97 protein-coding genes and 2 pseudogenes (1 of these 99 cut by a window edge) are annotated in these 112213 nt (G+C 74.1%); 52 read left to right on the top strand and 47 right to left on the bottom strand.

Annotation, left to right across the window (positions count from 1 at the left end; genetic code table 11):
* Positions 1-44, top strand: partial view of a polysaccharide deacetylase family protein gene (locus tag ACIQVZ_RS25300; RefSeq protein WP_402453001.1) — the end only. It extends 694 nt beyond the left edge of the window; only the last 44 of its 738 coding nucleotides appear in the window; the start codon falls outside the window, past its left edge; its stop codon occupies positions 42-44.
* 108 nt (positions 45-152) lie between these two features.
* Here the strand turns inward: ACIQVZ_RS25300 and ACIQVZ_RS25295 are convergent, their stop codons facing one another.
* From ACIQVZ_RS25295 to ACIQVZ_RS25285, 3 genes are all read right to left on the bottom strand, one after another.
* Positions 153-1232: an MGDG synthase family glycosyltransferase gene (locus ACIQVZ_RS25295; protein WP_350885593.1), complete on the bottom strand. Its 1080-nt coding sequence runs from the start codon at positions 1230-1232 to the stop codon at positions 153-155.
* A gap of 12 nt (positions 1233-1244) precedes the next feature.
* Positions 1245-2186: an NAD-dependent epimerase/dehydratase family protein gene (locus ACIQVZ_RS25290; RefSeq protein ID WP_402452999.1), complete on the bottom strand. Its 942-nt coding sequence runs from the start codon at positions 2184-2186 to the stop codon at positions 1245-1247.
* A 111-nt stretch (positions 2187-2297) separates the two neighbouring features.
* On the bottom strand, positions 2298-3422 hold the full coding sequence (locus ACIQVZ_RS25285) for a DegT/DnrJ/EryC1/StrS family aminotransferase (protein WP_402452997.1): 1125 nt from the start codon (positions 3420-3422) through the stop codon (positions 2298-2300).
* A gap of 425 nt (positions 3423-3847) precedes the next feature.
* Here ACIQVZ_RS25285 and ACIQVZ_RS25280 point away from each other — a divergent pair, with 425 nt between their 5' ends.
* The 4 genes from ACIQVZ_RS25280 (at position 3848) to ACIQVZ_RS25265 (ending at position 9133) form a co-directional block, all read left to right on the top strand.
* The gene (locus tag ACIQVZ_RS25280; protein WP_402452995.1) at positions 3848-6037 is read left to right on the top strand and encodes an MMPL family transporter; all 2190 of its coding nucleotides are present in this window, start codon (positions 3848-3850) and stop codon (positions 6035-6037) included.
* A gap of 222 nt (positions 6038-6259) precedes the next feature.
* Positions 6260-7603, top strand: coding sequence for a sensor histidine kinase (locus tag ACIQVZ_RS25275; protein ID WP_402452993.1), 1344 nt, complete (start codon positions 6260-6262; stop codon positions 7601-7603).
* Positions 7600-8274 (top strand): response regulator transcription factor, encoded by a 675-nt coding sequence (locus ACIQVZ_RS25270; RefSeq protein ID WP_350885603.1) that lies wholly within the window; start codon positions 7600-7602, stop codon positions 8272-8274. The genes ACIQVZ_RS25275 and ACIQVZ_RS25270 overlap by 4 nt, the downstream gene beginning before the upstream one ends.
* A gap of 208 nt (positions 8275-8482) precedes the next feature.
* Positions 8483-9133 (top strand): hypothetical protein, encoded by a 651-nt coding sequence (locus ACIQVZ_RS25265; RefSeq protein WP_350885605.1) that lies wholly within the window; start codon positions 8483-8485, stop codon positions 9131-9133.
* A 144-nt stretch (positions 9134-9277) separates the two neighbouring features.
* Here the strand turns inward: ACIQVZ_RS25265 and ACIQVZ_RS25260 are convergent, their stop codons facing one another.
* Positions 9278-10003, bottom strand: coding sequence for a DUF4097 family beta strand repeat-containing protein (locus tag ACIQVZ_RS25260; RefSeq protein ID WP_350885607.1), 726 nt, complete (start codon positions 10001-10003; stop codon positions 9278-9280).
* A 528-nt stretch (positions 10004-10531) separates the two neighbouring features.
* Positions 10532-11362: an SAM-dependent methyltransferase gene (locus ACIQVZ_RS25255; RefSeq protein ID WP_402452990.1), complete on the bottom strand. Its 831-nt coding sequence runs from the start codon at positions 11360-11362 to the stop codon at positions 10532-10534.
* 244 nt (positions 11363-11606) lie between these two features.
* On the opposite strand from ACIQVZ_RS25255, the gene ACIQVZ_RS25250 reads away from it, so the two are divergent.
* The 4 genes from ACIQVZ_RS25250 to ACIQVZ_RS25235 all read left to right on the top strand — a co-directional run bounded on the left by ACIQVZ_RS25250 (position 11607) and on the right by ACIQVZ_RS25235 (position 16160).
* Positions 11607-11954, top strand: coding sequence for a PRC-barrel domain-containing protein (locus ACIQVZ_RS25250; RefSeq protein WP_387816669.1), 348 nt, complete (start codon positions 11607-11609; stop codon positions 11952-11954).
* A 172-nt stretch (positions 11955-12126) separates the two neighbouring features.
* A complete protein-coding gene (locus ACIQVZ_RS25245) occupies positions 12127-12393 on the top strand; it encodes a metal-sensitive transcriptional regulator (RefSeq protein ID WP_063350689.1) in 267 nt (88 codons plus the stop codon).
* Between the two features lie 327 nt (positions 12394-12720).
* Positions 12721-14154, top strand: coding sequence for an endonuclease/exonuclease/phosphatase family protein (locus ACIQVZ_RS25240; RefSeq protein WP_402452987.1), 1434 nt, complete (start codon positions 12721-12723; stop codon positions 14152-14154).
* A 14-nt stretch (positions 14155-14168) separates the two neighbouring features.
* Positions 14169-16160: a phosphocholine-specific phospholipase C gene (locus ACIQVZ_RS25235; RefSeq protein WP_402452985.1), complete on the top strand. Its 1992-nt coding sequence runs from the start codon at positions 14169-14171 to the stop codon at positions 16158-16160.
* A 99-nt stretch (positions 16161-16259) separates the two neighbouring features.
* On the opposite strand, the gene ACIQVZ_RS25230 is transcribed toward ACIQVZ_RS25235, so the two are convergent.
* The 3 genes from ACIQVZ_RS25230 to ACIQVZ_RS25220 form a co-directional block, all read right to left on the bottom strand.
* On the bottom strand, positions 16260-17495 hold the full coding sequence (locus ACIQVZ_RS25230) for an aromatic acid exporter family protein (RefSeq protein WP_350882677.1): 1236 nt from the start codon (positions 17493-17495) through the stop codon (positions 16260-16262).
* Between the two features lie 115 nt (positions 17496-17610).
* Positions 17611-18351 carry a polyprenol monophosphomannose synthase gene (locus ACIQVZ_RS25225; protein ID WP_402452983.1) on the bottom strand — a complete coding sequence of 247 codons (741 nt, stop codon included), beginning with the start codon at positions 18349-18351 and terminating at the stop codon, positions 17611-17613.
* 260 nt (positions 18352-18611) lie between these two features.
* The gene (locus ACIQVZ_RS25220) at positions 18612-20189 is read right to left on the bottom strand and encodes a N,N-dimethylformamidase beta subunit family domain-containing protein (protein WP_402452981.1); all 1578 of its coding nucleotides are present in this window, start codon (positions 20187-20189) and stop codon (positions 18612-18614) included.
* Positions 20190-20545: 356 nt separating this feature from the next.
* On the opposite strand from ACIQVZ_RS25220, the gene ACIQVZ_RS25215 reads away from it, so the two are divergent.
* Complete coding sequence (locus tag ACIQVZ_RS25215) at positions 20546-22447, top strand: amino acid transporter (RefSeq protein WP_350882683.1); 1902 nt, start codon at positions 20546-20548, stop codon at positions 22445-22447.
* 60 nt (positions 22448-22507) lie between these two features.
* Here the strand turns inward: ACIQVZ_RS25215 and ACIQVZ_RS25210 are convergent, their stop codons facing one another.
* Positions 22508-22777 carry a GlsB/YeaQ/YmgE family stress response membrane protein gene (locus tag ACIQVZ_RS25210; protein WP_350882685.1) on the bottom strand — a complete coding sequence of 90 codons (270 nt, stop codon included), beginning with the start codon at positions 22775-22777 and terminating at the stop codon, positions 22508-22510.
* A gap of 209 nt (positions 22778-22986) precedes the next feature.
* Positions 22987-23697, bottom strand: a complete 711-nt coding sequence (locus ACIQVZ_RS25205; RefSeq protein WP_402452978.1) for a TetR/AcrR family transcriptional regulator — start codon at positions 23695-23697, stop codon at positions 22987-22989.
* Positions 23698-23811: 114 nt separating this feature from the next.
* Between ACIQVZ_RS25205 and ACIQVZ_RS25200 the strand changes: the two genes are divergently transcribed.
* On the top strand, positions 23812-25086 hold the full coding sequence (locus ACIQVZ_RS25200) for an FAD-dependent monooxygenase (protein ID WP_402453068.1): 1275 nt from the start codon (positions 23812-23814) through the stop codon (positions 25084-25086).
* Here ACIQVZ_RS25200 and ACIQVZ_RS25195 read toward each other — a convergent pair.
* Entirely contained in the window at positions 25070-26920 is a 1851-nt protein-coding gene (locus tag ACIQVZ_RS25195) for a hypothetical protein (RefSeq protein ID WP_402452976.1), read from the bottom strand. The two genes, ACIQVZ_RS25200 and ACIQVZ_RS25195, sit on opposite strands and share 17 nt — an antisense overlap.
* 320 nt (positions 26921-27240) lie before the next feature.
* Between ACIQVZ_RS25195 and ACIQVZ_RS25190 the strand changes: the two genes are divergently transcribed.
* A complete protein-coding gene (locus ACIQVZ_RS25190) occupies positions 27241-27870 on the top strand; it encodes a CBS domain-containing protein (protein WP_350882693.1) in 630 nt (209 codons plus the stop codon).
* Positions 27871-28028: 158 nt separating this feature from the next.
* A complete protein-coding gene (locus ACIQVZ_RS25185; protein ID WP_350882695.1) occupies positions 28029-28679 on the top strand; it encodes a beta-glucanase in 651 nt (216 codons plus the stop codon).
* Between the two features lie 10 nt (positions 28680-28689).
* On the opposite strand, the gene ACIQVZ_RS25180 is transcribed toward ACIQVZ_RS25185, so the two are convergent.
* A complete protein-coding gene (locus ACIQVZ_RS25180) occupies positions 28690-29061 on the bottom strand; it encodes a hypothetical protein (RefSeq protein WP_350882697.1) in 372 nt (123 codons plus the stop codon).
* Between the two features lie 156 nt (positions 29062-29217).
* Here ACIQVZ_RS25180 and ACIQVZ_RS25175 point away from each other — a divergent pair, with 156 nt between their 5' ends.
* On the top strand, positions 29218-29586 hold the full coding sequence (locus ACIQVZ_RS25175; RefSeq protein WP_402452973.1) for a hypothetical protein: 369 nt from the start codon (positions 29218-29220) through the stop codon (positions 29584-29586).
* Between the two features lie 119 nt (positions 29587-29705).
* Here ACIQVZ_RS25175 and ACIQVZ_RS25170 read toward each other — a convergent pair whose 3' ends face one another.
* Entirely contained in the window at positions 29706-30116 is a 411-nt protein-coding gene (locus ACIQVZ_RS25170; RefSeq protein WP_063350702.1) for an organic hydroperoxide resistance protein, read from the bottom strand.
* A gap of 116 nt (positions 30117-30232) precedes the next feature.
* On the opposite strand from ACIQVZ_RS25170, the gene ACIQVZ_RS25165 reads away from it, so the two are divergent.
* The 3 genes from ACIQVZ_RS25165 (at position 30233) to ACIQVZ_RS25155 (ending at position 32221) form a co-directional block, all read left to right on the top strand.
* The gene (locus ACIQVZ_RS25165; protein WP_063350703.1) at positions 30233-30706 is read left to right on the top strand and encodes a MarR family winged helix-turn-helix transcriptional regulator; all 474 of its coding nucleotides are present in this window, start codon (positions 30233-30235) and stop codon (positions 30704-30706) included.
* A gap of 256 nt (positions 30707-30962) precedes the next feature.
* The gene (locus ACIQVZ_RS25160) at positions 30963-31535 is read left to right on the top strand and encodes a sigma-70 family RNA polymerase sigma factor (RefSeq protein ID WP_350882705.1); all 573 of its coding nucleotides are present in this window, start codon (positions 30963-30965) and stop codon (positions 31533-31535) included.
* A complete protein-coding gene (locus ACIQVZ_RS25155) occupies positions 31532-32221 on the top strand; it encodes a hypothetical protein (RefSeq protein ID WP_350882707.1) in 690 nt (229 codons plus the stop codon). The genes ACIQVZ_RS25160 and ACIQVZ_RS25155 overlap by 4 nt, the downstream gene beginning before the upstream one ends.
* 66 nt (positions 32222-32287) lie before the next feature.
* Here ACIQVZ_RS25155 and ACIQVZ_RS25150 read toward each other — a convergent pair whose 3' ends face one another.
* The 5 genes from ACIQVZ_RS25150 to ACIQVZ_RS25130 all read right to left on the bottom strand — a co-directional run bounded on the left by ACIQVZ_RS25150 (position 32288) and on the right by ACIQVZ_RS25130 (position 37998).
* Positions 32288-32956: a GAP family protein gene (locus tag ACIQVZ_RS25150; RefSeq protein ID WP_402452969.1), complete on the bottom strand. Its 669-nt coding sequence runs from the start codon at positions 32954-32956 to the stop codon at positions 32288-32290.
* A 370-nt stretch (positions 32957-33326) separates the two neighbouring features.
* The gene (gene argG, locus ACIQVZ_RS25145) at positions 33327-34751 is read right to left on the bottom strand and encodes an argininosuccinate synthase (protein WP_350882711.1); all 1425 of its coding nucleotides are present in this window, start codon (positions 34749-34751) and stop codon (positions 33327-33329) included.
* 234 nt (positions 34752-34985) lie between these two features.
* Positions 34986-35516, bottom strand: a complete 531-nt coding sequence (locus tag ACIQVZ_RS25140) for a hypothetical protein (protein WP_402452967.1) — start codon at positions 35514-35516, stop codon at positions 34986-34988.
* A gap of 74 nt (positions 35517-35590) precedes the next feature.
* A complete protein-coding gene (locus ACIQVZ_RS25135; RefSeq protein ID WP_402452965.1) occupies positions 35591-36280 on the bottom strand; it encodes a rhomboid-like protein in 690 nt (229 codons plus the stop codon).
* Positions 36281-36351: 71 nt separating this feature from the next.
* Positions 36352-37998, bottom strand: a complete 1647-nt coding sequence (locus ACIQVZ_RS25130; protein ID WP_402452962.1) for a serine/threonine-protein kinase — start codon at positions 37996-37998, stop codon at positions 36352-36354.
* Between the two features lie 215 nt (positions 37999-38213).
* Between ACIQVZ_RS25130 and ACIQVZ_RS25125 the strand changes: the two genes are divergently transcribed.
* Positions 38214-38921, top strand: coding sequence for a rhomboid-like protein (locus ACIQVZ_RS25125; RefSeq protein ID WP_402452960.1), 708 nt, complete (start codon positions 38214-38216; stop codon positions 38919-38921).
* Between the two features lie 69 nt (positions 38922-38990).
* Here ACIQVZ_RS25125 and ACIQVZ_RS25120 read toward each other — a convergent pair whose 3' ends face one another.
* Positions 38991-39884, bottom strand: a complete 894-nt coding sequence (locus ACIQVZ_RS25120; RefSeq protein ID WP_350882721.1) for a YhjD/YihY/BrkB family envelope integrity protein — start codon at positions 39882-39884, stop codon at positions 38991-38993.
* A 159-nt stretch (positions 39885-40043) separates the two neighbouring features.
* Positions 40044-40373, bottom strand: coding sequence for a hypothetical protein (locus ACIQVZ_RS25115; protein ID WP_402452958.1), 330 nt, complete (start codon positions 40371-40373; stop codon positions 40044-40046).
* Between the two features lie 261 nt (positions 40374-40634).
* Between ACIQVZ_RS25115 and ACIQVZ_RS25110 the strand changes: the two genes are divergently transcribed.
* Positions 40635-42254: a YDG/SRA domain-containing protein gene (locus tag ACIQVZ_RS25110; RefSeq protein WP_402452957.1), complete on the top strand. Its 1620-nt coding sequence runs from the start codon at positions 40635-40637 to the stop codon at positions 42252-42254.
* A gap of 142 nt (positions 42255-42396) precedes the next feature.
* On the opposite strand, the gene ACIQVZ_RS25105 is transcribed toward ACIQVZ_RS25110, so the two are convergent.
* From ACIQVZ_RS25105 to ACIQVZ_RS25075, 7 genes are all read right to left on the bottom strand, one after another.
* Positions 42397-42777 carry a VOC family protein gene (locus ACIQVZ_RS25105; protein ID WP_350882727.1) on the bottom strand — a complete coding sequence of 127 codons (381 nt, stop codon included), beginning with the start codon at positions 42775-42777 and terminating at the stop codon, positions 42397-42399.
* A 123-nt stretch (positions 42778-42900) separates the two neighbouring features.
* On the bottom strand, positions 42901-43863 hold the full coding sequence (locus ACIQVZ_RS25100) for an STM4011 family radical SAM protein (RefSeq protein WP_402452955.1): 963 nt from the start codon (positions 43861-43863) through the stop codon (positions 42901-42903).
* On the bottom strand, positions 43860-45191 hold the full coding sequence (locus ACIQVZ_RS25095) for an STM4012 family radical SAM protein (RefSeq protein WP_402452953.1): 1332 nt from the start codon (positions 45189-45191) through the stop codon (positions 43860-43862). The genes ACIQVZ_RS25100 and ACIQVZ_RS25095 overlap by 4 nt, the downstream gene beginning before the upstream one ends.
* Positions 45188-46084 (bottom strand): STM4013/SEN3800 family hydrolase, encoded by an 897-nt coding sequence (locus ACIQVZ_RS25090; protein WP_402453066.1) that lies wholly within the window; start codon positions 46082-46084, stop codon positions 45188-45190. The genes ACIQVZ_RS25095 and ACIQVZ_RS25090 overlap by 4 nt, the downstream gene beginning before the upstream one ends.
* Positions 46085-46131: 47 nt before the next feature.
* Positions 46132-47271: an STM4014 family protein gene (locus ACIQVZ_RS25085; protein ID WP_402452951.1), complete on the bottom strand. Its 1140-nt coding sequence runs from the start codon at positions 47269-47271 to the stop codon at positions 46132-46134.
* Positions 47272-47286: 15 nt separating this feature from the next.
* Complete coding sequence (locus ACIQVZ_RS25080; protein WP_402452949.1) at positions 47287-48228, bottom strand: STM4015 family protein; 942 nt, start codon at positions 48226-48228, stop codon at positions 47287-47289.
* A gap of 73 nt (positions 48229-48301) precedes the next feature.
* The gene (locus tag ACIQVZ_RS25075; protein WP_402452947.1) at positions 48302-49258 is read right to left on the bottom strand and encodes an STM4015 family protein; all 957 of its coding nucleotides are present in this window, start codon (positions 49256-49258) and stop codon (positions 48302-48304) included.
* A 201-nt stretch (positions 49259-49459) separates the two neighbouring features.
* Between ACIQVZ_RS25075 and ACIQVZ_RS25070 the strand changes: the two genes are divergently transcribed.
* The 3 genes and pseudogenes from ACIQVZ_RS25070 to ACIQVZ_RS25060 form a co-directional block, all read left to right on the top strand.
* Complete coding sequence (locus ACIQVZ_RS25070) at positions 49460-49786, top strand: hypothetical protein (RefSeq protein ID WP_350882739.1); 327 nt, start codon at positions 49460-49462, stop codon at positions 49784-49786.
* 198 nt (positions 49787-49984) lie between these two features.
* Complete coding sequence (locus ACIQVZ_RS25065) at positions 49985-51103, top strand: DUF6745 domain-containing protein (RefSeq protein WP_402452944.1); 1119 nt, start codon at positions 49985-49987, stop codon at positions 51101-51103.
* 127 nt (positions 51104-51230) lie between these two features.
* A pseudogene (locus ACIQVZ_RS25060) lies at positions 51231-51564 on the top strand (SAM-dependent methyltransferase); the annotation flags it as partial.
* 43 nt (positions 51565-51607) lie between these two features.
* Here the strand turns inward: ACIQVZ_RS25060 and ACIQVZ_RS25055 are convergent.
* Positions 51608-53209, bottom strand: coding sequence for an ABC-F family ATP-binding cassette domain-containing protein (locus tag ACIQVZ_RS25055; RefSeq protein ID WP_402452942.1), 1602 nt, complete (start codon positions 53207-53209; stop codon positions 51608-51610).
* Positions 53210-53464: 255 nt separating this feature from the next.
* Here ACIQVZ_RS25055 and ACIQVZ_RS25050 point away from each other — a divergent pair, with 255 nt between their 5' ends.
* A complete protein-coding gene (locus tag ACIQVZ_RS25050) occupies positions 53465-54364 on the top strand; it encodes a RimK family alpha-L-glutamate ligase (protein WP_402452940.1) in 900 nt (299 codons plus the stop codon).
* Between the two features lie 89 nt (positions 54365-54453).
* Here ACIQVZ_RS25050 and ACIQVZ_RS25045 read toward each other — a convergent pair whose 3' ends face one another.
* Positions 54454-55791, bottom strand: coding sequence for an FAD-dependent monooxygenase (locus tag ACIQVZ_RS25045; RefSeq protein WP_402452938.1), 1338 nt, complete (start codon positions 55789-55791; stop codon positions 54454-54456).
* 458 nt (positions 55792-56249) lie between these two features.
* Here ACIQVZ_RS25045 and ACIQVZ_RS25040 point away from each other — a divergent pair, with 458 nt between their 5' ends.
* The 3 genes from ACIQVZ_RS25040 (at position 56250) to ACIQVZ_RS25030 (ending at position 60657) form a co-directional block, all read left to right on the top strand.
* Positions 56250-57419, top strand: coding sequence for a magnesium and cobalt transport protein CorA (locus ACIQVZ_RS25040; protein ID WP_350882749.1), 1170 nt, complete (start codon positions 56250-56252; stop codon positions 57417-57419).
* Positions 57420-57867: 448 nt separating this feature from the next.
* Entirely contained in the window at positions 57868-58689 is an 822-nt protein-coding gene (locus tag ACIQVZ_RS25035) for an SDR family NAD(P)-dependent oxidoreductase (protein WP_402452935.1), read from the top strand.
* A 384-nt stretch (positions 58690-59073) separates the two neighbouring features.
* Positions 59074-60657: a hypothetical protein gene (locus tag ACIQVZ_RS25030; protein ID WP_402452933.1), complete on the top strand. Its 1584-nt coding sequence runs from the start codon at positions 59074-59076 to the stop codon at positions 60655-60657.
* Positions 60658-60740: 83 nt separating this feature from the next.
* Here the strand turns inward: ACIQVZ_RS25030 and ACIQVZ_RS25025 are convergent, their stop codons facing one another.
* Entirely contained in the window at positions 60741-61115 is a 375-nt protein-coding gene (locus ACIQVZ_RS25025) for a hypothetical protein (RefSeq protein WP_402452931.1), read from the bottom strand.
* A gap of 95 nt (positions 61116-61210) precedes the next feature.
* On the opposite strand from ACIQVZ_RS25025, the gene ACIQVZ_RS25020 reads away from it, so the two are divergent.
* From ACIQVZ_RS25020 to ACIQVZ_RS25005, 4 genes are all read left to right on the top strand, one after another.
* On the top strand, positions 61211-61807 hold the full coding sequence (locus ACIQVZ_RS25020) for a helix-turn-helix domain-containing protein (protein WP_063350727.1): 597 nt from the start codon (positions 61211-61213) through the stop codon (positions 61805-61807).
* Between the two features lie 68 nt (positions 61808-61875).
* The gene (gene lepB / locus ACIQVZ_RS25015) at positions 61876-62886 is read left to right on the top strand and encodes a signal peptidase I (RefSeq protein ID WP_402452929.1); all 1011 of its coding nucleotides are present in this window, start codon (positions 61876-61878) and stop codon (positions 62884-62886) included.
* A 138-nt stretch (positions 62887-63024) separates the two neighbouring features.
* On the top strand, positions 63025-63273 hold the full coding sequence (locus tag ACIQVZ_RS25010; protein WP_350882760.1) for a hypothetical protein: 249 nt from the start codon (positions 63025-63027) through the stop codon (positions 63271-63273).
* Positions 63274-63514: 241 nt separating this feature from the next.
* A complete protein-coding gene (locus ACIQVZ_RS25005) occupies positions 63515-64174 on the top strand; it encodes a double zinc ribbon domain-containing protein (RefSeq protein ID WP_350882762.1) in 660 nt (219 codons plus the stop codon).
* A gap of 120 nt (positions 64175-64294) precedes the next feature.
* On the opposite strand, the gene ACIQVZ_RS25000 is transcribed toward ACIQVZ_RS25005, so the two are convergent.
* On the bottom strand, positions 64295-66037 hold the full coding sequence (locus ACIQVZ_RS25000; protein WP_402452926.1) for an LCP family protein: 1743 nt from the start codon (positions 66035-66037) through the stop codon (positions 64295-64297).
* A gap of 219 nt (positions 66038-66256) precedes the next feature.
* Here ACIQVZ_RS25000 and ACIQVZ_RS24995 point away from each other — a divergent pair, with 219 nt between their 5' ends.
* The 4 genes from ACIQVZ_RS24995 (at position 66257) to ACIQVZ_RS24980 (ending at position 70418) form a co-directional block, all read left to right on the top strand.
* Positions 66257-66634 (top strand): hypothetical protein, encoded by a 378-nt coding sequence (locus ACIQVZ_RS24995; protein WP_402452924.1) that lies wholly within the window; start codon positions 66257-66259, stop codon positions 66632-66634.
* Between the two features lie 100 nt (positions 66635-66734).
* A complete protein-coding gene (locus ACIQVZ_RS24990; protein WP_402452922.1) occupies positions 66735-67979 on the top strand; it encodes a trans-sulfuration enzyme family protein in 1245 nt (414 codons plus the stop codon).
* A gap of 124 nt (positions 67980-68103) precedes the next feature.
* Entirely contained in the window at positions 68104-68955 is an 852-nt protein-coding gene (locus ACIQVZ_RS24985; RefSeq protein WP_402452920.1) for an SDR family NAD(P)-dependent oxidoreductase, read from the top strand.
* A gap of 254 nt (positions 68956-69209) precedes the next feature.
* Positions 69210-70418 carry an ROK family protein gene (locus tag ACIQVZ_RS24980; protein WP_402452918.1) on the top strand — a complete coding sequence of 403 codons (1209 nt, stop codon included), beginning with the start codon at positions 69210-69212 and terminating at the stop codon, positions 70416-70418.
* 66 nt (positions 70419-70484) lie between these two features.
* Here the strand turns inward: ACIQVZ_RS24980 and ACIQVZ_RS24975 are convergent, their stop codons facing one another.
* Entirely contained in the window at positions 70485-71660 is a 1176-nt protein-coding gene (locus ACIQVZ_RS24975) for a trypsin-like serine protease (RefSeq protein WP_402452916.1), read from the bottom strand.
* Positions 71661-71932: 272 nt separating this feature from the next.
* On the opposite strand from ACIQVZ_RS24975, the gene ACIQVZ_RS24970 reads away from it, so the two are divergent.
* On the top strand, positions 71933-72466 hold the full coding sequence (locus ACIQVZ_RS24970; protein ID WP_402452914.1) for a hypothetical protein: 534 nt from the start codon (positions 71933-71935) through the stop codon (positions 72464-72466).
* 588 nt (positions 72467-73054) lie between these two features.
* Positions 73055-74446, top strand: a complete 1392-nt coding sequence (locus tag ACIQVZ_RS24965; RefSeq protein ID WP_402452912.1) for a serine hydrolase domain-containing protein — start codon at positions 73055-73057, stop codon at positions 74444-74446.
* A 102-nt stretch (positions 74447-74548) separates the two neighbouring features.
* Here ACIQVZ_RS24965 and ACIQVZ_RS24960 read toward each other — a convergent pair whose 3' ends face one another.
* The 10 genes and pseudogenes from ACIQVZ_RS24960 to ACIQVZ_RS24915 all read right to left on the bottom strand — a co-directional run bounded on the left by ACIQVZ_RS24960 (position 74549) and on the right by ACIQVZ_RS24915 (position 84016).
* Positions 74549-76264, bottom strand: a complete 1716-nt coding sequence (locus ACIQVZ_RS24960; RefSeq protein ID WP_402453064.1) for a PucR family transcriptional regulator — start codon at positions 76262-76264, stop codon at positions 74549-74551.
* A gap of 82 nt (positions 76265-76346) precedes the next feature.
* Positions 76347-77453 carry an o-succinylbenzoate synthase gene (gene menC, locus ACIQVZ_RS24955; protein ID WP_402452910.1) on the bottom strand — a complete coding sequence of 369 codons (1107 nt, stop codon included), beginning with the start codon at positions 77451-77453 and terminating at the stop codon, positions 76347-76349.
* Complete coding sequence (locus tag ACIQVZ_RS24950) at positions 77450-78343, bottom strand: GNAT family N-acetyltransferase (protein ID WP_402452908.1); 894 nt, start codon at positions 78341-78343, stop codon at positions 77450-77452. Before ACIQVZ_RS24950 ends, menC begins: the two co-directional genes overlap by 4 nt.
* Positions 78344-78374: 31 nt before the next feature.
* Entirely contained in the window at positions 78375-79529 is a 1155-nt protein-coding gene (locus tag ACIQVZ_RS24945; protein ID WP_402452906.1) for a M20 family metallopeptidase, read from the bottom strand.
* On the bottom strand, positions 79529-81106 hold the full coding sequence (locus ACIQVZ_RS24940; RefSeq protein WP_402452904.1) for an amidohydrolase family protein: 1578 nt from the start codon (positions 81104-81106) through the stop codon (positions 79529-79531). Before ACIQVZ_RS24940 ends, ACIQVZ_RS24945 begins: the two co-directional genes overlap by 1 nt.
* 292 nt (positions 81107-81398) lie before the next feature.
* Positions 81399-81536 (bottom strand): annotated as a pseudogene (locus tag ACIQVZ_RS24935) (transposase); the annotation flags it as partial.
* Between the two features lie 142 nt (positions 81537-81678).
* Positions 81679-82185 (bottom strand): hypothetical protein, encoded by a 507-nt coding sequence (locus ACIQVZ_RS24930; RefSeq protein ID WP_402452902.1) that lies wholly within the window; start codon positions 82183-82185, stop codon positions 81679-81681.
* Positions 82186-82328: 143 nt separating this feature from the next.
* A complete protein-coding gene (locus ACIQVZ_RS24925) occupies positions 82329-82730 on the bottom strand; it encodes a hypothetical protein (protein WP_402452900.1) in 402 nt (133 codons plus the stop codon).
* Positions 82731-82928: 198 nt separating this feature from the next.
* On the bottom strand, positions 82929-83828 hold the full coding sequence (locus ACIQVZ_RS24920) for a ketopantoate reductase family protein (protein ID WP_402452898.1): 900 nt from the start codon (positions 83826-83828) through the stop codon (positions 82929-82931).
* A complete protein-coding gene (locus ACIQVZ_RS24915; RefSeq protein WP_402452896.1) occupies positions 83825-84016 on the bottom strand; it encodes a hypothetical protein in 192 nt (63 codons plus the stop codon). Before ACIQVZ_RS24915 ends, ACIQVZ_RS24920 begins: the two co-directional genes overlap by 4 nt.
* A 282-nt stretch (positions 84017-84298) precedes the next feature.
* On the opposite strand from ACIQVZ_RS24915, the gene ACIQVZ_RS24910 reads away from it, so the two are divergent.
* From ACIQVZ_RS24910 to ACIQVZ_RS24895, 4 genes are all read left to right on the top strand, one after another.
* Positions 84299-85069 (top strand): ABC transporter ATP-binding protein, encoded by a 771-nt coding sequence (locus tag ACIQVZ_RS24910; protein WP_402453062.1) that lies wholly within the window; start codon positions 84299-84301, stop codon positions 85067-85069.
* Positions 85066-85746, top strand: a complete 681-nt coding sequence (locus ACIQVZ_RS24905) for an FtsX-like permease family protein (protein ID WP_402452894.1) — start codon at positions 85066-85068, stop codon at positions 85744-85746. The genes ACIQVZ_RS24910 and ACIQVZ_RS24905 overlap by 4 nt, the downstream gene beginning before the upstream one ends.
* A 25-nt stretch (positions 85747-85771) precedes the next feature.
* Positions 85772-86446, top strand: coding sequence for an FtsX-like permease family protein (locus ACIQVZ_RS24900; RefSeq protein WP_402453060.1), 675 nt, complete (start codon positions 85772-85774; stop codon positions 86444-86446).
* A 114-nt stretch (positions 86447-86560) separates the two neighbouring features.
* Positions 86561-87886 (top strand): sensor histidine kinase, encoded by a 1326-nt coding sequence (locus tag ACIQVZ_RS24895; RefSeq protein WP_402452892.1) that lies wholly within the window; start codon positions 86561-86563, stop codon positions 87884-87886.
* A gap of 44 nt (positions 87887-87930) precedes the next feature.
* On the opposite strand, the gene ACIQVZ_RS24890 is transcribed toward ACIQVZ_RS24895, so the two are convergent.
* The 3 genes from ACIQVZ_RS24890 to ACIQVZ_RS24880 form a co-directional block, all read right to left on the bottom strand.
* Positions 87931-88596: a response regulator transcription factor gene (locus tag ACIQVZ_RS24890; protein ID WP_402452890.1), complete on the bottom strand. Its 666-nt coding sequence runs from the start codon at positions 88594-88596 to the stop codon at positions 87931-87933.
* Between the two features lie 181 nt (positions 88597-88777).
* Positions 88778-89308: a DUF5959 family protein gene (locus ACIQVZ_RS24885; RefSeq protein WP_402452888.1), complete on the bottom strand. Its 531-nt coding sequence runs from the start codon at positions 89306-89308 to the stop codon at positions 88778-88780.
* Between the two features lie 236 nt (positions 89309-89544).
* Positions 89545-90549 (bottom strand): ScbA/BarX family gamma-butyrolactone biosynthesis protein, encoded by a 1005-nt coding sequence (locus tag ACIQVZ_RS24880; protein WP_402452886.1) that lies wholly within the window; start codon positions 90547-90549, stop codon positions 89545-89547.
* Positions 90550-91020: 471 nt separating this feature from the next.
* Here ACIQVZ_RS24880 and ACIQVZ_RS24875 point away from each other — a divergent pair, with 471 nt between their 5' ends.
* Together ACIQVZ_RS24875 and ACIQVZ_RS24870 are read left to right on the top strand one after the other, a co-directional pair.
* Positions 91021-91674 (top strand): ScbR family autoregulator-binding transcription factor, encoded by a 654-nt coding sequence (locus tag ACIQVZ_RS24875; protein ID WP_350882804.1) that lies wholly within the window; start codon positions 91021-91023, stop codon positions 91672-91674.
* A 235-nt stretch (positions 91675-91909) separates the two neighbouring features.
* On the top strand, positions 91910-92773 hold the full coding sequence (locus ACIQVZ_RS24870) for a BTAD domain-containing putative transcriptional regulator (RefSeq protein ID WP_402452883.1): 864 nt from the start codon (positions 91910-91912) through the stop codon (positions 92771-92773).
* A gap of 41 nt (positions 92774-92814) precedes the next feature.
* Here the strand turns inward: ACIQVZ_RS24870 and ACIQVZ_RS24865 are convergent, their stop codons facing one another.
* Positions 92815-93621 (bottom strand): TioE family transcriptional regulator, encoded by an 807-nt coding sequence (locus ACIQVZ_RS24865; protein WP_402453058.1) that lies wholly within the window; start codon positions 93619-93621, stop codon positions 92815-92817.
* A gap of 90 nt (positions 93622-93711) precedes the next feature.
* Here ACIQVZ_RS24865 and ACIQVZ_RS24860 point away from each other — a divergent pair, with 90 nt between their 5' ends.
* On the top strand, positions 93712-94854 hold the full coding sequence (locus ACIQVZ_RS24860) for an erythromycin esterase family protein (RefSeq protein ID WP_350882808.1): 1143 nt from the start codon (positions 93712-93714) through the stop codon (positions 94852-94854).
* Between the two features lie 63 nt (positions 94855-94917).
* On the opposite strand, the gene ACIQVZ_RS24855 is transcribed toward ACIQVZ_RS24860, so the two are convergent.
* Complete coding sequence (locus tag ACIQVZ_RS24855; protein ID WP_402452881.1) at positions 94918-95880, bottom strand: LysR family transcriptional regulator; 963 nt, start codon at positions 95878-95880, stop codon at positions 94918-94920.
* Between the two features lie 71 nt (positions 95881-95951).
* On the opposite strand from ACIQVZ_RS24855, the gene ACIQVZ_RS24850 reads away from it, so the two are divergent.
* From ACIQVZ_RS24850 to ACIQVZ_RS24810, 9 genes are all read left to right on the top strand, one after another.
* Positions 95952-96605 (top strand): maleylpyruvate isomerase family mycothiol-dependent enzyme, encoded by a 654-nt coding sequence (locus ACIQVZ_RS24850; RefSeq protein WP_402452879.1) that lies wholly within the window; start codon positions 95952-95954, stop codon positions 96603-96605.
* A 155-nt stretch (positions 96606-96760) separates the two neighbouring features.
* Positions 96761-97849 carry a PP2C family protein-serine/threonine phosphatase gene (locus ACIQVZ_RS24845; protein ID WP_350882814.1) on the top strand — a complete coding sequence of 363 codons (1089 nt, stop codon included), beginning with the start codon at positions 96761-96763 and terminating at the stop codon, positions 97847-97849.
* Positions 97850-98238: 389 nt separating this feature from the next.
* Positions 98239-99531 carry an MFS transporter gene (locus ACIQVZ_RS24840; RefSeq protein WP_350882816.1) on the top strand — a complete coding sequence of 431 codons (1293 nt, stop codon included), beginning with the start codon at positions 98239-98241 and terminating at the stop codon, positions 99529-99531.
* A gap of 74 nt (positions 99532-99605) precedes the next feature.
* Positions 99606-100880: a non-ribosomal peptide synthetase gene (locus ACIQVZ_RS24835; protein WP_402452876.1), complete on the top strand. Its 1275-nt coding sequence runs from the start codon at positions 99606-99608 to the stop codon at positions 100878-100880.
* Between the two features lie 281 nt (positions 100881-101161).
* Positions 101162-104272 carry an amino acid adenylation domain-containing protein gene (locus tag ACIQVZ_RS24830; RefSeq protein WP_402452874.1) on the top strand — a complete coding sequence of 1037 codons (3111 nt, stop codon included), beginning with the start codon at positions 101162-101164 and terminating at the stop codon, positions 104270-104272.
* On the top strand, positions 104269-105444 hold the full coding sequence (locus ACIQVZ_RS24825; protein WP_350882822.1) for an acyl-CoA dehydrogenase family protein: 1176 nt from the start codon (positions 104269-104271) through the stop codon (positions 105442-105444). Before ACIQVZ_RS24830 ends, ACIQVZ_RS24825 begins: the two co-directional genes overlap by 4 nt.
* 55 nt (positions 105445-105499) lie before the next feature.
* Positions 105500-107293: an amino acid adenylation domain-containing protein gene (locus tag ACIQVZ_RS24820; protein ID WP_402452872.1), complete on the top strand. Its 1794-nt coding sequence runs from the start codon at positions 105500-105502 to the stop codon at positions 107291-107293.
* A gap of 74 nt (positions 107294-107367) precedes the next feature.
* Positions 107368-109185 carry an amino acid adenylation domain-containing protein gene (locus ACIQVZ_RS24815; protein WP_402452870.1) on the top strand — a complete coding sequence of 606 codons (1818 nt, stop codon included), beginning with the start codon at positions 107368-107370 and terminating at the stop codon, positions 109183-109185.
* Positions 109182-112067, top strand: coding sequence for a condensation domain-containing protein (locus ACIQVZ_RS24810; RefSeq protein WP_402452868.1), 2886 nt, complete (start codon positions 109182-109184; stop codon positions 112065-112067). Before ACIQVZ_RS24815 ends, ACIQVZ_RS24810 begins: the two co-directional genes overlap by 4 nt.
* Positions 112068-112213 lie beyond the last annotated feature (146 nt).

Here is a 112213-nt window from a genome sequence, read left to right as displayed (position 1 = left end):
GCCCGCTCCGCGACCACGCCGTCCCCGCACCCGCCCGCGCCTGACGGCCCGGCACCCGCCCCCGAGCGCCGGGCGGACGACGAACCCCCGTCTCGACGGCGATTGCCCGAGGCCGTCCGGCGCGGCGCCCGCGACCTTGCCCCGCTCGTCGGCTACGCCAGCCCCACCTGGGCCAGGGCCGCGGTGAAGCCGGTGCGCCAGGGCTCCGGGGTGGCGCCGGGGGAGGGGGCGGGCGCGGGGCGGGCGAGGGCGGCGAGGGCGTTGCGGACCACTTCGGCGGGGCGGGCGGAGGCGACGTCGGCGTGGCCGAGTTCCAACTCGTGCTGGAGGTTGTCGCGGCCGTGGCCCTGGACGACGTCGAGCAGCAGCAGCCGCCGCCCGAGGGCGCGGGCCTCGCTGCAGGTGTCGCCGGAGCTGGTGACGACGAGGTCGGCGGCGGCCATCAGGGCGGGGATCCGGTCGGTGTAGCCGAAGGGGTGCAGGCGCGACTCCCGGCGGGCGGCGGCCCGCAGCCGCCGTTCCAGTTCCCGGTTGCGCCCGGCGACGGCGAGCACGTGCGGCCCGGCGGCGGCGAGCGCGGCGGCGGTGCGGGCGAGCGGTCCGAGCCCCCAGGCGCCGGACATCAGCAGCACGCACCGCCCGCCCGCCGGGACGCCCAGTTCGGCCCGCGCCTCGGCCCGGCCGGGCGGCCGGTAGAACGGTTCCCGCAGCGGAGCGGGCAGGACGGTGACGGCGGCGTCCGGCCGGTAGCGGCGCACGGCGCAGGCGGCGACCTCGGAGGTGACCAGGAACAGGTCGGTGCCCTCCTGCACCCAGAGCCGGTGCGGCGTCACGTCGGTGCAGAACACGAAGTGCCGGAAGTCCCGTTGCGGCAGCCGGTTGACGGCCGAGGTGGCGGTGGCGAACACGGAGACCACCAGCTGCGGCCGCTGCGCCGCGACCAGTTCGCGCAGCGCCGGGACGAGCCGGCTGCGGGCGGCCGCGTCGGCGAGCAGCGCGAGCCGGGCGCCGGGCCGCAACGCCGAGAAGTGGAAGGCGTCGTACACGCCGGGCAGGTCGAGCAGCCGCCGGAACACGGCCTCCCCGGCGGCGCCGGAGCGCTGCCCGAGCAGGGCCATCGCGTCGACCGTGTGGGTGGTCCAGCCGCGGGCCCGCAGGGTGTCGGCGCAGGCCTGGGCCATCACGTCGTGGCCCTGGCCGAGGGAGCCGGAGACGAGCAGGGCGTGCGGCATCGGGCGCCCCGCTCAGGAGGCGGCGGAGGCTGCTGCGGCCCGGTACCAGTCGGCGTAACGGCGCACGCCGTCCGCGAAGTTGGTGTGCGGAGACCAGCCGAGCAGGCGCTTGGCCTGGGCGCAGGAGATCCGCCGCCCGGTGTAGTCGGCCTTGCGGCCGTCGATGTGCTCGATCGAGACCGGCCCCAGCAGGTCGTCGACGGTGTCGGCGATGTCGCGCACCGAGACGGCGGTGGAGCCCTCCAGGGCGAAGGTCTGGTCCTCGGCGGCGGGGGACAGGGCCCGGACGTGGGCGTCGGCGAGGTCCTCGACGTAGACGAAGTTGCGGCTCTGCCGCCCGTCGCCGGCGATGGTGATCGGCCGCCCGGTGAGCGCGGCCTGGACGAACCGGGCGACGACCAGCTCGTCGCGCATCCGGGGCCCGTACGGGATGCCGTAGCGCAGGATGGTGAAGTGCTGCCCGTACAGCTCGCGGTAGCTGTGCACCAGCATCTCGGCGGCGAGCTTGGTGGCCACGTAGAGGTGGCCGCTGTGTTCCAGCTCGATCGGCACGTGCTCGTCCAACTCCTGCTCTGAGCCGTCGAGTTGCTCGTCGATGAGAGCGGCGCCGTAGACCCAGACGGTGCTCGCCAGCACGGTGCGGCTCAGCCCGCTGCGCCGGGCGGCCTCCAGGACGGCCTCGGTGCCGTCGATGTTGGTCCGTACGGCCCGTACCGGGTCGGCGGAGACCTGTTCGACGTCGGCCATCGCGGCGAGGTGGTACACCACTTCACTGCCGGCCAGCGCGGAGGTGAGGGCCGCGAGGTCGAGGATGTCGAGCCGGGCGTGTTCGGCGTCGGGGTTGAGGTACTTGTCGGTCGTGTCCACCGCGAGGACGTCGTGGCCGGCCGCGATCAGGTGGTCCACGACGTGTGACCCGATGAATCCGCATCCCCCGGTGACGGCTATCCGCACGATCTCTCTCCTTGTCGGGCTCCGTGTCGAGCGCCTTCTCGCACTCCGTCTCTCGCACTCCGTGTCGAGCGCCTCGGCGCGCCCGCCGGGGCGGGGTCGACCCCGCCCCGGCTATCCGGCGAGTCTCCGGTGCACCGCGGAGACGGCCTCGATGACCTGCTCCGTCTCGTCCCCGGTCATGTCGGAGTGCACCGGCAGGCACACCTGCCGCGCGCAGACGTCCTCGGCGACCGGCAGCGGCCCGCGCCGGTAGGGGGCGAGGACGGGCTGCAGGTGCAGCGGCAGGTCGTACACCTCGCCGGACAGCCGCACGCCGTACTCCTCGGCGACCGCCCGCTTGAACGCGGCGCGCTCCACCCCGGGCGGCAGCAGTGCCACGTACTTGTAGTAGTTGCCGCGGCAGCCGGAGGGTTCGAGCACCGGCTCCAGGCCGTCGAGCCCGGCCAGCGCCTCGTCGTAGCGGCGGGCGACGGCCCGGCGGGTCTCGATGAACTCCTTGAGCCGGCGCAGGTGCACGGCGCCGACGGCCGCGCTGAGCTCGCTCATCCGCCAGGCGTGGCCGAGCCGGACGTGGTGGTTGGTGGTGAAGGAGCCCTTGCCCTGGTCGCGGTAGGTGCGGGCCTCGTCGCGCAGCTCGGGCGACTCGGTGAGGATCAGGCCGCCCTCGCCGCTGGTGGTGACCTTGGTCGGGTAGAACGAGAAGGCCCCGGCCAGGCCGAACGTCCCGGCGCAGCGCCCGTCGAGGCTGCTGCCGTGGGCGTGTGCGGCGTCCTCGACCAGCGGGACGCCGTGCCGGTCGCAGAGCGCGCGCAGCTCCTCGACCCGTGGGGTGATCAGTCCGCCGATGTGGACGAGTACGACGGCTGCGGTATCCGGGGTGAGGGCCGCCTCCAGCGTCTCGGGGGAGAGTGCCAGGGTGGCCGGGTCGACGTCGGCGATCACCGGGCGCCCGCCGGCGTGCAGGACGGCGCCGGCGGTCGCGTAGAAGGTGACGGCCGGTACGACGACGTCGCGGCCCCGGACGTCGACCGTGCGCAGGATCACCTCCAGCGCCGCGGTGCCGCTGCTCACCGCGACGGCGTGCGAGGCGCCGTGCTCGGCGGCGAAGGCCTGCTCCAGGCGCTCGGTCCACGGGCCCAGGGTGAGGGCGCCGGTGGTGAGCATCTCCGTCACCGCCTCGGCGACGGCCGCGCGGTCGGATTCGTCGAACACGATGCGGGCGGCTGGAACGCCCATGGGCACCTCCGGCGGCGGGCTGGGGTCAGCACCGATCGGGTCAGATAGGGCCGAACCATACGAAATGTGTCGGGCCCGGCACATCACGCTACTTCGCCCGCCGGGCCGCGGCCCCTCGTCGCCGCCCGCCCGGGTGACGGCGCCCGGCCCCCGTCGCCGACCCTCGCCGCCCTGCCGCTGCCCCGTCGCCGCTCCGTCGTCGCCGTCGGGAGTGCGCCAGAGCGCTCCCACCACAGCTGATGCGCTTCCGCCGTCCGGGGAGGGGCCGTACTGCGTCCGCAGTACGCAAACGGCCTGCGCAGGGACGACGACGGTGGAGGGGTCGGCGATCAAGGATGGGTCATGCTGCGGGCGGTCCGCGCCGAAAGGCGCCGGGGCGGCCGCGGTGCGCACGCTGACCGAGATCCGAAGGAGTCCACTCTTCCGTGGCCACGTTCCTGTACCGCCTGGGCCGCTGGGCCTTCGTCCGACGCCGGCTGGTGACCCTGCTCTGGGTCGCCGTGCTGGCGGTCTGCGGAGTCCTGGCCGCCAAGGCGCCCGCCGCACCCGACGACGGCTTCGCGATGCCCGGTACGGAGGCGCAGAAGGCCTTCGACCTGATGAACGAGCGCTTCCCCGGCGGCCACGCCGACGGCGCCTCGGCCCGCCTGGTGTTCGTCGCCCCGTCCGGGCAGAAGATCACCGCCGAGCCCAACCAGCAGGCGGTGGAGCGGACGGTCGCCGAGCTCGCCCACGCCGACGAGGTCACCGGCGCGGTCAGCCCGTTCAAGGCCGGCACCGTCTCCAAGGACGGCACCACCGCGTACGCGACCGTCAGCTACTCCGCCAAGGCGGGCGAGCTGTCCAAGGGCGCCACCGACGCCCTCGAACAGGCCGCCCAGCACGGGCGGGACGCCGGGCTCAAGGTCGAGGTCGGCGGCAACGCGCTGATGGCCAAGCCCGAGGCCGGCGGCAGCAGCGAGATGATCGGCATGGCGCTGTCCGCGGTCGTCCTGGTGATCACCTTCGGCTCGCTCGTGGCAGCCGGCCTGCCGCTGCTCACCGCCGTGATCGGGGTCGGCCTCGGCATGGCCCTGATCACCGGGCTCGGCAGCACGCTCGGCCTGTCCTCCACCACCAGCACGCTCGCGATGATGCTGGGCCTCGCGGTCGGCATCGACTACGCGGTGTTCATCGTCTCCCGCTACCGGGCCGAGCTCGCCGAGGGCCGCACCCCGCAGGAGGCGGCCGGCCGGGCCGTCGGCACCGCCGGCTCCGCCGTGGTGTTCGCCGGGCTCACCGTGGTGATCGCCCTGGCCGGGCTCTCGGTGGTCGGCATCCCGATGCTCGCCAAGATGGGCATGGCCGCGGCCGGCACGGTGGTCATCGCCGTCCTGGTCGCGCTCACCCTGGTCCCCGCGCTGCTCGGCTTCATCGGCCGCCGGGTGCTGCCCCGCAAGGCCCGCAAGGGCGGCGTCCAGCCGAAGAAGGAGAACGGCGGCTCCCGCTGGGCCAAGTTCGTGCTGCGCCGCCCGCTCGCGGTGCTGCTCGGCGGCGTGATCGGCCTCGGCGTGCTCGCGGCCCCCGCGCTCGACCTGCGGCTCGGCCTGCCCGGGGACGAGTCCAAGCCGACCTCCACCACCCAGCGCCGCGCCTACGACCTGCTGTCCGAGGGCTTCGGCCCCGGCTTCAACGGGCCGCTGACCGTCATGGTCGACGTCAAGGGCACGCCCGACCCGAAGGCCGCCGCGAGCGAGGTCGCCAAGACGGTCTCCGCGCTGCCCGGTGTGGTCTCCGTCACCCCGCCGATGTTCAACAAGGCGGGGGACACCGCCCTGCTGAACGCCGTCCCGGCCACCGGTCCGAGCGCCGAGGAGACCAAGGACCTGGTCCAGACGATCCGCGGCCACGCCGCCGGCCTCAAGACGACCACCGGGGCGACGATCCTGGTCAGCGGCACGACGGCGATGAACATCGACGTCTCGCAGAAGCTCACCGACGCGCTGGTGCCTTACCTCGCGGTGGTCGTCGGCCTCGCCGTCGTCCTGCTGCTGGTGGTGTTCCGCTCGGTGCTCGTCCCGCTGAAGGCGGCGCTCGGCTTCCTGCTCTCGGTGGCCGCCGCGCTCGGCGCGGTCGTCGCGGTCTTCCAGTGGGGCTGGCTGGCCAACCTGATCGGCGTCGAACAGACCGGCCCGGTGATGAGCATGATGCCGATCTTCATGGTCGGCGTGGTCTTCGGCCTCGCCATGGACTACGAGGTGTTCCTGGTCACCCGGATCCGGGAGGGCTTCGTCCACGGCGAGCAGCCCGACGAGGCCATCGTCACCGGCTTCCGGCACAACGCCCGGGTGGTCACCGCCGCCGCGTTCATCATGATCGCCGTCTTCGCGGGCTTCATCGGCATGGGCGAACCGATGATCAAGATGATGGGTCTGGGGCTCGCCGCGGCCGTCGCCTTCGACGCCTTCGTGGTCCGGATGACCATCGTCCCGGCCGTCCTGGCCCTGCTCGGCCGCCGCGCCTGGTGGCTGCCGCGCTGGCTGGACCGGCTGATACCGGACATCGACGTCGAGGGCGGCAAGCTGCAGACCGCCGCCCCCGAACCGGCCCCGGTCCGGGAGTCCGTCGGCGTCTAGGCCCGCCCCCCGAGGCCCGGCCGGGGCCCGTCCCGATCCACGGGACGGGCCCCGGCCCGGACAATGGTTCGATCCCTACCGTTACCGTTGCTGTCGGGGTCCGCCCACGCACACGGCGGCCCCCGACCCGGCCCACCCCGCCCGGCAGGGCGCGGTTCGGCACGAACTGGCAGAACCCGGCGAGGGTGCCGCCAGGGCACCCCCGACCCGGAGAGCACCACGATGAGCGACACCTGGCAGCGGCTGCGCCGCGACCACCCCCGGCTGCTCGACGCCGTCGGCGGCGCCGTACTGTTCGCGATGACCGGCATCGGCGTCACCGTCGACCAGACCGGCCACGTCATCTCCTTCAGGCCGCTCAGCGCCGCCATCGCGCTGGCCTCCGCCGTCACCGTGTTCGCCCACCGCCGGTACCCGCGGACCGTGGTCCTCATCACGCTGATCTGCACGATGGCCCTCATCCTCACCACCCCCCGCCTCACCCCCGGGCTGGCCACCCCGCTGCTGCTCGCCCTCTACTTCCTCGCCGTCCGCACCGACCGGGCCACCGCGCTGCGCGCCTCGATCGCCTCCGCCGTCCTGCTCACCGGCACCTCGCTGATCGGCGACGGCGGCGGGCCGATCGGCCAACGGCTCGGCGTCCTCGCCTGGGCCCTGCTGCCCGGCGCCCTCGGCGACTCCATCCGCAACCGCCGCGCCCACCTCGCCGCCATCGAGGAACGGGCCGAACGCGCCGAACGCACCCGCGAGGAGGAGGCCCGCCGCCGGGTCGCCGACGAGCGGATCCGGATCGCCCGCGACCTGCACGACGTCGTCGCCCACCACATCGCCCTCGCCAACGCCCAGGCCGGCATCGCCGTCTACCTCATGGACCGCCACCCCACCCAGGCCCGCGAGGTGCTCAGTCACATCACCGACGCCACCGGCTCCGCGCTCCAGGAGCTGCGCGCCACCGTCGGCCTGCTGCGCCGCGCCGAGGAGCCCGCGCCGCTCGAACCGGCCCCCGGCCTCGACCGGCTCCCCGAACTGATCAACGCCTTCGAACGCACCGGCCTGCCGGTACGGCTCACCGTCGAGGGCGAGGCCCGCGCGCTCTCGCCCGGCGTGGACCTCACCGCCTACCGGATCGTCCAGGAGTCCCTGACCAACGTCGCCAAGCACGCCCAGGGCGCGGGTGCCGAGATCACCCTCGCCTACAGCGGCAGCCGGGTCGCCGTCAGCGTCGCCAACGGACGCCCGCCGACCAGCGCCCGCCCCCGGCAGGCCCTGCTGCCCCACCCGGCCCCCGGCGAGGGCGGCTTCGGGCTGATCGGCATGCGCGAACGGGCCGGCGCGGTCGGCGGCCGCCTCACCGCCGACAGCCGGCCCGACGGCGGCTTCCTGGTCACCGCCGAACTTCCGCTGCGCACCGGCGCCCGGGACGACGGCGCCGGTCGCGGTGGCTGTGTCGGCCGCGCCGTCAGCACCGTCCGGGAAGACCGTGCCGTCCGGGAAGACCGTGCCGTTCGAGCCGACCGTGCCGTTCGAGCCGACCGTGCCGTTCGAGGAGAGAAGGACCACGCATGACCATCCGGGTACTGCTCGCGGACGACCAGGCGCTGCTGCGCGGTGCGTTCCGGGTGCTGATCGACGCCGAGGACGACATGGAGGTGGTCGGCGAGGCCGCCGACGGCCACCAGGCCGTCGAACTCGCCCGCGCCACCCGCCCCGACATCGTCCTGATGGACATCCGCATGCCCGGCGCCGACGGCCTCGGTGCGACGGCCGCCATCTGCGGCGACGAGGAACTGGCCGGCACCCGGGTGCTGATCCTCACCACCTTCGAGATCGACGAGTACGTGGCCCAGGCGCTGCGGGCCGGCGCGGGCGGCTTCCTCGGCAAGGGCGCGGACCCGGCGGAACTGCTCGCGGCCGTCCGCACCGTCGCCGCCGGGGACGCCCTGCTCTCGCCCGCCGCCACCCGGGCCGTCATCGACCAGTTCCTCGCCCAGCCCGATCCGGCGGCCGGCGGCACCGCCGAGCGGCTGTCCGTGCTCACCGCGCGCGAGCGCGAGGTGATGTCGATGGCCGCCACCGGGCTCACCAACGAGGAGATCGCCGAGCGGATGTTCGTCAGCCCGTTCACCGTCCGCACCCACGTCCACCGCGCGATGGCCAAGCTGGACGCCCGGGACCGGGCCCAACTCGTCGCGATCGCCTACCAGTCCGGCCTGGTCCCGCCGGGCCGTCCGGCCTGACCGGCGAAGGTCCGCCGGCCGGCTCGTCCGCCGACTCGTCCATCGGCCCGTCCGTCCAACTCGCCTGGTTTGCGGCGGTAGCAGGACTGATCGACCGTCAAACTCCGGCCATATGTCGGTGATCTGGATTCCAGCCTGCCCGAAAACGACCTCCGAACTGGTGTATCAGCGAGTAGTCTGCCGATGACTCAGGATGAGGAGGGTGTTCGTGGAAACCAAGGACACGGCAGGCGAGGTGCGGATTCTCCAGCCGTTGCCCGGGCGCACGGCGGACGGATCGCAGGAGTTCGACCTGCGGTTGACGCGTCTGCTCCGCCTGCTCGGGGCTGAGGCCGCGCACGGCGCGGACTTCCCGAGCGCGGCCCGGTGGGAGGTCCACAAGGCGCTTTCCGGGCGCACCGACCTGCCCGAGGAGTACTTCGAGGCGCTGCTGGAGGCGGCGGTCTACGACCCCAACCCGAGCTTCAACCGCCGCTTCGTCGAGCCGGCCCTGCTCGCTTTCGGCCAGCGCCGGGTACGGCTGACCCTGCTCGGCTACCTGCACACCGGCACCGACGCCGAGCGTGCCGGCGCCGCCCGGGCCTGGTACTGGACGTCCCTGTCGGTCGGGGACGGCCGCAGCACGGCCGCCGCCGACGAGGGGTCGACCGTGCGGGACGCCTGGTACGAGGCCGCGCTGCGGGAGTTCGTCGCCAACGAGGACCTGGACGTGCGGCGCTGCATCCTCCCCGGGCTGCCGCTCGTGCCGCGTGCCTACCCGTCGCGGCTGCACGACCTGGTGGAGGCCGCGGTGGCCATCGCGAGGGCGCACCCCGACGAGTACATCCGGCACCGCGCCGAGGTGCAGGTCGGTCTCTGACCGCCCCTGCCCCCGGCCCCGCCCCTGCCCCCGGCCCCGCCGCGCCCCGGCCCCGCTACGCCCCCCGGCGGGGCCGGGCGGCCGCGCACCGGTGCGAACTCGGCCGTCACGGCGCCCCGTTGGCGGCCCAGCCGACCGGGTCGGTCAGCCCGTCTTGACGGTGATCTCGCCGATGTTCGTCCCGAGGTCCAGCTTGTACTGGCCGTTCGGGTCGCTCTGGACGCCGATGTGCTTCTCGCCCAGGTCGGTCGAGGCGGTGACGTGGTAGGAGGCGGTCGGCACGGTCACGTTGATCTCGCCGTTGGAGGTCTTCGCCGTGATGTTCTGGGCCTTGCCGGGGGTGAGCTTGATCCCGCCGTTGTCGGTCTTGGCGCTGACCCGGTCGCCCTTGAGCGAAGTGCCCTTGATCTCGCCGTTGTTGGTCCGCACATCGACCGGCCCGGCCACGTCGTCGAGCGTGATGTCGCCGGAGCTGGTGTGCACCGAGACGTCTCCGACCTGGGTGAGCTTGATCCCGCCCGCCGACGTCCCCCCGGTGATCGGCAGCCCCGGCGGCAGCTCGACGGTGTAGTCCACCGAGCAGTTGCGTCCGCAGCCGCCGAGCACCAGCACGCCACCGTCCACCCGGGTGCTCGCGCCCGGCTTGTCGCTCCGGTACGTGATGTTGCGGTGAACGGCGGCCTGGGTGGCGCCGGCCTTGCCGCGCACGGTCACCTCCCCGGCGTCGCTGTCCAGCCGGATGCCGGTGATCTTGTCCGTGACGGTGGCGTCGTCGGTGAAGTTGGTCCCGATCGGGTTGCAGGCGCTGAGCACCCCGACGGAGAGCCCTGCGACCACGAGAGCCCCCGCGAAACGGTGGTACCTGCCCATGTTCGTCCCCCATGTGTCCTGCGCTGTTTGTTGCGCGATAGCCCCTGGTGACCGCCCCCGTCCGGAGCCGTCCCGACGACAGTAACCGCACGTGGTGGCCCAGGTCGGTGGTATTAACCCCCCTAAAGCGACTCCAGTCAGCCCCCGGTGCCGCCCCACCCACCCCCACCTGGGCCCGCCCGCGCCCGCTGTCACCCCAGCCGTCGCCCCGGGAAGAAATCTGTAGACCGGCCTACATATTTTCCGGAGGCGGCTGCGGAGCTGTTTTCCGCGCAGGAAGTCGGCGGGTTCGACTTCCTGCGCGGAAACGAGCCCGGCGTCCTCCTGGGCAGAAAGAAATCTGTAGACCGGTCGGTATATTTCTTCTCCGTCGGGCGCCTCCGACTCGCCAGTCGCACAGGAAGTCGGCGGGTTCGACTTCCTGTGCGCAGGGCGGAATCGTCGGATCAGCGGTTGTTCAGGGAGGGCCGGGGCTTCGGGCAGGAAAGAGTCTGTAGACCGGTCGGTATATTCGTTCGGGGGGAGCCGTCAGGGCTTGCGCCCCACCGCGCCGTAGATGCTGACGCGGTCGGCGCCGGGGGCGGGGGCGGTGTCGGGGCGCCAGAGGGGGACGGTGGTGACGCCGGGGTCGAGGAGGTCGAGGCCGTCGAAGAAGGCGCGGACCTCGTCCCGGGTGCGGCCGACGAGGGGGGCGGTGGCCTTGTCGTAGATGCCGGTGACGCGGTCGCGGACCTCGGCGGGGATGAAGTCGGCGGTGCCGTGCGAGAGAACGAGGTGGCTGCCGGAGGGGAGCGCGTCCATCAGCGTGTCGACCGCCTGGTGGGGCTTGTCCTCGTCGCGCAGGAAGTGCAGGACGGCGGCCAGGACGAGGCCGACCGGTCGCGAGAGGTCGAGGAGCCCCGCGGCCTCGACGGCGGCGAGTACGGCGGACGGCTCGCGCAGGTCGGCCTGGAGGACGGCGGTCCGCCCCGGGCCCGTTCCGGACATCAGGGCGCGGGCATGGCTGAGCACGATCGGGTCGTTGTCGACGTAGACGACCTGCGCCCCGGGGCTGGCGGCCTGGGCGATCTCGTGGGTGTTGCCGGCGGTGGGGATGCCGGTTCCGACGTCGAGGAACTGGTCGATGCCGAGGCCGGCGACGCAGCGCACCGCGCGGGTGAGGAAGCCGCGGTTGGCCCGTGCGGTGGAGCGGAACTCCGGATTGGCGGCGAGCGCCTTCTCGGCGGCGGCCCGGTCGGCGGGGAAGTTGTCCTTCCCGCCGAGGTAGTAGTCGTACATCCGGGCCGGGTGCGGGATGTCGGGCCGCAGGTCGGCCGGGGTTCCGGCCTCGCCGGACTCCCACAGGTCGTCGTGTCCCACGGCCGCTGCCTCCGTCTGTTGACGATCGGATGATCTGCTTGCAATTCCCTCGGCGGACAGCCTAAAGCCCAGGTCACGGCCCTGGTGGCGGTTGGTCAGGTCACCCCTGTATGTCCGTTTTCGTCGCCCATCGCGCGCCCCCGGTCGTCCCGGCGGAGGATGGGAGGTCCCGGCGGCGAACCGTCGCCGGGCGACGGAAGCGCAAAGACCGGGGAACAGGAGGTCCGACGCTGTGGTGATCGCTATGGCAGACATCCGCGAATGGCGCGGCCACGCCGTGGTCGACGAGAAGAGCCACCGCATCGGCTCGCTGGAGTCCGTCTACGTGGAGACGGCCACCGACCAGCCGTTCTTCGCCACCGTCACGGTCGGCCTGGTGGCCAAGCGCCGTCTGGTGTTCGTCCCGCTCGACGGGGCCGTCGTCGGGCCGGACTACGTCCAGGTGGCGTTCCCGAAGAGCCAGGTCAAGCAGGCGCCGTCGATCGGCACCGACGACGTCCTGCCCGCCGAGGAGGAACCGGCCGTGTTCGCGCACTACGGGCTCCCGTACGAGACCGGCGCCGGTGGCGAGCGCCGCCTCGCCCGTCGCTGAACACAGTTCGCTGAACATCGGCGCTGAGCAAAGCCGCTGAGCAAAGCCGCTGAACACCGCCGCTGGACCACCGAACACCCCGGTGCCCCCGCCCGCATCGCCCTGCCCCTGGAATGGATACCCCGCCGGGTACAGTTGTCAGTCGACAGTCGATGCGAAAGGCGGCCCGGACATGCAGGTGGACGAGGAGTCGGTCGGCGCGGTCCTGAACCGGCTGCGCCGTGCCCAGGGCCAGTTGGCCGGGGTGATCGCGATGATCGAGGCGGGCCGTGACTGCAAGGACGTGGTCACCCAGCTCGCGGCGGTCTCGCGCGCCCTGGACCGGGCCGGGTTCAAGATCGTGGCCAGCGGCATGCGCCAGTGCATGGCCGTCTCCGACGAGGACACCCCGCCGATGAGCGAGGCCGAGCTGGAGAAGCTGTTCCTCGCCCTGGCATAGGCCGAGAAGCCAAGAAGAAGCCAAGAGAGGCGCAGCAACGCAGCAACGCAGGAGGGCCGCGACGGATCCCGTCGCGGCCCTCCTGCGCTTCCGGCCTCCGGGGTTTCCGCCAGGGGTTCTCGCCGCCCGCCACGGAGTTCCCGAACCGCCCGATGGGCCGTCACGCGCCGTTCACGTCCCGGTCGCTGACTTTCGGATGAATGAGGGCCGCCCACAGTTGTACAGCCAACTGCCGGGCCTTCCCTTCCCCAGCCTCCGTGACCAGCCGCGCGCGGGCCCGGCGCCGACCCCCGGCGGACCGGCCCTCGGGCGGCGGACAGGACAACCGTGGCCGCAGGCAGCGCCCTGACCCTCACCTCCTCCGCCAACCCCACCGAAGGCGACCGGCTCACCTTCCACTGGACGACCGACGCCCCCGACGCCAAGAACTGGGTCGGCGTGTACGACGGCGGCCGCCAGCCCGGCAACGGCAGCTCCCTCGTCTGGAAGTACGTCCCGGGCACCTCCGGCGACCTCCAGCTCGACACCTCCGCGCTGACCGGCGGCCCGTACACCGCCTACCTGCTCGCCAAGGACGGCTACGGCGTCCTCGCCCAGATGGCCCCGTTCAGCTTCCGCGCCAAGCCGGCCGTCGTCCGCCCGCACAGCGCCGTGGACGCCCTCACCACCGCACCCGTCGCCCCCGGCTCGGCGGTCTCCGTCAAGCTCGGCGGCCTCTGGTCCCGCCCGGCCGGCAACCCGGCGGGGACCGCCGCCTTCCGCAAGGTCAGCGGGCCGTCCTGGCTGAACGTCACCGCCGACGGCACGCTCACCGGCACCGCGCCCGCGGCGGGCAAGAGCCCCGAGGTGGCCGTCGTCGGTGTCAAGGACAGCGCGGGTGCCGTCGACACCGTCACCGTCCTGATCCCCGTGGTGGACCCCGCCGCGCCGCCGCGCCTCAAGGCCGCCAGCTGGAACCTGCACGACGCCGGCGCCGGGTACACCGACGCGCTGGAGAAGCAGCTGCGGGTCGTCCTCGCCCAGGGCCTGGACGTGCTGGCCCTCCAGGAGACCGCCGGTGAGCGGGCGAAGACCCTGGCCGACGCGCTCGGCTGGTACGCCTACCAGAGCCCCGGCAGCGTCGGCATCCTGAGCCGCTACCCGCTCGCCGACGTCACCCCGCCGACCGCCGACCTGCCCGCCGCCGGGGCCACCGTGCAGCTTCCCGGCGGCCGGGCCGTCCGGTTCTGGGCCGCGCACCTCGACGAGGCCGGCTACGGCCCGTACGCGCTCCAGGACGGTCGGACGGCCGCCCAGACGGAGGCGGCCGAGACCGCCTCGCTCCGCCTGAAGCAGGCCAGGGCCCTGGCCGCCGCAGTGCGCGCGGACATCGCCCGGCGGACTCCGGTGGTGCTCGCCGGTGCCCTCTCCTCGCCGTCCCACCTGGACTGGACGGCGGCCACCGCCGCCGCGCACGGCGGCGTCGGGGCGCTCAACTGGCCCGTCAGCGTGGCTCTTCAGGGCGCGGGGCTGACTGACACCTTCCGCGAGGAGCACCGCGACCCGGTCAGGTTCCCGGGCGCGACCTGGTCGCCCACCCGTAAGCAGCGCGGTGCCAAGCCCGAGCCGCAGGACCGCATCGACTACGTCCAGTACGCGGGCCCGCTGAAGCTGGTCGAGGCGCACTCCCTGGTCGCCGACTGGCCGCAGCCCGAGCCGAACACCGCCGCCAACGAGTGGCCCTCCGACACCGCCGCCGCCGTCGCCACTTTCCAGCTCTGAGAGGCCAGTTCGTGATGTCCGAGCTCTCCCGCCGCACCTTCGTCGGCGCCACCGCGGCCGTCGGCGCCACCGCCCTGACCGGATTGGGCGCCGCCCCCGCCGAGGCCGCTCCCGCCGCCGCCCCTGCCGCCTCCGGCCGGCTGACGGGCACCATCAAGGACGTCAAGCACGTCGTCGTGCTGATGCAGGAGAACCGCAGCTTCGACCACTACTTCGGCACGCTCAGTGGCGTCCGCGGCTTCGGCGACAAGCAGGCGCTCCAGTTCCCGGACGGCGCCGACGTGTTCCGCCAGCCGGACAGCCGTCGCAGCGACGGCGGCGCGATGCTGCCGTACCGGATGGACACCTCGAAGTACAACGCGCAGAACGCCGGCGGCCTGCCCCACGACTGGGCGACCGGCCACCAGGCGATCAACAACGGCGCGATGAACAAGTGGATCGCCGCCAAGGGCGAGCGCACCATGGGCTACTTCACCCGGGACGACATCCCCTACCAGTACGCCCTGGCCGACGCGTTCACCCTCTGCGACGCCTACTTCACCTCCCTCGCCGGCCCGACCGACCCCAACCGGCTCTACCTCTGGACGGGCACCTCCGGCCCCGGCCGCGACGGCACCACCGGGCCGTGGATCGACAACACCCCGGTCACCGACAACCCCGTCGCCGACTGGACCACCTACGCCGAGCGCCTGGAGCAGGCCGGCGTCAGCTGGCGGGTCTACCACAACCCCAGCAAGGACGACCGCACCGGCGACTACGACGACAACGCCCTCTCCTACTTCAAGCAGTTCCACAACTTCCCGCCCACCGACCCGCGTTACATCAACGCGATGACCAAGTTCGACCCGGCCGCCTTCGACCGCCACTGCAAGGACGGCACCCTGCCGACCATCTCCTGGCTGGTCGCCCCCTACCTCTTCTCCGAGCACCCGGAGGCCGGCCCGGCGTACGGGGCGCACTGGGTCAACCAGGCCCTCCAGTCGCTGATGTCCAACCCGGCCGTGTGGCAGCACACCGTCTTCCTGGTCATGTACGACGAGAACGACGGCTACTTCGACCACATGGTCCCGCCCACCCCCGAGGCCGGTACCCCCGAGGAGTTCACCCAGGGGCGCGCCATCGGCCTCGGCAACCGCGTCCCGCTGTGGGTCGTCTCGCCCTGGTCGCGCGGCGGCTGGGTCAACTCCCAGGTCTTCGACCACACTTCCGTGCTGCGCTTCATGGAGCTGGTCACGGGTGTCGCCGAGCCGAACATCTCGGCCTGGCGCCGGTCCGTCTGCGGCGACCTCACCAGCTGCTTCGACTTCGCCGCGCCGAACCAGTCCGTCCCGTCGCTGCCCGACACCACGGCCCTGATGGCCAAGGCCGACGCGGGCACCAAGCTGCCCGGCGTCGCCCTCCCGGCGGTCGGAGCCCAGGCGATGCCCGTCCAGGAACGCGGCGAGCGCCCGCACCGCCCGCTGCCCTACCAGCCGTGGGCCGACGTGGAGGTGGACCGCAAGACCGGCAAGGTCACCTGCACGATGAGCAACGACGGTTCGGTGGCCTTCCCGTACACCGTCTACCCGAACATCGCGCTGCCCTTCGCGGGCACCCCGTACACCGTCGCCCCCGGCGCCACCGCCCGGTACGTCTGGGACGCCGCCACCACCAACGGCCGCTACGACTTCACCGTCCACGGCCCGGACGGCTTCGTCCGCCGCTTCGCCGGCACGGTGGTCCGGGACGGGCAGGACGGCCAGAACGACGTCGGCGTGCCGATCGTCACCGCCGACCTGCACGGCAGCGTGCGGCTCACCCTGCAGGTGGCCAACGACGGCATGACCGACGTCTCCTTCACCGCCGCGCCCAACGACTTCGCCGGCACCGCCCAGACCGTCCGGGTCAAGCCCGGGCAGCAGGTGAACCTGTCCTGGCCGCTGGACAAGCAGGGCCGCTACGACGTCGTCGTCACCGCCCACACCGGACTGCGCTTCGTGCAGCGCTACGCGGGCTGGGTGCACTGACCCGGTAGCGGGCGGGCCGCGGGCCGGGGGCGCCGAACCGGTGACCCCCGGCCGTGGTCCCCCTTCTGACCCTCGACCCCCCCGGAGTCCGACGCAGGGTCAGCGCCCGGCCCGCACTGCCGGGCGCGCCCGCTCGCCCCGGACGAACCGGCGCAGCCCGGCGAACCGCGAAAACCGCTCCCGGCTCGCCACCGAGGCCCGGTCCAGCTCCTCCATCAGCCGCCGGCTGCGGTGCTCCAGGTCCAGTTCGTCCAGGATCCGGTCCACCTCGGCCAGTATCGAGCCGTGCAACTGCCAGGCCTCCGGGTGCTCCCGCACCTTCTGCAGCAGTACCTGGGCGACGTTCTCCCGGCAGGTCCAGGCCGCGGCCAGCTCGGCGGTCAGCCGCCGCTCCGCCTCCTCGGCGCTGCGGCTCACCTGGGTGGTGACCAGCACCGCGAAGCTGACCATGGCCCCGCCGACGTGCGCCAGCAGTTCCTCCAGGCCCACCGCGACGTCCGGCGGGAACAGCCGCTCGCCGGGCGCGCGCCGCTTGGCCAGGTCGGTCAGCGAGCGCGCCAGCACCCGGATCACCACCACGCAGATCTCCAGGGTGTCCAGCCCGGTGCGCAGCACCAGCCGGGACAGCAGCCCGTCGTTGATCCGCGGATTGAGCCGCAGGCTGTCCTCGGCCTGGCGCAGTGCCACGTCCACGTCGGCGATGGCGTGGTCGAGCCGGCGGGCCTCGTGCAGCTGCTCGGCGGCCCGGGCGACCGGGGTCGGACGGCCCAGTTGCTCGGCGATGTCCAGCAGCAGCTGGCGGGCCCGCCGGGCGAGGTCCTCGATCGACTCCCCGGCGGTGTCCACCCAGACCGGCGGGGCGAACAGCAGGTTGAACAGCAGGCCGACGGCGGCGCCGATCAGCGTCTCCAGCACCCGGTCCCAGGCCTGCGAGGCGAGCCCGCTGACGCCGAGGATCAGCATGGCGCTGATCGCGACCTCCTGGACGAACTCCTCGACCCGGACGAACCGGCCGACGACCAGCGACGCCAGGATGATCAGCCCGAGGCTCCACCAGGAGAGCCCCACCACGGCGCTGAAGCCGGTCGCGATCAGCACGCCGACCACCACCGAGTTGACCCGGCGGATGCTGGTCTTGAGCGTCGAGTAGACGGTGACCTGCACGACCAGCAGCGCGGTGAGCGGGGCCGTCAGCGGGGCCGGCTCGCTGCTGAGGCGGGTGGCCACCGCGAAGGCGAGCGTGGCGGCCACGGTGGCCCGCACGGTCTGGACGACGAAGGGTTCTCGGGCACCGCGGCGGATCAGGGCCGTGAGGGACTCCGGGAGAAGGGGCATGTCGCCCTTCTTTCCCCTTGGTCGCCCTTCACACCGCCGAGCCGCCCGACCGGCACCCGTATGCCCTGGCCCTGCCCTCGACCCGGGCGAGGGCCACGGTCCGGCGGGCCACGCCCTACCGCGGGTCCTGGCGGTTCAGCCGCAGCTTCCAGGGCGCCAGCGCCGACTCGACCTGCACCCCGATGCTCATCTTCGACGCGCCCTCGATCCGCTCCTCGAAGCGGATCGGCACCTCGCGGATCGTCAGGCCGCGCTGGACGACCCGGTAGTTCATCTCGACCTGGAACGAGTACCCGCTGCTCTGCACGGTCGGCAGGTCGATCGCCCGCAGGGTGCTCGCCCGCCAGGCCTTGAAACCGGCGGTGGCGTCCCGGACGCCCAGGCCGAGGATGGTGTTGACGTAGAGGTTGGCCCAGGCGGACAGGGCCTTGCGGTGCCAGGGCCACTCCGCGGCGGTCGAACCGCCGGGCACGTAGCGGGAGCCGAGCACCACGGCGGTGTCGTCGGCCAGCAGGGCCTCGACCATCGCGGGTATCGCCGAGGCCGGGTGCGAGAGGTCGGCGTCCATCTGGACCACGACGTCGGCGTCCTCGTCCAGGGCCCGGGCCATGCCGGCCAGGTAGGCGCGGCCGAGGCCGTCCTTCTCGGTGCGGTGCAGCACGCCGACGGTGCCGCCGGACTCGGCGGCGAGCTTGTCCGCGATCTCGCCGGTGCCGTCCGGCGAGTTGTCGTCGACCACCAGCAGGTGCAGGCCCGGTACCGGGAGGTCCGCGAGAAGACCCGCGAGGACCGGAAGGTTCTCCCGCTCGTTGTACGTGGGGACGACGACAACGACCTTCGGGGAGGCCTCGACCATGTTCTGTTTCCCTCGTGCCCTTTCCGGCCGGCACCCGTGCCACGCCGGACGGTTGTCCTTGACGACCTGCGGTGGATGAGACCGTGTGAGTGTATCGGTGTGGCGGACGGTTCCTCGCCCCGGGTGACGGGCTGGGCACGGCCGGCCACGGTCCGGAAAACCGTTCGACCGCGATGCGTGCCCGGGGCGCCGCGTCACCGCCCGATCCGTCGTCCCGGGAAATTTCTTCGACGGTTCCTCGACCGGTGGGCCCAGGGTGTCTACGCCCCGCCGTAGACGGACGCGAGGTTGTCCCGGGCCGGGTGGGTCGGTCCGGCCGGGCCGGCGGCGAAGGTGCGCAGGACGTTCTCGGTGACCCGGCGGACCAGGTCCCCGGCCCGTGCGTCGATCCCGTGGTCGGCGCTGCCGCCCCCGGGCCCGTGCGCGTCCAGGGCCTCCACCCAGCGCATCGTCCCGGAGGCGAACACCCCGGCGCCGCCCGGCACGGTGTAGTACGCGGTGTCGGAGTGCGAGCGGCGGCCCTCGCAGACCACGGGGGAGTGCGCGATCACCTCGATCGGACGCGGGGTGGGGAAGGCGGTGTCCACCCGGTCGTACTCGACGCCGACCAGGTGCGGGAACGACGCCCCGGCGGCGACACCGGTGCCCTCGAACGCCCAGTGCTCCGGCGAGCCGACCACGTACGGGGCGTCCACCGGGTAGCCGTCGTAGATCACGCCGAGCATCGAGCTCTCCGGGTCGGCGCCCGGGCCGGCCCGGAAGTCGGTGGTCGCCGGGGCGCCGGCCTGGTGGCCCGGGTCCTGCGCCCACGCGTCCTTGTAGCAGACCACCGTCCGGTCCGGGCCCAGTTCCGAGGGCTCGAAGCGGACCCGGCGGAAGCAGCAATTGGCGCCCAGGACCGCCAGGTTGGTGCCGGCGTCCCGGGCCGCGACCACCTGGGCGCGCTGCTCGGGGGACCAGTACTCGTCGTGGCCGAGTGAGAGGACGGCGCTCGCGCCGCGCAGCAGCCCGGGCTCCCGGGCCACGTCGATCCCGGTGGTGTAGGCGAGCGGCAGCCCGAGCCGCTCGGCGAGCGCGACCAGCGGCGCCTCGTACACCAGGAACAGCCCGGCGCCGTGGTCGTAGTCGTAGGGCCGGTCGAAGACCACCCGCAGCGAGCGGGTGGCCAGGCCGCCGGTGGGGCCGTTGTAGAGGCTGTACCCGCCCCACTCGTTGTACGCCTGCCAGGTGGCGGGGGCGCTCATCACGACCGTCCGCCCGGCGGTGGCGGCGGAGCGGACGGTGAGCGGGACGTAGCGCTGGCCGGAGCCGTCCTCGGCGTCCAGACGCAGCAGGTAGGCGCCCTCGGGCCAGCCGGTGGTGTCCACGGCGAGGGTGCGCTGCCAACCGGTCAGCACCGTCCTGGTCGTCGGGTCCACGTGCGGGGCGGGCTGCCGGCCGCCCGGGACGTGCTCACGGCGCCAGACCAGTCGGGCGCGGGCGCCGTCGTACCAGCCGATGCGGTAGGCGGAGACGGTGAAGGCGGCGGCCGGGGTGGAGACGTGCAGGCCGAACTGCTCACCGGGCAGCACGCTGACCCGGTCGGCGAAGCCCTCGACGGCGTCGGCGCGGCCGGGGTCGGTGATCTCCCAGTCGGGCGTGCCGGGCAGGGACTGCTCCGGCGGGACGCCCACGTGCTGGGCGTCGGCGGTCGGGGCGGGGCCGTCGGGGGAGGGGCTCGGTGCCGGGCCGTCGGACGAGGAGTGCGGGGCGGGGTCCGGGTGGCGGGTGCCGCAGGAGGCGGTGGCCGCCGCCAACAGGCCCAGGCCCAGAATCCCCCGCCGACTCGGTTCCGCCACCGCTGCCTCCCTGGTGTCCGTCCACGGCAAACCCGCGCGCATCCGTCGATCGCGCGGACATCCTCGCCGGTTCCGGGCAGTGCGTGCAGCCCGCCGCGCCGGGACGAGCAGCACGGCGGGGCGCCGCCCGCCACCGCTGAGGGCCGTCCGGGGCACCCTGGCGTGTCCGGACGCGCTGCTCCCCGGCGGCACCGATCCGGTCCCCTAGCCTGACCAGGCCCGCCGTCCGGCGGCCTTCGGGGGGCCGGAGCCGAGCGCGGCCGGCCGACTGGTGGACAGGGGTGCACGTGGTGTCGTCGGGTTCGGCCGATCCGGGGGTGGCGCCCGCGACCCTCGGTGCGAGGTTCCGGGCGTGGATGCTGGAAGGCCTGTCCGACATGGCCAAGCAGCACCCCGGCCCGCACGCCGAGGCGCCGCACGTCAAGGGCCAGCGCTGGTGGCGGGTGATGTGCCTGACCGGCCTCGACTACTTCTCCACGCTCGGCTACCAGCCCGGCATCGCCGCCCTCGCCGCCGGCCTGCTCTCGCCGCTGGCGACCATCGTGCTGGTGGTCGTCACCCTGCTCGGCGCCCTGCCCGTCTACCGGCGGGTCGCCCAGGAGAGCCCGCACGGCCAGGGCTCGATCGCGATGCTGGAGCGGCTGCTGTCGTTCTGGCAGGGCAAGCTCTTCGTGCTCACGCTGCTCGGCTTCGCGGCCACCGACTTCATGATCACCATCACCCTGTCCGCCGCCGACGCGACCGCGCACCTGGTGGAGAACCCGCATCTGCACAGCGTGCTGACCGGCAGGCAGGTGACGATCACCCTCATCATGGTGGCCCTGCTCGGCGGGGTCTTCCTCAAGGGCTTCAGCGAGGCGATCGGCATCGCCGTCGTCCTGGTCGCGGTCTACCTCGCGCTGAACGTCGTGGTGGTGGCCAACGGACTCTGGCACGTGCTGAAGGCCCCGCACGTCGTCGGCGACTGGACCGCCGCGCTCACCACCGAGCACGGCAGCGTGATCGCGATGATCGGCGTCGCACTGATCGTCTTTCCGAAGCTCGCGCTCGGCCTGTCCGGCTTCGAGACCGGCGTCGCCGTGATGCCGCACATCGAGGGCGACCCGGACGACACCGAGGAGAAGCCCACCGGCCGGATCCGCGGCGCCCGCAAGCTGCTCACCACCGCGGCCGCGATCATGAGCTGCTTCCTGATCACCACCAGCTTCATCACCACCCTGCTGATCCCCGCGGACGCCTTCAAGGCCGGCGGCCAGGCCAACGGGCGAGCCCTCGCCTACCTCGCCCACCAGAACCTCGGCAACACCTTCGGCAGCGTCTACGACCTGTCCACGATCGCCATCCTCTGGTTCGCGGGCGCCTCCGCGATGGCCGGACTGCTCAACCTGATGCCGCGCTACCTGCCCCGCTACGGCATGGCCCCGCACTGGGCCCGCGCGGTGCGCCCCACCGTGATCGTCCTCACCCTGATCGCCTTCCTGGTCACCTGGCTGTTCGACGCCAACGTGGACGCCCAGGGCGGCGCGTACGCGACCGGCGTGCTGGTGTTGATCAGCTCGGCCGCCATCGCCGTCACCATCGCCGCCCACAAGTCCGGGCAGCGCCGCAGGACGGTCGGCTTCGCCGTGATCGCCGGGGTCTTCCTCTACACCACGGCCGTGAACATCGCCGAGCGGCCGGACGGCGTCAAGATCGGCGGCTGCTTCATCGCCGGCATCATGCTGGTCTCCTTCCTCTCCCGGCTCAAGCGGGCCTTCGAGCTGCGCGTCACCGACGTGGTGCTCGACGTCGTCGCCGAACGCTTCGTCCGGGACTACATGCACCGCCCGCTGCGGCTGATCGCCAACGAGCCGAACAGCCGGGATCTCGCCGAGTACCGCGACAAGATGCGCCAGATCCGCGCCGACAACGACATCCCGCCCGAGGACGACCTGGTCTTCGTCGAGGTCACCGTGCTCGACCCGTCCGACTTCGAGGCCGAACTGACCGTGCGCGGCGAGGTGCTGCACGACCGCTACCGGGTGCTGACGCTGCAGAGCTCCAGCGTGCCGAACGCGCTGGCCGCCCTGCTGCTGCGGGTGCGGGACCTCACCGGGCAGCAGCCGCACATCTACTTCGAGTGGACCGAGGGCAACCCCTTCGCCCAGTTCCTCAGGTTCTTCCTCTTCGGCCAGGGCGAGATCGCCCCCGTCACCCGCGAAGTCCTGCGCGAGGCCGAACCCGACCGCAGCCGCCGCCCGGCCGTGCACGTCGGCTGACGGCACCTCCCCGCCGAACGCGTCGGCCGCCTCCTGCCACCGGGGGCCGGGTCGTCCGGGTCAGCGGCTCGGGTGGGACTTGGTCCAGGCCGGGGCGACGAAGGCCACCAGGGCGACGGCGAAGCCGAGTTGGAGAAGGTGCCGGATCCAGTCGATGCCCGAGGTGTGGCGGACGCCGATCCATCCGGAGACGGCGTTGCCGAGCCACGCCCCGGCGGCGCCGAGCAGCATCGTCAGCCACCAGGGGATCGACTGCGGCCCGCGCAGGATCAGCTTGGCCAGTACGCCCAGCACGAAGCCGATGAGCAGAATCCACAGGAGCTGGAACATCGCAGTCCACCTTCCGGGCGCCGCCGGACTGACACCGGCGCGCCGAATCGCCGAGACGCGGTTCGTCCCATGATCGCCCGGATCGGCCGAACGGGCACGTCGGGAGCTTCTGCGGATCCGGCTGCACCTGCTCGGTCCCGAGCGCGCAGCCCGCCCTGCCCCCGGCTGTCGGCCCGGATCCCGGCGCGGCGGGGGCAGGGCCGGAGGCGTCAGGCGGTGCCCTCGCGGTGGGTGATCAGGGCGGCCAGGCCGTCGAGGATGCGGTCCAGGCCGAAGTCCAGGGCCTGATCGCGTCCGTCCTCCCCGGTCATGGCGGCGGCCAGGGCGGGGTAGCGGTCGGCGTGCTGGTGTACCAGTGTGCCCAGGGCGGTGAGGAGTTCGGCTTCGGGGGAGCCGTCGGGCCCGGCGGCGCGGGACTGCTGGGCGATGCTGCGGACGTGTCCGGCGAGCAGGACGGCGGCGTCCATCCGTTCGGGGCCGGTCAGTCCGTGGCCGTCGAGGGCGGTCACCACCCGTTCCAGCCAGGTGAGTTCCTTCGGGCCCATCACCCGGGGGCCGACGGTGGCGTCGAGCAGCCACGGGTGGCGGCCGAACGACTCGGTCAAGTGGTGTGCCCAGGAGGTCAGTTGGGACCGCCAGTCGTGGGCGTTCCGGTCCTGCGGGGGCTCGCCGACGGCGGCCTCGACCATCAGGGCGACGAGTTCGGCCTTGCCGGGCACGTAGCGGTAGAGCGACATCTTGGTGAAGTCGAGCAGCCCGGCGACCTTCTGCATCGAGACCGCGCCGAGGCCTTCGGCGTCCGCGATCTCGACGCCCGCCGCCGCGATCCGCTCCAGGCTGAGGGCCGGCTTCGGCCCGCGGGTGGGCTTGGCCGGGGGGCCCCAGAGCAGCCGCACCATGTCGTTCGCCGCCTCGCTCACATTCCGCTCCCGTTCTGGGGGTTGCTCGTCCGACCTAACTGCGTCTACCGTACACAGCGGTAAACAGTATCCGCTGGACGCAGTTTCTCGATCCTCTCGGACGGAGTGGTTTCCCTGAGTACCAAGGTCCTGATTTCGGGTGCGAGCATCGCCGGCCCCGCCCTGGCGCACTGGCTCGGCCGGTACGGCTTCGAGGTCACCGTCGTCGAACGCGCCCCGGCGCTGCGCGGCGGCGGCCAGAACGTCGATTTCCGCGGCCGCACCCACCTGACGGTGCTGGAGCGGATGGGCGTCCTCGACGAACTGCGCGCGCTCGACACCGGCGGCAGCCCGATGACCTTCCTCGGCGCCGACGGCCGCCGACTCCTGCACCTGCCCGCCGAGTTCGCGGGCGGCGAGCTGGAGATCCCGCGCGGCGAGCTCGCCCAGCTGTTGTACCGGCACAGCCGCACCCGCGCCGAGTACGTCTTCGGCGACTCGATCACCGCCCTGGAGGAGACCCCGGGCGGTGTGCGGGCCGCCTTCCGGCACGGCGCGCCGCGCGAGTTCGACCTGGTGGTCGGCGCCGACGGGCTGCACTCCAACGTCCGCCGGCTCGCCTTCGGCCCTGAGCAGCGCTACGTCCGCCACCTCGGCTACTACGCGGCCACCTGGCAGTTCCCCAACGACCTCGGCCTGCCGCCCGGTTCGGTCGGCCTCAACGTCCCCGGCCGGCTCGCCTCGATCGGCGCCGACCACCGCGACCCGGCCCGCGCGGGCGCCTTCTGCCTCTTCGCCTCGCCCGAACTGCGCTACGACCGCCACGATCAGGAGCAGCAGAAGGCCCTGGTGCGGGACGCCTTCGCGGGCCTCGGCTGGCAGGTGCCGCGCCTGCTGGAGAGCCTGCGGCACGCCCCCGAGCTCTACTTCGACTCGATCAGCCGCGCCGACGTCCCCACCTGGTCCAGCGGCCGGGTCGCCCTGCTCGGCGACGCGGCCTGCGGGGCCACCATCGGCGGCATGGGCACCGGCACCGCCGTGGTGGCCGCGTACGTCCTGGCCGGTGAACTGGCCCGGGCCCGCGGCGACCACCGCACCGCCTTCGCCCGGTACGAGCAGCTGCTGCGCGGCTACGCCGAGGGCTGCCAGAAGGGCGGGGACCGCACCGGCCCGTTCCTGGCGCCGCGCACCGCCACCGGACTGCGCGTGCGCAACGGGCTGCTGAACCGGCGCTGGGTGCTGAACCGGATGCTGGAGCTGGGCAAGCAGGTCTCCGGCGTCGAGCTGCCGCACTACGAGCTGCCGGAGTACGAGCCGCTTGAGAGCGAGCTGCCGGGCAACGAGCGGTTGGAGGGCGAGCTGCCGGAGTACACGCGCGAGTCGGCCGGTCGGTTCAGTGCGGCGGGCTGATCCGGGCGCCGCCGTCCAGGGCCGCCTCCACCTGGACGGTCGCCCGGGCCGGGCGCTCGACGGCCAGCGTGTGGTCCGGGGCGGGCCGGTCGGTGGACCAGTCCGGGCCCTTGACGGCGAGCCGGGTGATCCGCCGGCTGCCCGCCGCGAGCAGGAACTCCGCCCCCTGCGGGGATCGCCACCAGGCCCAGCCGACGACGTCCTGCTCGAACCGGCTGCACGCCCGCCCCGGGCCGCCGCCGGTGCGCTGCGGGCCGCGGGCGGTCGGCAGCAGGACGGCGGTGGCGGCGCTGCCCTCACCGGTCCAGCGGTCGGCGCGCAGGCAGACCCAGGACGCCGAGCCCGCGTTCTGCGGCAGCGGCTGCACCGCGAAGGCCCACAGGTTGAGCTGCTTGACGCCCGGCGTGCCGTCCGGGACGGCGCAGCCCGCGCGGGCCCAGGCCAGCAGCGCGTCCTGGCCGGTGGCCTCGCGCGGCTCGCGGGCCGGCTGGGTGCGGTCCGGCGGCGGGGAGTAGGTGAGGTGCGCGGGGACGAGCCCGCCGAGGTCGGTCAGCAGGAAGGCGTGCTTCTCCGCGATGGCGGGGGAGGAGTGCAACTGGAGCACCGTGGCGCCGTGGCAGTCCGCGAGCCCGCCGCCCGGGACCGCCGCCGTGACCCCGTCAGGGTGCTCCAACGTCCGCGCGGGGGAGTCGGGTTGGTCGATCCGGCGGGTCTCGGCGGCGTCCACCCAGGGGGCCAGCAGATAGCGCACGGCGGTGCCCTGGCGGCGCAGCACCACCGCGCCCGCCGTGGTCACGTCCGAGTCGTCGGCCCGGGCGAGGTCCAGACCGCCGTCGCGCCCGTCGGTGTAGCGGGCGAGCCGCCGGCCGTCGAACAGCACCACCACGGCGGTGCCGTCGACCGTTCCGGCGAACAGCAGCGTGGGCGGGGCGACGGGCGGCGTGGCGTCCACGCCCGGCTCGGCGCGGGTCTGCGGGCCGGGCCGCTCCCAGGCGGCCAGGGCGCGGCCGAGCAGTGCGCCGTCGTCGCGGCGGTCGCCGCGGGCGGGCCAGGCGGTGAAGTCGACCCGCGCGGTGTGCTGCCACCGGTCCGGCTCGATCCGGGTCAGGCGGGCCGGGTCGGCCGCGGCGCCGGACGGGGCGGGCGCGGGGCGGGCCGCGGGCGCGGCAGGCCCGGAGTCGGCCACCACTGCCGCCGTCGTGCTGAGTCCGAGCAGGACGACCAGCAGCGCGGCGCTCCACGTCCGGCGGCGGCGCAGCAGGTCGGTGGGCTGGACCCGCACCGCGCACGGGTCGAAGGCGGGCGGCTCCGGGTCCGTCCCGGCGGTCACGCCGGCCGCCGCCGCGACGGCCGCCTCGGGGTGCTCGACCCCGGCCTGCCGCAGTGCCTTGGCCGCCTGCTCCGGTGTCAGCCCCTCGACCGCGCGCAGGGCGAAGGCCGCCCGGGCGGGGGCGTCGAGGGCCGCGAGTGCGTGGTTCAGCGCCGCGTCCTCCTCGCCGCCGTGCGGGGTGAACAGCCGCAGTCCCCAGATCCGGGGAGCGGGCAGCCGCCGCGCGGGGTGCGGCCGCAGCGCGGCGTGCAGCACCCGCAGGCGCAGTGCGGCGTACACCGGATCCTCGTCCGCCGCCGACGGGCCGGCCGGGCGGGTCCAGCGGGAGGGCAGGGCGCGCTGGACGGTCGTGTGCGCGGCCAGCACCCGGCTGTGCCGGTCCCGGTCGGCGGGCAGCGCGAGGTACGCCAGCCGGGCCAGCCTGCGGTAGTGGCGCACCAGCGCGGCCTCGGCCTGGGCCACCGGGCGCGGCGCGGCGCCCTGCGCAGGCGATGCCGTGCCCATCGTCCGTCCTGCCAACGTGCCCTCCCCGGATGCCGTGCGTGCTGTCGTGGTGGACGGTCCAACGAGTCGATCATGTGATGGTTGCGCCGTCCGGGTCACCGGGTCGCCGGGTTGCCGGTTCGGAGGTGTCGGTTCGGTGCGGTGTCGGATCCGTGTTCGGCGGGCGGGTCCAAGGTCCCACCCGTTCAGCCCCTTGGCCCCTGGCGGCCGGTGCCGCCGGGCGCGATGCTGCCGGTACCGGCCGGGACGATCCGTGCCCGGCCGCAAGAGTGTCGTGGACGAGGTGAACCGGCGTGCGGCATGCCACCGTCGAATCAGTGATGACCAGCCCCGTGGTCCGGGTCGCGCCCGAGACCGGCTTCCGGGAGATCGTCGCGCTGCTGACCGAGTACGACATCACCGGGGTGCCGGTGGTGGACGCGCAGGGGCGCCCGCTCGGGATCGTCTCCGAGGCCGACCTGCTGCGCACGCTGGCCGCGCAGGAGGATCCGGGCGCGCTGCTGCCCGCCCCCGAGGCGGCCCAGGCCGGTCCGGGCGGTGCCGTGACCGCGGCCGACCTGATGACCGGGCAGCCGGTCTGCACGACCCCCGGGACCAGTGTGGTCGCGGCGGCCCGGCTGATGAGCCGGCACGGGCTGAAGCGGCTGCCGGTGCTGGACGAGGACGGGCGGGTGACCGGCATGGTCAGTCGCGGGGACCTGCTGCGGGTGTTCCTGCGCGAGGACGTGGTGATCCGCCGGGAGATCGTCGAGGAGGTGCTCGGCCGGATCGACGGGGTGAGTCCGGCGGAGATCGGCGTCGAGGTCGATCAGGGCCGGGTGGTGCTCAGCGGTACGGTGCCCGAGCCGTACCTGGTCCCGATCGTGCTCAACCTGTGCCGCTCGGTGGACGGCGTGGTCTCGGTCACCGACCGGCTCGGTGCGGGCGGGGCGGCCGCTCCGGTGGGCTGATCCGGCGATCCTGCGATCTGTCGATCCGTAGATCCGACCGCTGTGCGCTGCTCCGGCCCGAGCGTCCCGCTCCGCATACTGCGGAGCGTAGCGGGTAACTCACCCTGTGTGCCTGGCGGGTCGAACTGCCGGGGCGCCGGAGCACAGGGGAGGCGGCCGTGGCGGTCGTGTTCGACGCGGACTTCACTTCGACCAGACAGTGGACCGCGGGGCGCAGCAGTGCCTACCCGCGGATGGGGCCGACCAACCGGGGCGACCACAAGCTCGACTACCTCGGCCGCGGCTACTGCCCGGGCGGCGTGTTCAGCGCCACCCGGCGGCTCGTCGGCGGGCTCTGGACGTGCAACCTGCTCACCACCGAGGGCAGTCCGGACGGCTTCCAGGCCCGCACCGGCGACCAGCTGTCGGCACGCATCACGCTGCCCGTCGGGCTGGGCGCCTGGCCGGCCCTCTGGACCTGGCGGAACGGCGGCAACGAGGTCGACCTCTTCGAGTACCACCCCGACCATCCGGACCTGTTGGAGTTCTCCAACCACGTACGGGGCGGTTACCGGTACTGGCACGGCGCCGGCTCGGGGATCGCGCCCGGGGCGACCTTCGACCTGCGGGTCGTGCTCGGCGCGAACTCGGTGGACTGGTACGTCGAGGACGAGCTGGTCTACGCGGACCTGCACGGGGTCGGCCCCAGCTGGCAGGCGTACCTGATCGTCAACCTGTCCGTCGCGGACGGCACGTACCACGACCGGCCGCCGCTGCAGGGGCCGGACCGGCTCAGCTGGGTCTGCCACAGCCTTCAGGTCGAGCGCTGAGCGTCCCGCCTCACGGGGCGAAGGTGGCGGTGACCGGGCCGCGCGGACCGGAGCGCTGGAACCAGACCGTCCGGCGGTGCGCGCCGATGTGCGCGGGGTGGGTCACGTACAGGTCGTCGCGCGGGGCGCGTTCGTTGCCGGGGGCCAGGGCCGCGTCCACCGCGCGTGCGGCGATGGCGTGCAGCAGGGCGGTGGCGGTCGCGTCGGCCGCGGGCGGTGCGATGGCGAGCGCGGTGAGTTCGGCCCAGAGCGCGGTGGAGACGTAGCTGATCGGGGAGTGGCCGAGCGCGGGGAGGGGGCGGTGGTCCCCGTGGCGCCGCAGCACCCCGGCCGCGACGAGCTGCTCGGGCGAGCGGTCGTCGGCCGGTGGGTGGTGGTTCATGGGCGTCAACGCTACCCCGGTGGGCCGGGCGCTGAGCGCCGGAACGTTTTCTCAGGCTTTCTTCAGGGCGCTTCGGCCCGGTGCGGGCGCACGATGGTGGTGAGGCGCTGGTCACCTCGGCGGGCCCCGGTTGCGGGGCCGGAGGAGGAGGTCCCGATGAGGTACTGGCACGGACACGGCCACGTCCTGGGTGGCTGGGGCATCGGCGTGATGGCGGTCATGACTCTGCTGGTCCTGCTGGTGCTGGTGCTCGCCGCCATCGCCCTGTTCCGGTACCTGTCGCGGTCGCGCCGACCGCTGCCGCACGGCCCGGCGGGTCCGGGTGCGGGCCCGGGCTCGGCGGCTTCGGGTGCGGCGGCTTCGGGTGCGGCGGGGCCGGGGTGGGGCGCACCGCACGGCGCGGTGGGCGGGCCGACGCCCGAGCAACTGCTCGCGGAGCGGTTCGCGCGCGGCGAGATCGACACCGAGGAGTACCGGCACCGGCTCGACACGCTGCGCTCGGTGAACGGGCCGGGTGACGGCTGAGCCGGGGCGCGGACGGGCCCGCCACACGGTGGTGCGTGTGGCGGGCCTGTCCGCGGTGGCGGCCTGGCCGGCGTTTGCGTAGCCCGTTCGGCCTACCCGGCGTGCGTGGCCTGCCGGGCCTATTCGACGACCAGCTCGACCGGGATGTTGCCGCGGGTGGCGCGCGAGTACGGGCAGACCTCGTGCGCCTGCTTGACCAGCTGCTCGCCGGTCCCGTCCGCGAGTGCCTCGGGCAGCTCGACGCGCAGCACGACGGCCAGGCCGAAACCGGCGCCGTCCTTGCCGATGGACACCTCGGCGGTGACCGAGACCTCACTGGTGTCGACCCGGGCCTGGCGGCCGACCAGGCCGAGGGCGCTGGCGAAGCAGGCCGCGTAGCCGGCCGCGAACAGCTGCTCGGGGTTGGTGCCCTGGCCGCTGCCGCCGAGCGCGGGCGGCATCGCCAGCGCGAGGTCCAGCTGCCCGTCGGAGCTGACGGCGCGGCCCTCCCGGCCGTTGGCGGTGGCGGCTGCGGTGTAGAGCGCGTCCATGGTCGGTTCCCTTCGTGTGTTCCGGCGGCCGCAGGGCCGCCCTCCGGAGATAAGTAGAGCACGCAATTCAATTGCGCACAACTAAATGGCGTGGGGGTGATCGGTACCATGGAGTCATGACCACGCTCCCCGGCATGGCGGACGAGGAACTGCTCCGCCTCGACCAGCAGATCTGCTTCTCGCTGAACGCGGCCTCCCGCGCCTTCGGCGGCGTCTACCGGGTGCTGCTGCGCGACCTCGGGCTCACCTACCCCCAGTACCTCGTCCTGCTCGTGCTCTGGGAGGACGGCGACCTGCCCGTCAAGCGGATCGGCGAGCGCCTGCGGCTCGACTCCGGCACGCTCTCCCCGCTGCTCAAGCGGCTGGAGGCGGCCGGACTGGTGCGGCGCGAGCGCAGTCCGGAGGACGAGCGGTCGGTCACCGTCAGCCTCACCGCCGAGGGCTCCGCCCTGCGCGAGCGGGCCGGACGGGTGCCGCGCCGGCTGTTCGACGCGACCGGGCTGCCGGTCGAGGACCTGGCCGCGCTGCGCGTACTGCTGGAGCGGGTGACCGCCGCGCTGGACTCGGCGGTGGTGGAGCCGGCGCCGTAGTCGCGGCATCCGCCCTGTCAAATCGGACGGCCCGCGACCTGTGACGTGGGTCACGTGCGTCCGGGCCCCGGGCTCCTGTCGGGGCCGAACCGGCAGGTCAGCGCCGGTGTTCGAAAGTGAACGGAAACGGTCGCCAATTGTCCGCCCGATCCGGTCAACAACCCGGGCCGCCCGGACGGTTACACCACGAGCCCCCAGGGGCCGTCGGCGTGCCACCCGGTGGGCCGGCCAGCTGACCCACGAAAGGGGGGCGCGTGTGCTGAACACCCCCGGGCCGGGCGAGAAGCGGGACCTGCGGGCGGACCCGCTCGGCGCGCTGCCGGCCGACTTCGAGGCCTTCTTCACCCGCGAGCACCCGGGCTACCTCCGGTACGCCCAGCAGCGCCTGCGACATCGCGAGGACGCGCAGGACGCCGTCCAGAACGCGGGCGCCACGCTCTACAAGAACTGGCGCCGCGCCCTGGCCAGCGCCGACCCGCAGGCCTTCGCCTTCAAGGTCGTCAAGGACGCGGTGGTGGACCTCCTGCGCGAGCGCCGCCGCGCCGAACGCAAACGGCTGCGCGTCATCGCGCAGCGCCGGCCCGACACCAGCCAGGACGAACTGGACCAGCTCGCCGAACTCGACGCGCTGGACTGGGCGATGGAGGAACTCGCGCGCGCCGCCCCGGTCCAGGCCGACGTCGTCCGGCTGCGCCAGGCGGGCCTGTCCTACCCGGACATCGGCCGCAGCCTCGGCATCGCGCACACCACCGCCCGCACCTACTACAGCCTCGGGCGGCGCCACCTGGAATACCTGCTGGAGCAGCCGGACGACGGGCAGGCCCCGTGAAGGTCACCGAACTGCTGCGGGCGGACGCCGCCCTGCTGGAACGCGAGTTCCGCGACCACGACCCGGCCGCCTTCACCCGCCGGCTGGCCGAGCGGCTCGCCGCCGGCCGCCGGCCCGCGCCGCCCGCCCGCGAACGCCCGGCCCGCCCGCCCGCGAACGCCCGGCCGCCGCACGCCTGCGGCGAGCCCCCGTGGGCCGGCGGCCGGACGGAGCTCCGACGCGACCTGCGGCACCTGTGCGCCACCGTGGCGGGCGCGGTGGAACCGGGCGAACTGGCGCTGGACCTCGAACTCGCCGAGAAGACGGCCTTCCGCACCCTCGGCTGCCTGCTCTACGGGATGGGCCGCACCGCGGACGGCGTCTTCTGGTGGCGGATCGCGACGCAGTACGGCGACCGGCTGGCCGTGCACTGCCTGGCCGTCCACTACGCGGCCGAGGGCGAGACCCGGGACGCGGCCCGCTGGGCCGCCCAGGCCGAGGACCTCAGCGCCCCCGGCCACCTGCCCGCCCTGGCCCCGGACGCCGGGCCGGGCGGCGCCGCGCAACTGGCGCGGGAACTGGCCGAGCGCTACGACGGCGAGATCCTGCTGACGCTCAGGGACGTGCTGGCGGTGCGCCCGGGGGCGGACGGCGGACGGCTGGGCCTGCGGTCGGTGCGGGGGAGAGGGGTGGTGCGCATCCGGTGAGCCGGGCGGTGGGGCGGTGGTGGGGGGAGAGCGTCGGCGGCTGCGGGGCGGCGACCGAGGTCCGGCTCACGCGAGCCCGGTGATGGCGTCGCCGACGTACCCGGCCCCGACCACGGCCAGCACGGTGGTCGTGATCGCCGTGCTGTGCGTGGCCAGCCAGGCCTTCCACTCCCCGAGGGTCCGCGCCGAGCGGTCCCCGCGGAGCAGGTGGACCACGAGCGGAAGCAGCGTGCACAGCGAACCGATCAGCACCATCAGCGCGGCGGCCGCCACCCTGCCCCCGACCCCGGCCGTACTGGCGGCGATCGAGGCCGCGCCGCCGACGGCCAGCGCCAGGTTCTTGGGGCCGGCGGTGACCAGGGCCACCGCGAGACCGGCCGACCGGCCCGCGCTGAAGCGGCCCACCTCCCGCATCCACCTCGGCGGCGCGGTGACGTGCCCCGCGCGGGGCCGGTCGCGCCACTGCTTCCAGGTCATCAGGACGAACAGGACGCCCAGCGCGAGCTCCAGCCAGTACGGCCAGGCCGGTCGGCCGCCACCCGAGGCCAGTGCGCTGCCCGCCGCCACCACGACCGCCACCACCGCCGCCAGGCCGGCCGCCCAGCCGGCCGCGAAGGCGAGCCCGATGGTCCGCCCGCGCGGTGCGGCCAGCATCAGGACCACCGCGACCAGCGCCGGCGGGCTGATCGCGATGCCCACCGCCGACGCCAGCATCGAACCGACCGCCTCGCCCATCCCGCTCCCGCCTCCTCGCCGTCGCCCGGGCCCGCCCGGCGGGGCCGCCGCCCGGGCCCGCGTCCGGTGGAGCCGCTGCCCGGGGCCGTCCGGTGAAGCCGTCGCCCGGGCCTGCTCCCGCCGGGCACACGTCTGCCCCATTCAGCTACGCCCGGGGCCGCCGCGCACGGCCGGGGCCGCTGTGCGGGTGAGGTCCGGAGGGCTGGGGCGTGTCTCATCATTCGCGTCGGATCAGCGCCCAACGCCGCGCGCCCGGCGGGAATGATGAAACACGCCCTCGGGCCCGGAACGGACGCGGTTCGCCCGGAACCGCCGAGGGCCGCCGCACCGGTGTGGTGCGGCGGCCCTCGGCGGTGATGACGGCAGCGGATCAGTCGGTGCCCGACTCGATCGCGGCGCTGTCGAGCGCGGTGGACTTGGCCGCCAGCGCCTCGGCGTCCGGGCCGGCGGCGGCGATCGGCGCAGCCCCGCCGGGCGCCAGCTCGCCGATCAGGCCGCTCCACGGCGCCAGCTGGCCGTGCACCGCGTACTGCTCCAGCTTGTCGCGCGAGTCGGCGATGTCGAGGTTGCGCATGGTCAGCTGGCCGATGCGGTCGTCCGGGACGAACGCGGCGTCGACGCTGCGCTCCATGGACAGCTTCTCGGGGTGGTAGCTGAGGTTCGGGCCCTGGGTGTCGAGCACCGAGTAGTCCTGGCCGCGGCGCAGCCGAAGCGTGACGCTGCCGGTGACCGGCTGGCCGACCCAGCGCTGCAGGCTGTCGCGGAGCATCAGCGACTGCGGGTCGAACCAGCGGCCCTCGTACAGCAGCCGCCCGAGCCGACGGCCCTGGGTGTGGTAGGTGGCGACGGTGTCCTCGTTGTGGATCGCGTTGAGCAGCCGCTCGTAGGCGGTGTGCAGCAGCGCCATGCCAGGGGCCTCGTAGATGCCGCGGCTCTTGGCCTCGATGATGCGGTTCTCGATCTGGTCCGACATGCCCAGGCCGTGGCGCCCGCCGATCCGGTTGGCCTCGTGCACCAGCTCGACGGCGTCGGCGAACGCCCGGCCGTTGATGCGGACCGGACGGCCGAACTCGAACTCGATCGTCACGTCCTCGGTCTGGATCTCGACCGCCGGGTCCCAGAAGGCCACGCCCATGATCGGGCTGACGATCTCCATCGAGGTGTCCAGGTACTCCAGCCGCTTGGCCTCGTGGGTGGCGCCCCAGATGTTGGCGTCGGTGGAGTAGGCCTTCTCGGCGGAGTCGCGGTACGGCAGGTCGCGCTCGGAGAGCCAGGCGGACATCTCCTTGCGGCCGCCGAGCTCGGTGACGAACCGCTGGTCCAGCCACGGCTTGTAGATCCGCAGGCTGGGGTTGGCGAGCAGACCGTAGCGGTAGAACCGCTCGATGTCGTTGCCCTTGTAGGTGGAGCCGTCGCCCCAGATGGAGACCTCGTCCTCGTGCATCGCGCGGACCAGCAGGGTGCCGGTCACGGCGCGGCCGAGCGGGGTGGTGTTGAAGTACGTCTGCCCGGCGGAGCGGATGTGGAAGGCGCCGCAGGCGAGGGCGGCCAGGCCCTCCTCGACCAGCGCCGCCCGGCAGTCGACCAGCCGGGCCTGCTCGGCGCCGTAGGCGCGGCCGCGAGCCGGGACGTCGGCGAGGTTCGGCTCGTCGTACTGGCCGATGTCGGCCGTGTAGGCGTAGGGGACGGCGCCGTGCTCGCGCATCCACGCGACGGCGACGGAGGTGTCCAATCCACCGGAGAATGCGATGCCGATCCGTTCACCGACCGGCAGCTTGCTCAAGACCTTCGACATGCATGCACCCTTGACCCGCGAGGCGCGGGCTCCTGACTTAGCGACGTGTGAGGGGATTCGGCGTATCCGATGCCCGCACTCTGGCATAGGTTTGCAGAGTACCGCAAGAGCATACGATCGGCTCGGCGAGGGGTGGCCGCTCCTGATGCCGCCCCCCGCCGTGGCCGCTCGGTGGTCGCATGGCGTCAACCCGGTCCTCTCCCAGGCGCGTTGGGTGAGGTTGGGTGAGGGGGGTCAGGAGGTGCTGTCGGCGTCCGGCCCCTGGGCGCGCAGGCGGCGGACGTTCTCCAGCGACTCGCGCAGTTCGGTGAGCCAGGTGTCGGAGTGGCGCTGCACCAGGCGGACGCACCAGGCGAGCGCCTCGCTGCGGCTGCGGGCGACGCCCGCCTCCACCAGGGTGTCGAGCACCTGCCGTTCGGGCTGGCGCAGCCGGGTCATGACGGGGGCGGAGAGGGTGGTGAACATGCCCCTCAGGTCGCCGCACTCGGCGCCCCAGGAGACCTTGCGGCCGTAACGGTGCTCGGCCTCCCGGGCGACGGCGATCCGGGCGTCCCTGGTCCGGTCGCGGAACTCGGCGATCCGGCCCTCGAACGCCGCTTCGCGCTCGGCGTCCGAGGCCGTCCGGTCGAGGGTGGGCTCGGTGATGCGGCCGACGATGATGATCTCTTCGCGGTCCGCGGTGATCTCGACGAGATCGGTGAACAGGTCGGCGGGGAGGCGGCCGGTGAACCACCCCCGGAGCTCTTCGGGCGAGGTTGTAATCATGTAATCAGCATTACTCGGGGCGGGGGTGATCGCAAGACCCCGGGAGGAGCGAGGGGAGGAACATCGGAGGGCCGTCAGCGCGTGGCGGAGACCGGCAGTCGGGCCCGGGCCCGCGCCCGGCTGCGCAGCCAGGGCGTCCGCGCGGCCAGCGCGCCGAGGCCGAGCGCCACCAGGTGCCCGGCGTCGGCCAGTTGCTGGTCCAGCGCCCAGGTCACGGCCAGCCCCAGCCCGAGCGCGGGCAACCCGAACCGGCGCAGCGGAGCCGGGCCCAGGGCCAGCAGGCAGCCGGCGGTGCCGACCAGCCCGTAGCTGATGCCGACGTCACGCGCCCGGGACAGCGCCCCCGGGATCCGGGCGGTGAGCATCACCCACATGGCGCCCTCGGTGAGCAGGGTGGCGCCCAGGTGCCCGAAGACGAAGACCGCGCCGGCCCGGGCCGGGCCCCAGCGCCACTCGGCCAGGCCCAGCACCACGGCCACCGCCGCGATGCCCGCCCAGGCTGGCACCCCGTCGACCACCAGCCCGCTGGTGAACATCGTCCACCACTTGCCGACCTCCATGTGGTGGACGTTGCTGCTGTTGTGCCGGACGAACCGGGCGCGGGCGCCGTGGCTCTGGCCGGCCAGCCAGCAGGCCGTCGCGGTCAGCAGCAGCACGTACACCGTGGTCAGCCGCAGTCGGTCCACCACGCGCAACGCCGGGTGCCGCGCTCCGGGGCCGGCGTCGATACCCGCAGGTGCGATCGTCGTGCCGCGCTCGCTCATCGTGCCCGTCGCCCTCGCTGTGCGGTCCCGGTGGTGCCGCCCGGCAGCCCCCGGCGGCCCGTTCCGGGCGGTCAGAGCGCCAGCGTACGCCAGCCCCGGGTGATCTCCTCGCGGACCGAACTCGCGTTCGGCGCCGGGACGCCCGGGGCCGGAGCGGCCGTCAGCAGCTCCAGCAGCGCCGCGCCGTCCGCCGGGCGCCCGGCCGGGTCGGCGTTCAGCGCGCGGACCACCACGGCGGCCAGCGCCGGGTCCAGGGCGTGGACGGCGGCCAGCGCGGCGGGCTCGGGCCCGGTGTCCACGATCCGGCGGATCACCGCGCCCGTGCTGGTCGCCGCGAACGGGCTGGCGCCGTGCGCCGCGCAGACCACGCAGCAGGCCCAGGCCCAGATGTCCGCGGCCGTGCCGACCCGGTCCTCGCCGAACTGCTCGGGTGCCATGTAGGTGAGGGTGCCGGGGCCGCCGCCCGTCATGGTGAGCCGGGTGCCGTCGACCAGCGCCGCGATGCCGAAGTCGAGCAGCCGCGGGCCCGCGGTGGTCAGCATGATGTTGGCCGGCTTGAGGTCCCGGTGGATCAGGCCGAGCCGGTGCACCCCGGACAGGGCCACCGCCAGCGCCAGCGCCAGGGCCCGCAGTGCCTCCGGCGAGCGGACCGGCCCCTGCTCGCGCAGATGGGCGTCCAGCGGGCGACCGTCCAGCAGCTCCATCGCCAGGTACGGTCGGCCGTCGTCCACCCCGCCGTCGAGCACCCGGGCGGTGTAGGCACCGGAGACCATGGCCAGCACCTCGGCCTCGCGCTCGAAGCGGAGCAGCAGCTCGGCGTTGTCGAGGAGTTCGACGTTGATGGTCTTCAGTGCCACCTGCGTCGCCGCGCCCTCGCGCCGGGCCAGGTACACGGTGCCCATTCCGCCGGAACCGATCCGGCCGAGCAGGTGGTAGCCGCCGATGGTGCGCGGTTCGCCCGCGCGCAGGGGCTGGTGCGGGACGGCGCCGACGGGCGCCGGGGCGTACGGGGAGCCCGGTGCGTACGGGGAAGCCGGGGCGTACGGGGCCGTCGGTGCGAACGGTCCGGGTTGTACGGGTTGTGCGGGTTGTGCGGGCGGGAACGCGGGCGTCGTCGTGGGCGGGACCGCCGCTGTGGACGGGGCGGTGGAGCGGTGGCGCCCGGCGGCCACCACGGCGACGATCTGGAACACCAGGGCGGCCAGCAGCAGTCCGACCGGCAGCACGAACACCCCGAGCACCCCGCGCAGGACGAACCAGCCGGCCACCCGGAGCCGGGTCGAGCCGCTCGACCACACCGCCGGAGGCATGCCGGTGCGCAGCAGGCTGCGCTGGGTCAGGAACCAGAGCAGCAGCCAGAGCACCAGGACGGTCAGCACCGACCCGAGGTAGTAGTACCTCGCGCCGTCGCGCGGAAGGTGCAGTCCGACGGCCAGGTAGTGGGAATTCGAATCGTCGATCGGCATCTGCAGCACATGGGAGGTGACGGTGCCCTGGGGGCTCATCAGGGCCGTCAGCCCGCCGGCGCAGACGAGCCCCACCGCGACCTCGCCGAACAGCGTGGCGAGGCCCTTCGCGCCGGTGCCGCCGCTCAGGGCCGCCAAGGCCCGCTGCCGCACGTCCCGCTGAAAGCGCAGCAGCAGCGGCAGGCTCACCAGCCGGACCGCCACCGCCACGCCGATCACGATCAGTAACGCTGTGCTGAGCGTCGTGTTCACGCGTCCCGCCCTTCCCCCTGCTGTCGGCAGACGGAGTGTAGCCGTCCCGTACTATCACCCGATCGTGGCGACGGGCCCGGCCCGGGCGCCGTACCGAAGGCGAAGGGGTACCGCGGGAGACCGTCCGCGAGACCCGCTCACCCGAAGGGCGCAGCGCGCCGGCGCGCCGGGGGCCGCCCCGGGTGAGGGTGAAGGGAACCGTCGAGGAGGCGCCGATGACCGGTGGCACCACCAACGCGCCCGGACACCGGCGCCCCTGGTGGGCACGCCTCGCGCGCGCGGTCCGGACCTATGTCCGCCGGGCCCCGGGCACCTACGTCTGGCTGGCGATCCTGCTCGCCACCACGCAGGTGATCCGCCACGTCGACAGCGCGACCGCCGACCGGATCCTGGAACGGCGCTCGACCAACCTGCACCACCTCCAGGTCTCACCGGTGCGGGTGCTGATCACCAGCGCACTGTGGATCGCGGGCGCCGGGTGGCTGGGCTACTTCCTGCTCTACAACCTCTTCCACGTGCCCGCCGAACGCTGGCTCGGCACCCTGCGCTGGATCTCGGTGGCGATGATCGCGCACGTCGGCGCGACCTACCTCAGCGAGGGCCTGCTCGGGTGGGCGATCCACCGCGGCATCGCCCCGCCGAGGGCCGTCTACACGCTCGACTACGGCGTCAGCTACGCGCTCGCCGGGGTGGTCGCGGTGCTCACCTATCTGATCGTGCGGCCCTGGCGGTACCTGTATGTGGCCGGTGTGCTGGTCTTCTACGGCCTGGGCGTCGCGCAGAGCCGGGACTACACCAGCATCGGCCACTTCAGCGCCGTGCTGATCGGCTTGGCCTGCTATCCGCTGACCCGGGACCGCCCGGGCTCCTGGGACCCGGTCGCCACGGGCCGGCTCGTCCGACGGCGGCTGCGCCGGCGTTGACGGTGGCGTTGACGGTGGCGGTGGCGGTGGCGGTGGCGGCGGTGGCGTTGGGGGGTTGGTGGTGGCTGATCAGCCGGTGGTGCGCGGGGGCCCCGGGGCGGGCGCGCCCAGGTAGACGTTCAGCGGGGGCCCCTGGGCCAGTACCGCCCCCGCCGTGACGGAGAAGGTGATGGCGGCGCAGAGCGCGATCAGCCAGGACAGCAGTATCAGCACCAGCCCCAGCGAACCGTACTGGGCCAGACTGCGGTTCAGCGCGCCCGGCATGTAGACATGAGCGGTCAGCGACATCGCGGTGGCCGCGGCGGCCGTCAGCAGCGCGCCGGGCAGCAGCGGCAGCCAGCCGACCCGGGCGCTCAACAGCAGGTGGGTGGTCCACCACCAGACCACGAAGGACGCCGCGAAGGTGAGCGGCAGGCCCAGCCAGAAGCCGACGCCGAAGCCGTCCCGGAGCGAGCCCTGGAAGACCAGCACCGTCAGCCAGGCCACGATCCACAGCAGCCACCGCCAGGCCGCCGTCCGGGTACCGGCCTTCGGCAGCCGCCAGGCGTGCTCGCAGACCCGGGCCACCGCGCGGCTGCAACTGGTCGCCGACAGCAGTGCCATCAGCACGCCGATGATTCCGGTGGTGCCTCGCAGGTCCCCGTTGCCGTACAGCGCCTGGCGCAGCTCCTGGTCCGAGGCGCCGGAGACGCCGAACAGCGCGCGGAGCGAGGCCACCAGTTGGTCCCGCACGTCGGCCGGGGCGAACGCGGCCACCGCGAACAGCAGCGGTACGGAGGTCAGGAAGATCTGGGAGGCCATCCGGGTGGCGGCGTCCAGCAGTCCGGGGGAGAGCAGCCGGGCCGTCAGCTCGGTGATCACGGGGAAGCGCCGCTCGGCCTCGGCCCGCTCCCGCTCCCACCGCCCGCGCCCCCTGGCCAGCCGTTCCCGCCAACGGCCGGCGGCCTCCCTCACCGACCTCATCCCTCGGTCCTCCCGCAGTGGGGCAACGATCCGCCCCAGTCAAGGCCAGCCCGGCCCGCCCCGCCACCGGAGCTGTCCGTCCGCAGGCGGGGTGGGCGGCGTCGGGGGTCGGGTATGGGGAACGGGCGTGGTGCGGTGTGGTGTGGTGTGGTCGTGGGCCTACCGTCGGGGCGGCAGGATCGTGGGGCTCGTGGGACTCCGCCCGATGAGGGTGTTGAGCACGTTGAGGGCCGCCTTCTTGCGCGGGGCCTTGCGCGACCAGACCGCCGGGCAGACGACCCCGAAGAAGAACAGCAGCACCACGACGAGGCTCGGGGCCGCCGAGATGATCGCGATGGTGTTGTTGCTCTGGAACCCGGCCGCGACCGGGCCTGCGCCGGTCGCGGCGACTCCGGCCGGAGCGAGCCAGCGGGGGCCCGGTGCGGGCGGTGCGGTGCCCGTGGCCTGGGCGCTTCCGCCCGACGCGGGAATCCCCGTACCCTCGTGCATGTAGTTCTCCGGGTGTTGGTGGGGCTACGAGTGATGACGGCTTCCTGTTGACGCAGGGAGCCGTCGCTCCGTTGTGGGGCGTACGGCTCGTACCGACAGTGGCTACGATGACAGAGCTGCGGAAGGCTGAAAAACCGCAGAAAACATCGCGGGACTTGAGGAAGTGGATGTTGGTCCAGGTCAGGGGCGCACTGGTGTCACCGATGTGACTCACACCACAGGAAACGGGAGAGGGAATGTGAGGAATATCACGGTGGGGATATGGCGCGCAGGCTCCCGCTGAGTGGAACGGGCCCGCTGGTCTCCTTTGCCCGCGAGCTCCGCGAACTCAAGGAACGGTCCCGGGGCACGGTCGAGACGGTCGTCGCGCGAGGCGCCTCGCGGACGGCGGTCTACGCCGCCCTGAACGGATCCCGCCTGCCGAGCGCCAAGAACCTGGACGCCATGGTCGAGGCGTGGGGCAGCGGCAGCGAGCTCGAACGGCGGCAGTGGCACGACCGGCGACGTACCGCCGAGGAAGGCCTCGCGGAGGCGGCCCGGCGGCAGGGCGCGGCGACGGCGGGCCGCACGCCCGAGGAGGAGGACTTCACCCGCGCGCTGCGCGGACTGTGGAGCAAGGTCGGCGACCCGTCGACCGAACGGGTGGCGCGCCACTGCGGCCTGAGCGCGCGAACCCTCGACTCCTACCTGGACGGACGGACCATTCCGACGGAGTCGCGGCTTCGCGAACTCTTCGACGGGCTGTCCGCGCTGCGCGCCGATGACAGCGCCTGGCTGGCGGCCACCCGGGACACCTTCCTCGGGGAGGTGCTCTTCCGCGCCCAGACGGCGCGGCAGGAGGAGCGGGCGAGGGTGAGGGAACTGGCCACGGCCCTCCCGGAAGGGCAGGCTCCCGTCGAGTTCGGCCCGTTCCCCGACGGCATCGGGCCGGTGCCGGGCGTACGACTGGGCCAGGAGTTCGACAACCGCCGGACGCTCTCGCTCGCCGGCGTGCACCGGCCGCTCCAGGCCGGTATCTGCGGTCTGCGAGAACTCGGCGCGGAATCGATCGTGGTCTCCGGTGGGTACGAGGAGGACGAGGATCTCGGTGATGTGATCCTCTACACCGGGGAGGGCGGGCGGAGCCCGCAGACGGGGCAGCCGGCCCGGAACCAGCAGCTGACGCGCGGCAACGCGGCCCTGGCGACGAGCGCGGCGACCGGGGCCCCGGTCCGCGTGGTCCGGGGAGTCACCACCGCGACCCGCTCCTTGTACCGCTACGACGGGCTCTTCCGGGTCGAGGACCTCTGGTCCGAGACCTCCTCCGGCGGTTTCCTCGTGTGGCGGTTCCGCCTGGTCGCCTTTCCCCCGGCCGAACAGGCTGCGGCAGTCGCCCGGGTATCGGATCGGGTGACGGCTCCGGTAGCGGCATCGGTGACGGAGCGGGTGACCGAGCGGGTGGCGGATCGGGTGACGGCTTCGACGGATGAGGACGGTCGGGAGGCGGGGCCGGTCCGATCCGCGACATCGGTCGAGCGCGTCGTCCGGAACACCGCGATCGCCACCCACGTGAAACGTGCGCACGACTACACCTGTCAGGTGTGCGACGTCCGCATCATGGTCCCGGGCGGCGCCTACGCCGAGGCCGCACACATCACGCCCCTGGGGAGACCGCACCACGGATCGGACACCGTCGACAACGTTCTCTGCCTGTGTCCCAACCACCACGTGATGTTCGACTTCGGGATGCTGATCGTCAACGACGACCTCACGGTGGTGAGCCGCGACGACAGCTCCGTGGTGGGCCGACTGCGAGAGACGGCGGATCACGTCGTCGACCGGAAGCGCCTCGCGGAGCACCGGCTGCGGCACGGGGTTCCCCGCAACGAGGGCATGCGCTGACCCCTGTCCGGGCCGGGCAGGAGCAGAACCGGTCGTACTGGCCCGGCCGTTGCGGGTGGGGGCCGGTCGTCCGGCGGTCCCGGGGCCGCTGCCCCGTCTGCTCGTGGTGAGCGGGCGGGGCAGCGGATCGGGCCCGGGGGCGCTAACGGCCGACGGACTGGGCCAGGCAGAGGATGTTGCCCTCGCTGTCCTTGAACCAGGCAGCGCGCAGATTGTCGCGTTCGGCGATGCCGTTGACGGTCTTCAGCCCGGGGAAGTCGTACTCCTCGAACGTGATGCCGCGCTCACGCAGAGCGGACATCGCGTCGTCGAGGTCGGTGACCTTGAAGCTGGCGAGGGTGTGGGCGGCCTGTCCGCCGCTGGGGGTGTGGTAGATCGTGAACTGGGTGCCGCCGCAGTCGCAGACCAGTTCCTCGTCGGTCTCCTCGGCGAGCTTGAGGCCGAGGGTGTCGGTGTAGAAACTCCTCGCGCGGGCGAGGTCGGCGGCGGGGATGACGGCTTGCAGTGGTGCGTCTCCAAGCATGGCGCTTCGCCTCCTCCTGCTTCCAGGCTAGGGACGTCGGCGGGCGGGCGCCCACGGTGCGGTGGGTGGCGGCGGGGCGTGTGCGGGCGACTGCCGGGTGTTGCCGCGTCCCGCCGCCCGGTCTCAGCCGCGCTGTGGCCAGTCGTGTGGCACCCGCTCCAGCACGCCGGCGCCGAACAGCTCGTACAGCGGCAGGGTCTCCAGGTGGACGTAGCCGATGTGGCAGTCGCAGATCGGCAACGGGCAGCCGCGCGACCGTAGTCGGGTGCGGTAGGAGCCGTCGTACAGGTTGCCGAGGACGTCCCGGACGAAGTGGCAGCGGCGGACGGTGCCGTCGCCGTCCACGGAGAGCACGGACTCGCCGGTGCGGCAGGGACGGTCGGCGCTGGGGTGGGCGTGCCGGCTGTAGCCGAAGTGCGGGTCGACGGCCGCCCAGTCTGCGGCCTCGGCGTCGGTGTAGGTACGGCCCTCGGCGGCGTTGACCCAGAGGTAGACGCCTGCGGCGAGCTCGGCGCGCAGCCGGCGGGCCTCGGCCAGGTGCTCGGGCTGGCCGACCACGCCGACGCTGTAGCGCACGCCCAGGGCGTCCAGCTCCCGGCACTTGGCGAGGAAGCGTTCCCGGGTGACCTGGCCGGGGTGGTACGTCACCCAGAGCGCGAGGGTGTCGGGATCGGCCTCGGCGAGCCAGTCGGTCCGGCAGCTGAGGTTGGTCTGGATCGCCACCCGGCGTACGTGCGGGAGCTTGCTCAGCTGGACCAGCGTTCGTCGGTACCACGACCGCACCAAGCCCTCGCCCCAGGGCGTGAACAGCACGGCGAGGGTGTCGCCGCTGCCCGTCCGTCCGGCCGCCCAGCCGGTGAACCGCTCCAAGGCCGCGCGGTCGGCGCGCAGTTGATCGGGTGTGTCGCGGCGCTTGGCGAACGGGCAGTAGGGGCAGTCGTAGTCGCAGGAGGCGAGCGGGCCACGGTAGAGCAGGGTGAGGTCGCGCCCACGGTCGGCCGCGCCGGTCTCGCCGGCCGGTGCGCTCTCGGCGCTCGGTGTGCGCGGTGCGGGCGGGGTGGTGGACGGCAGCCCGAGGAAGGTCATTTCGCCTCGTACGCCGTCATCAGGGCCCGGACGTCGGGCGAGAACAGCATCGGCCCGACCGCGTCCGAGTGCGCCAGGCCCTCCGGGCTGAGCACCAGGCGGTCCTGGTCATCGGCGAGCCAGCCGCGGGCGGTGAACTCGGCCAGTTCCGCCGGGAAGTCGGCGGCCGGTGTGCTGCCGAAGCGGGCCCGGTAGTTGGCCAGTGGCATGCCCTCGGCCTGGAGCAGGGACTGCACCAGGTGCCGCCGGCGTGGCTCCTCGCCGCTCATCCGGTGGCCCACCTCGGCGTGGTGGAAGTCCTCGGTGGCGACGAAGTCGTCGATGATTCCGCGCACCTCGGTGGCGTTCACCGCGTAGTCGAAGGAGTAGTGCAGCCGCGAGGTGTAGGAGCGGGCGCCGCAGCCCAGGCCGACCATGCCGTCCGTCTGGCAGGCGTACTCGCTCGCCCCGGCCTGCGGGGAAGCGGCGCGGCGGAACATCCGCATCGACACCTGCTGGTAGCCGTGGGCCAGCAGGTGGTCGCGGCCGGCGCGGTAGAGCGCGAGCCGGCGGGTGTCCCAGGAGGAGTGGCTCTCCTGCTCGCCGCGCCGGGCCAGGCCGGTGAGCGGGCGCACGTAGAGCGGGTAGAGGTACAGCTCCTCGGGCTGCCAGGCGAGCGCGGCGTCCAGCGAGTGGAGCCAACTGGCCTCGGACTGGCCGTCGATGCCGTAGATGAGGTCGATGTTGAGCACCGGGAACCCGGCGGCACGGATCCGGTCGAGGGCGGCCTCCACCTCGGCCCGCTTCTGCGGGCGCACGGCGGAGCGGGCCTCGGCGTCGACGAAGGACTGTATGCCCAGGCTCAGCCGAGTGGTGCCCCGGGCGGCCAGGACCTCCAGCCGGTCGGCGGTCGCGGTGGCGGGAGAGGCCTCCACCGAGAGCGGTATCGCCCGCAGGTCGGCGCCCATCCGCCGCTCGGCGATGTCGCACAGCCGCTCCAGCTCGCGGGCCGTGAGATAGGTGGGTGTGCCGCCGCCGAAGGCGGCCAGCGCGAAGCGCGCGCCCTCGTCCAGCGCGGTGCGGACGGCCACCGCCTGGCGCTCCAGGGCGTCCAGGTACGCGGTGGTCAGGCCCTCGGGGCTGCCGATCCTGGTGAACAGGTTGCAGAAGCCGCACCGGACCTCGCAGAACGGGATGTGCAGGTAGAGCGAGAGTGCGTCCTGCGCCTCGCCCGCCCACAGCTCGCGCAGCCCCGGGCGCTCGGGCAGCGGGCGGTAGGCGGTCTTGTGCGGGTAGGCGTAGACGTAGGACTGGTAGGGCGAGTCGGGCCGCGGGGGTGCGGTGGTCATGCGCGCTCCTCGACGGTGGCGGTGGCGGTGGCGGTGGCGGTGGCGGTGGCAGGGACGGCAGCGGCGGTTGCGGCGGCGGCATCGGGGACGGCTGTGGGGATGGTGAAGTGGGCGTACGGGACGGTCCAGACCACCTCGTGGCCGATCCGGTGCCCGGTGTAGCCGTCCTCGCCGTACGCCGTGCCGTGGTCGGAGCAGACGATCGCGAAGCAGGGGCGGCGGGCGCTCATCGCCGCGAAGAGCCGACCGATGTGGGCGTCGACGTACTCCAGGGCGGCGGCGTGGCTGGCCCGGGAATCGCCGTGCTCACGGGTGGCGCCGGGCAGGTGGAACCAGTTGGGCTGGTGCAGTGCCGAGACGTTCAGGAACAGGAACAGCGGTTGCCCGGCGGGCTGTTCGGCGGCGATCCGCTCCGCCCGGGCGACCTGCTCCTCGAAGGACGTCGGGGACGGCACGCCCATCCCGGGCTCCCAGTGGCTCTCCTGGAACAGGCCGGGCAGCACCGAGCCGAGCGGGCCCTGCTTGTTGAAGAAGCCCACGCCGCCGATGCAGACCGTCCGGTAGCCGGCGGCGGCGAGGGCGGTCGGCAGATCCGGCGCGTCGAACACCCAGGTACGCGGGGCGGTGCTCTCGGAGCCGGCGAAGCGGGCCGCGAACAGGCGCGGGTGGGGGCCGTCGGGGGAGGCCGGGGTGGGTAGGAAACCGGCCAGGATCGCCTGGTGGGAGGCGTAGGTGAAGCTGCCGGGCGCGTGCCGGCGCTCCCAACGGCCGCCAGGGAGGAAGGCGGCGAGGTGCGGGATCCGGCCTGCGGCGGCCAGTTCCTCGGCGACGTCGAAGCGGAGCGTGTCGAGTGTGACGAGCAGCAGCTCGTGTGTGCCGACGACCGCGTTCATGTCGGGGGTCGGAGCGGGAGCCTGGGTGTGGGGGGAGGTCTGGTGGTTCATCGGGAGGGTTCCGTGATCTGGTGGTCCGTCGGAGCGGGGAGGGGCGCTCCGGTGGTGCGGTCGGTGGCCCCGGTGAGGGCGGCGAGCTGGGCGCCGTAGGTGTCGAGGCCCTCGCCGGGGCCACCGGGCAGGCCGGTGAGGTTGGGGAGCAGGTCGCCGAAGGCGTTGACCTCGCCGACCAGGGCGCGCCGCCAGCCGGCCGTGGGCAGGACGTCGACCCCGACCATCAACGAGCCGGGGAAGCAGGCCGCCGCGCGCTCGGCCGTCTCCAGTAGGGCCGACCATGCGGGCCCGGCGGCCTCCCGGGCCAGGTCGAGGCTGCCCCGGGCGCCGCCGAGGTGCAGGTTGGTCATCGGTTGCGCGCTCGTGCGCACCACCGCGTGGGTGGCCCGGCCGGCGACCACCACCACGCGCAGGTCGGCCGAGCGGCCGGACTGCGCGGCCTTCGGGATCCACTGCTCGACGTGCAGCCCGTCCGGTGCCAGCCGGTCGATGATCTCGGCCACCTCCCGCTCGCTGCGGTAGTGGCGGACCCGCAGCGAGTTGTGCAGCAGCCCGTCGGCCAGCTCGACCGAAGTGGTGGCCAGGACCTGCCCGCGCGGCCCGAACTGCAGGGCCGTCACCCCGGAGGCGGAGGAGCCGTGCGCGGGCTTGACGAAGACCCGGCGCAGGCCGGCCGCGGCCAGCCGCCCGCGCAACTGCTCCCAGCCGGTGACCTCGCCGCCCAGCGCCCGGGGTACCGGCACCCCGGCGGCGGCGAGGAGTGCGTGTGCCCGCCGTTTGTCGAACATCACGGCGATCTCCTCCGGATCGCCCAGCAGCCGTACGCCGGGGCGCCCGGCCAGCTCGCGCAGTGCGGCCGTCACCCCCGCGTACCAGGCGGCCGTGCCCTCGACCCGGGTCGGTGCGTAGGACGGGCCGAGCGCCGGGCCGCGCAGCAGTTCGTCGACCAGGGCTTCCTCGCCGGGCGACTCGATCCGCAGCAGGCCGTCCTCGGGCAGCCGGTAGTCGCCGCGCAGCACGTCCAGCCAGGGCAGGACGGCGGGCTCGGGCAGCCCGGTGGCCCGGGCGGCGGCGGCGAACAGCGTCACCCGCCGGTGTCCGGGATTGCCGAGAACGGTCAGCCGCGGTGTCATCGTGCCGTCACCCGCCTACTCGGCGACCGCGACGTAGCGGTCCCCGTCGTCCTCGTCCTCGTCGGGGTCCTCGGCCTCGGAGAGGTCGAGCGCGACCCCGGGCAGGGACTCGGTGAGGCGCTGCTGCAGTTCCTCGCTGACGTAGTGGTGGTGCAGGTCGAGGGCGCGCAGGTGGGTGAGCGGCTGGCCCTCCAGCAGGGCGGCGGCGCCCTCGTCGGAGAGCACGCCCATGGACAGGTCGAGCGACTCCAGCCTGGCCACCACGGGCGCGTGCGCGACGGCCGAGGCGATCTCGTCCTGGAACTCGCTGTTGGCCAGCCCGAGGTGGCGCAGGCTCGGGAGGCGGGCGCCGCCCAGGAAGGGGCCGAGGTCGTCGATCGTGGCGTCACCGCCGTACTCGTCCACACCGAGCCAGAGCGTCAGGCGCTCCAGCGCCGGCAGCTCGGAACCCGCCACCGCCCGCACCACCCGGGCCGGCAGGCCGCCGGCCTCGAAGCGCAGCGCGGCCAGCCGGTCGTGCCGCACCGGCTGGAGGCTCAGGCCCGTGCCGCCTCGGACGGTCAGCTCGGTCAGCCCGGGGAAGGCCGTCAGCAGCGGGGTGACGTCCCCCATCTCCATCCAGGAGATCTCGCACTCGTCGTAGGTCACGTCCCCGAGGAAGAGCGCCTCCAGGGCGGGCAGGCGCTCCGCGTCCGCGGCGATGGCGGCGACGGTGGCGGCTACGGAGACGTAGTCGCCGCGCCACCAGGGCCCGATCACCAGGGCGCGGACCCCGGCAGGGTCGACGGCGTCGAGGAAGGTCTGCCAGAGCTGCGCGAAGTCGTGCTTCGCGTCGTAGTCCAGGGCGAGCCGCCAGGCGACCGAGCCGACGACGGGCGGCGTGCGGGTGCCGTCGTCGGGGGTGAAGTCGCGGATCGGCAGGTCGTGGAAGCGGTCGGGGTGGAGGGAGACGGTCATGTCGGCTCCAGACGGATGGGCGTGGTGGGCTGGCTGGTCGGTGCGGCGGTGTCGGGCGCGCGGTCGGTGACGGCTACTCGGCCACGGCGACGTAACGCCACCGGTCGTCGGGCTTTCCGGCCTCGGAGAGGTCGATCTCGACACCCGGCAGGGACTCGGTGAGGCGCTGCTGCACCTCCCCGGTGAGGAAGTGGTGGTGCAGGTCGAGGGCGCGCAGGTGGGTGAGGGGCTGGCCCTCCAGCAGGGCGGTGGCGCCCTGGTCGGTCAGTACGCCCATGGCGAGGCTGAGCGACTCCAGCCGGGCCACCACCGGCGCGTGCGCCACGGCGGCCGCGATGGCGTCCTCGAACTCGCTGTTCTGCAGGCCCAGATGGCGCACCGCGGGGAAGCGTGTGCCGTCCAGGAAGGGGGCGAGGTCGTTCAGCGTGGCGTCGCCGCCGTAGTTGTCGACGCCGAGCCAGAGTTCGAGCCGCTCCAGGGTGGGGAAGTCGCAGCCGGCCACTGCCCGCACGACTGCGGCCGGCAGGCCGCCGGCCTCGAAGCGCAGTGCTCGAAGCGCCTCGTGGCGCACGGGTGTCAGCTTCAAGTCGTTGCCGCCGCGCACCACCAGCTCGGTCAGCTCGGGATAGGCCGTCAGCAGCGGGGTGACGTCGCACATCTCCAACCAGGAGATCTCGCTCTCCTCGTACGTGACGTCGCCGACGAAGAGCCCTCGCAGTGCGGGCAGCCGGCCCGCCGCCTCGACGATCGCGGCCAGGGCGGCGTCGAGCTCCTCCGGCTCGTCGGAGAACCACGGGCCGATCACCACGGCCGTCACGCGCTCGGTGTCGACCGTGTCGAGGAACTGCCGCCAGCGCTCGGTGAAGGCCTCCTCGGAGTCGTAGTGCAGGCCGATCCGCCAGGCGGCCGCCGCCGGCTCCGGCAGGGTCACGGCTGCCGCGTCGCCGGCGTCGGCGGCCTCGTCCAGGGCCTGGACGAAGTCGAAGACCGGGAGACCGTGGAACTGCTCGATGTGGTGGTTGACGGTCATGCGCTGCTCCTCAGGGGTCGGGGCCGAACACGTGTCTACCAGTCGGGTCCGACAATCCGGTGGCCGGGTGGTCGGCCGGGCGCGTTGTCAGACCCTTGCTCTACGTTCTGGTCGTGGCTCCGGAACGTGACCGCGAACAACGCGGTGGAGCCCGGGGTTCCGGCTGCCGCCGGGGCCCGACCGTACGGCGAGGGAGGACTGATGTACCGCCAGGGCGATGTGCTGATCGTGCCGGTCGAGGAGGGCGCCGTGCCGCCCCGGGTGGCCACGCTGGCCGTCCGGCCCCGGGACGGCCGGGGCCGGATGGTGCTGGCCCTCGGGGAGGTCACCGGCCACGCGCACGCCGTGGTCGGTCCCGGGGAACTGCGCCGGGAGGCCGGTCCGTTCGGCGCGGGCTGGCTGCACCTGCCCGAGGGCGGCCGGGTGGTGCACGAGGAGCATGCGGCGATACCGCTGCCGAAGAGCTGGTACCGGGTGGTGCGCCAGCGCGAGTACACCCCGGGTGCAGTACGGGTGGTCGCGGACTGACGCGGAGCCCGACGAGCGGACGGGCGGCTGACGGGCGGCTGACGGACGGGTGGCCGGGCGTCGGGCGACGGCCGACGGTGCGTAGACGGGTGGGCGGGCGCGGCGTGCGACGCGGAATCTGCGGCGTGGAACACGCAGTGCCGAACGGAACGGAAGCAGGCGGCCGGGCGGGGAGCCCGGCCGGGAACGGAGCAGACGATGGAGACGACGATTCCCGACCGCCCGGCGGGCGCGGTGACGGCCGGGCCCGCCGAGGTGACGGCCCGCTGGCGGGCCGCTGCGGCGGCCACCGGTCCGGCCGACCGGCCGGCGGCCGAGCACGCGGTCCGGGCCGCCTACCGGGCGGCCGGGCTGCCCGAGCCCACGGCCGTCCGCTGGTTCGGCTCGCCGTTCGCCGCCGCCGAGGCTGCGCTGCAGCTGCGGGCCGCCGGCGCGGTGAGCGTGCGCGAGGCCGTGCGCACCGGGCCCTGGGAACAGGCCCGGCGGCGGGCCGTCGAGGAGGTCGGCGCGGCCGGGTGGGCGGCGCACTGGGCACTCACCGGCGGCGAGCTCGGCCCGGTCACCACCCCGCTCGCCGACCGCATCCGTACGGCGGTCCTCGACCGGCTCGCCCCCGAGGCCGACCGTGAGGAGGCCCCGGACGACGCGGCCGCCGCCGCCCGCGCCCGGCGCACCACCGTCCGGCTCGCCCTGCTCGACGCCGTGCGCGGCCAGCACGACGCTCCCTGGTTCGCCGCCTTCGAGGCCGCCTCCGCCGAGGCCGGGGGCAGCGCCGAGGCAGTCGCGCCGCTCGCCGGGGTGGCCCGCGAGGCCGGCTGGTGGTGGCCGTACCAGGACGTCGCGCTGGTCAGCGAGCGCCCCGTCGCGCTGCACCGCGACGAGGCCGGGCGCCTCGACCGGGCGGACGGCCCCGCCCTGGAGTACGCCGACGGCTTCGCCCTGCACGCCTGGCGCGGCATGCCCGTGCCCGCCGAGTTCCTGGCCGGGCTGGCCGACGTCACCGTCGAGCGGATCCGTACCGAGGAGAACGCCGAACTGCGCCGCGTCCTGCTGGAGCACTACGGCTACGAGCGCTACCTGGCCGACTCCGGAGCCGAGCCCATCCACCGCGACGAGACCGGGGTGCTCTGGCGGATCACCCTGCCCGACGACGAACCGGTGGTCATGGTCGAGGTCGTCAACTCGACCGCCGAGCCCGACGGCACCTTCCGCACCTACTGGCTGCGCGTCCCGCCGAGCACCCGCACCGCCCGCGCCGGGGTCGCCTGGACCTTCGGCATACCCGAGTCCGAGTACCACCCGCAGCGCGAGACCTGACCGGCCCAGCCCCCGGCGCAGGCCGCTGAGCCGCGAATCCCGGCCGGCCGCTCCCGGCGCTTCCTCGGCGGGCTGCGGAACAGGACAGCCCGCCCCCGGCGCGCCCGCCCCCGCGCAGCGCGGAGCGCTTCCGGCCGCCATGGCAGCCACCGAGTCCTGGCCGCCGAACGTCCCGCGCGTCACCGGCCTGCTGCACCCGCTGGGCGTGGTGGTGGCCGCGGACCCGGACGAGCCGCCGCCGCCGTTCGGCGACGGGGCCTTCGACCTGGTCACCGGCCGTCATCCGGTGAAGGCCTGGTGGTCGGAGATCCCGGGTACCGCGGCCCGGCGGCATCCACTGCGCCCAGCACGTGGGGCCGGCGTCCGCCTTCGAACCGGTCGAGTACTTCCTCGGCCCGCAGCCCGAGGCACGCCGGGCCCGCCGCCCGGAGGACGAGAGCGCCGCCGCGCGGGATGCCGGGCCGACAGGTGGCGTTGTCACGCGCCGGCGTCAGGCGGCGCCGCTCACGCCAGGGCGACCAGCTCCAGGTAGGAGTCGTGCCACAGGTCCTCGTCGCCGTCCGGGAGGAGCAGGACGCGGTCGGGCCGCAGGGCCTCGATGGCACCCGGGTCGTGGGTGACCATCACGATCGCGCCCGGGTAGGTGCCGACCGCCGCCAGCACCTCCGCCCGGGAGGCCGGGTCGAGGTTGTTGGTGGGCTCGTCGAGCAGCAGGACGTTGGCGCCGGAGTGGACCAGGCCGGCCAGCGCCAGCCGGGTCTTCTCACCGCCCGAGAGGACCCCGGCCGACTTGTCGGCGTCGTCGCCCCGGAACAGGAACGCGCCGAGGACGTGCCGCAGTTCGCCGTCGCTCAGGTGCGGCGCGGCCTGGGCGAGGTTGTCGCGGACACTGCGCGCCGGGTCGAGGGTGTCGTGCTCCTGCGCGAAGTAGCCGAGCCGCAGGCCCGGGCCGGGCACCACCCGTCCGGTGTCGGGGCTCTCGTGGCCGGCCAGGATGCGCAGCAGGGTGGTCTTGCCGGCGCCGTTCAGGCCGAGCACGACCATCCGACTGCCCCGGTCGACGGCCAGGTCGAGGCCGCTGAGCACCGGGCGGCCGGCGTAGGCCTTGGCGAGACTGATCGCGCCGAGCGGCATCCGGCCGCAGGGGGCGGGTTCGGGCAGCCGGATCCGGGCCGTCCGTTCGGCCTGCCGGGCGGGTTCGAGGTCGGCGAGCATCCGGTCGGCGCGGCGGGCCATGCTGCGGGCGCTGGTGGCGGTGGCGACGTTGGCCCGCATCCGGTCGGCCTGGGCGTGCAGGGCGGCGGCCTTGCGTTCGGCGTTGGCCCGTTCCCTGGTGCGGCGGCGCTCGTCGGCCGCGCGCTGGTCGAGGTAGGCCCGCCAGCCGGTGTTGTGGACGTCGATCGCGGCGCGCTGCGGGTCGAGGTGGAAGACCCGGTTGACGGTGTCGGCGAGCAGGCCGAGGTCGTGGCTGATCAGGACCAGCCCGCCCTGGTGGGCCGCGAGGAAGCCGCGCAGCCAGGCGACGGAGTCGGCGTCGAGGTGGTTGGTGGGTTCGTCGAGCAGCAGGGTGCCGTGGTCGGCGAAGAGGATCCGGGCCAGCTCGACCCGGCGGCGCTGGCCGCCGGAGAGGGTGCCGACCGGGGCGTCCATGACCCGGGTGGGCAGTCCGAGGCCGGCGGCGACCCGGGCGGCCTCGGCCTCGGCCGCGTAACCGCCCCGGGACTGGAACTCGGCCTCGGCGCGGGCGTAGGCGTCCATCGCCCGGCGCTGCTCGTGCGGTCCGTCGGCCCGCGCCATCGCCTCCTCGGCGGCGCGCAGCGCGCGGACGGCGGTGGCCAGGCCACGCGCGGACAGGATGCGGTCGGTGACGGTGGCGGACGGGTCGGCGGCGCGGGAGTCCTGCGGGAGGTAGCCGACGGGGCCGGTGCGGGTGACCGTCCCGGCGGCGGGCGGGAGCTCTCCGGCGAGGGTGGCGAGCAGGGTGGTCTTGCCGGCACCGTTGCGGCCGACCAGGCCGATCCGGTCGCCGGGGGCGATGTGGACGGTGATGTCGGACAGCAGGAGGCGGGCGCCGACGCGCAGGTCGACACCACGAGTGGTGATCATGGGATAACGCTCCGAAACAGCGAACGGACACACGGGTGGCGTGGAAGTGGGTCCGTCGGCTAGGAAATTCGGGGCGTAGACATGCTGGCCAGGGTACGGGGCGGGTGGAGCGTCCGCATCCGAATTACCGGCGTCCGCGCACCGCGTCCGCGCGGGTTTCGGCCAGTGGGGCGGGTGTTGGCTCGTGGGGCCCCCTTGCCGGGGTACGGGCCCCGCGCTTCCATGACCCGCATGGGTCGACGTGAGCTCGTTCTCTTGACTGATCACAGTTCGACCGAAGGAAGCCGGGACGTCCTCGTGGCCGCCGCCCGGGCCCTCACCGGCCGGGCGCCCGTGCTGCTCGACGCCCGGCACTTCATGACCGGCGGTGGCGGCCGGATCCGCCCCGACGACGAGGGCGGGCTGCGCCTGGAGGCGGACGGCCGCAGTGTGGCGGCCGACGCCGTCGTGGTCTACGAGATCCCGCCGCACCGGCGGCGGGACTTCGCGCCCTGCCAGCGGCTGCTGGGCGCGCACGGCGCCCGCTCGCTCGGCACCGGCGTGCAGGCCTGGCGGGCGGCCACCGAGAAGGACCTCACGGTGGCCCGCTTCATCCGCGACGGCGTCGCGCACATGCCGACCGTCTCGCTGTCCCGGCCGAGCCCGCGGGCCGCCGCCGAGGCCTTCGACCGGCTCGGCGGCGATGTCTGGGCCCGGCCCTGCGTCGGGATGGGCGGCGACGACGTCTTCCACGTCACCACCCACGCCCAGCTCGTCTCCGCCGCACGGCACTACGAGCGCGGCGGGGCGGACTGGCTGATCGCCCGGGACGCCCTCAACTTCACCCCGGACGGCCGCCGCCACCAGTACCGGGTGGTGGTGCTCGACGGCCGGGTGGTCCGGGTCGTCGAACACGTGCAGGCGGATCCGGACGCCCCCTGCAACGAGAGCCGTGGCGCCGTCTCCGCCCTGCTCACCGCCGCCGAACTGCCCCGGGGGCTGGCGGACCTGGCGATCCGCGCGGTCGCCTGCCTCGGCCTGCCGTTGGCCGGTGTCGACCTTGCTGTCGAGAGCGGCGGCGTGGTCTTCGAGGTCAACGTCCACCCGGCGTTCGGCCGCGGCGCCCTGGAGCAGGTCGCCGTACCGTACGTGGCCGCGCACCTGGAGTCCGTCTGACGGTTCCGGCCGGGCGCACGGCGTGCGGGCCCCTGGCCGGCGGCCGGTGAAGGGGGCTGGTCGGCTCCGCAGGATGGCGAGGGCGCCGGTCAGCTCCGCAGGATGGCGGCGAGGAGCGACGGGCGGAACAGCAGCGTCGGCGGGGCGACCAGCGACATCACCTCGTGGAACGCGGCGGTGACCGCCGGGTTGTGGGCGGCGCCGGCCAGCACCTTGTCGAGGAAGCGGTGCTGCAACGCGAGCAGGGCGCCGGAGGGGCCGCCGGTGGTGGCGGCGAAGCGGACGTCCTCGGTGCAGGACATCACCCACGGGTTCTTGGAGACGGTCGCGAGCGCGCGCCGGGCGTCCCGGGCCGTGGCGTGGCCGATGCCGCCGTGGCGCAGGGCGATGCGGCGCAGCTCCCGGGCGCAGAACAGGGCGACGGTGACGCCCTGCCCGTACACCGGGTTGAAGGTGCTGGCGGCGTCGCCGACCACCACCAGGCCGTCCGGGGCGCCGCGTTCGTAGTGCCGCCGGATGCCGGGGCCGGGGACGAAGCCGCGCACCTCGCCGGCCGGCTCGGCCTGCTGGAGCGCCTCGCGGATGCTCGGGTCGCGCAGCTGGGCCAGCTGCTTGGTGAACCCGGCTTCGCCGGGCTCGGGTTCGGCGCCGCGCATGCCGGCGACGCTGACGATCCAGCGGTCGCCCTCGACGGGCAGCAGCACGCCCAGGCGGGGCGCGTCGGGGGCCTTGGTCTGCAGGTAGATCGCCTTGTAGCCGATGTCGACGCCGGCCGGGCGGTGGAACAGCCGGGAGGAGTACGCGACGCCCGCGTCCACCCGCTCCTCGGGCACCGGCGGGTGGCCCAGTTCCGCCAGCCAGTCCGGCACCGAGGTCGTGCGGCCGGCCGCGTCCACCACCAACTCGGCCGGGATCTCCTGGACTTCGCCGCGCTCGGGCCCGCGGGCGCGGACCTTGACGCCCGTCACCGCGCGGGCCGACCCGAGCAGGCCGACCACGTCGGTGCCCTCCAGGAACTCGATCGTGGGATCGGCGCGGACCCGGTCCAGCACCGCCTTGTCCAGCACCGGCCGGGTGCAGGAGAGGAAGGCGAGCTGCGCCGGGTACTGCGCCATCCACCCGGCCGAGCTGAGCCACTTCAGATCGCCCGAGACGGCGATCCGCGCCGCGCCCGCCTCCGTGAGCTCCTTGTTTATGCCGGGCATCATCTCCTCCAGTGCCCGGTGCCCGGCCTCCAGCACCAGGTGCGCGTGCCGGCCCTGCGGCACCCCGGCCCGGAACGTGGGCTCCGCCGGGTAGTGGTCCCGCTCCACCACCACGATCCGTTCGGCGAACCCGCGCAGGGCCCAGGCCGCCACCGTGCCGGCCAGTCCGCCGCCGATCACCACCGCCGTGCCCCGCCCGGGGGCCGTTCCCGAAGAAGTCATGACACGTAGCGTAGTCGGGCGGTAGCGGCCCCGTAATCGCATCGGCGGGACGAACGGGCAGGGTTCGGGCGGCCGTTGGTGCCCGAACGCGCCGGGCGCACGACCAGCCCGGAGCACTGCCGCGCGGGCTCCCCGGGGGCGGGCGGTGGGAGGCACTCGGGAGCGGGTACTACACTCGGCGGGAGTTGTGCAGGCCCCCCTTCCGGTGCGCGGGCGCGCGGAGCCGAGGAGGTGAGAGCCGTGGAGTGCAGTAGTCCGGGTCGAAGTCGGCCCCGCCCCCGGTTGTCCCGCACCATTCGCGGCACCCGGCGTTCCTCCTCCCGTACGGCTCCCGCGCGGCGCTGACCTCGTCCTCGACGAGGTGCCGCCGGTCGCGCCGTGCGCGTGGTGGCCGGCCGGGCGCCTCCGGCCCGCCGTCCCCGGACGGTGGCCGGGCACCCACCGTGGAGGTATCCGCCATGTCCGACTGGCGTGTGCGCGCCGTGCGCGCGAGCAAGCGTCCGTTCTCCCGCCCCGCCGGAGGCCCCGGCCCCACCGACGCGCAGCCGGCTCCGGAGCACTCGATGGATCCGCGGCCCGACCAGCCCGTCGAGCCGGTCACCCTGGAGCGCTCCGTGGTGGACGCGGCGGTCTACCGGGACGGGCGGCGGATCGATGCACCGGCGAACCTCGCCGACATCTACCGCGAACTGCCCGACCGGCCCGGCGCGATGGCCTGGATCGGCCTGTACCGCCCGGCCGAGGCGCAGCTGCTGGAGGCGGCGGACCGGTTCAACCTGCACGAACTGGCCGTCGAGGACGCCATCGTCGCCCACCAGCGGCCGAAGCTGGAGCGCTACGGCGACACGCTGTTCGTGGTGCTGCGCGCCGCGCGCTACCTGGACGAGGCGGAGGAGGTCGACTTCGGCGAGATCCACCTCTTCGTGGGCCCCGACTTCGTGCTCACCGTCCGCCACTCCCAGGCGCCGGACCTGTCCGCGGTGCGCCGCCGCCTGGAGACGGACCCGGACCTGCTCGCGCTCGGCCCGGAAGCGGTGCTGTACGCGGTGCTGGACGCCGTGGTGGACGGCTACGCGCCGGTGATCGCCGGGCTCCAGCACGACATCGACGAGATCGAGACGGAGGTGTTCGGCGGCGACCCGCAGGTCTCCCGGCGCATCTACGAGCTGTCCCGCGAGGTGATCGAGCTCCAGCGGGCCACCCGGCCGCTGCTGGAGATCATGAGGAGCCTGGAGGCGGGCTTCGGCAAGTACGGCACCGACGACGAGCTGCAGCGCTACCTGCGCGATGTCGCCGACCACGCCACCTACGCCGCCGAGCGGGTGGACGGCTTCCGGCAGATGCTGCAGAACATCCTGACCGTGAACGCGACGCTGGTCTCGCAGCGGCAGAACGAGGAGATGAAGCAGCTCGCCGAGGCCGGGCACGTGCAGAACGACGAGATCAAGAAGATCTCCTCCTGGGCGGCGATCCTCTTCGCGCCGACGCTGATCGGCACCGTCTACGGGATGAACTTCGAGATCATGCCGGAGCTCAAGTGGGCGTTCGGCTACCCGTTCGCGGTCGGGCTGATGGCGCTGGTCTGCACCGGGCTGTACGTGGTCTTCAAGCGCCGCAACTGGCTCTGACGTCGGGGCGGGGCGGGGCGCGGTCGGCTCGGGCGCGGTGCTCGCGACCGGCTCCGCCGTGCCGCCGAAGACCGGTGAGGGTTGACCGGTCGCCGCAACCGGCGCCGACCGCACGGCTGTTCGCCCGGCGTCAGGGATTCGTCAGGGCGGCGGCGCGGCGCTTGCCCCGGTCCGCGCCCGCCGGTTGGATGAGGAGCATGAACCGCCCGGCACGCCACCACGACCGCCCGCCGCATCCGCGGCCGCCGGTCCGCGTCGCCGCGGCCGCCATCGCCGTGCGCTGATCCGAGCCTCCCCGCCGGAAGGCACGGCACGTGCCGCGCCCCGCCCCGTCGCCTGATCGGCGCGGGGTGCGGGCGGGCGCGCGAGTTCCGCAACTCATCAGGTCTTTTGAGCCCGCACCCCGGCCCGGACAGGGCCGGCGGTGCCCCGCACCCTGGGAACGGTCATGTCCGAATCCGTCCTGTCCGCTCGTACCGCCCTCGTCACCGGCGCCTCCTCCGGCATCGGCTGGGAGACCGCCCGGCTGCTCGCGGGGCTGGGTGCCACCGTGCTGGTGCACGCCCGGACCACCCCGGAGGCCGAGACGGCCGTTGCCAGGCTGGTCGACGCCGGCGCCCGCCGGGACCAACTCGTCGAGCTGGCAGCCGACTTCACCCGCCTCTCGGAGGTCGCGGTGCTGGCCGGCACGGTCGTCAAGCACTACCCGGCGCTGGACCTGCTGGTCAACAACGCCGCCGCGATGGCGCCCGAACGCTGCACGCTGACCGACGACGGCAACGAGGTCTCGCTGCAGGTCAACTTCCTGGCCGCGCACCTGCTGGCCAGGCTGCTGCGGGCGCCGCTCTCGGCATCCGGCGAGGCCCGGATCGTCAACGTCTCGTCCTCGTTGCACCGGACCGCGTCGATGAACTGGTCGGACCCGCACCGGGTGAAGAGGTACTCACGGGTGGCCGCGTACGCGCAGTCGCAGCTCGCGCTCACCATGGCGACCGCCGACATGGCCCCGGCCGGCTCCGGCATCACCGCCGTCAGCCTCAACCCGGGCCTGTGCGACACGGCGTTGCTGCCGCTGTACGGGCGGGCCGGCGCGCCGGCGGCGGAGGGTGCGGCGGCCGTCGTCCGGCTCTGCCTGCCGGACGTTGCGGTCGCCAACGGCGCCTACTATGACGGCGGTTCGGTGGCGCCCGTGGCGCAGGCCGCCCAGGAGGAGCGTTCGCTGAAGCGCCTGGTCAAGCTGGCGGACCAGTTGGTCGGCCAGGCCGCTTGAAGCCCTTCCCCGGAATCGGAGAGCACACGATGTCCAAGCGCGCCCGCAAGAAGAGGGCCCGGCGGAAGAACACGGCGAACCGCGGCCGCCGGGCCGGGCAGGGCTGATCCGCCCACCACCGCAGGCCACCACCCATCACCACTCACCACTCACCACCGCCGAGAACCGCCGCGAACCGCCGCGAACCGGCGGACACCGCCGGGCGCCGGGGACGGTCGCCAAGGATGCGTCAAGAACGGCGCCCGGCGGCGTCAAGGAGCCGTCAGGGGGGGCTTTCCACAGGTGGCGCGGCACTAGCGTCGCCCGGCGGAGAGAAACGGTTCTGCGCCGGTTTCAGCAGGAAACCCCGGCGGACCGTGCCACGGGGGAGAGGAACGTGCGGCCATGACCACCTCGGCAGCGGGCACGACGGCCACCACGGGGGAGACGGCCCCGGGGACGGAAGCCGATCCGGCGGGGGAACCGGCCCCAGCCGGACCAGCGGCCACGACAACGGCCCCGACAACGGCCGCCCCGACCCCCCGCCCGAGCACCCTGGCCCGGCTCCGGCACGGCGCGCGGACGGTCGGCGGCCGCGCCTACTGGACCACCCCGCGCCTGGTCCGCGGCCTCACCGCGCTCAGCCTGGCCGCCCTGATCGGCCTCGGCGCGGCCGCCACCACCGTCCTCGGCGGGGCCCGCGACGGCACCGACACCATCGGCCACCGGGCCGCCCCGCAGGCCACCCGCGCCGCCGACCTCTACTTCGCGCTCAGCGACATGGACGCCCAGGCCGCCAACCTGCTGCTGGTCGGCGCCGACCCCGACTACACGACGCTGCGCAAGCAGACCCTCGACACCTACGAGCAGCGCCGCGCGCAGGCCGACGGCGACCTCCAACAGGCCGCCCAGGCCGCGGCCGCCGACCCGGCCGGCCAGCGCGCCGTCCAGCAGGTGCTCGGCCGGCTGGGCAGTTACGAGGCACTGGTGGCCCGCTCCCAGTTGCTGGAGGAGCAGGCCAAGGCCCCGGCCGGCCAGCCCTCGCCCGCCGCCCTGGACGCCTACCGCCAGGCCACGGACCTGCTGCGCCAGCAACTGCTGCCCGCCGCCGACCAGGTCACCGCCGCCAACGAGGCCACCGTCGAACAGGTCTACACCGAGCGCCGTGACGCCCTCGGCAGCGGCTGGTGGTGGCTGCTCGCGGTCGGCCTGCTCGCGCTCGCCGCGCTGCTCGGGCTCCAGCGCGTCCTGGCGGTGCGCTACCACCGCGTCGTCAACCCGGCGCTGGCCGCGGTCACGCTGCTCACCGGCGTCGTGCTGGCGATCGGCCTGCACCTGGTCGGCCGTGCCGACGACCACCTGGTGACCGCCAAGAGCAACGCCTACGACTCGGTGATCGCGCTCAGCCGCGCCCGTGCCGTCGCGTTCGACCTGAACGCCGACGAGAGCCGCTACCTCACCGACCCGTCCCGCGCGGCCGCCTACGAGCAGAGCTTCCTCGACAAGACGCAGGCGATCGCCCGCCTGGACGGCGCCACCCTCGCCGACTACAACGCCCGACTGGCGGACGCCGCCGCCCGGCACCGCGCCGACCACACGGCCGTCCCCTTCGGCGGCTACCTCGGCACCGAACTGCACAACATCACGTTCCCCGGTGAGCAGGACGCCGCCGAGCGGGTGCTGGCCGCCTTCCAGCAGTACCAGCAGGACGACCGGAAGATCCGCGCGCTGCGCGACGAGGGCCGGCTCAAGGAGGCGGTGACGCTCAACACCGGCCTCTCCCAGGGGCAGTCCAACTACGACTTCGACCAGTTGAGCACGGCCATCGGGGACACCATCGCGGTCAACGCCAGGGCGATGGACTCGGCGGTCGCCGCGACCGACGGCGACCTCGACGCCGGCACGGCGGCCTTGGCGGCGGGGGCGCTGGTGGCGGCGCTCGCCCTCACCGCGCTGGGCGTCCGGCCGCGCCTGCGCGAGTACCGGTAGCCGCCGGCCCCGCGCCGCGGGTCGGCCGGTCGCGCACCGGGTGGGCGTCGGCGAAGCCCCGGCGGGCTCCGGCGCCCCCGGCCTCAGCCGGTGGCGAGCCGGTCGTACTCGGCGTCCGGGTCCAGCTGGCGCCGGTACTCGGCGTGCAGCCGGACGTCGCCGTCCGGGCCGGCCAGGCGGGCGAGCGGGCCCCGGACGCCCGGGAGCGGCCGGGCGCGCGGCCACTGCTGGGCGAGTACGGCGAGCGGGGTGCCGTCGCCGGTGCGCAGGATCCAGCTGGCGCGGCCGCCGCCGATCAGGGGCAGGTACGGCCGGGGGAGCCCGAGGGCGGCGAGCGCTTCCTGCAGATCGAGGCCGTCGGGCAGGTCGAGGCCGTCGGGGAGGGCGGGCGACGCGGCGTGCGGGGCGTCGGCGTCGTCGCCGGCCGCGACGCTGTCCCGGGTGAGGTGGATGCGCATGGCCGGACAGCATAGGGCGCGCCGACGGGCCCGCGCGCCCGTGCACCGGTGTGCCGGTTTGACAAACACCCTTGCCGTCCCGGCGAATGGCAGGCATGGCCGACGAAGACTTCGAGAACGTCCTCACCACGGTGGGCCCCCGGCTGCGTGCCCTGCGACGCGAGCGCGGCACCACCCTCGCCAAACTGGCCGCCGCCACCGGGATCTCGCTCAGCACGCTGTCCCGGCTGGAGTCCGGGCAGCGCAAGCCGACCCTGGAGCTGCTGCTGCCGCTGGCCCGGGAGTACCGGGTGCCGCTGGACGAACTGGTCGGCGCCCCGGCCACCGGCGACCCCCGGGTCCATCCCCGCCCGGTGACCAGGAACGGTCAGACCATCATCCCGCTCACCCGCCACCTCGGCGGTCTGCACGCCTTCAAGCAGATCATGCCGCCCGGCCGGGGCACCGAGCCCGAGTTGGAGCTGAAGGTGCACGAGGGCCACGAGTGGCTGTACGTCCTGTCCGGCCGGCTGCGGCTGGTGCTCGGTTCGCACGACCTGGTGCTGACGGCCGGTGAGGCCGCCGAGTTCGACACCCGGACCCCGCACGCCTTCGGCAACGCCGGGCCGCAGCCGGTGGAGTTCCTCAGTCTGTTCGGTCCTCAGGGTGAGCGGATCCATGTCAGGGCGCGCCCGGGAACCTCCGTTCGGTAGGTTCGTTCCCTGACAGCGGGGGTTTTCCGTTCCGGTCTCCCGCCAGGCCGTCGGGAGGGGCCGAGAAGATGAGTGTCCAGCAGAGCACGGAGTCCGGCGAGAGCGGTGGAACCGGGGAGCGCGGCGCGGTGGGTGCGGCCGAAGTCCCGGGCGCGGCGGGGGCCTTCGAGGCCTCCGGCGGCGGCGCCGGCCGGGCCGGCGGCGGTGGTTCCGGCGGCGACGGGAGCGGCGGCAGCGGTCCGAGCGGTGGGGCCGGCGGCGCCGGCGGCGCGGAGCCGGACGCCAAGAGCGCGCGGAAGAAGCGCCCGTTCTGGCAGGAGCTCCCGATTCTGCTGGTGATCGCCCTGCTGCTCTCGCTCGGCATCAAGACCTTCTTCGTCCAGGCCTTCTCGATCCCCTCGGGCTCGATGGAGCAGACCCTGGCGATCGGCGACCGGGTGCTGGTCGACAAGTTGACGCCGTGGTTCGGCGCCGAGCCCGAGCGCGGCGAGGTGGTGGTCTTCCGTGATCCGGGCGGCTGGCTGGAGAGCGTGCCGACGCACGCGGACGGCTCGGTGATGAGCTCGGTCCAGAAGGTGCTGAGCACCGTCGGCCTGATGCCCTCGGCGGACGAGAAGGACCTGATCAAGCGGGTGATCGCGGTCGGCGGGGACACCGTCGAGTGCAAGGCGGGCAGCCCGCTGAAGGTGAACGGCGTCGCGCTGGACGAGCCGTACCTGTTCCCCGGCTCGGCGCCCTGCGATCAGGACCCGGTGGGCACCGTCACCGTCCCCAAGGGCAAGCTCTGGGTGATGGGCGACCACCGCAACAACTCGCGGGACTCCCGCCCGCACCACAACGAGACCGGTGACGGCTTCGTGCCGGTGGGGAACGTGATCGGCCGGGCCTTCGTCGTCGCGTGGCCGCTCACGGACTGGTCCACCCTGCCCGTCCCGGACACCTTCGGCAAGGTGCCGGCGGGCGCGGGCGCGGCCGCGCCGGTGCAGGCGCCGTCGGCGCCGGACGCGCTCGGGCTGGCCGCCGTCGTGCCGTTCGCCCTGTGGCGCCGCCGCCGTGGCGCGCGCCGAAACCGCCGCTGAGCCGGGTGAGGGCTTCGGCGGAACTCCTCCCGTCTTTCTCTACACGCCTGTAGAGTTTCCGGGGTGAGCTGCACGCCTGGTCGCGTGGCCGCCCGACCGGGGAGGCCGCGCACCGGGGCCGGGTCGGGAGGCGGAACCGTGGTGGAGAGTCGGCGCAGTCCTGTGGCCGTCGGGGAGCCGGCGGACCCGGACGTCCAGTGGGTGTACCAGCCGGTCGAGGTGGACCTCGGCGACGGCACCTGGGCGTCCGGGCGGATCAGCGGCTGGTGGCAGGACTCCGCCGGGCAGCGGTGGTGCCGGTTGCGGGTGAGCCGCAGCGGGCAGCCGGCCGGCTGGGAGCGGTTCGACCCGGCGCGGGTCCTGCTGCTGCCGGTCGCCGGGCTCTGAGGAGGCGTCGGCCCTTCCTGCGGGACCGGTTCCGATCGGACCGGTACCGGCCTGATCGGAACCGGTCCGGTGGGTCCGGACGTCCCTCGGTGCGGCGGTCACGAGGCGTTGTCCATAAGAGATTCACAAAATATGACGGCATGTGCGATTCTGTGCAGCGCCCCCGTGACCCGCCCCATCCGTGTCGGCACCTTGGGGGGCCCGGGGCCGCCGACATGCCACCTCATCGACCGGGGACGACGTGAGTTCCGAGATCTACTTCAGCAGCAACTACCGCGACCTGTGTGAGCAGCACGGCACCGGCGCGGGCTTCCAGTTCGAGTTCTCCTGCCACCGCTGCTCCGACACCTGGCGCTCGCCGTTCGAGGCGTTCACCACCGGCCAGGTGGCGGGCTGGATCGGCAAGGGCGTCAGCGCCGCCTGGAACCTCATCGGCGGCAACGCCAACACCATCAGCAACGCCGCCGACGGTCTGGCCGGCCACACCTGGGGCAACGCGCGCGACGCCGCCTTCCAGCGCGCGATCACCAACGCCCAGGTGCACTTCAACCGCTGCGCCCGCTGCACCTACTACGCGTGCGGCCGCTGCTTCGACCCGGGCCAGGGCCTGTGCCACAACTGCGCCCCGGACACGGCGGCCGAGGCGATGGCGGCGCAGCGACGCGGCCTCAACGACATGGTGTCCGACCGCTCCTACCAGCAGGGCCAGCAGTCCGGCGCCGAGTTCGACGTGCGGACGCCGCGCCAACTCGTCTGCCCGCAGTGCTCGGCGGAGACGCACGGCACGCCGTTCTGCCCGGGCTGCGGCCACCGGCTCGCCCAGCCGACCCAGTGCGGCCAGTGCCACCAGGACATCCCGGAGGGCGCCGCGTTCTGCCCGTCCTGCGGCGCCAGGCGCTGACACCGCGGGCCTTGTAGACCTCACAGGCCCACCCCGTGCACCCCACGCACCTCGCGACGGCGGGGCGCCTGCGGATCAGGATCCGCAGGCGCCCCGCCGTCGTCGTACGTCCCGACCGGGTCAGCCGTACGACACGTTGGCGCACGGGTCGTCGTCGGCCGACCGGGCGGCGTTGGCGACGCTGCTGGGCACCGGGGCCGGAGCGGCCGGGGCCCCGCCGGGCGACGCGGAGGCGGACGGGTCGGCGGCACCGGCCGGATTGGCGGCGGCGAAGTCGTGGCCGAGCACCACGCTGACGCCCTTGCCGCCGGCCTGGACGGTGGCGCCCGGGAACAGCTTGGCGACCGCGTCGGCCGCGGCGCGCTCGCCCGCGCCGTACTCGACGACCGTGGTGGCGCGCGGCTTGCCGGTCGCGTTGCCGACGCTGGTCACGGTGTAGCCGGCGCCCTTGACCGCCTCCGCGGCCTTGCCGCCGAGCCCGGTCGCGCCGGTGCCGTTGAGCACGGCGACCTTCACGTCGGCGGGCTTGGCCTCGCCGCCCTTGGCGCCCGGCACGGGGGTGGTGGCGGTGGGGCTGGGGGTGGCCTCGGCGGCGGGGGTGCCCGGTGCGGCGGAGTCCGCGGCGGTGGCGCTGGCATCCTGGCCGTCCAGGGTGCGGTCGGCCTTGAGCGCGGCCCAGAGCTGGTCCGAGTCGGGGTGGAGCAGGGCGACCCGCGGGCCCTCGTAGCGCCACGGCGCCGTCACGAACTTGACGTCGTGCAGGTTGACGTCCTTGAGCGACATGGCGAAGGAGAGCAGCTTGGCCGCCGAGCCGAGGCCGGGGTCGACGGTGAGCGACTTGGTCGCGGCGTCGGCGAGCGGCAGCAGGGTGGTCGGGTCCATGCCGCGGGACTTGACCTCCTTGATGAGCGAGGAGAGGAAGGCCTGCTGACGCTTGGTGCGGCCGATGTCGGAGCCGTCGCCGATGCCGTGCCGCACTCGGACGAAGTCGAGCGCGGACTGGCCCTCCACCTTCTGCTTGCCCTTGGGGAAGACCAGCTTGCCCTTCTTGCCCAGGTTCGGGTTGAGATCGCCCTCGTGGATGTCGTTCGGCAGGCAGACCTCGACTCCGCCGACCGCCTTGGTCATCGAGGCGAAGCCGTTGAAGTCCACCACGATGGTGTGGTCGACCCGCAGGTTGGTGAGCTTCTCGACGGCGTTCTGGGTGCAGGCCGGGTTGCCCTGGTCGCTGTTGCCCACCGAGAAGGCGCTGTTGAACATCGCATTGGTCTGTTCCTTGGTCCACTTGCCGTTCGGGAGCTTGCACGGCGGGATGGTGACCAGGGAGTCGCGGGGGATGGAGATGCCGACGGCGTGCTTGTGGTCGGCGTAGACGTGCAGCAGGATCGCGGTGTCCGAGCGGGCGCCGCCGTCCCCGCCGCCGCCCAGGTCGCTGTTGCCGTTGCCGCGGCTGTCCGAGCCGATCAGCAGGACGTTGACCGGGGTGCGGCCCTGGGAGTCCGGCGCCGCGGCGGCCGGGCGGTCCTTGCTGAGGGCGTCGCCGTCGAAGGTGGTGAGGTTGCTGTTCAGGCGGTAGTAGACGGCGCAGCCGCCGAGGACGAGGAGGGCGGTGCAGCCGGCCGTCGCCCAGAGCACCTTCTCCTTGGTGCTGCGCTTGGCCTTGGGCTTCGCCCGGCTCGTGCGGCTCGCCTGACCGGCCCGGCCGGCCTGACTCGTCTGTCCGGCCTGGCTGCCGTCCGCTGGGCGGCCCTGCGCGGTGCGGTCCTCGGGTGTGCGGCCGTCGGATATGCGGCCCTCCGGCGAGCCGCCGGCCGCCCGGCGCGGCGATTTTCCGGCTCCGGGGGAACCTCTGCGACCAGACACGTCGTCATCCTCCACAGTTGCCACGAAACCCCCGTCGGACCGGCGGGCGTGCGTGACCGGGGCCGGAGCCGATCCGGGCAGGCCCGTCGCTAAACTTTTACACCGCTGTAGAAACTCAGTGGAGCATACTAGGCGCAGATGAGAAAACCACCTGGTCAGACCAGCGGATCCGGTCAGCCAGGCTCCTCCGCGCTGCTCAGAACCCGTACGAGGAGCACGATGACTCACCGGATCGCACGTTCGATAGCCGGCGCCCTGGTGGCACTGCTGGCCGCCGTCGGCCTCACCGCCGCGGCGTCGAGCGCGACGGCGACGGCCGCACCCAGGCCCGTCGTGGCCGCCGCCACCACCGTTTCCGTCACCGGCTCCGGCCAGGCCGCCCTGGCGGCGGGCCAGGCCGTCTCCGCCAGCACCCGGAGCGGTCAGACCGCGCCGGCCGCCCACCTCGCGGCCAAGGACGAGAAGAAGAAGTCGGGCTTCTTCGCCAAGCTCGGCAAGTTCCTGATCGTCGTGGTCATCCTGATCATCCTGTTCTTCGTGCTGCTGATCGTCGGCATCGTCTACGCCGCGAAGCGGATCTTCGGCCGCCGCAAGTGAGCCGCGGTGGCCCGCCCCCGTGCCGCAGCGGCGCAGGGGCGGGCCACCTGGGTGCGATTGGCCCTGGGCGCGGCGTGCGACCGGCCCGACGATGGGGCACATGAGCGACTACCTCGGCCACCAGGCCCCCGACGGACAGCAGACCCCCGACGGACACCGGGCCCCCGACGTGCTGCGCCCCGAGAGCCGGATCGTCCACCCGCCCCTGGCGGACACCACCGGCAGCCGTCCGATGGGCGTGCCGCTGCACCAGAGCCACCTCTTCGCCTTCGACACCAGCGACGCGCTCACCCAGGCCTTCAGCGGCCCGGGCGGGGCCTTCTTCTACAACCGCTACGGCAACCCGACCGTCCGCTCGCTGGAGACGGCGGTGGCCGACCTCGAAGGCGGTGCCGGTGCGATCGCCACCGCCTCCGGCATGGGTGCGATCAACACCGTCCTGCTCGCCCTGCTGCGCTCCGGGGACCACGTGATCGCCCAGCGAAGCCTGTACGGCGGCACCTTCGCCGTGCTCGCCGACCTCGCCGACCGCTGGGGGGTGGAGGTCACCCACGTCGGGGGCGACGACCCGGCCGAGGTCGAGGCGGCCCTGCGGCCCGCCACGCGGCTGCTGCACCTGGAGACCATCTCCAACCCCACCACCAGGGTCACCGACCTGCCGGGGCTGATCGGCGTCGCCAAGCGGGCCGGGGTGGTCAGCGTCGTGGACAACACCTTCGCGACGCCGCTGCTCTGCCGGCCGATCGAGTACGGCGCGGACGTCGTCATCCACTCGGCGACCAAGTACCTCGGCGGCCACTCGGACGTCCTGGCCGGCGTCGCCGTTCTCGCGGACGCCGAACTGCACCGCAAGGTCTGGCACTACGCCATCGAACTCGGCGCCGCCGCCGACCCGTTCGCCGCCTGGCTGACCCTGCGAGGCCTCCAGACCCTCGCCCTGCGGGTCCGCCGGCACTGCGAGACGGCCCTCGACCTGGCCGGCCGCCTCGCCGCCCACCCCGCGGTCGAAGCCGTCCACTACCCGGGCCTGCCCGGACACCCCGACCACGACCTCGCCCGCCGGCTCCTGCCCGACGGCCACGGCGGCGTCCTGGCCTTCGACCTCGTCGGCGGCCGCGAGGCGGCCCGCACCTTCACGGAATCCGTCCGCCTGGCCGCCCTCGCCCCCTCCCTCGGCGGCGTGCACACCCTCGTGCTCCACCCGGCCAGCACCTCCCACCGCCAGCTCGACGACGTCGAGTTGGCCGCCGCCGGGATCGGTCCGGGGACGGTGCGGGTGTCGGTGGGCATCGAGCACCCCGAGGACCTGTGGGCGGACGTGGAGGGCGCGCTGGCGAAGGTGTGACGGCCGCCCGACCGGCGCTACCGGGCTGTCGATCGGTTGCGTGCGCGTGCACCTAAATGTATGGTGCGTGTGCACGCACATACTTTTCCCCGGAGAAGCCGGGGAGATCCGAGGAGAGACTTCCATGGACACCGACGCCGCCCCGATCGTCCTCATCACCGGCACCTCCTCCGGGATCGGCCTCGCCGCCGCCGTGGCCGCCGCCCGCGCCGGGTACGGCGTCGTCGCCACCATGCGCGACACCGGACGGGCCGAGGCCCTGCGGCGCGCCGCCGCCGAGGCGGGCGTTGATGGGCGGATCGAGGTCGAGCAACTGGACGTCACCGACCCGGCCTCCGTCACCGCCTGCCTGGAGACCGTCCTCGCCCGGCACGGCCGGCTCGACGCGGTGGTCAACAACGCGGGCGCCGGCCACGTCGGCACGATCGAGCAGGACGGGACGGCGCCGGTGCGGGCCGCCATGGAGGTGAACTTCTTCGGTGTGGTCGAGGTCACCCGGGCCGCACTGCCGCACCTGCGGGCCTCCGGCGGCCGGGTCGTCACCGTGACCAGCGTCGGCGGCGTGGTCGGACAGCCCTTCAACGAGGCGTACTGCGCCGCCAAGTTCGCCGTCGAGGGCTTCATGGAGTCGCTGGCGCCGGTCGCCGCCACCGTCGGCGTGCACGTCACCGTCGTCGAACCGGGCGCCGTCGCCAGCGAGTTCATCGGCAACCAGGCCATCGACCTGCCCGCGCTGACCGCCGCGGCCGGCCCGTACGCCCCCGCCCTGCGAGCCTACGTCGACCGCACGCTGAAGGCCTTCTCCCAGGCCCAGACCCCGGAGCAGGCGGCCGCCCCGATCGTCGCGGCCCTCACCGCCGAGCGGCCGCCGCTGCGGGTGCAGACCTCCGAGGCGGCCCGGGCCTTCGCCGGCACCAAGCTGGCCGACCTGGACGGCTCGGCGGTGCGGCGGATGACGGGCGGCTGGGTGGTCTGACGAGTCCGGCCCGGGTCTGACACGCCTGACGGGCCCGACAGGTCCGACAGGTCCGACGAGCCTGGTGGTCCTGACGGGTCCGAGGGTCCCGCTCGGGGCGGCTCGGCGCGGCGCGGGGCCGGCCGCCGGGGTGGGAACGGAATGATCACCGGTCATACTTGGGCGGCGGCACCCGACACCGGAGGCCGCGGGCCGTGCCGGCACCACCCGGCGCGGCTCGCCCGCCAGCCGTCCCGCCCAGACCGGAGGAACCGATGAGCAGCCACCTGCCGACCCACCGCCCGGCGGCCGGGGCCCCGGCAGTGCCGTGGAACCGGCAGCGGCTGCGCAGCAACAACGAATGGCTGCTGCTCGAACTGCTGCGCACCGGCGGCGGCTCCTCGCGCGCCCAACTCGCCCGGGACACCGGCCTGTCCAAGCCCACCGTGTCCGCCGCCCTGGCCGCCCTGGAGCAGGCCGGGCTGGTCCGCGAGGCCGGTCGGCTGGCCCCCGAGCGCGGCCGCACCGCGGTGCTGTACGAGGTCGACCCGGCCGCCGGGCACGTGCTCGGCGTGGACATCGGGCGGGCCAGGCTGCGGGTCGCCGTCGCGGACCTCGCCGGGACGGTCGTCGCCCGCCGCGACGTGGCCAACCGGGGCCGCTCGGCGAACGCCGTCGCCGACGCCGTGGTCGGCGCCGCCCACGAGGCCGTCGCCGAGGCGGGCCTGGCCGCCGGCGACATCGTGCACGCGGTGATCGGCACCCCGGGCGTGTGGGACGAGCAGCGGCGCGGCGTGCGCTACGCCACCAGCCTGCCCGGCTGGGGCCGGCCCGGTCTGTTCGACCGGATCGGGGAGGGCCTGGGGGTGGCCGTCACCGTCGCCAACGACGCCAACCTGGCCGCGCTCGGCGAGTACACCCTCGGCGCCGGCCGGGGCAGCCGGATGTTCGCCTACCTGCTGGTCGGCACCGGCCTGGGCGTCGGCGTGGTCAAGGACGGCGAACTGCTGCTCGGCGCGCACGGCGCGCTGGGCGAGATCGGCCTGGTGCCGCTGCCCGCCCGCCCCGGTGAGCCTCCGGCGACCATCGAGCAGGAGGCCGCCGCGGACGCCGTGGTGCGCACCGCCCAGGACCTCGGGCTGGGCGGTGCGCCCACGGCCAAGCAGGTCTTCGAACGGGCCCGGGCCGGCGACCCGGCGGCGGTCCGGGCCGTCGACCGCGAGGCCGGCCAACTCGCCTACGCCGTAGCGGTGTTGTCCGCCGTACTGGACCCGGACCTGGTGGTCCTCGGTGGCGGCATAGGCAACAGTGCGGACCTGCTCCTGGAACCGCTGGAGCAGACCCTGCACCGGATCGCCCCGATGCGTCCGACGCTCGCGCCGAGCCTGCTGGGGGAGGAGGCGGTCCTCCTCGGCGCGGTCGCCACTGCCCTGGAGACCGCGCGCCCCGAGGTGTTCGAGCGCCGGACGGCGGGGCTGCCGTAGGTCCTGTCCTCACGGCGGCCCGTGGCTCGGCGAGCGGCTCGGCCGGGCCCCCGGCCGCTCAGCCGCTCAGCCGGTGGCCAGGGTGAGGCCGTAGGCGCTCAGGATCGGGTTGACGGGCTGGAAGTAGGTCTCGCCGCCCGAGGTGCAGTCGCCGGAGCCGCCGGAGGTGACGCCCTGCGCCTGGTTGCCGGAGATGAACGACCCGCCCGAGTCGCCGGGTTCGGCGCACACGCTGGTGCGGGTGACGCCGTAGACGCTGCCCTCCTGGTAGGTGACGGTGGCGTTGACCTCCTCGACGGTGCCGCAGTGCCAGCCCGTCGTGGAGCCGGAACGGCAGACCGAGGACCCGACGGGCTGCTCGGTCGAGCCGGCGACCGTCACCGCGCCGCCCGCGTAGTCGTTCACCTGCGGCTGCGCCGTCCAGCCCGGGCCCGCCTGCACCCAGGAGTAGTCGTTGCCGGGGAAGGTCGAGCCCTGGAAGGTGCCGATCGAACTGCCGTCGGAGGCCGTCGCGTTGGAACCGGGCTGCCCGCAGTGGCCGGCGCTGACGAAGCCGGGCCGGCCGTTCTGGGTGACGGGGAAGCCGATCGAACAGCGGGCGGCGCTGTCGATGTAGTACGCGTCGCCGCCGTGCAGGTCGGCCAGCGGCCGGGGCGTGGCGGTGGCCCGTTCGACCCGGACCAGCGCGCGGTCCACCCCGGAGCGGCGCAGGAAGTCCTCGGTCCGGGCGGCGTCGGAGGACCGGACCACGACGGCGTTGGTGCGGACGTCCACGGACCAGAACGGCGTGGCGGTGGGTGTGGCGGCCCGGGACGCCCGGTCGAGCGCGGCCTTCGCCCCGTCGAGGGCGGCCAGGGCGTTGCGGACGACGATGGCCCGGCCGCCGTGCGCGGTGATCGTCCGGGCGGCGGAGGCGTCGGTGGTGGCGACCACCAGGGTGGCGTCCGGCCCCTCGACCCAGGCCCCGGCCCAGCGGGAGCCCAGGGCGCCGGCGAGCGCGGTCCGAACCCGGGCGGCCCGGCTCTCCCCGGCCAGCCGGTCGGCGGCGGCTTGCGGCGAGAGGCCGAGGTCGCGCTGGAGTGCGGGGAGCAGCGCGGACGGGGCCGGGGCCGTCCGGGCCGCGGGGGAAGCGAGGGCGGTGACTATGGACGGGTCGTCAGCGGGCGCGCTGACGGCGGGGGCGGCGGTGAGGGCGACGCCCGCGAGCGCGGTGGCGACCGCGAGCACACGGATGCGGAGCATGGGGGATCTCCTCGTTCGGCGTGGGGGTTGCCGGAACGGTAGCGATCCGCTGGCCATGTCAGGAACATGCTAAATTCCCCTGCGCTCCGGCGCTATACCCCTGTCGGGCCGGCCGGCGGTTCGGCGCAGTGTGACGGCGGACCGGAGGGCGGCGACGCTCGGTGGCCGGCAGATCTCGATCTGCCAACGAGTGGGAGATCCGTGCACGGATCGTGTGCGGGCTCTGCTTGAATCGCACACCTCATCCAAACGGAACGGAGCGTTCTCCACCCATGCCTTCACGCATACGCGGGCGTCGGTGCGCCGGCCTGGCCGGCTTCGCCGGACTCGTCCTCACCGTCGGTCTGGCGCTGACCGGTTGCGACCCGTCGGCCGCCGACGGCGGAGCCAAGGCCTCGCCCCCGGTGACCGCCCCGGCGGCCGCCACCACCCAGTCGACCCCGCCGGCCGCACCGCCTGCGGCGCCGCCCGCCGCGTCCCCGGCCGACACGCCGCCGCCCGCGTCGGACCCCGCGCCGAGCACGCCGGCCGCCCCCGCCCCGGCGGCCCCCGGCACCCACGCGCCGTCGCCCACCCCGAAGGCGCCGCAGCCGAAGACCACCACGGCCCAGCCGCCGGCCGCCCCGGAGCCGCAGCACACCGCGGCGGCCGGCGGCGCGGAGTGCGAGCTCCGCTCGAACGCCGGGAACTGCTACGCGGCCGGGCAGTTCTGCCGCAACGCCGATCTCGGCAAGAGCACCCATGACGCCAACGGGGGAATGATCTACTGCCGGATGGTCAGCGGCAAGCCGCACTGGCAGGCCTGAGCGAGGCCGATCGGGCGCGGGGGACGAACGCCTCGGCCCCCCACGCCCGTTCGGCCCGTCGGCGTGACCCGGGAGACCCTGGACCCTAGTTGCGCTGGTGGAGAAGAAGAGGGCGTTCGCGCGGCAAGACGGACGCGCTCGACGCAGACACAGCGGCCCGCGCAGTTCTGTCGGGCCGGGCCACGGCCAGGGGGCCGCTTCCGAGGCATGCGCGGACGTCCGGCGCTGGCTGCAACCGCAGGTCTGGCCACACCGATTGCGGTTCGGGTTCCCCGACGACGACCAGCGGTGAGGCCGGCGCGCTGCTTGCTGTGCGCAATGAGGTCGGCGTGGTCGAGTACCGGGACGGAGGCCGGTACCCGGTCGCCGTGTCCACCCGTACCGAGGACACCCGTTCCCGGTGACCGAGCGCCCCACATTCACCGCCGTCGCCGCGGCGACGGCGGTGGAACCGCTGTGTACTGCCTGATTCGTCTGGGCGGAGGAACTTTCCCCGCACTCTCCTCGGTCCGGACGAACAAGTGACGCAGGCCACCGACCTAGCATTCCGGAAACGTCGGACCATCCTCACGAGGACAGAAGGTGCGCATGTCGAAAGTCCATGAAATCCGGACTTGGCTCCAGGAGAACTTCGCCGCTCTGTTGGCCGAGCATCAGGTTCCTGGCGCCGCGATCGCGGTGCTCGCCGACGGCGAGGTGATCGATCACGCGGCGGGCGTCCTGAACAAGGCCACCGGGGTGGAGTCCACTGTGGACTCGCTGTTCCAGATCGGGTCGATCACCAAGGTGTGGACGACCACCCTGATCATGCAACTGGTCGACGAGGGCCGCCTCGACCTCGACCGGCCGGTGCGCGACTACCTGCCGGAGTTCGCGCTCGGCGACGAAACGGCCGCGGCCGCGATCACCGTCCGGCAGCTGACCTGCCACACTGCCGGCTTCGAGGGCGACGTCTTCACCGACACCGGGCGCGGCGCCGACGCGGTGGAGAAGCTCATCGCGACGCTGTCCGACGTGCCGCAGCTGTTTCCGCCGGGCGAGCGGTTCTCGTACAACAACGCCGGCTACTGCGTGCTCGGCCGCATCATCGAGGTGCTGCGCGGTAAGTGCTGGGACGACTGCGTGCGCGACCACCTCTTCGTGCCGCTCGGCCTGACCCACGCCGCGACTGGTCCTCACGACGCGATCCGCTACCGCGCCGCGGTCGGCCACGTCGCCCCGAAGCCGGGCGAGGAGCCGGTGCCCGCGCCGATCTGGGCACTCACCGCATCGAACGCCCCGGCCGGTTCGATGCTCGCGATGCGCCCGCGGGACCTTCTGACCTTCGTCCGAATGCACCTGAACGACGGCAAGGCCGACGACGGCGCCCGGGTGCTGTCGCCGGAGTCGCTGGCCGTGATGCGCGAGCCGCAGGTGGAGGTGCCCACGCTCGGAATCATGGCCGGCCGCTGGGGTGTCGGTTGGATGCTCTTCGGCTGGGAGGGCGGCGAGGTGGTCGGCCACGACGGCGGCACGATCGGCCAGTCGGCTTTCCTGCGCGTGGTGCCGGAGCGAAACGTCGCGGTGGCGTTGCTGACCAACGGCGGGCAGCCGGTGCACGTCTACCACCAGGTCTTTGGAAAGCTGCTCGACGAACTCGCCGACGTGAAGCTCCCGCCACTGCCGCAGCCGAACCCCGCGGCCGCCCAGGGCGACCTGTCCCGGTACGTGGGCGAGTACTCGTCGATGGTCGCCGATAACGTCGTCACGGCGGAAGACGGCACGCTGTGGATCGAGCGCACCCCGAAGGGGATCTTCGCCGACCTTGGCGGTGCGCCGCCGGCAAAGCATGAACTGCTGCCCTACCTCGACGACACGTTCGTCGCCATCGCCCCGGAGTTCCCGGGTCTCTACAGGGCGCACGCGTTCGTCGGCGATGACGGCACCGGCCGCGCCCGGTTCCTCCACACCGGGCGCGCCGACCGACGGGTGTCCCCCTGAGCGAGATCCGCGAACGGATCGAAGCCGTCTTCGCCGAAGCCGGCACGGAATCGAAGCAGCGTAACGCCGACCGCCCGAAGGTCGGTCAGGCGTTATTTGGGGCTATGACGGCACACGTCGGCGAAGGAAGCCGGAACGCTCGGAGGGTTGGAGCAACCGGGCCTTGTCAAGCCTTTCAAACCGGCAGTGCTTTTCCCCCCGTGCCAGCAAATGTAGTTGCACCATCGCCGCGAACCGGTCTCCCGGGTTGTCGAGATCGATTCCGCCGACCTCCGCGACCCGGCGCAACCGGTACCGGAATGTGCTCGGATGCACGTACGCGGCGGTGGACGCGACGCCGATGTCGCCGAAAGAATCGAGCCAGCACCGCAGCGTGTGCACGAGCTGCGATTGGTGTTTCGTGTCGTAGGCCAGCAGCCGCGCGATCGGCCCGGTCGCGACATCCCCGCGTGCCGCGGAAAGGTCCGCCAATTCGAGCAGCAGTGCTTCGATATGCGCGTCTTCGGCGGTGATCATTCGCTTTGTGCCGCCGTTGGCGAGCAACACGCGCAACGCGCGGTCGGCCCCGTCGCGGGACGCGCGCAGGCCCGAGCCGTCGAGCGCGAGCGGTCCGACGCCGATCGCGGCGGCGGCCCCGCGGCCGGTGCGTTCCAGGAAGGTCGACGCGACGCGTACCGAGCGTTCGCGCCAATCGCCTTGGTTCCCGGGCATCGGGACGATGCCGTACGCGACATCGCCGACCAGCGCCACCGCCGACCGGGGCTGGACGGCGCTGAGGTGCATGGCGAACGCGTCGGCGACTCGCTGGCGCTCCGCGACGAGCCGGAGGTCGTCGTCGGGGGCCTCGAGGAGTCCCATGGCGAGCACGATGGTGGGCTGCCCCAGCAGTCCCAGGCGGGCGATGGCTTCCGGCGCGCCGGAGCCTCCTTCGAGCGCGGTGCTCACCAGATCGGCCCGTAACCGGCGCCCGACATCGGTACCTGCGCGCAGCCGAAGCATGTGCAGCGCAACAATCTTCGAGGCGTCGACCAACGCGGAGGTACGTTCTTCGCTGAGCTCATTGTCGACTGCGGCCCAAATCGAGCCGAGGACCTCGTCGCCGGCTCGGACCGCGACCGCGACCCTGGGCATCACGATGTTCTCGTCGTAGCCGTCCGGGTAGACGTAAACCGGCCGCTGGTCCCGGTAGAGGCGTTCGAAAACGCCTTCCTTCTCCAGCTGGCGGGTGAAGCGTTCGGGCACCTGGCGGCCGAGAATCGTTTCGACGCGGGAAGGATCGGCCTCGTCCTGGCGGCCGGAGAACGCGAGCACGTGCGAGTTGCGGTCCTCGATGGTGACCGGCGCATCCAGCAGTGCGGCGACCGCGTTGGCGAGCGCGAACAAATCGCCGGACGGCATCCCGCCGAGTGACTGCGGGGAAACGTCGCCGACGTCGCCCTCGGCGAGCAACGTGCGGAGTATCGCGGCGAGCTGCGCCCACGACGCTCCGCCGGCCAGCCCGAGCAGCGCGACCCCGGTGGAGTCGGCCGCCCGGACCAGTTCCTTCGACGCGGAGACCGGCGACCGCACGACCAGCGCGGCGCCCCCGCGTTCGCCGACGGTGTGCAGCAGCTTCGCGATCTCGTCGGTTTCGCGCAGGCCGACCCCGAGGACGACCGCCCCGGCTGGGAACTCGGTGTCCTCGTAAGGATCGTGGATCACCACGCCGCCGAGCTGCCGCCGGGTGTCCCGTCCGACAGCGACCGGTTCGAGGAGTACGTCCCCGAGGGCTTCGAGGACGCGTCCCAGACTCGTGTGCGGCTTGTTCGGCACGGGCATCAGCACTCCCCGAGGGTAGATCCAGCCACGGCCCAGCCGGATGGTTCGATCAGGTCAATCTATCCGCGGAATTCGTGCCAGGCTACGAAACGATCCAGGCCTTCGCGGTGGTCACCTCGTCGAGCAGCTCCGGAATCGGCGTCACGCCGAGGCCCGGACCGGTCGGCACCGGCAGGTGCCCGTCGGACACCACGAACGGCTCGGTGATGTCGCTCCGGTAGAACCGGTCGGACCCGGAGGTGTCCCCGGGAAGCGTGAAGCCCGGCAGCGAGGCCAGCGCGACGTTCGCCGCCCGGCCGAGGCCGGTCTCGATCATTCCGCCGCACCACACCGGAACCGCGTGCGCCGCGCAGACGTCGTGCACCCGCCGCGCTTCGAGGTAACCGCCGACCCTGCCGGGCTTGATGTTCACGATCTGGACCGCGCCCAGTTTGATCGCGTCCGCCGCCGCGCGCGCCGACACGATCGATTCGTCCAGGCATATGGGCGTCTTGATCCGGCGCGCCAATTCGGCGTGGCCGAGGACGTCCTCCTCTTCCAGCGGCTGCTCGATCAGCAACAGGCCGAACGGGTCGAGGCGGGCCAGCTGCGGCGTATCGCCCAGGGTGTAGGCGGTGTTGGCGTCCACCTGCAGCAACACGTCGTCGCCGAAGCGTTCGCGGACCGCGCGCACCGGCTCGACGTCCCAGCCCGGTTCGATCTTCAGCTTGATCCGCACATAGCCGTCGTCCAGGTACCCGCCCACGACGTCGAGCAACTGCGGGATCGTGTCCATGATCCCGACCGAAACACCGCACGGCACGGTGTCCCGCACCGACCCCAGCTCGGCCGCGAAGGAGCGCTCGCTCGCGCGGAGTTCGGCGTCGAGCACCGCCATCTCCAGCGCGCCCTTCGCCATCCGGTGGCCCTTGAACCTGGCCAGCAGCGGCGTCACCTTCGCCGCCGTGACGTCCTCCGCGGCCAGCAGCGCCGGGATGAGGTACTGGCGCAGCACGTGCTCGGCGCCGTCGTTGTACTCCGGCGAGTACAACGGGCCGGCCATCGTCACGCACTCGCCCCAGCCCTCGCCCGTCGGCGTCACCGCCCGCAGCAGCAGGAGCTCGCGTACGGACAGTGTGCCGAACGAAGTCCGGAACGGGGCGACGAGTGGCATCTGCACCCGGCGCAGTTCCACACCGCTGAGTTTCACTGCTCCTCCTTGGAAATCACGTAATAACCGGCCCGGTCGAAGCCGGTCACCCGGCCCCCGGAAGACATCAATCCGCCGAGCGTTTCGCGCAGCGCGGCCCGCCACGCAGCTGCTTTGCCGGGGTCGGTGCCGCGCAAGCCTTCGATGTCGGCGGGGACGGCGACGACCACGACCGGGGCATCTGCCGAGCCCGCCGCCGGGCCGCCGTCGGCGTCCACCGAGAGCGCAACCGCGGCGCCGCGGTCGAGCAGGGTCTTCGTGTCGGTCCGGACGGGCTCACCGAACGCGGCGGCCCGTACTGCCGTGCCGGCCAGGTCCCAGGACGCCATCAGCCGATCGGTGTCGCCCGAACCGTTGATGCCGTCCTTCATCGGCCCGTAGAAGTCGCGCAGGTACTGCACAGGCAGCGCGCCGAGTTTGCCGAGGTTGAAATAGGCGTTGCGGCGCACCAGCGGATCGAACGTCCACTTGATGGTCGAAACATCTTGGGTCAATGCCCAGCCGCGCTGGTGCATTTTCAGCGCATACCCGATTCCACGCCCTGCGCCGGCCTGGGCGACCCCTGCGATATGACTGTGCAGACTGCCCTTTCCGGGATTCTCGAAGAACCCGACGCACGCGCCGAGCAGGTCGCCGCCGGAAAACGCGCCGGCCACGTAGTTCCCCGCCGCCGACAGTGCGCGCAGCAGCTCCGTGGTCACCGGCCGAGTGCCCGGCGCCGACCGCCAGATCTTCTCGAAAAGCACTCCGACCGCGGCCAGTTCGGCGATCTCATGGATCTCCCGCACCTCGACCCCTGACGCGGTGGCCGCCGCCCGCGCGGCCGCGACCGCCTCACCACAGGCCTCCGATGTGATTGGTCGTTGTGAATTCATCGAAAGATCCGTCACGGGATGCTCCTTTCTCGGTGGCCCCGGAAGGTCACCGTCGGGCTCGACCGGAACAGTCCGCCGCATTCTTCGGAGTCGACGGACTCCCCTTCGCCAACACGTTTTCCACCAGTGCGAACAGCAATTCTGTCCGCCCTGGCAATTCTTCGATCAGGACATGTTCGTGATCCGCGTGTGCCCCGCCACCGACCGCTCCGAGACCGTCGAGAGTCGGAACTCCCAGCCCCGCGGTGTAGTTGCCGTCCGAAGCACCGCCGACGGGCGCCTCGGTCAATTCCGGCAGCCCTATGCCCGCGGACAGTTCCCGCGCCAGCCCGAACAAGGCGGCCGAGGAAGCGGCATCCAGCGGCGGACGGTTGACGCCGCCGCTGATCCGCACCTGTGTGCCCGCCAGCACCGGTCGCAACGCCCGCACCGCCCGGTCGACGCGGAGCTGTTCGTCCTCGTCCCATACCCGCACGTCGACCTGGACCATGGCCGTCGCCGGCACGGTGTTGACCGTCGTGCCGGCCGCCAGCAGTGTCGGCACCACGCTGGTCCCGCGCTCCGGATCGGCGAGCGCGGCGACCGCGAGGGTCTGGTGGGCGATCTCGATCCCGGCGTTGATCCCCTTCTCCGGTTCGAGACCGGCGTGCGCGGCGCGGCCGGTCACGTCGATCCGGTACTGCGAAACGCCCTTGCGTCGGGTTTTGATCGCGCCGCCGTCCGCCGAAGCCTCCAGCACCAACGCCGCCTCGCAGCCGCGGGCCTCTGCCTCGATCAGCCCTCGCGACGACGGCGAGCCCAGTTCCTCGTCGCCAGTGATCAGAATGGACAATCCGGCCCGGCACGGCAACGCGGCGGCCGCGTGAAGCGCCATCACGACGCCCGCCTTCATGTCGAAGCAGCCCGGTCCCCGCAAGACCCCGTCGGCCACGGAGAAAGGGTGCGTCTCCAGCGAACCCATCGGCCAGACCGTGTCGTGGTGGCCGAGCAGCAGCACGCGCGCCGGGCCGTTGCCGAACCGCCAGCGCAGATGCGTCCGGCCGTCGAGGACGATCCGCTCCGGCTCCACGCCGAGCAACTTCCTGCCGAGGCCCGCGAGCACCTCGGCGCTGCGCGCCACCGCGTCGAGGTCGCATGACGGGGATTCGCAGCACACCAGTGCTTCGATGTCGGTGAGCAGAGCTTCCAAGCTGAATTCCACTACCGTGGCTCCCCCCGCAGCGGCTGGCCAGGGTATGCGTCGGCGAGCAGCTGCCCGTCGCGGACCACCTGGGTACCCGCGACGAACAGGTGCCGGACGCCGATCGCGGGCCGGGTCGAATCGAAGTACGTGGCCGTGTCGGTGATGGTGGCGGGGTCGAGGACGACGATGTCCGCGTCCGCGCCGACGTTCAGCCTGCCCTTGGTCCGCGCGCCGGGCGCGACCTGATCCAGCACCCGCGCGGGCAGGTAGGAGCAGCGCCGGAACGCCTCCAGCCATGTCCAGACCCCGGCCTCGCGCACCATCAACCGCAGCGACTTGGAGAACGTGCCCGCCGTGCGCGGGTGCGTCACACCGCCAGGGGGCAGCGGCCATTCGGTGGATTCGTTGCCGGCGCCATGCCAGTACACCGGCATGGCGTCGCTCGCGACGATCGAATCCGGGAAAGCGAGCGTCCGGTGCAGCAGGTCCCGGTCCTTCGGGTTCTCCTCGTCGAGGAACTCGAGGATGCACGGCGCACCCGGCTCCTCGGCGCGGACCTGCAGCAGCCGGGCCTCGTCGGCGATCCGCTCGCCGGTCTCCAGCATCAGCACGCGCGTCGGGTCGAGACCCTTCATCTTGAGCCGCTCGGGCGAAAGGAACGCCGCGCTGATGCCGGTGCTGCCCGCACCGTAGGGATAGGCCTCGACCGTCACCCGCGAGCCGGCCGAACGGGCCGACTCCAGCGCGGCGAGCACCCGGTCGACGTGCCGTCCGGACGTGCTGTTGACGTGACAGTGATGCATCGCGGCACCGGTCTCGGCCGCGACGATCGCGATCTCCTGCGTCCCGTCGACCGGCGTGGCCGGGTCCGTCTCGACCAGCTCGCGGACGTGCGTATACGTGGGCGCTTCGGCCTGCTTGGCCAGCTTCGCCAACGCCAGGAACTCGGCCGGATCACTCGCCGGGGCGTACCCGAGCAGTACGCCGACGCCGAGCGCGCCCGCCGCCAGCTCACCCTCCACAAGGGAGAGCCAGGCGGTCAGCTCGGCCCGCGACGAGGACCGCTGCCAGGCCGGATTGCCGAGTACGGCAAGCCCGCTGTTGATGTCCGCGTCCGGCTCGATACCGGCGAGCACCTTGGCCCGCGCCGAGCCCCAGGAAGCCGAGAAGCCGTAGTGGAGCGGGCGTCCCGCCGCGGCCGCCTCGGTATAGGCCCGTTCGACGGGCATCAGCCCGGCTTCCAGGTCGAGCGCCGTCGTGACACCGTCCATCGCCTGCAGCCGCTGGCCCGCGATGGAGTGCACGTGGCTGTGCAGATCGATGAATCCGGGCCCGACGATGTACCCGCCGACATCGATTTCGACCTGGTCGTCGGATGCTGGCAGCCCTGGTCCGACGGCAACGACCTTGCCATCGGAGACCAGCACGTCAGCCGTGCCGTCAAAGCCCGTAGCCGGGTCGATGACGCGACCGCCTCGCAACAGTGTTCGCATAGTTCGCCTCCTGGCCTCGCTGCTGGCGACCCTATGAGGTCTGCCGTACGGTCCGTTCGTCTGGTGCGACGAATCCGGCGCGCCAGATCCACCCGACTGCACGAACTTTGCTGTGCCGAGGCCCCCGATCTGCCGGAGCCGTCATCGGCTCGCAGGAGCCGCGATGGCGTTGTTCGTGTTGATCTCCCACCGTGCCGGCCGCGAAGATCACCGGGCGCGTCGGCGACGTCACCCGCTTCCCGACCGAGCACCACTTCACCAACCGAGTTCAGGGCCCGGTGTGGTCAAGGACAGCACTGGCCGCGACCGGCACCACGCGCACCCGGCTGCCAGCCTGGGCCCCTGCACACGATCGCGATCCGCCGGATCCGTGACGGGGCCGCGGCCAGGATTACCACCACCGCAAGACGGGGTTGAGGTCGGGCGAGTAGGCGGGAAGCAGGAAGACGGTCAGCCTGGCACGTGCGGCGACCAACTCGCGCATGGCGTGGGAGTTGTGGGTGTTCAGGCGGTCCCAGACCAGCACGATCGGTGGGTGGCTGGACGACCAGGGCAATCCGTTCCCACGGACCCCCAAGACGCCGCCGCTCCCGGAGCCCCAGACCTCCGTCAGTGACGGGCTGAGCGCCCGCCCCGCCGACCGCTCGGAAGACCGACGGAGCGGGCCTTCGGGCTCACGCGACGAGCGCGTAGCTGGCGGGCCGTTCGCGTTTCCGCTGGCCAGGACCGAGGTGGAAGTCTGTACATTTACCCCGGGCCGCGAAGTTGGCGACCAGCGCGGCGGCCGCGGCGGCGGGCTCGCCGTTCAGTGCGAGCCAGGCGAGGTAGGCGGGGTAGGCGGGGTAGGCCTGGCAGCCGGGCAGCGGCGGCCGCGCGGTGAGTTCGTCCGGGTCGAGGCCGCAGGCGGCGGCGAGGCCGGGCAGGGTGCGCAGCGCGGCGCTCTCGCCCTCGGCGAGGGTGGCGAACCAGGCGCTCACCGGAAGGTCGGCGCTGCGGGTGGCGAACAGCAGCAGGCCGCGCCGGTCGGAGGCGATGATCCGGTGCTGCTGGGCGGCGAGTTCGGCCAGGGCCGAGCGGGGCGCCGTGCCGTCGGCGAGCGCCGTGACGAGTGCCGGGGCGGCGTCGCCGGGTGCCAACTCGGCCCGTGGGTCTCGGATCTGGTCGAGGATGGGGTGGTTCACCGGTGCTTTCGTGATGCGGTTCGGTCCCGGTGCCATTCCTGCCGCCTGGCGGGGCCCGGTCGGTGGCGACAGGCCGGGGCGGGCCCCGGGTTGCCCCCGGCCCCGCGGGTGCGGGGCCGGGAGCGGGCGGTGCGGTAGGTGGCTCAGGACCCGGCGCAGGCGCTGGTCACGTCGCCGGCGGCGTCGGTGATCGCCCCGATGTCGGGCATCTTGCCCTTGGAGACGTTGTCCTGGGCGCTGGAGACGGCCTTGTTCAACTTGTCGGTGGCCTTGTCGAGCTTGTCCCCGCTGTTGTGGTCGCGGAGCTTCTTGATGTCGTCGCCGACCTTCTTCAGGGCGTCCGAGGTGTGTTTGCGGCGGTCCTGGTCGGTGAGTTGGCCGACGTTGATGGCCGATGAGGCGAGATCCTGGATGTCGCCGGTGATGCTGACGGCCTGTTTGCCGCAGTCGAGTGCCTGGTCGACGTCCTTGCACGCGCTGAGCAGTGGAGCGGTGGCGAGCAGCGCGAGTGCGGCGGCGGCCATTCGGTACGGTTTCCTTGTCATGTCTGTATCCCTCCCGCCGGCAACAACGCCTGATCGCCCGCTCGTGGTTCCGCCCGATCGGGTGAATCATGGGTGAACCTTTACTGTCGGCCAGGAAAGGGAGTTGATGGAATGTCAGATTCCGGGCTCGACGTGACTTCGACCTCGCCGACTTCACGTCAAGGGCGCTGCTCCGTGACGTGAAGTCGGCTGGAAGTGCTACCGGTCGGCCGGGCCGGAGAGGTCGCGCACCAGTGCGGCGAGCGTCGGGGTTTCGACCCCGTGTGCGGCGGCGGCCCGCAGGACGGCGCCGCCGATGGCGTCCAGTTCGATCGGACGGCCGGCCTCCACGTCGCGCTGCATCGAGGACTTCATCGACCCGGGCACCCGGTCGAAGGCGGTGAGCAGTGTCTGTGCGTCCGCCGGGGCGCCCGCCGCGCCGGAGACGGCCGCGATCTCGTCGAGGACGGTGAGCAGTTCGGGCCGGTGCTCGGTGCGCACGACGCCGACCTCGCTGCGGTGGCGGGTGGTGAGCAGCGCGAACGGGGCGAGGAAGGAGAGCTTGCTCCAGAGCATCGCGGTCTCGTCCTCGCGGAGCGTGACATCGAGGCCGGTGCGCCGCAGCTGATCGGCCAAGTCCGCGACCGGCCCGGCGAGTTCGAGCACGGCGAACGGGCTGGTGTGCTCGATCCGCCCGGGCGCGGTCCGAGTGGCCTCGACCCGGATCGTGCCGGCCGCGACCTGCCCGGCCGGGTAGCGCTCGCGCAGCGTCGCGACGTGGTCGAGTCCGTTGAGCAGCGGCACCACGACGGCGGAGCCGAGGGCCTGCGGCGGCATCCGGTCGAGCGCGTCGGCCAGCGCCGTCTCCTTGACGGTCACGAACGCGGCGTCGACCGGCTCGCGCAGTTCGGTGGTGGCTTCGACCCGGGCGGTGAACTCGCCGAACTGCTCGCTGTGGACGTGCAGTCCGTCCCGGTCGAGGACGGTGGCGGTCTCCTCGCCGGCCAGGCAGATCACCCGGTGCCCGGCGCGCGCGAGCAGGGCGCCGATCAGGCCGCCGACGCCGCCCGGCCCGAGGACGGCGATGGTCAAGGGGGTGGTCGCGGGGGTGGTGGTCATGTCGACTCCTGGTGAGGGGGTGAGGGGTGGGCTTCCGGGGAGGAGAGGGAGGCGAGGCCGAAGGTGAACGGCGGTTCGCGGCGCGGCTTCCGCCCGTCGGCCGGGGTCCAGCGCGCGGGGGTGTTCCGGCTGAGGTGCAGCGTGTCGTACCGGACGTCGCCGTGGGCGGGCAGCAGGTCGATGGTCACCCGTTCATGATCCCTTGTCGGATGGGCGGCGCGGGGCCCGGGGGGCGGGGGAGGCTCAGCTCGCGGGCCTACCGCACCGGCGGGCGCCGTGACGGTGGCTCGGGTCGGTCGGTCGCGACGGTGCGGGGGTGGGACCGGACCGCGGCGGCCTCGACCCGGCGTACGCGTCCTGGTCCCGGGGGTTGGACCACCTGCGGGGTTCGGTTTTCCGAACCCCGAATCGGGGGGCCAGCCCAATCGATCATGCGGCCGTTCATGTCCAGGATGGAGGGCATGAACGGGATGACGACAGCCGCCGCGGCGGCGAGCGGTGAGGTGGTGGGCGCGGCCCTGACCGGGGACGGGCTGCACCGGGAGTACGGGCGGGGCACGGCCGCCGTCCGGGCGTTGCGGGGGGTGTCCGTGTCCTTCGCGCCGGGGACGTTCACGGCGGTGATGGGGCCCTCCGGTTCCGGCAAGACGACGCTGCTGCACTGCCTCGCCGGGATGGACCGCCCCACCCGGGGCACCGTCCGCTGGGGCGGGACGGAGGTGTCCCGGCTGCCCGAGCGGCGGCTCGCGCAGCTGCGCCGCACCAGGGTGGGGTTCGTGTTCCAGGCGTTCAACCTGATGCCCGCGATGACCGTCGCGCAGAACGTCGAACTTCCCGGGCGGCTCGCGGGGGCGCGGCCGGACGGGGCGCAGGTGCGGGAGGCGCTCGCCAGGGTCGGCCTGTCCGGGCGGGAGCGGCACCGGCCCGGGCAGCTGTCCGGCGGCCAGCAGCAGCGGGTGGCGATCGCCCGGGCGCTGGTCGCGCGGCCGGCCGTGCTGTTCGCGGACGAGCCGACCGGCGCGCTCGACCGGGCGACCGGGCACGACGTCCTCGGCCTGCTGCGTTCCGGTGTGGACGTGGACGGGCGGACGTGCGTGATGGTCACCCACGACCCGGTGGCCGCCGGCTACGCGGACCGGGTGCTGCTGCTGGCCGACGGGCTGCTGGTGGACGAGCTCGACCGGCCGACCGCCGCACAGGTCGGCGAGCGGCTGAGCCGGCTGGGCGGGGGAGCGCGATGAGCCCCGTCCTCTCCCTGGCGGCCGGCCAGATCCGGCGCCGGCCGGCCGCCTTCGCCGGGCTGGCGGTGGCGCTGTTCCTGGCGGTGGCGACGGTGACGCTGTTCGGCTCGCTGGTCGCCGCCCAGGCCACGGCCCCCGCCGAGGTGGCCCGCCGGGCGGTGGCCGGGCCGGGCCTGCTGCTGATCGCGGGGGCGTTCGGTGAGATCGCCGTCCTGGTCGCGCTGTTCGTCGTGGTCAACACGCTCGGTTTCACCCTCCGCCAGCAGCACCGTGACCTCGCCCTGCTGCGCACGGTCGCCGCGACACCCCGTCAGGTGCGCCGGCTGGTGCGGACGCAGGTCACGGCGACCGTCCTGCTGGCAGCCGTGCCCGGCGGCGCGGCGGGCACCCTCGCCGCCCGGGGCTTCCTCGCCGCGCTCCAACGGCGCGGGCTGGCCGCGCCCGGTCTGCGGAACGCCGGTGCCGATGCTGGTCGCACTGGCGGTGGCGCTGCTGGTCGGCCTGGCCGCCACCGCCCTCGCCGCCCGACGGATCACCCGGCTCACCCCGGCCGCCGCGCTGACCGCCGACACCTCGGGCCAGCGGCGCACGGGCGTGCTGCGGGTGCTGGCCGGACTGGCCGTCCTGGCGGGCGGGGTGCTGCTGCTGCGGCTCGCCGCCACCAGAGGGGCCGGTGAACTGGACAAGGCGGGGCAGGCGGCGATGCTCGGCTCGCTGGTGCTGCTGGTCGCCCTCGCCCTGCTCGGGCCGCTCGCGGCCCGAGCCGTGGCCGCCGTGCTCGGCGCGCCGCTACGGGTGCTGGCCCCCGGGGCGGGCTGGCTCGCCGACGCCAACCTGCGCGGCTACGCGGCCCGGCTCTCCTCGGCCGTGGTGCCGGTCGCGCTCCTGGTCGGGCTGTCGGGCACCATGTCGATCATGACGAGCACCGCCGAGCACGTGGTCCGGACGACCGGTGCCGCGACCAGCGTCACCAAGGCGACGGACGTCTGGCTGCGCGAGGCGGAACTGGGGATGCTGGTCTGCTTCGCGGCCGTCTCCACCGTCAACACGCTGGTCGCCCTGACGGCCGACCGGTGGCGCGAGTTCGCGCTGCTGCGCCTGGTCGGCGCGACCAGGCGGCAACTGCTGCGGATGCTGTCCGTCGAGGCGGCCCTCACCACGGCGGTCGGCGTGCTGCTGGGTGCGGCGGTGGCGGCCGTCGCCTCGGGGGCGTTCGCCCGGGCGGTGACGGGGTCGGTGCTGCCGGTGGTGCCCGGTGCTGCGTGCGGCTGGGTGGTGGCGGGCGCGGCGGTGCTGACGGTACCGGGAATCCTGGGCACCGGTCTGCGGGCGATCCGGGGGCGTGCGGTGGAGGCGGTCGGGGGTGAGCGGGGGTGAGCGCGCCCTTCGCCGGCTGCGGTGGGGCCGGGTCGAAGCCGCCTGGGTGTGTCGTCGAAGCGGTGAGTGCGGTGAGTGCGGTGAGCGTGGTGAGTGGGAGTGGTGAGGTGGACGGTGGCTGAGCGTCGGCGGTATCTGTCGGTGCGCGGTGGCGAGCTGGCCTTCGCGCTGCTCGGGCTGCCGGTCGGCGTGCTCGGCGGGGTCTACGCCGTGGCCGTGCTCTATGCCGGGGCGTTGCTCTCGCTCACCGTGCTCGGGCTGCCGTTCGTGGTGGCGGCTCTGGCCGGGGCGCGCGGGCTGGGCGGGCTGCACCGGCGACTGGTCGCGCGGCTGCTCGGCGAACCGGTGTCGGCCCCGGCGGTTCTGCCCCGGCCGCCCGGGGCGATCGCCCGGGGCCGGGCGGTGCTGACCGACCCGGTGGCCTGGCGGGCGCTGCTCTACCTGCTGCTGCGGCTGCCACTGGGGGTGCTCGGCTTCCTGGTCGCGGTCGGACTGCCGCTCAGCTGCGTCTGGTTGGCGGGCTTCCCGCTGTGGGTGCGGCTGCTGGAGCCCGGGCCCAGACCGGTCGGCTGGCCGGACGTGGCCGGGGCCCCGGCCGGGCTCGCCGTCCTGGCGGCGGTGCCGGCGGCGCTGCGGGCGGTGAGCGCGGCCAATCGGGGCCTCGCCCGGCTGCTGCTCGGCCCGGTGCGGTCGCAGGAGCGGGTGCGCGAGCTGGAGACGGCCCGGGCCACCCTGCTCGCCGGGAACACCGACCGGTTGCGCCGCCTCGAACGCGATCTGCACGACGGGACGCAGGCGCGCCTGGTCGCGCTCGCCATCACCCTCTCGCTGGCCGACGACGCCCTCGGGGCGGTCACCGGCGACGTCACCGGTGCGGCCGTCGGCGACGCCCAGCCCGGGCCGCCCGGGCCGCCCGAGCAGGCCGCCCAGCCCGGCGCTCCGGACACCGAGCGCCTGCGCACCCTGGTCGACCGGGCCCGGCGGCAGACCGACGACACCATCGCGGAACTGCGCCGGCTCACCCGGGGCATCCACCCCGTGGCGCTGGACGGCGGCCTCGCCCAGGCGCTGCCCGGGCTCACCGCCACCGCGCCGGTGCCGGTCACGGTGCGGCTGGACCTGAGGGAGCGGCCGGACGAGGCGATCGAGCAGGCCGTCTACTTCTGTGCGGCCGAGTTGCTGACCAACGTCGCCAAGCACAGTGGCGCGGCGGCGGCGGAGCTCACGGCGAGCGCAGCCGACGGGCGGGTGCGGCTGACGGTGCGGGACGACGGCCGCGGGGGCGCCGCCCAGGGCGAGGGCTCCGGCCGGAGTTCCGGTTCGGGCTCGGGCCTGGCAGGCCTGGCGGAACGGCTCGCTGCGGTGGACGGGGTGCTGCGGGTGGACAGTCCGCCGGGCGGGCCGACGACGGTCACCGCCGAACTGCCGAGCCGCCTGTGAGGGGTGGCCGCGGTACGGCCGTCCGCGAGGCCGCTGCTCCCGGCTCAGCCGCCGTTCTCGGCGAGGTAGGTGAGGACGGCCTTGACGCGCCGGTTGTCGGCTTCGGTCGCCGGCAGGTCGAACTTGGCGAAGACGGCGGCGACGTGCTTCTCCACCGCCCGCTCCGAGACCACGAGCAGCCCGGCGATCGAGCGGTTGGAGTGGCCCTGCGCCATCAGCTCCAGCACCTCCCGTTCGCGCGGGGTGAGCGCGTCGACACGGCTTCGCCGCCCGCCGTGCATCAGGCCGTTCACGATCTCCGGGTCGAGCGCCGTGCCGCCGGCCGCCACCCGGTGCAGCGCGTCCACGAACTCCGAGGTGCGGGCGACGCGTTCCTTGAGCAGATAGCCGGCGCCGGCGGCGCCACCTGCGAGCAACCGGGCCGCCCAGGCGGTCTCGACGTGCTGGGAGAAGACCAGGATGCCGACGTCCGGCGCGGTGGAGCGGAGCTCGACGGCGGCGCGGATGCCCTCGTCGGTGTGGCTGGGCGGCATCCGGATGTCGACCACGGCCACATCGGGCCGGTGCTCGGCGACGGCGGCGATCAGTTCGGGGGCCGTCCCGGCGGTGGCGACCACGGCGCACCCACGCGCGGTGAGGAGTTCGACCATGCCGTCCCGGAGGATCACCGAGTCCTCGGCGAGGACGACGCGGAGCTGCTTCTCGATCATGTCGCCATTATCGGCGGTGGCCGGGCTGCGGCCGGTCGGCGCCCGGCCGCCCGGGGCCGACTGCCGGTCGGCCCCGCCGTCCAGCTCGCCGCCCGTGTCGTGCGGCTGCTCCTCCGCACCCCGCCCGGCGGCTCGCTGCGCCGGGCGTCAGCCCCTTCGTCAGAAAGACATTGACGGTTGGTCAGTGCTCGGCCGTCTGCTGCCCGCGCCAGGCGTGGACGCCGGGGGCGGCCTCGACCACCTCGAACGGGTAGGCGTCCCGGACGAGTTCGAGCAGGGCGCGCTGCTCGTCCAGCCAGCCGGGGGCGGGGGAAAGGACGACCCGGAGGGTGACCCCGGAGTCCTCGGCGTCGGAGACGGTCACCCAGAGCCCGCCCGGTCGCCCCGGCTCGATCCGCAGCTCCGGGCCGTGCTCCTCGTCCAGCCAGCGCACCGCCTCGCGCTGCGCCAGCCGTTCCAGGGCGGCTTCCCAAAGCGCGAGCTGACGTTCCGTCACCAACGTGACGAACTGCCCGCGGACGGAGTCGGCGGTGACGGTGATCTCGCAGTCCAGCCAGTCGTGGCCGAGCAGGGAGCCCGGCGCGTGCCGCCCCAGCACCCGCACCCGTATGCTCCGGCCGCCGGTGCGCCCCTCGTGCCCGGTGGCGTCGTCGGTGCCGGGGCGGTCCGTCAGTCTGATCAACTCGTTCTGGTGCGAAGCGACTTCACGCACGGTGTACTCCCGGTCACTGCGAATCCAAGGGCTGACATCCTCGCGCAGGTGTTCGTCCGGTGCCAGTCCGTGGGAGGGGTTCGTCTCCGACGGGCCGACGGCCCGCCCGACCGGGGAGGTCGGACGGGCCGGGTGGGGCGGTGGGGCGGCCGGCGGTTCGCGCCGGTCAGGGCTGGTCCGCCCGGGCCGGGACTGGTCGGGGCCGCCGGGCGCCCGTCAGCGCCCGGCGGTGCCGGTCATCGCTGGTCGGCGTGGCCGGTCACGACGGTGGTGAAGATCGGCTCGCCGTTCTGGTGGCCGGTGACGGTGGTGGTGAGGGCGTGCGGGTCGTCACCGGGGGTGTGCCGGGCGGTGATCGTGGTGGCGGCGTCGTGCTCGGCGTACCGGTGGTAGGTGGTCGCGGCGGAGGCGGGGATGACGGTGGCCGGTGAGACGAGCGCGTTGGTGGCCTGGCGGGCGGCCTCCAGCAGGACCATGCCGGGGATGTGGTCGTTGGCGTGGTCGAAGAGGATCGGGTGCCAGAGGTCGGGGGTGAGGTGCCAGGTCCCGGGTGCGTCGGCCGGGGTCAGGACGACGTCGCAGGGGCGGATCCGACCCACTCGGCCCGGGGTCAGCGGCTCGCCGGAGACGGCGGGTGCCGGGCCGGCCTCGCGGTGCGCCCCGCGCAGCCTCCGGTAGGTGGAGTCCGGCACGGTGGTGAACCGTGCGTGTCCGGTGGCGGCGAGGTGGGCGCCGCGTCGGATGACGGTGCTGAGGGTGAAGTCGATGGTGGTGCCGGTCCGGCGCGGCTGTGGGACGAGTCTGGCCTCGATGGTGAGGTCGGTGGGCGCCGCACCGATGAGCAGTTGGCGGGGGCGGGTGGTGTAGTCGAGGTTCCACATCATGAACTTGTGGTCGAGTGGGACGCCGAACCGGGTGTGTGCGAGGTAGAGCCCGGCTTGACGGATCGTTTCAGCGGCCTGGATCGGGTCGTGCCGGGTTCCGTCGGGGGTGGTGAAGAAGGTGTGGGCGCGCGGCCACTGCGCGGTGACGGCGAAGGTCGTCTCGTTCAGCTGCTCGCTGCCGGTGAGGAAGACCTCGGCGTGACAGGCCCGGTGGACGTACTCCTTGGCAACGGTGCTGGTCAGGCGCGGTGCCGGTCCGGTCGGCACGGACGGCCCGGCGGTGCGGCCGGGGGTGGTGCCGTGGTCCGCGCCGGCGGCGCGGGAGATGGCGGGGGCGCGGTAGGCAAGCAGGGTCATGGGAGCGCTCCGGAAGGCCGTGGCGGGCGGGGTGGGCTGCTCAGGGCTCGTAAGATACGTACCTTCCGGTTTGGTTTTCAAGGAGCCCGAACGAAGGTTCGTTGGCGGCCGAGCGTGGCCGGTCGGTCGCTCCGGGTGCCGCGTGATGGCCGTCCGGGTGGCCCGAACCTGGAGCGGATGCCGCCTGGCCTGCAAAGGAATCCCCAAGGGTGGGGTGACAGGTGCATTATCACGGCGGGCCGTTTTCGGTGGGATGCGGCCGGAAGTGGGGAGCCGGATTCCGGCTCTGTCGGCCGGGGGAGGGGTGGCGGTCGCTTTCCCGCCCTGTGCCGTCCACGCGGTTTTCCTTCACCCGAAGGCGCTCGAAGGCGGGTGCATACGACCTGGGGAGGAGGGATCTCCGCTTGACCGGCGGGTAAGATACAGGGTGTTTGGTTTTGTTTGCCGAGCGTTTCGGGCGGGGTGGTTACGGTGGTGCGGCAGGAGCGGGCGATCCGGACGCGTCGGCTGATCCTGGAGGCGGCGGCCTCGGTCTTCGACGAGCACGGGTACGAGGGGGCGACGATCGGCGAGGTGGTCGCCCGCGCGGGTGTGACCCGGGGTGCGGTGTACTTCCACTTCGCGTCGAAGCGGGAGCTCGCACAGGGCGTCGTGGAGGAGCAGTTCGGTCAGGACGAGATCCCCGAACGGCATTGCAAGCTCCAGGAGTTCGTCGACCTGGGGATGGTCGTCGCGCATCTCATGCCGCGGGACCGGCTGTTGAGCGCGGGTGCGCGGCTCTCGCTCGGCCAGGACGTGTTCGGTGACCTCAGCGGCGGTGCCACGCCCGGGTGGATCGCCCGGCTGGAGGTGGTGCTGACGGCGGCCGGCGAGCGGGGCGAGCTGCTGCCGCACGTGCTGCCGGCCGAGACGGCGTGGCTGATGACGGGTGCCTGGACGGGTGTGCAGATCCAGTCCCAGAAGATGTCCGGCCGGGCGGATCTGGAGCGCCGGGTGGCCGTGCTGTACCGGCACGTGATGCCGAGCATCACGGTCCCCGGGGTGCTGGCCACGCTGGATCTGGGCTCGGACCGGGGTGGGCGGGTGGTGGCCGAGCTGGCGGCGGCCCGTGCCGGTGGCGCCTGACAGCTTGCGCCCGGGGCTGACGCGGCGGCACTTGCGGCGGCGGTCCGTCCGGTTGGTCACCGCAGTCCGGAGTTCGATGGTCCGTTCAAAAACAAACAGTTCGTTCGGTTTTGTATTGACAAACCGTCCGTCCTGTTTTTGGATGAGCACCTGGTGCTCGGCTGTGCGGTAGTCGCAGCGCCGGCCGGCCGGTGGCCGTCGGGGCCGCCGATCCGTCTGGATTGGGGTGGACGTCATGGAGATCCGGGTGTTGGGGGCCTTGGGGGTCCAGGTGTGCGGGGTGTCGGTGGTGCCCTCGGCGCCGAAACCACGGCAAGTGCTCGCCCTGCTGGCCCTGCGCGCCGACCAGGTCGTCTCGGCGGGCGTCCTCGCCGAGGAACTGTGGTCCGGCCATCCGCCGCGCAGCGCGCGCACCACCGTCCAGACCTATGTCCTCCAACTGCGCGACCTCATCGACCGGGCGCTCGCCCACCGCGGTGACGCCGGAGGAACGTGCGGAGCCAAGGACATCCTGGTGACCTCGCCCGGCGGCTACCGGCTCGACAGCGGCGGCGGACTGGTCGACCTCCAGGAGTTCGACCGTCTCGCGGGCCTCGGCTACCGGGCCATGGACGGCGGCGACTTCCCGCTCGCCGCCCGCCAGTTGGGCGAGGCGCTCGGCCTGTGGCGCGGTCCGGCGTTCGCCGACGTCCCGCTCGGCGGCCAACTCGCCGTCGAGGCCAGGCGGTTGGAGGAGACCCGGCTCTGCGCGCTGGACCAGCGGATCGAGGCCGACCTGCGGCTGGGACGCCACCGCGTCCTGCTCGCCGAACTCACCGTCCTGGTCGACCGCTACCGCACCCACGAGAGCCTGCACGGCCAGTACATGATCGCCCTGCACCGCTCTGGCCGGCGGGGCGAGGCGCTGGAGGCCTACCAGCGCCTGCGCAACACCCTGGTACGGGAGTTGGGCATGGAGCCCTCGGCCGGACTGCGGCGGCTCCAGCGCTCCATCCTGCTCGCCAACCCCGATCGCCCCGAGCCCGACCGTGCCGCCGGTCCCGTCGCCTCCGCCGACCAGGTCCCGCCTCGCACCACCCGGCTCACCCGCGTCGGCTGAGCCCGCCACGGAGGCGGCCCGGAAAGTTCGGCCGGACAGGGCTACGACCCCAGGTCCGGCCGAGGGTGGCCGGTCAGGCCCAGGTAGTGGCCGAGCCGGGCGGCCGCGTCGAGCATGGTCAGGCCCTGCGCGGTGAGCCTGCGCTGCCAGCCGTCGAGGGCGTCGGCCAGGGAGGCCGTGCCGCCGGCCGACCGCACCTGTAGGACCACGGTGGCGATGTGGTCCAGCGGGTAGCCGCCGCGCCGGAGCAGGTGGGCGAGTTCGGCGTCGCGGACGTCGTCGGCGCGGAAGACGCGGTGCCCGGTGGCCTGGTCGCGGGCGGGGGTGAGAATGCCCGCGCCCTCCCAGTTGCGCACGGTCGCCGGGGTGACGCCGAGCCGGTGGGCGAGTTCGCCGATGCTCAGGACGGCGCCGTGCACCGCGGGCTCCGCCGACGGGTCCGCCGCAAGATCCGCTGCGAGGTCCCGCGCCGCGCCGGGTCGCGCCGCGAGGTCCCGTGCCTCAAGGCCCCGTGCCGCGTCGGGCCGCGCCGTCAGGTGGTGCACGGCCTTCCGCACCGCGTCCAGGGTCTCCCGGTCGCGGAGCAGTTGGCCGTGGCCGCGGTCGATGGCCGTCAGGGCGTCGTCGAGCCCGCCCCGGTGGAGCGCGGTCATGATCCGGCCGCCGGTCGCGTGGCCGTACGCCGCGACCAGGGCGCGGTAGGCGTCGAGCGCGGCCGCGTGCACCTCGGTGTAGATCCGGTAGCCGCTGGCGGTGCGTTCGGCGGGCGGGAGGAAGCCGTCCCGCTCGTAGTTGCGCACGGCCTGGGCCGAGAGGCCGTGCGCGCGGGCGAGGTCGGAGGGGCGCATGGTGGTCACCGGTTTGAGACTTCAGTGGAGGATCGGGCGGTCGGGGCAGGAAAAGTCTCAACCGTTCTTTCAAGGATACGCTTGAGGGTCATGAGTCAGGACTTGCGAGACCTCGTCCCTTCGTCGTGCGCACTGCTGGCGCTCGGTGAACCCACCCACCGGGAACCGGCCTTCGCGCGGATCCGCAACGAGCTGTTCGCCCAACTGGTCGACCGGGGATTCCGGTCGATCGCCCTCGAAACCGACCGGGTGGCCGCGCTCACCGTGAACGACTTCGTCCAGGAGGGGGTGGGCACCCTCGACTCGGTGATGGGCGAGGGCTTCTCCCACGGCTTCGGAGAGCTGGACGCCAACCGGCGGCTGGTCGCCTGGATGCGCGAGTACAACCGGAGCCGGCCGCCGGCGGACCGGCTGGCCTTCCACGGCTTCGACGCGCAGACGGAGAACACCAGCGCACCCAGCCCGCGGCGCTACCTCGAACACGCCCGCGACTACCTCGGGCTCGACCTCGACCTCGCCGGCCTGGTCGGCGAGGACCAGCGCTGGAGCCGCCCCGAGGCGGTCCTGGACCCGGAGATGTCGCCCGGCGCCTCCGCCGAGGCGGAGAAGCTGCGGGCGATCGCCGACGACCTGCTCACCCTGCTGTACGCGCGGGCCCCGGAACTGGTCGCGGCGACCTCACGCGCCGAGTGGCTCAGGGCCAGGACGCACCTCACCGCCGGCCTCGGCCTGCTCCGCTACCACCGGCAGTCGGCCGAGCGCCTGGAGCCGGGGGCCCGGCTGTCCGGCCTCCTCGGCACCCGGGACGTGCTGATGGCCCAGAACCTCCTCGACATCCGCAGCGGCGAGGCCCGCCGCGGGGGAACCCTCGTCTTCGCCCACAACCTCCACCTGCAGCGGCAGCCGAGCGCCATGCGCCTGGCGGACCTGAACCTGGCCTGGAGCGGCGTCGGCGCGATCCTGGACTCCCTGGACGAGCCGTACACCTTCGTCCCCGGCAGCCTGGGCCGCAGCGCGGCCGTCGGGCTCCAGGAGCCCGAGCCGGACACCCACGAGGGCGCGCTCCAGCGCGGGGCCGCCGCCTGGGGGCTGGCCGAGCCCGGTGCGGCCGCCGGTGGCCGGACGCGTACCGACACCACGCCCGAGCAGGGCTACTTCCCGCTCGACCGGGCGGTCCTCGACGGGGCCGACGCGATCCTGCACATCGGCGACGGGGCCACCGCCGCGCTCTGACGCGACGGCACCACCGCTGTCGCGTTCCGACGGCGGCCTGCGGAGGACGGACGCCCGGCAGCGTCAGGTACGCGGCCCCGGGCCCGGATAGGTCGTCCGCAAGTGCTCCAGGAGCGCGGCCGTGGGCGGCGCGGTGGGGCGGCCGGTCGGCCAGGCCAGCGCGATCCGCACCAGCGGGACGGGGTCGGTGAGCGGCCGGATCCGCAGCCCGGCGGCGGGCGGCGGATCCGGCAGCACGGCCACGCCCAGCCCGTGCGCGGCGAGTTCGGCCAGCTGCGGCGGGGCGGCCGCCTCGACCGCGACCGTGGGGCGTGCCCCGATCGCGGCCAGGGCCTGCTCCAGCGCCGTCCGCAGGCCGGTGCCGCGCGGGGTGCTCACCAGGGCGTGCCCGGCCAGCGCGGCGACCGGCAGGGGGCCGTCCGGTCCGCCGGCCAGCGGGTGGTGCCCGGTGAAGGCGGCGACCAGCGGGGCTTCCAGCACGGTGTGCAGGGCGAGCCCGGCCAGCGTCCGCCAGCCGTCGTCCTCGTCCCGTCCGCTCGCGGCGGTGGGCAGGCCGATCACGGCGAGGTCCAACCGCCCTTCGCGCAGGGCGCCGAGCATCCGCGCGGTACCGTCCTCGGCCAGCGAGAGGTCGATGCCCGGGTGGTCGCGGCGGAACGCGGCGAGCGTGGTGGCGAGTCCGGGGAGGCCGTCCGCCCCGGCCGGCGGGACAGGACCCAGGGCTGCCCCGGAGACCAGCCCGAGTCGGACGTGTCCGCGCCGCAGTCCGTCGAAGTCCTGCGCCGTCTGCCGCGCCGCCGCGGCGGAGGTGAGCGCCGCCCGCGCGTGCGGGAGCACCGCCTCGCCGACCGGGGTGAGCCGGACGCCGCGCCCGCCGCGGTCCAACAGCCGGTGGCCCAACTCCTTCTCCAGCTGCCGGATCTGTGCGCTGACCCCGGGCTGGGTGAGGTGCAGCAGTTCGGCGGCGCGGGTGAAGCTGCCCTGCTGGGCCACGGTGACGAAGTACTGGAGCTGCCGGAGTTCCATAACTTCCGATGATAGGTGGAAGAACTTCCCGGTCTTGGACGTACGGAGGGCCCCGGCCGCAGGCTGGAGGCATGGGAACCGTGCAGCACGACCAGGCCGTCGACTGGGTCCGCGAGCAGATCGCGGCCGAACGCCGAGAACTCGCCGAGGTGTTCACCACCTTCTCCCGGGGCCAGTGGAACTCCCCTTCGCTGTGCGCGGGTTGGCGCGTTCGCGAGGTCGCCGCCCACATGAGCACCGGCTTCCGCCACTCCACCGCCCGCAACCTCGCGGACCTCGTGCGGGCCGGCGGCTCCCTCCACCGGATGACCGACCGGGTGGCGCGCCGCGACGCCGCCGCCCTCACCGACCGCCAACTCGCCGCCGCCCTCGCCGACCACGCCGAACACCCCTGGCGCCCTCCGGTCGGCGGCCGGATCGCCGCCCTCGCCCACGACGTCGTCCACGGCCTCGACATCACCACCGCGCTCGGCCTGCCCTCGCGCCTCCCGCCGCCTCGGGTCACCGCCCTGCTCGCCACCGTCTCCCGCCGCAGCCTGCGCTTCTTCGGCGCCCGACTCGACGGCGTCCACCTGCGGGCCACCGACACCGCCTGGGCGTACGGCGAGGGCCCGGCCGTGGTGGAGGGCCGGGCCGAACACCTCCTGCTGCTCACCTACGGGCGCCGGCTGCCGCCCGGCCTCCTCGCGGGCCCGGGCGCGGGGCGGTTCACCCTGGACGGGTAGCGGGCGCGCCCCGCCCCCGGCCCCGGTGGCCGAGGGGCGCCACCGCGCGGTTCGCTTCCCCCGGCGCAGTCGGGCGCGCGCGGGGGCGCGCAGGGGTGGCTAGGATCGGAATCGCCCATTCCGGATAGGTGGTGAGACGGGAAGCAAGGTCTCCGATGGCCCCGAGGTCCGAGCAGTGGCCGCCGTACGTGCGGTTCGCGCCGTGGTTGCTGATCGTCGCCGGGCTCGTCTGGAACTCCCTGGATCCCGCCGACTACTGGGGCGACCCGCTCCTCGCGGCCGCCGCCGTCCTGACCGGCGCCCTGCTGACCCTGCGGGACACCCTCGCGGTGGGTGTCGCCAACGTGACCGGCATCCTCGTGCTGGCCGTGCGGGACGGCTCGATCGGCACCCAGGACGGCTACCTGGAGCTGGTGAACACGGCCTTCGCCGCGCTACTCGGCGTCTGGGTCAACCGCGTCGTCGCCCGGCACGGGGAGCGGCTGGCGCAGGTCCGGTCGGTGGCCGAGGCCGCCCAGCGGGCGGTGCTGCCCGAGCCGCCCGCGCGGGTGGGCCGGCTGTCGGTCGCGGCCTGCTACCGGGCGGCGCAGACCGAGGCGCTGATCGGCGGCGACGCGTACGCGCTGCAGGCGACCCCGTACGGCGTACGGGTGCTGATCGCGGACGTGCGGGGCAAGGGGCTGCAGGCGGTCGGCGCGGTGTCGGTGCTGCTCGGCGCGTTCCGGGAGGACGCCCACCGGGCGCCGGACCTCGCGGCGCTGGCCGACGGGCTGGAGCGGGCGCTGACCCGGGAGAGCACGCTGCTGGCCGAGGAGGTGCGGCTGGAGGGGTTCATCACGGCGCTGCTGGTCGAGTTCCCGCCGGGTGAGGACGTCGTGCGCACGCTCGACTGCGGGCACCCGGGGCCGTACCTGCTGGGCGGCCCGGAGGCGGTGCGCCGGCTGGACGCCCCCGACCCGGGGCTGCCGCTCGGGATGGGCTCGCTGGGCGTGGCCCGGCCGGCGCCGGAGACCCGGCCGTTCCCGCCGGGGTGCACGCTGCTGCTGGTGACCGACGGGGTGACGGAGGCCCGGGACGCGGCCGGGGAGTTCTACGATCCGCTGCTCGCCCTGGGCCCGCTCGGCCCGTTCGACGGCCCCCGGGAGGCCGTCGACGCGCTGGTGGCGGACGTGGAGCGGTGGACGGGCGGGCCGCGGGACGACGACATGGCGGTGCTGGCGGTGACCTGCCGGGAGGCGGACTGAGCGGCGGGGCCCGGTCCGGCCCGTTCGGCGGCGCGGGTGCTTCTTCCCACGGTCTCCCGCGGCGCGGCCGATATCACGATCAGGTGACGGGCAGTCAGTGTTTCGCATGATCCAGCCAAGTTGAGTGATGGCGTCCGGTGGCCGGAATGCGAATGCCCGCATAGCGGACGGCGAATTGGACGTGCGGGGCCCGCCGTGCGCCGGGTGGCCGCACGAGTGGTCCGCCCCTGGTCGGCGGCCTGCGCGGACGTCCCGGCGGGAGCGCGCTCGGCCGTATGGGGGCCGTAAGGGCAGGTCGCGGGAGTGGCGCGATAGGGCCGACCCGTGGTTCGTCCGGAAACGGACGCGATGCTTGCCCAGTAGCGAAGTGGTGACCGAAAGTCGCACTGATGAACGAGACGCCAAGCCCCCGCCGCGACCGACTGCTCGGCCACCGCGACTTCCGACTCCTGCTCACCGGAGCCGCGACGGCCCAGACGGGCAGCCAGGTGACCCTGGTCGCGCTCCCGTTGGTGGCGGTGGTGGTGCTCGATGCCACACCCTTCGAGGTCGGCCTGCTGACCGCCGCCGAGACCGCCGCGTTCCTGCTGGTCGGCCTGCCGGCCGGCGCCTGGCTGGACCGGATGCGCAAGCTCCCGGTGCTGATCCGCGCCGACGTGGTGCGCTGCCTCGCCGTCGGGTCGATCCCGCCGGCCGCCGCGCTCGGCGTGCTGACCATGGCCCAGCTCTACCTGGTGGCGCTGGTCACCGGGGTGGCGACGGTCTTCTTCGACGTCGCCCACCAGTCCTTCCTGCCGTCCGTCCTGCCGCGCGAGCAACTGGTCGGGGGCAACGGCGCGATCGAGACGGTCCGCTCCTCGGCGCAGATCGTCGGGCCAGGGCTCGGCGGCGGCCTGGTCCAACTGCTCGGCGCGTCGCTCGCCATCGTGGCCGACGCCGTCGGCTACCTCGCCTCCGCCCTGCTGCTCGCCCGGATCAAGGTCGAGGAGCCCCGCCCGGAGCCGGCGCCCGGACGGTCGCTGCGCGCCGAGGTCGCCGAGGGCGTGCGCTTCGTGCTCAAGCACCCGCTGCTGCGCTCGATCGCCGCCGCGACCGCCGTGTCCAACCTGTTCGCCGCCGTGCTGGCGGCCGTGCAGACGGTGTTCTGGGTGCGGGTGCTCGACCTCGCGCCGGGCGCCATCGGCCTGCTGCTGTCGGCCTCCGCCGTCGGCGGCCTGGCCGGGGCGCTGTGCGCGGGGCGGCTGGCGGCGTGGCTCGGCCAGGCCCGGCTGATCTGGCTCGCCACCGTGGTGACGGCGCCGTTCGCGCTGCTGTGGCCGCTGTCCGGCCGGGGCGCGGGCGTGGTGCTGTTCGGGATCGCCTCGGCGGTGGTGCTGTTCGGCGCGGTGGCCTACAACGTCGCCCAGGTGAGCTTCCGGCAGAGCCTGTGCCCGCCGGAGCTGCTCGGCCGGATGAACGCCACCATGCGCTTCCTGGTCTGGGGCACGCTGCCGATCGGCGCGCTCGTCGGCGGCACCGTCGCCGACGCGGCCGGACCGCGCGCCGCGCTGTGGCTGTGCGCGGCGGGCTTCCTGCTCGTCCCGGTGCCGCTGCTGCTGTCGCCGCTGCGCCGGCTGCGGGACCTCCCGGCGGACACCGCCGCCACGGCCGGGGAGGAGCCCGTCGCGAGCCCCGCGGCCTGACGCACCCGGCCGCCCGACGAGCCCCGCCGCCTGACGTCCGAACCGAACCGAGACCGGAAACCGGAGACCGTTCCGTGCACGCCAGCATCACCGCCGCCTACCTCGCCCGGTACCGTTCCGCCGCCGCCGACTCCCCGATGGACCTGCTCCCGCTCACCGGCGCCCAGCGGCGCTTCCTGATCACCCGCAGGCTCGCGCCGCAGGGCCGGCCCGAGGTCGTCCCGCTGTTCCACGCCTACCCGGGCGGCACCCTCGACCTGCCCCGGCTGGCCCGCGCCGCCGCCGCCACCGCCGCCCGGCACCCGGCGCTGTGCGGCGGCTTCGGGACGGTGCGCGGCACGCCCGTCCTGCGGGTCGGCGCCCCCTCGGCCGAAGCCGCCCGGATCGCCGTCCCGCCCGGCGGCACCGCCCGCTCCGCCCTGCGCGAGGCCCTGCTGGACTGGCCCGCCGACGGGCCCGCGCTGCGCCTGCTGGTGGCCCGGGAGCCGGACGGCGAGGAGGAACTGCTCGCCCTCGCGGTGGACCACGCGGCCTGTGACGAGCAGTCGCTCGGCATCCTGACCGCCGACCTCACCGACGCCTACGCCCGGGACGACCACGCCCAGGAGGCCGTCGCCGCCCCCGACCAGGACGCCCTGGCGGCCTACCGGGAGGCCGTCGAACGGCAACTGGCCGCCGAGGACGCCGCCGGCGGCCCCGCCGCACAGGCCCACTGGGGCCGCCGGCTCGGCGGCGTCACCGGGACGGGCGGGGGAGCGGCCGGCTCCACCGGCATGCTCAGCCACCGGCTGCCCGCCGCCGAGGGGGCTGCCCGCACCGCCATCTTCCCCGCCCTGCTGGACGCCACCGCGGCCGCCGCCCACCGGCTGCACCGGACCGACGGGCAGCTCGCCCTCGGCTACCCGTGGGGCGGCCGCCCGCCCGGCGCGCCCGCCGCGCTCGGCTGCTTCCTCAACACCCTGGTGCACCCCGCCGCACCCGGCGCGGCCGCCGACCTGGAGGACCTCGCCGACGCCTGGTGGGACGACCTCGACCACGCCGACACCCCGTTCGACGAGGTGGTCCGGGCCGCCCGCACCGCCGGCGCCCCGTGGACGGGAGCCCTGGACGGCATGCTCACCCTGGAGGACCTGCACCGCCGCCCGCCGCTGGTGTTCGGCGGCGTGCCCGGTCGGGAGGTCCACCTGGCCGGGCGCCCGCTCGCCGCGCCGTTCGCGGTCGCCGCCTCGCACGGCGACGACCTGCTGGTGCGCCTCGCCTGGGACCGCGAACGGTTCCCCGAGGACGCCGCCACCGCCGCCTTCGACGACCTGCTCGCCACGCTGCGCCGCCACCTGCGGACGGCCTGACCCGCCCCGGCCTGACCCCGCGTCGGACGCCTGATCCGCACGCCCGCTCCGGACGCCTGATCCGCACCCGACCCGAAGCCGTACCGGACCTGCACCGGACGTCCGCATCAGGACGCCCGCCCCGGACGCCTGACCCGCCCCGGACCGAAGCCGCCACCGAGCCCCCACCACCGACCGCCGGGCCGCGCCACCACCCCGGCGCGCTCGGAACCAGGGCCGGGCCATCCACGCCCGCCCCGCCACCGCAGGGCCAACACGCCCACCACACAAGGGAGTCACCGATGTTTGCGCTCTCCTCCTCGCAGGAGATCGTCTGGCTGCACGAGCAGATGCTGCCCGGCAGTCGTGCGTACAACTTCACCGCCGTGCTCGACCTCTGGGGCACCCTCGACGAGGACGCGCTGCACGCCGGACTCGCCGCCGTCCTCGCACACCACCCGGGCCTGCGCCTGGAACTGGTCGCCCGCCCGGAGGGCCTGCCCGGCCAGCGGGTCGCCGAGCACTGCGAACCGACGCTGCGCCGCAGCGACTTCGCCGCCGAGGCCGACCCGGAGGCCACCTTCCGCGAGCTGCTGGCCGCCGAGGCCGAGGAGCCGGTGGACACCGAGAAGGCGCCGGTGCTGCGCTGGCACCTGGTGCGCCTCGGCACGGACCACCACCGGCTGATCCACGTCGAGCACCACCTCGTCCACGACGGCCACTCCTTCGCGATCCTGCTGCGCGACCTGTTCACCGTCTACCGCGCCCACGTCCTCGGCGAGCCCTACCAGCTGCCGGAGGCGCCCTCGTACGAGCAGCACGCCCGCACGGCCGTCGACCCGGACGCCCGCGAGCGCGCGCTCGCCTTCTGGCTGCGGGAGCTGGCCGACGCCCCGCGCGAGGTCACCCTGCCCGGGCTGGCCAACCCCGGCGCGGTGCGCCGCCACCGCGGCGGCCAGATGCGCCAGGCGATCGGCGCCGACCTCGCCGAGCGGCTGCGCACCCGCAGCAAGGAGGACGGGCACACCCCGTTCAGCACCCTGCTCACGCTCTTCGCCGAACTGCTGCGCCGGCACTCCGGGCACCGCGAACTCGTCGTCGGCACCGCCGTCGGCAACCGCCCGGAGGGCTTCGAGGGCACCGTCGGCATGTTCGTGAACACCGTGCCGCTGCACCTGCGGCTGGACCCGGCCGCCCCCGGCACCGAGGCCGTCGACGAGGTGACCGACGTCCTGCTGCGCGCCCTGCCCTACCAGGACCTGCCCGTCCAGGAGCTGACCCGCCGACTCGGCCTGCACACCGGCGGCGCCGACAACCCGCTGTTCAACGTGATGTTCAGCGCGCACGACGCCGCGCTGCCGGACGTCCAGGCGCCCGGTCTCGAAGTCTCGCTCTACGAGGGCTTCAACACCGGCACCACCCGCTTCGACCTCGACCTGGTGCTGCTGCCCGACGACCGTCGGGTGGTCGGCGAGAAGCACGGCGGCGCCGGGATGACCCTGGTCTGGGACTACGACGCCGACCTGTTCGGCGAGGCCGAGGCCACCCTGCTGGCCGACCGCCTGCTCCAGCTGCTGCGCTGCTACCTCGACCGGCCCGAGGCCACGCTGGCCGCGCTCGACCCGGCCCCGGCCGCCGAACCCGCCACCGCCGTCGCCCGGGCCGGTCTCGACCCGGCCGCCGCCCACGACCCCACGGCCATCGCGATGATCGCCGGCACCGAGCGCCTCAGCTACGGCGAGCTCGACCGCCGCGTCACCCAGCTGGCCGAACGCCTGCGCGCCGCCGGCGTCACCCCCGGCCAGCCGGTCGCCGCCGTGCTGCCGCGCGGCGTGGACAGCGTCGTCGCCCTGCTCGCCTGCCTGCGGTACGGCGCCGTGTACGCGCCGCTGTCCGCCGAGGACCCGGCGGCCCGGCTCGGCCTGCTGCTGGACCGGCTGGCCCCGGCCCTGGTGCTGGCCACCCGGCAGAGCGCGCTCGCCCTGCCCGCCGAAGGCGTCACCCCCGCGCTGCTGGACGGTCCGGCCTTCCCCAAGGCCGAGCCCGCCGCAGTGGTGGACGGCGCCGCCTACCTGATCCACACCTCCGGCTCCACCGGCGTGCCCAAGCCCGTCCTGGTCGGCCGCGACGCGCTCGCCGGGTACGTCGCCGCGATCGCCGCCCGGTACGAACTGACCCCCGCCGACCGGGTGCTGCTGTTCGCCCGCCCGTCCTTCGACGTGGCGCTGGAGGAGGTGCTGCCCGCGCTCGCCGCCGGCGCCGCCCTGGTCGTGCCGCAGCGCGAGGTGCCCACCGGGCCCGAGCTCGTCGCCGTGCTCGCCGCCCGCGGCGTCACCGTCGCCAACCTGCCGACCAGCTACCTGCTCGCCGTCCGCGAGGACCTGCGCGAGGCGCTGCGCGACGGCCGCTGGGCGCCCCGGCTGCTCGTCCTCGGCGGCGAGCGCCTGCCCGCCCGCGCGCTGACCGGCCTGATCGAGGCCACCACCGTGCTGAACGCCTACGGCGTCACCGAGGCCACCGTCACCTCCACCGTGTACGAGGTCACCGCCGCCGACGTGGCCGAGGACGGCGAGATCCCGCTCGGCGCCGAACTGGACGGCGTGCGCGTGCACGTCCTGGACGAGGCGCTGCGCCCGCTCCCGGCCGGCTGCGTCGGCGAACTCGCCGTCAGCGGAGCCCTGTTGGCCGATGGCTACCTCGGCCTGCCGGAGCCGACCGCGGCCCGCTTCGTCACCGTGCCCGCCCTCGGCGGCGAGCGCGTCTACCGCACCGGCGACCGCGGCTACCGCGACCTGCGCGGCCGGCTGAGCTTCCTCGGCCGCGCCGACAACCAGGTCAAGCTGCGCGGACACCGGATCGAACTGGAGGAGATCGAGGCCGCGGCCTCCGCCGAACTCGGCGGCCGCTCCTGCGCGGTGGTGCTGCACACCGACCCGCAGGCCGGTCCGCGCCTGATCGGCTTCCTGGAGGGCGCCGACCGCCCCGACCAGGCCGCCCTGCACGCGGCGCTCGCCCAGCGGCTGCCCGGCGGGCTCGTCCCGGCCACCTGGACGGCCGTCGAGACGATGCCCACCCTGCCCGGCGGCAAGCCCGACCGCGCCGCCCTCGCCCGGCTCGCCGACGAGGCCCCCGCCCAGGAGGCCGCCCCGGCCGCCGAGAGCGCCTTCGCCGACCCCGGCCAGGAACTGATCGCCGCCGCCTGGCGCGAGGTGCTCGGCCACGACCGCTTCACCGCCGACTCCCACTTCTTCGAGGTCGGCGGCCACTCGCTGCTCGCCGCCCAGCTCGCCGCCTGGCTGGAGCCGCACCTCGGCAGCCGCCCGCCGCTGCGCACCCTGTTCCGCCACGCCGTCCTGGCCGACCAGGCCAGCGCCCTCACCGGCCAGCACCCCGGAAAGGCAGACCGCGCATGAGCGCCCCCTCCGCCGTCCTCGAAGACGCCCACCGCGAACTCGTCGACGCCTTCGAGAGCTTCGTCCGCCGCGAGCTCGTCCCGCTGGCCGCCGAACTGCCCGAGACCGCCGACGAGGTGCCCGCCGAACTGCGCGCCTACGTCCGCAAGCGCTCCGCCGCCCTCGGCTTCTACGCCGGCGACTACCCCGAGGAACTCGGCGGCGCCGACATGCCGTTCACCGCCGTCGTCCTGCTGCACCACGCCGCCGGGCGCAGCGGCTGCCCGCTCGCGCCGTACGCCCTGGCCGGCTCCGACGGCCCCAGCCCGCTGCTGCGGCACGGCACCCCCGAGCAGATCGAGCAGCACCTCGTGCCGCTGGTGCGCGGCGAGCAGACCCGCTGCCTCGCCCTCACCGAGCCGCACGCCGGCTCCGACGCGTTCCGGCTCACCACCACCGCCGTGCGCACCGCCGACGGCTGGGTGCTGAACGGCCGCAAGACCTTCGTCAGCAACGCCGACCGGGCCGGCCTGGTGCTCGTCGTCACCGCCACCGACCTCGGCGAGGGAGCCGGGCCCACCGCCGGCGCCACCGCCTTCGTCCTCCCGATCGACCAGCCCGGCCTGCGGATCGGCCAGCGCTACGAGGGCATGTCCGGCGAACCGCTGTTCGAGCTGCTGCTCGACCAGGTCACCGTCTCCACCGACGCCGTGATCGGCGGCGAGGAGGGCGTCGGCGCGGCCACCGCCCTCGCCATGGACAGCCTCTCCCGGGGCCGCCTGGTCGTCGCCGCGATGTGCAACGGCATCGCCGAGTACGCGCTGCGCATGGGCGTCGAGTACGCCCGCGAGCGGCGCGCCTTCGGCAAGGTGATCGGCGAGTACCAGCACGTCCAGGAACACCTGGTGGCCACCCGGGCCGAGGTGGAGTGCTCCAAGCTGCTCACCCTCGCCTGCGCCCGGCTGGTCGACGACGGCACCGAGGCGCCGGAGAACGCGGCGCTCGCCAAGCTCACCGCCTCCGAGACCGCCGTGCGCGCGGTGGACCGCTCGCTCCAGGTGCACGGCGCCACCGGCTGGGTGCGCGGCCACCCGCTGGAGTTCCTGTACCGCTACGTGCGGATGACCACGATCATCGAGGGGACCTCCGAGGTCCAGAAGGTGATCATCGCCCGCTCCATGGGCCTGAACTGACGGTCCGTCAACGGCCTGTCAACAGCCTGTCGACGGCCTGAACCACCTGGAGACGATGATGGAAACCCTGAGCATCGAATACGGCCGCCCGCACCAGGACGGCGCGGTCCTCGACCTGTTCGCCACCTGGGTGCACCGGACCCCGGACGCGCCCGCCCTGATCGACGGCGCCCGCACCTACAGCTACGCCGAACTCGACCGCCTCGCCGACACGGTGGCCGCGGCACTGCGCGACCGGATCCGCCCCGGCGACCTGGTCGGCGTCTGCCTCGGCCACTCCGCCGCCCTGGCCGCCGTCACCCTCGCCACCGCCAAGCTCGGCGCCGTCCACCTGCCGCTCGGCCCGCGCCCCGGCGAGCGCCGGCTCCAGGCCGTCGCCGAGCAGCTGCGGCCCGCCTGCCTGGTCGGCGACCCGGCCCGACTTCCCCAGAGCGGCGAGCAGTTGGCGCTCGACCTGGACCCGACCGGCGACGTGGTCGCCGCGTTCGTTCCCGGCGAGCAGGTCCACGTGCCCGCCGGCACCCACTACGCGGTACTCACCTCCGGCTCGACCGGCACCCCCAAGGCCGTCGCCGTCGGCGAACCCGCCCTCGGCGCGCTGCTCCACTGGTACCGCGAGCTGACCGGCCTCGGCCCCGGCGAGCGGCACAGCCTGCTGATCGGCGTGTCCTTCGACCCGCACGTCCTGGAGCTGTGGGCCACCCTCACCTCCGGCGCCGCGCTCACCCTCGCCCCCGAGGCCGTCCGCTGGGACCCGGGCGCGCTCACCGACTGGTGGCGCGAGGCCGGCGTCACCGTCAGCATCCTGCCCACCCCGCTCGCCGAACCGATCCTGGCGCGCGCGTGGCCCGACGGGCTGGCACTGCGCCACCTCACCATCGGCGGCGACCGGCTGCGCCGCGCCCCCGGCCCGGACGTCACCGCGACCGTCCACAACGCCTACGGTCCCGCCGAGGCCACCGTCACCACCACCGTGCACACCATGGCGCCCGGCCTCGACCACGGCGCCGGCGCGCCGCCGATCGGGCTGCCCGTCCCGGGCGCCGTCGTCCTGGTCACCGACGAGGAGGGCCGGCCGGTGCCGCGCGGCCAGGCCGGCGAACTGCGCATCGGCGGCCGGGGCCTGGCCGCCGGCTACCTCGACCCCGAGCTGACCGCCCGGCGCTTCGTCGGCGTGCCGCCCGGCGTGGACGGCATCGACCGGGTCTACCGCAGCGGCGACCGGGTGGTGATGCGCGCCGACGGCGTGCTGGAGTTCCACGGCCGGCTCGATGACCAGGTCAAGGTCAGCGGCGTCCGGGTCGAACCCGCCGAGGTCGAGGCCGCGTTCGAGCGCGACCCGCGGGTGCACCGGGCCGTGGTGGCCGCGGCCCCGGCGCCGACCGGCGGCGTCCGGCTGCTCGCCTTCGTCCAGACCGCCGAGGGATCCTCGGCCGCCGGCGCCGACGAGCTGCTGGCGGCGGTCCGCCCGTGGCTGCCCGAGCAGGCCGTCCCGGCGGCCGTCCGCCTGGTCGACACCTTCCCGCTGGACGCCAACGGCAAGGTCGACCGCGCCGCCCTGCTCCTCGCCCCGGCCGCGGACGAGCCGGTCGCGGCGGAGGAGGGCGCCACGCCCACCGAGCGCACCGTGCTGCGCCTGTGCCGCGACCTGCTCGGCCGCGCCGACCTCGGGCCCGGCGACAACTTCCTCGCCTCGGGCGGCAACTCGCTCGCCGCCGCACGGCTGCTGGAGGCCCTGGAGGAGGAGTGCGGGGTGCGGCTGCGCGCGCCCCTGGTGCTGCGCCAGCCCGACCTGCGGGCCGTCGCCCGGCTGGTGGCGGAGCGGCAGCCGACCGCCGCCGCCGTCTGACCGCCCGCCCGCCCGTACGACCTGCGCAGGGCGCCCCGGCCGTTCGCGGCCGGGGCGCCCGGAAGGGAACCACCATGCCCACCGCGACCCTCCCGGACCTGATCGCCCGGCACGCCCAGGAGCGCCCCGACGCCCTCGCCGTGACCGACGGCTCCACCGTCCTGACGTACCGCCAGCTGCTCGACTCCTCGGCCCGGCTGGCCGCGACCCTGACCGCCCGGGGGATCGGCCCCGGCAGCGCGGTCGGCCTGCTCTGCGCCCGCTCCACCCGCCTGGTCGTCGCCCAGCTCGCGATCTGGCGGACCGGCGCCCACGTCGTCCCGCTCGACCCGGCCTACCCGCGCCAGCGCATCGCCGAGATGACCGGGGACGCCGGAGTCCGGCTCGTCCTCGGCGACAAGACGCTCCTCGCCGAGGCCGAACTCGCCGAGGAGCAGACCCTCGCGCTGACCTCGACCCTCGTCCTGGCCGAGCCCACCGCCCCGGCCGGGCACGGCCCCGACGCCGTCGCCGCGGCCGCACCCGACGCCGCCGACCCGGCCGCGACCGCCCTGCTCTTCTACACCTCGGGCTCCACCGGCCGGCCCAAGGGCGTCATCGTCCCGCACAGCGCCGTCGCCGACCTGGTCACCGCCCAGGACGCGTTCACGCTCGGCCCCCGCGACCGGGTCCTGTTCCACTCCACGATCAGCTTCGACGCCTCCACCTTCGAACTGTGGGCCCCGCTGGCGCGCGGCGCCGCCGTCGCCGTCTCGCCGGCCGACCGGCCCACCGCCGAGGAACTCGTCCGCGACATCGAGCGGTTCGGCGTCACCACCGTGTTCATCACCACCGCCCTGTTCCACCACCTGGCGGCCCGGCAGTCCCGGATCTTCGGCGTGCTGCGCACCCTGGCCGTCGGCGGCGAGGCCCTGTCGCCCGAGTACGCGGGGGCGGTGCTGCGCGCCTTCCCCTGGCTCGAACTCTTCAACGTCTACGGGCCGACCGAGGCCACCACCTTCACCACCCTGCACCGGATCACCCCGGCCGACTGCACCACCGGCCCGGTCCCGATCGGCCGGCCCTTCGGCGGCGCCCGCACCCTCGTCCTCGACCAGGAACTCGCACCGGTGCCGCCCGGCACCGTCGGCGAACTGTGGATCGCCGGCGGCCGGCTCGCCCAGGGCTACCTGGACCGGCCGGAACTGACCGCCGAGCGCTTCCGCGACCTGCCCGGCACCGGCCGCGCCTACCGCAGCGGCGACCTCGTCCGCGAACGCCACGACGGCGCACTGGAGTTCCACGGCCGCACCGACGATCAGGTGAAGGTCCGCGGCTTCCGGATCGAACCCGGCGAGGTCGAGCACGCGCTGCTGCAGTTCCCCGAGGTCGCCGAAGCGGCCGTCGTGGTCCGCCGGCCCGGCCGGACCGACGCCGCTCTCGCCGCCTGCCTGGTCCTCGCCGACGGCAGCCGACCGGCCGTCGAGACCCTCCGCGCCCGGCTCTCCGACCGGCTGCCCGCCCACCTGGTGCCCACCGCCTGGACCGTACTCGCCGCCCTGCCGCTGACCAGCACCGGCAAGATCGACCGCCGCGCCCTCGCCGCCGCCGACGAGACGGCCGCCGACGGTCCGGGCACCGCCGCCGCCCTCACCCCGATCCAGCAGGCCGTCGCCGCCGCCTGGACCCGCGCCCTGGAACGCCCGATCACCGACCCGGCCGCCGACTTCCTCGCCGAGGGCGGCCACTCGCTGCTCGCCATGTGGGTCGTCGACGACCTCCGCGAGGACCTCGGCGTCGAACTCTCGCTCGCCGACTTCCTCGGCCACCCCACCGTCGCCGGCCAGGCCGACCTGCTCGAACGAGCCCTGCGCGCCGCGCACGACGACACCCCGCAAGGAGCCACCCGATGACCGCCGAGCACCCGGCCGTCGACCAGACCGCCGACCAGGCCGACCTGCTGCGCCGCGCCCGCCGCAACCGCCCCGCCGCGGGCGGGCGCCCGGCGGCCCCGCAGAGCGCGCCGGCCGGACAGGGCGACGGCCCGACCGGCCCCGCCCCGCTCTCGCACGCCCAGCAGCGGATGTGGCTGATGGACCACCTCGGCCAGGGCGGCGCCCTCTACAACGTCCCGCTCGCCACCCGCCTGCGCGGACCGCTCGACCCCGACGCCCTCGCGACCGCCCTCACCGGCCTCACCGAGCGCCACGCCGTCCTGCGCACCCGCTACGGCCGCCAGGGCGACCAGCCCCACCAGCAGACCGACCCGGTCACCCCGGTGCCGCTGCGCACGGTGGACGCCACCTGGGAGAACGGCGCCGGGAACAACGCCCCCGCCCTGCTCGCCGCCGAGGCCGCCCGCCCCTTCGACCTCGCCACCGGTCCGGTCCTGCGCGCCCTGCTGCTGAAGCACGGCCCGCAGGACCACACCCTGCTCCTGAACATCCACCACATCGCCGTCGACGGCGGCTCGCTGCCCGTCCTCGCCGCCGACCTGGCCGCCCTCTACGCCGCCGCCCGCGACGGCGTGGCGCCCCAACTCCCGCCGCCCGGACCGTCGTACGCCGAGTACGCCCGCGAGGAGCGCACCCGCGACGCCGAACTCACCAGCGCCGCCGACGCCCGCGCCCGGCACCTGGCCGGCGCCCGCCCGCTGCCGCTGCTGCGACCCACCCCGCCCGGGGCGCGCGAGCGCCGGGCCACCCTGCACACCGCCCCGCTCGCCCCCGCCACCGTGGAGGGCCTGCGCCGGCTCGGGGCCCGGCACGGCGCCACCCTGTTCGCCGTCGTCCTGGCCGCCGCCTTCGCCACCCTGCGCACCGCCGCCGACCAGGCCGACCTCACCCTCGGCTGCGCCAGCGGCCAGCGCCTGCGGCCCGAACTGCGCCGCACCGTCGGCCTCGGCGTCAACACCCTCGCGGTCCGCGCCGACCTGGCCGGCGACCCCACCTTCACCGAGGTGCTCGGACGGACCCGGACCGCGCTGCTCGACGCGCAGCAGCACCACGAGATCCCGTTCGACCTGATCGTCGAGCGGCTCGGCGCGGCGGCCCGCGGCGCCGACGGCACCCCGCTGCTCTCCGTCAGCTGCGACCTCGTCCACCCCGCCGAGCCGCTCACGCTGCCCGGCCTCACCGCCGAGGACGTCGAACTCGACCTGGGCCTGGCCAAGTTCGGCCTCGCCCTGCTGGTCGAGGACGGCCCGCAGCCGCGCTGCCTGGTCCAGCACGACCGGGACGCCCTCGACGAGACCACCGCCGAGCACCTGCTCACCGCCTTCGCGGACCTGCTCGCCGCCGTCGCCGCCGACCCCGACCAGCCCCTCTCCGCGCTCCCCGGCACCCGCCTGGCCACCGCCCAGCACCCGGCCCTCGCCGCACTGTCGGCCGACCCCCGGGTGGTCGAGGCGGCCGTCGTCGAGACCGCCGACGGCCCGCCGCTCGCCTACGCCGTGGTGCGCGGCCCGGTCGCCCCGACCGGCGTCGAACTGCGCGCCGCCCTGCGCCGCCACCTCGCCCCCGCCCAGCTGCCGGCCGCCGTCACCCTGCTGGACCGGCTGCCCCGGCACGCCGACGGGACCCCGGACCGCGGCCGGCTGCCCGGCGCGGCCCCGACCGCCCCCGAGCGGTCCGGCCCGCTCGACACCGTCCGGACGGCCTTCGGCGAACTGCTCGGCACCACCCCGCCCGCCGACGGCGACTTCTTCGCCCTCGGCGGCCACTCCCTGATCGCCGTCCAACTCGCCGAACGCCTGCGCACCCGCACCGGCCTGCCGCTCACCGGCCTGGACGTGCTGGAACAGCGCACCCCGCGCGCCCTCGCCGCCCTGCTCGCCACCCGCGAGGACGAGCGCCGCGCCGCCCCCGCCCGCACCGGCTCCCGCCCGGGCGCCCGCACCCGCGCGGGCACCGTGCTGCTCACCGGCGCCACCGGCGGTGTCGGCGCGGCCGTCCTCCAGGAACTGATGGCCCAGGGCCGCCCGGTCCGGGCCCTGGTCCGGCCCGAGTCCGCCCACCTGCCCGCCCTGCACGGCGCCGAACTGGCCGAGGGCGACCTCGCCGACCTCGACAGCCTGCGCCGCGCGGTCGAGGGCGTCGACGCCGTCATCCACTCCGCCTGCACCTTCACCGAGCACGCCGTCGACCTCGCCGCGATGCGCGCCCTGGTCGAGGGCTGGCGCGGCGGCCCGTTCGTCTTCGTCAGCAGCATCGACGCCTACGGCCGCCCGTCCGGCACCGACATCCCCGAAGGCGGCCCGACCGGCGAACCGGTCAGCCCCTACGGACAGGCCAAGCTGGACTGCGAGCGCATCCTGTTCGAGGCGGCCGCCGGCGGCCGGGGCCCGGCCACCGTGGTCCGCGCCCCGATCGTCTGGGGCCCGCACCAGCGCCTGCGCGACCAGCTCCGCTGGGGCTCCACCGGCGACCTCTACCAGGCCGCCCTGGCCGGCCGACCGATCGCCCTGCCCGCCCCCGCCCCCGGCGACCGCTCCACCTGGTACGGCGCCGCCTGGGTGCACTCCGCCGCCCTGGCCCGCGCGCTCGCCGCCTGCGTCGCGGACGGCAACCCGGCGGCCGGCCGGATCGTCAACGCCGTCAACGGGCACGTCTCCTGGGCGGACTTCACCGGCGAGCTCGTGCGCCTGCTCGACTCCGGCAGCCCGCTGGACCTGCGCCCCGACGCCGATCCCGAACTCCGGCGCCCCTGGCACTACCGCGCCGAGACCCTCGCCGCCCCGCTGAGCCCCGAGCCTGGCGAGGACTGGCGCACCGTCCTGGCGGCGATGGTCGGCTGACCTGCACCGCTCCGCGTCGTGGCGGCCGGCCGCAGGCCGGCCCCCCCCGCCGGTGGAGGGCGCCCCCGCGGCGATATTAACACCCCGCCCAGAAAACCTCAACGGGGGCACCAGAACAGCGATGGGCGGGGCGGGAGTACACGCCC

This window comes from Kitasatospora sp. NPDC098663, from assembly GCF_044760075.1.
In the GTDB taxonomy this organism is placed as follows: domain Bacteria; phylum Actinomycetota; class Actinomycetes; order Streptomycetales; family Streptomycetaceae; genus Kitasatospora.
Note: the sequence above shows the minus strand (reverse complement) of the source record. Positions and strands in the feature narration are given on the sequence as shown.

Excerpts from the sequence above, each read along its gene's own strand:
- ACIQVZ_RS25295 (WP_350885593.1), bottom strand. The coding sequence starts at position 1,232 with ATGCCGCACGCCCTGCTCGTCTCCGGCTCCCTCGGCCAGGGCCACGAC.
- ACIQVZ_RS25285 (WP_402452997.1), bottom strand. The coding sequence starts at position 3,422 with ATGGGCGTTCCAGCCGCCCGCATCGTGTTCGACGAATCCGACCGCGCG.
- ACIQVZ_RS25275 (WP_402452993.1), top strand. The coding sequence starts at position 6,260 with ATGAGCGACACCTGGCAGCGGCTGCGCCGCGACCACCCCCGGCTGCTC.
- ACIQVZ_RS25270 (WP_350885603.1), top strand. The coding sequence starts at position 7,600 with ATGACCATCCGGGTACTGCTCGCGGACGACCAGGCGCTGCTGCGCGGT.
- ACIQVZ_RS25260 (WP_350885607.1), bottom strand. The coding sequence starts at position 10,003 with ATGGGCAGGTACCACCGTTTCGCGGGGGCTCTCGTGGTCGCAGGGCTC.
- ACIQVZ_RS25250 (WP_387816669.1), top strand. The coding sequence starts at position 11,607 with ATGGCAGACATCCGCGAATGGCGCGGCCACGCCGTGGTCGACGAGAAG.
- ACIQVZ_RS25245 (WP_063350689.1), top strand. The coding sequence starts at position 12,127 with ATGCAGGTGGACGAGGAGTCGGTCGGCGCGGTCCTGAACCGGCTGCGC.
- ACIQVZ_RS25235 (WP_402452985.1), top strand. The coding sequence starts at position 14,169 with ATGTCCGAGCTCTCCCGCCGCACCTTCGTCGGCGCCACCGCGGCCGTC.
- ACIQVZ_RS25230 (WP_350882677.1), bottom strand. The coding sequence starts at position 17,495 with ATGCCCCTTCTCCCGGAGTCCCTCACGGCCCTGATCCGCCGCGGTGCC.
- ACIQVZ_RS25225 (WP_402452983.1), bottom strand. The coding sequence starts at position 18,351 with ATGGTCGAGGCCTCCCCGAAGGTCGTTGTCGTCGTCCCCACGTACAAC.
- ACIQVZ_RS25215 (WP_350882683.1), top strand. The coding sequence starts at position 20,546 with ATGCTGGAAGGCCTGTCCGACATGGCCAAGCAGCACCCCGGCCCGCAC.
- ACIQVZ_RS25210 (WP_350882685.1), bottom strand. The coding sequence starts at position 22,777 with ATGTTCCAGCTCCTGTGGATTCTGCTCATCGGCTTCGTGCTGGGCGTA.
- ACIQVZ_RS25195 (WP_402452976.1), bottom strand. The coding sequence starts at position 26,920 with ATGGGCACGGCATCGCCTGCGCAGGGCGCCGCGCCGCGCCCGGTGGCC.
- ACIQVZ_RS25190 (WP_350882693.1), top strand. The coding sequence starts at position 27,241 with ATGACCAGCCCCGTGGTCCGGGTCGCGCCCGAGACCGGCTTCCGGGAG.
- ACIQVZ_RS25180 (WP_350882697.1), bottom strand. The coding sequence starts at position 29,061 with ATGAACCACCACCCACCGGCCGACGACCGCTCGCCCGAGCAGCTCGTC.
- ACIQVZ_RS25175 (WP_402452973.1), top strand. The coding sequence starts at position 29,218 with ATGAGGTACTGGCACGGACACGGCCACGTCCTGGGTGGCTGGGGCATC.
- ACIQVZ_RS25170 (WP_063350702.1), bottom strand. The coding sequence starts at position 30,116 with ATGGACGCGCTCTACACCGCAGCCGCCACCGCCAACGGCCGGGAGGGC.
- ACIQVZ_RS25165 (WP_063350703.1), top strand. The coding sequence starts at position 30,233 with ATGACCACGCTCCCCGGCATGGCGGACGAGGAACTGCTCCGCCTCGAC.
- ACIQVZ_RS25150 (WP_402452969.1), bottom strand. The coding sequence starts at position 32,956 with ATGGGCGAGGCGGTCGGTTCGATGCTGGCGTCGGCGGTGGGCATCGCG.
- argG (WP_350882711.1), bottom strand. The coding sequence starts at position 34,751 with ATGTCGAAGGTCTTGAGCAAGCTGCCGGTCGGTGAACGGATCGGCATC.
- ACIQVZ_RS25140 (WP_402452967.1), bottom strand. The coding sequence starts at position 35,516 with ATGATTACAACCTCGCCCGAAGAGCTCCGGGGGTGGTTCACCGGCCGC.
- ACIQVZ_RS25135 (WP_402452965.1), bottom strand. The coding sequence starts at position 36,280 with ATGAGCGAGCGCGGCACGACGATCGCACCTGCGGGTATCGACGCCGGC.
- ACIQVZ_RS25125 (WP_402452960.1), top strand. The coding sequence starts at position 38,214 with ATGACCGGTGGCACCACCAACGCGCCCGGACACCGGCGCCCCTGGTGG.
- ACIQVZ_RS25120 (WP_350882721.1), bottom strand. The coding sequence starts at position 39,884 with ATGAGGTCGGTGAGGGAGGCCGCCGGCCGTTGGCGGGAACGGCTGGCC.
- ACIQVZ_RS25115 (WP_402452958.1), bottom strand. The coding sequence starts at position 40,373 with ATGCACGAGGGTACGGGGATTCCCGCGTCGGGCGGAAGCGCCCAGGCC.
- ACIQVZ_RS25110 (WP_402452957.1), top strand. The coding sequence starts at position 40,635 with ATGGCGCGCAGGCTCCCGCTGAGTGGAACGGGCCCGCTGGTCTCCTTT.
- ACIQVZ_RS25105 (WP_350882727.1), bottom strand. The coding sequence starts at position 42,777 with ATGCTTGGAGACGCACCACTGCAAGCCGTCATCCCCGCCGCCGACCTC.
- ACIQVZ_RS25100 (WP_402452955.1), bottom strand. The coding sequence starts at position 43,863 with ATGACCTTCCTCGGGCTGCCGTCCACCACCCCGCCCGCACCGCGCACA.
- ACIQVZ_RS25095 (WP_402452953.1), bottom strand. The coding sequence starts at position 45,191 with ATGACCACCGCACCCCCGCGGCCCGACTCGCCCTACCAGTCCTACGTC.
- ACIQVZ_RS25090 (WP_402453066.1), bottom strand. The coding sequence starts at position 46,084 with ATGAACGCGGTCGTCGGCACACACGAGCTGCTGCTCGTCACACTCGAC.
- ACIQVZ_RS25085 (WP_402452951.1), bottom strand. The coding sequence starts at position 47,271 with ATGACACCGCGGCTGACCGTTCTCGGCAATCCCGGACACCGGCGGGTG.
- ACIQVZ_RS25080 (WP_402452949.1), bottom strand. The coding sequence starts at position 48,228 with ATGACCGTCTCCCTCCACCCCGACCGCTTCCACGACCTGCCGATCCGC.
- ACIQVZ_RS25075 (WP_402452947.1), bottom strand. The coding sequence starts at position 49,258 with ATGACCGTCAACCACCACATCGAGCAGTTCCACGGTCTCCCGGTCTTC.
- ACIQVZ_RS25070 (WP_350882739.1), top strand. The coding sequence starts at position 49,460 with ATGTACCGCCAGGGCGATGTGCTGATCGTGCCGGTCGAGGAGGGCGCC.
- ACIQVZ_RS25065 (WP_402452944.1), top strand. The coding sequence starts at position 49,985 with ATGGAGACGACGATTCCCGACCGCCCGGCGGGCGCGGTGACGGCCGGG.
- ACIQVZ_RS25055 (WP_402452942.1), bottom strand. The coding sequence starts at position 53,209 with ATGATCACCACTCGTGGTGTCGACCTGCGCGTCGGCGCCCGCCTCCTG.
- ACIQVZ_RS25045 (WP_402452938.1), bottom strand. The coding sequence starts at position 55,791 with ATGACTTCTTCGGGAACGGCCCCCGGGCGGGGCACGGCGGTGGTGATC.
- ACIQVZ_RS25040 (WP_350882749.1), top strand. The coding sequence starts at position 56,250 with ATGTCCGACTGGCGTGTGCGCGCCGTGCGCGCGAGCAAGCGTCCGTTC.
- ACIQVZ_RS25035 (WP_402452935.1), top strand. The coding sequence starts at position 57,868 with ATGTCCGAATCCGTCCTGTCCGCTCGTACCGCCCTCGTCACCGGCGCC.
- ACIQVZ_RS25030 (WP_402452933.1), top strand. The coding sequence starts at position 59,074 with ATGACCACCTCGGCAGCGGGCACGACGGCCACCACGGGGGAGACGGCC.
- ACIQVZ_RS25025 (WP_402452931.1), bottom strand. The coding sequence starts at position 61,115 with ATGCGCATCCACCTCACCCGGGACAGCGTCGCGGCCGGCGACGACGCC.
- ACIQVZ_RS25020 (WP_063350727.1), top strand. The coding sequence starts at position 61,211 with ATGGCCGACGAAGACTTCGAGAACGTCCTCACCACGGTGGGCCCCCGG.
- lepB (WP_402452929.1), top strand. The coding sequence starts at position 61,876 with ATGAGTGTCCAGCAGAGCACGGAGTCCGGCGAGAGCGGTGGAACCGGG.
- ACIQVZ_RS24995 (WP_402452924.1), top strand. The coding sequence starts at position 66,257 with ATGACTCACCGGATCGCACGTTCGATAGCCGGCGCCCTGGTGGCACTG.
- ACIQVZ_RS24990 (WP_402452922.1), top strand. The coding sequence starts at position 66,735 with ATGAGCGACTACCTCGGCCACCAGGCCCCCGACGGACAGCAGACCCCC.
- ACIQVZ_RS24985 (WP_402452920.1), top strand. The coding sequence starts at position 68,104 with ATGGACACCGACGCCGCCCCGATCGTCCTCATCACCGGCACCTCCTCC.
- ACIQVZ_RS24980 (WP_402452918.1), top strand. The coding sequence starts at position 69,210 with ATGAGCAGCCACCTGCCGACCCACCGCCCGGCGGCCGGGGCCCCGGCA.
- ACIQVZ_RS24975 (WP_402452916.1), bottom strand. The coding sequence starts at position 71,660 with ATGCTCCGCATCCGTGTGCTCGCGGTCGCCACCGCGCTCGCGGGCGTC.
- ACIQVZ_RS24970 (WP_402452914.1), top strand. The coding sequence starts at position 71,933 with ATGCCTTCACGCATACGCGGGCGTCGGTGCGCCGGCCTGGCCGGCTTC.
- ACIQVZ_RS24965 (WP_402452912.1), top strand. The coding sequence starts at position 73,055 with ATGTCGAAAGTCCATGAAATCCGGACTTGGCTCCAGGAGAACTTCGCC.
- ACIQVZ_RS24960 (WP_402453064.1), bottom strand. The coding sequence starts at position 76,264 with ATGCCCGTGCCGAACAAGCCGCACACGAGTCTGGGACGCGTCCTCGAA.
- ACIQVZ_RS24925 (WP_402452900.1), bottom strand. The coding sequence starts at position 82,730 with ATGACAAGGAAACCGTACCGAATGGCCGCCGCCGCACTCGCGCTGCTC.
- ACIQVZ_RS24920 (WP_402452898.1), bottom strand. The coding sequence starts at position 83,828 with ATGACCACCACCCCCGCGACCACCCCCTTGACCATCGCCGTCCTCGGG.
- ACIQVZ_RS24910 (WP_402453062.1), top strand. The coding sequence starts at position 84,299 with ATGACGACAGCCGCCGCGGCGGCGAGCGGTGAGGTGGTGGGCGCGGCC.
- ACIQVZ_RS24905 (WP_402452894.1), top strand. The coding sequence starts at position 85,066 with ATGAGCCCCGTCCTCTCCCTGGCGGCCGGCCAGATCCGGCGCCGGCCG.
- ACIQVZ_RS24900 (WP_402453060.1), top strand. The coding sequence starts at position 85,772 with ATGCTCGGCTCGCTGGTGCTGCTGGTCGCCCTCGCCCTGCTCGGGCCG.
- ACIQVZ_RS24890 (WP_402452890.1), bottom strand. The coding sequence starts at position 88,596 with ATGATCGAGAAGCAGCTCCGCGTCGTCCTCGCCGAGGACTCGGTGATC.
- ACIQVZ_RS24880 (WP_402452886.1), bottom strand. The coding sequence starts at position 90,549 with ATGACCCTGCTTGCCTACCGCGCCCCCGCCATCTCCCGCGCCGCCGGC.
- ACIQVZ_RS24870 (WP_402452883.1), top strand. The coding sequence starts at position 91,910 with ATGGAGATCCGGGTGTTGGGGGCCTTGGGGGTCCAGGTGTGCGGGGTG.
- ACIQVZ_RS24865 (WP_402453058.1), bottom strand. The coding sequence starts at position 93,621 with ATGCGCCCCTCCGACCTCGCCCGCGCGCACGGCCTCTCGGCCCAGGCC.
- ACIQVZ_RS24860 (WP_350882808.1), top strand. The coding sequence starts at position 93,712 with ATGAGTCAGGACTTGCGAGACCTCGTCCCTTCGTCGTGCGCACTGCTG.
- ACIQVZ_RS24855 (WP_402452881.1), bottom strand. The coding sequence starts at position 95,880 with ATGGAACTCCGGCAGCTCCAGTACTTCGTCACCGTGGCCCAGCAGGGC.
- ACIQVZ_RS24850 (WP_402452879.1), top strand. The coding sequence starts at position 95,952 with ATGGGAACCGTGCAGCACGACCAGGCCGTCGACTGGGTCCGCGAGCAG.
- ACIQVZ_RS24845 (WP_350882814.1), top strand. The coding sequence starts at position 96,761 with ATGGCCCCGAGGTCCGAGCAGTGGCCGCCGTACGTGCGGTTCGCGCCG.
- ACIQVZ_RS24840 (WP_350882816.1), top strand. The coding sequence starts at position 98,239 with ATGAACGAGACGCCAAGCCCCCGCCGCGACCGACTGCTCGGCCACCGC.
- ACIQVZ_RS24830 (WP_402452874.1), top strand. The coding sequence starts at position 101,162 with ATGTTTGCGCTCTCCTCCTCGCAGGAGATCGTCTGGCTGCACGAGCAG.
- ACIQVZ_RS24825 (WP_350882822.1), top strand. The coding sequence starts at position 104,269 with ATGAGCGCCCCCTCCGCCGTCCTCGAAGACGCCCACCGCGAACTCGTC.
- ACIQVZ_RS24820 (WP_402452872.1), top strand. The coding sequence starts at position 105,500 with ATGATGGAAACCCTGAGCATCGAATACGGCCGCCCGCACCAGGACGGC.
- ACIQVZ_RS24815 (WP_402452870.1), top strand. The coding sequence starts at position 107,368 with ATGCCCACCGCGACCCTCCCGGACCTGATCGCCCGGCACGCCCAGGAG.
- ACIQVZ_RS24810 (WP_402452868.1), top strand. The coding sequence starts at position 109,182 with ATGACCGCCGAGCACCCGGCCGTCGACCAGACCGCCGACCAGGCCGAC.